The organism is Varibaculum cambriense DSM 15806 (assembly GCF_000420065.1).
GTDB lineage: Bacteria > Actinomycetota > Actinomycetes > Actinomycetales > Actinomycetaceae > Varibaculum > Varibaculum cambriense.
Genome location: NZ_ATUF01000004.1, coordinates 1 through 115,343, shown reverse-complemented (window position 1 = coordinate 115,343; position 115,343 = coordinate 1). Strand labels below are relative to the sequence as shown.

97 protein-coding genes, 1 tRNA gene and 1 pseudogene (1 of these 99 running past the window's edge) are annotated in these 115,343 nt (G+C 52.8%); 38 read left to right on the top strand and 61 right to left on the bottom strand.

Going from position 1 to position 115,343, the window contains the following annotated elements:
* The 4 genes from whiA to uvrC form a co-directional block, all read right to left on the bottom strand.
* Window positions 1-727: the 5' portion of a DNA-binding protein WhiA gene (gene whiA, locus F605_RS0107070; protein ID WP_022865189.1), read on the bottom strand. 251 nt of this gene lie to the left of the window's left edge; only the first 727 of its 978 coding nucleotides appear in the window; the start codon lies at window positions 725-727; the stop codon falls past the left edge of the window.
* Between the two features lie 61 nt (window positions 728-788).
* Window positions 789-1,787, bottom strand: coding sequence for a gluconeogenesis factor YvcK family protein (locus tag F605_RS0107065; protein WP_022865188.1), 999 nt, complete (start codon window positions 1,785-1,787; stop codon window positions 789-791).
* Window positions 1,784-2,737, bottom strand: coding sequence for an RNase adapter RapZ (rapZ, locus tag F605_RS0107060; protein ID WP_022865187.1), 954 nt, complete (start codon window positions 2,735-2,737; stop codon window positions 1,784-1,786). The genes F605_RS0107065 and rapZ overlap by 4 nt, the downstream gene beginning before the upstream one ends.
* 29 nt (window positions 2,738-2,766) lie before the next feature.
* Window positions 2,767-4,728 (bottom strand): excinuclease ABC subunit UvrC, encoded by a 1,962-nt coding sequence (gene uvrC, locus F605_RS0107055; protein WP_022865186.1) that lies wholly within the window; start codon window positions 4,726-4,728, stop codon window positions 2,767-2,769.
* Between the two features lie 266 nt (window positions 4,729-4,994).
* Between uvrC and gdhA the strand changes: the two genes are divergently transcribed.
* Window positions 4,995-6,332: an NADP-specific glutamate dehydrogenase gene (gdhA, locus tag F605_RS0107050; RefSeq protein ID WP_022865185.1), complete on the top strand. Its 1,338-nt coding sequence runs from the start codon at window positions 4,995-4,997 to the stop codon at window positions 6,330-6,332.
* A gap of 27 nt (window positions 6,333-6,359) precedes the next feature.
* On the opposite strand, the gene F605_RS10425 is transcribed toward gdhA, so the two are convergent.
* Window positions 6,360-7,091 (bottom strand): zinc ribbon domain-containing protein, encoded by a 732-nt coding sequence (locus F605_RS10425; protein ID WP_022865184.1) that lies wholly within the window; start codon window positions 7,089-7,091, stop codon window positions 6,360-6,362.
* Window positions 7,092-7,102: 11 nt separating this feature from the next.
* A complete protein-coding gene (locus F605_RS10420) occupies window positions 7,103-7,924 on the bottom strand; it encodes a Nif3-like dinuclear metal center hexameric protein (RefSeq protein ID WP_022865183.1) in 822 nt (273 codons plus the stop codon).
* Window positions 7,925-8,136: 212 nt separating this feature from the next.
* Here F605_RS10420 and F605_RS0107035 point away from each other — a divergent pair, with 212 nt between their 5' ends.
* The gene (locus tag F605_RS0107035; protein WP_022865182.1) at window positions 8,137-9,621 is read left to right on the top strand and encodes a DUF1846 domain-containing protein; all 1,485 of its coding nucleotides are present in this window, start codon (window positions 8,137-8,139) and stop codon (window positions 9,619-9,621) included.
* Between the two features lie 90 nt (window positions 9,622-9,711).
* Here the strand turns inward: F605_RS0107035 and pyrB are convergent, their stop codons facing one another.
* Window positions 9,712-10,752, bottom strand: a complete 1,041-nt coding sequence (gene pyrB, locus F605_RS0107030; protein ID WP_022865181.1) for an aspartate carbamoyltransferase — start codon at window positions 10,750-10,752, stop codon at window positions 9,712-9,714.
* 310 nt (window positions 10,753-11,062) lie between these two features.
* Here pyrB and F605_RS10415 point away from each other — a divergent pair, with 310 nt between their 5' ends.
* The gene (locus F605_RS10415; RefSeq protein ID WP_040765464.1) at window positions 11,063-11,959 is read left to right on the top strand and encodes a DMT family transporter; all 897 of its coding nucleotides are present in this window, start codon (window positions 11,063-11,065) and stop codon (window positions 11,957-11,959) included.
* Window positions 11,960-12,025: 66 nt separating this feature from the next.
* On the opposite strand, the gene purF is transcribed toward F605_RS10415, so the two are convergent.
* The 6 genes from purF to F605_RS10405 form a co-directional block, all read right to left on the bottom strand.
* Window positions 12,026-13,477 carry an amidophosphoribosyltransferase gene (gene purF, locus F605_RS0107020; RefSeq protein WP_022865179.1) on the bottom strand — a complete coding sequence of 484 codons (1,452 nt, stop codon included), beginning with the start codon at window positions 13,475-13,477 and terminating at the stop codon, window positions 12,026-12,028.
* A 9-nt stretch (window positions 13,478-13,486) separates the two neighbouring features.
* A complete protein-coding gene (gene purD, locus F605_RS0107015; RefSeq protein ID WP_022865178.1) occupies window positions 13,487-14,680 on the bottom strand; it encodes a phosphoribosylamine--glycine ligase in 1,194 nt (397 codons plus the stop codon).
* Window positions 14,681-14,719: 39 nt separating this feature from the next.
* Window positions 14,720-15,703 carry a phosphoribosylformylglycinamidine cyclo-ligase gene (gene purM / locus F605_RS10410; protein WP_022865177.1) on the bottom strand — a complete coding sequence of 328 codons (984 nt, stop codon included), beginning with the start codon at window positions 15,701-15,703 and terminating at the stop codon, window positions 14,720-14,722.
* A gap of 81 nt (window positions 15,704-15,784) precedes the next feature.
* The gene (gene purC / locus F605_RS0107005; RefSeq protein WP_022865176.1) at window positions 15,785-16,495 is read right to left on the bottom strand and encodes a phosphoribosylaminoimidazolesuccinocarboxamide synthase; all 711 of its coding nucleotides are present in this window, start codon (window positions 16,493-16,495) and stop codon (window positions 15,785-15,787) included.
* A gap of 30 nt (window positions 16,496-16,525) precedes the next feature.
* The gene (gene purE / locus F605_RS0107000) at window positions 16,526-16,996 is read right to left on the bottom strand and encodes a 5-(carboxyamino)imidazole ribonucleotide mutase (protein ID WP_022865175.1); all 471 of its coding nucleotides are present in this window, start codon (window positions 16,994-16,996) and stop codon (window positions 16,526-16,528) included.
* Window positions 16,987-20,433, bottom strand: a complete 3,447-nt coding sequence (locus tag F605_RS10405) for a phosphoribosylformylglycinamidine synthase (protein WP_022865174.1) — start codon at window positions 20,431-20,433, stop codon at window positions 16,987-16,989. Before F605_RS10405 ends, purE begins: the two co-directional genes overlap by 10 nt.
* 391 nt (window positions 20,434-20,824) lie before the next feature.
* Between F605_RS10405 and F605_RS0106990 the strand changes: the two genes are divergently transcribed.
* Window positions 20,825-21,133 (top strand): thiamine-binding protein, encoded by a 309-nt coding sequence (locus F605_RS0106990; RefSeq protein ID WP_022865173.1) that lies wholly within the window; start codon window positions 20,825-20,827, stop codon window positions 21,131-21,133.
* A gap of 168 nt (window positions 21,134-21,301) precedes the next feature.
* Here the strand turns inward: F605_RS0106990 and F605_RS0106985 are convergent, their stop codons facing one another.
* Window positions 21,302-21,757, bottom strand: a complete 456-nt coding sequence (locus F605_RS0106985) for a cupin domain-containing protein (protein WP_022865172.1) — start codon at window positions 21,755-21,757, stop codon at window positions 21,302-21,304.
* Window positions 21,758-22,517: 760 nt separating this feature from the next.
* Here F605_RS0106985 and F605_RS0106980 point away from each other — a divergent pair.
* Window positions 22,518-23,555: a hypothetical protein gene (locus tag F605_RS0106980; protein ID WP_156005336.1), complete on the top strand. Its 1,038-nt coding sequence runs from the start codon at window positions 22,518-22,520 to the stop codon at window positions 23,553-23,555.
* Between the two features lie 344 nt (window positions 23,556-23,899).
* Here the strand turns inward: F605_RS0106980 and F605_RS0106975 are convergent, their stop codons facing one another.
* Window positions 23,900-25,066, bottom strand: a complete 1,167-nt coding sequence (locus F605_RS0106975) for a DUF3824 domain-containing protein (protein ID WP_022865169.1) — start codon at window positions 25,064-25,066, stop codon at window positions 23,900-23,902.
* Between the two features lie 323 nt (window positions 25,067-25,389).
* On the opposite strand from F605_RS0106975, the gene F605_RS0106970 reads away from it, so the two are divergent.
* From F605_RS0106970 to F605_RS10395, 3 genes are read left to right on the top strand one after another with little or no spacing between them, the layout of a single operon-like run.
* Window positions 25,390-25,611, top strand: a complete 222-nt coding sequence (locus F605_RS0106970; RefSeq protein WP_162138279.1) for a hypothetical protein — start codon at window positions 25,390-25,392, stop codon at window positions 25,609-25,611.
* A 24-nt stretch (window positions 25,612-25,635) separates the two neighbouring features.
* Window positions 25,636-26,220, top strand: a complete 585-nt coding sequence (locus F605_RS11470; RefSeq protein WP_211209989.1) for a hypothetical protein — start codon at window positions 25,636-25,638, stop codon at window positions 26,218-26,220.
* A gap of 8 nt (window positions 26,221-26,228) precedes the next feature.
* The gene (locus F605_RS10395) at window positions 26,229-27,389 is read left to right on the top strand and encodes a hypothetical protein (protein ID WP_211209988.1); all 1,161 of its coding nucleotides are present in this window, start codon (window positions 26,229-26,231) and stop codon (window positions 27,387-27,389) included.
* 492 nt (window positions 27,390-27,881) lie between these two features.
* Here F605_RS10395 and F605_RS11090 read toward each other — a convergent pair whose 3' ends face one another.
* The 11 genes and pseudogenes from F605_RS11090 to F605_RS0106895 form a co-directional block, all read right to left on the bottom strand.
* Window positions 27,882-28,814: a nucleotidyl transferase AbiEii/AbiGii toxin family protein gene (locus tag F605_RS11090; RefSeq protein WP_022865166.1), complete on the bottom strand. Its 933-nt coding sequence runs from the start codon at window positions 28,812-28,814 to the stop codon at window positions 27,882-27,884.
* On the bottom strand, window positions 28,802-29,560 hold the full coding sequence (locus F605_RS0106940) for a type IV toxin-antitoxin system AbiEi family antitoxin domain-containing protein (protein ID WP_022865165.1): 759 nt from the start codon (window positions 29,558-29,560) through the stop codon (window positions 28,802-28,804). Before F605_RS0106940 ends, F605_RS11090 begins: the two co-directional genes overlap by 13 nt.
* A 170-nt stretch (window positions 29,561-29,730) precedes the next feature.
* The gene (locus F605_RS11085; RefSeq protein ID WP_022865164.1) at window positions 29,731-30,336 is read right to left on the bottom strand and encodes a hypothetical protein; all 606 of its coding nucleotides are present in this window, start codon (window positions 30,334-30,336) and stop codon (window positions 29,731-29,733) included.
* A complete protein-coding gene (locus F605_RS10380; RefSeq protein WP_051132140.1) occupies window positions 30,336-31,460 on the bottom strand; it encodes a relaxase/mobilization nuclease domain-containing protein in 1,125 nt (374 codons plus the stop codon). The genes F605_RS11085 and F605_RS10380 overlap by 1 nt, the downstream gene beginning before the upstream one ends.
* Window positions 31,461-31,617: 157 nt before the next feature.
* Window positions 31,618-31,914 carry a hypothetical protein gene (locus F605_RS11080; protein ID WP_051132139.1) on the bottom strand — a complete coding sequence of 99 codons (297 nt, stop codon included), beginning with the start codon at window positions 31,912-31,914 and terminating at the stop codon, window positions 31,618-31,620.
* A 375-nt stretch (window positions 31,915-32,289) separates the two neighbouring features.
* A complete protein-coding gene (locus F605_RS0106920) occupies window positions 32,290-33,240 on the bottom strand; it encodes a ParB/RepB/Spo0J family partition protein (protein WP_022865163.1) in 951 nt (316 codons plus the stop codon).
* A pseudogene (locus F605_RS10370) lies at window positions 33,227-33,979 on the bottom strand (ParA family protein). Before F605_RS10370 ends, F605_RS0106920 begins: the two are co-directional and overlap by 14 nt.
* Before the next feature lie 265 nt (window positions 33,980-34,244).
* Window positions 34,245-35,366, bottom strand: a complete 1,122-nt coding sequence (locus F605_RS0106910) for an SPFH domain-containing protein (protein WP_022865162.1) — start codon at window positions 35,364-35,366, stop codon at window positions 34,245-34,247.
* 15 nt (window positions 35,367-35,381) lie between these two features.
* Window positions 35,382-35,990 (bottom strand): hypothetical protein, encoded by a 609-nt coding sequence (locus F605_RS0106905; protein WP_022865161.1) that lies wholly within the window; start codon window positions 35,988-35,990, stop codon window positions 35,382-35,384.
* A 344-nt stretch (window positions 35,991-36,334) separates the two neighbouring features.
* Entirely contained in the window at window positions 36,335-36,559 is a 225-nt protein-coding gene (locus F605_RS10365; RefSeq protein WP_022865160.1) for a helix-turn-helix domain-containing protein, read from the bottom strand.
* 82 nt (window positions 36,560-36,641) lie between these two features.
* Window positions 36,642-37,028: a YraN family protein gene (locus F605_RS0106895; RefSeq protein WP_022865159.1), complete on the bottom strand. Its 387-nt coding sequence runs from the start codon at window positions 37,026-37,028 to the stop codon at window positions 36,642-36,644.
* 906 nt (window positions 37,029-37,934) lie between these two features.
* Here F605_RS0106895 and F605_RS0106890 point away from each other — a divergent pair.
* The 4 genes from F605_RS0106890 to F605_RS0106875 are packed head-to-tail and all read left to right on the top strand — an operon-like array spanning window position 37,935 to window position 42,249.
* Complete coding sequence (locus F605_RS0106890; RefSeq protein WP_021734546.1) at window positions 37,935-38,132, top strand: hypothetical protein; 198 nt, start codon at window positions 37,935-37,937, stop codon at window positions 38,130-38,132.
* The gene (locus tag F605_RS0106885; RefSeq protein ID WP_022865158.1) at window positions 38,119-38,373 is read left to right on the top strand and encodes a hypothetical protein; all 255 of its coding nucleotides are present in this window, start codon (window positions 38,119-38,121) and stop codon (window positions 38,371-38,373) included. The genes F605_RS0106890 and F605_RS0106885 overlap by 14 nt, the downstream gene beginning before the upstream one ends.
* Window positions 38,374-38,404: 31 nt before the next feature.
* The gene (locus F605_RS0106880; protein ID WP_196339231.1) at window positions 38,405-39,229 is read left to right on the top strand and encodes a Hachiman antiphage defense system protein HamA; all 825 of its coding nucleotides are present in this window, start codon (window positions 38,405-38,407) and stop codon (window positions 39,227-39,229) included.
* On the top strand, window positions 39,226-42,249 hold the full coding sequence (locus tag F605_RS0106875) for a DEAD/DEAH box helicase (protein WP_022865156.1): 3,024 nt from the start codon (window positions 39,226-39,228) through the stop codon (window positions 42,247-42,249). The genes F605_RS0106880 and F605_RS0106875 overlap by 4 nt, the downstream gene beginning before the upstream one ends.
* A 396-nt stretch (window positions 42,250-42,645) precedes the next feature.
* On the opposite strand, the gene F605_RS10360 is transcribed toward F605_RS0106875, so the two are convergent.
* Genes F605_RS10360 through F605_RS0106860 form a run of 3 tightly spaced genes read right to left on the bottom strand, consistent with a single transcriptional unit; the run spans window position 42,646 to window position 44,284 of the window.
* Window positions 42,646-43,014: a plasmid mobilization protein gene (locus F605_RS10360; RefSeq protein ID WP_021734575.1), complete on the bottom strand. Its 369-nt coding sequence runs from the start codon at window positions 43,012-43,014 to the stop codon at window positions 42,646-42,648.
* Entirely contained in the window at window positions 43,015-44,088 is a 1,074-nt protein-coding gene (locus tag F605_RS0106865) for a site-specific integrase (RefSeq protein WP_022865271.1), read from the bottom strand.
* Entirely contained in the window at window positions 44,078-44,284 is a 207-nt protein-coding gene (locus F605_RS0106860; RefSeq protein ID WP_022865155.1) for a hypothetical protein, read from the bottom strand. The genes F605_RS0106865 and F605_RS0106860 overlap by 11 nt, the downstream gene beginning before the upstream one ends.
* 114 nt (window positions 44,285-44,398) lie before the next feature.
* On the opposite strand from F605_RS0106860, the gene F605_RS0106855 reads away from it, so the two are divergent.
* Entirely contained in the window at window positions 44,399-44,857 is a 459-nt protein-coding gene (locus F605_RS0106855) for a helix-turn-helix domain-containing protein (protein ID WP_051132149.1), read from the top strand.
* A 294-nt stretch (window positions 44,858-45,151) separates the two neighbouring features.
* A complete protein-coding gene (locus tag F605_RS0106850; RefSeq protein ID WP_022865153.1) occupies window positions 45,152-45,769 on the top strand; it encodes a DNA alkylation repair protein in 618 nt (205 codons plus the stop codon).
* A gap of 745 nt (window positions 45,770-46,514) precedes the next feature.
* On the opposite strand, the gene guaA is transcribed toward F605_RS0106850, so the two are convergent.
* Window positions 46,515-48,107, bottom strand: a complete 1,593-nt coding sequence (gene guaA / locus F605_RS0106845) for a glutamine-hydrolyzing GMP synthase (protein WP_022865152.1) — start codon at window positions 48,105-48,107, stop codon at window positions 46,515-46,517.
* Window positions 48,108-48,262: 155 nt separating this feature from the next.
* On the opposite strand from guaA, the gene pta reads away from it, so the two are divergent.
* Together pta and F605_RS0106835 are read left to right on the top strand one after the other, a co-directional pair.
* Window positions 48,263-49,777, top strand: a complete 1,515-nt coding sequence (gene pta, locus F605_RS10355; RefSeq protein WP_022865151.1) for a phosphate acetyltransferase — start codon at window positions 48,263-48,265, stop codon at window positions 49,775-49,777.
* 22 nt (window positions 49,778-49,799) lie between these two features.
* A complete protein-coding gene (locus tag F605_RS0106835) occupies window positions 49,800-50,990 on the top strand; it encodes an acetate/propionate family kinase (RefSeq protein WP_022865150.1) in 1,191 nt (396 codons plus the stop codon).
* A gap of 135 nt (window positions 50,991-51,125) precedes the next feature.
* Here F605_RS0106835 and F605_RS0106830 read toward each other — a convergent pair whose 3' ends face one another.
* The 5 genes from F605_RS0106830 to F605_RS10340 all read right to left on the bottom strand — a co-directional run bounded on the left by F605_RS0106830 (window position 51,126) and on the right by F605_RS10340 (window position 55,626).
* A complete protein-coding gene (locus F605_RS0106830) occupies window positions 51,126-51,575 on the bottom strand; it encodes a ribose-5-phosphate isomerase (protein ID WP_022865149.1) in 450 nt (149 codons plus the stop codon).
* 27 nt (window positions 51,576-51,602) lie between these two features.
* Window positions 51,603-52,328 (bottom strand): glycerophosphodiester phosphodiesterase family protein, encoded by a 726-nt coding sequence (locus tag F605_RS10350; RefSeq protein WP_022865148.1) that lies wholly within the window; start codon window positions 52,326-52,328, stop codon window positions 51,603-51,605.
* On the bottom strand, window positions 52,319-53,140 hold the full coding sequence (locus F605_RS11075) for a M23 family metallopeptidase (protein ID WP_022865147.1): 822 nt from the start codon (window positions 53,138-53,140) through the stop codon (window positions 52,319-52,321). The genes F605_RS10350 and F605_RS11075 overlap by 10 nt, the downstream gene beginning before the upstream one ends.
* A 94-nt stretch (window positions 53,141-53,234) precedes the next feature.
* Window positions 53,235-54,275 carry a hemolysin family protein gene (locus F605_RS0106815; protein ID WP_022865146.1) on the bottom strand — a complete coding sequence of 347 codons (1,041 nt, stop codon included), beginning with the start codon at window positions 54,273-54,275 and terminating at the stop codon, window positions 53,235-53,237.
* Window positions 54,268-55,626: a hemolysin family protein gene (locus tag F605_RS10340; protein ID WP_051132138.1), complete on the bottom strand. Its 1,359-nt coding sequence runs from the start codon at window positions 55,624-55,626 to the stop codon at window positions 54,268-54,270. Before F605_RS10340 ends, F605_RS0106815 begins: the two co-directional genes overlap by 8 nt.
* A 234-nt stretch (window positions 55,627-55,860) precedes the next feature.
* On the opposite strand from F605_RS10340, the gene F605_RS0106805 reads away from it, so the two are divergent.
* Window positions 55,861-59,589 carry a multifunctional oxoglutarate decarboxylase/oxoglutarate dehydrogenase thiamine pyrophosphate-binding subunit/dihydrolipoyllysine-residue succinyltransferase subunit gene (locus tag F605_RS0106805; protein WP_022865144.1) on the top strand — a complete coding sequence of 1,243 codons (3,729 nt, stop codon included), beginning with the start codon at window positions 55,861-55,863 and terminating at the stop codon, window positions 59,587-59,589.
* A gap of 88 nt (window positions 59,590-59,677) precedes the next feature.
* Here F605_RS0106805 and F605_RS11615 read toward each other — a convergent pair whose 3' ends face one another.
* The 3 genes from F605_RS11615 to F605_RS0106795 form a co-directional block, all read right to left on the bottom strand.
* On the bottom strand, window positions 59,678-59,752 hold the full coding sequence (locus tag F605_RS11615) for a 50S ribosomal protein bL37 (RefSeq protein ID WP_373277209.1): 75 nt from the start codon (window positions 59,750-59,752) through the stop codon (window positions 59,678-59,680).
* Window positions 59,753-59,873: 121 nt separating this feature from the next.
* Entirely contained in the window at window positions 59,874-60,161 is a 288-nt protein-coding gene (locus tag F605_RS0106800; RefSeq protein WP_022865143.1) for a hypothetical protein, read from the bottom strand.
* Complete coding sequence (locus F605_RS0106795; RefSeq protein WP_081639168.1) at window positions 60,161-60,859, bottom strand: sigma-70 family RNA polymerase sigma factor; 699 nt, start codon at window positions 60,857-60,859, stop codon at window positions 60,161-60,163. Before F605_RS0106795 ends, F605_RS0106800 begins: the two co-directional genes overlap by 1 nt.
* A gap of 94 nt (window positions 60,860-60,953) precedes the next feature.
* On the opposite strand from F605_RS0106795, the gene F605_RS0106790 reads away from it, so the two are divergent.
* The 3 genes from F605_RS0106790 to rsgA are packed head-to-tail and all read left to right on the top strand — an operon-like array spanning window position 60,954 to window position 63,660.
* Window positions 60,954-61,340: a hypothetical protein gene (locus F605_RS0106790; RefSeq protein WP_022865141.1), complete on the top strand. Its 387-nt coding sequence runs from the start codon at window positions 60,954-60,956 to the stop codon at window positions 61,338-61,340.
* A 3-nt stretch (window positions 61,341-61,343) separates the two neighbouring features.
* The gene (aroA, locus tag F605_RS10335; protein ID WP_022865140.1) at window positions 61,344-62,672 is read left to right on the top strand and encodes a 3-phosphoshikimate 1-carboxyvinyltransferase; all 1,329 of its coding nucleotides are present in this window, start codon (window positions 61,344-61,346) and stop codon (window positions 62,670-62,672) included.
* Window positions 62,659-63,660: a ribosome small subunit-dependent GTPase A gene (rsgA, locus tag F605_RS0106780; RefSeq protein WP_022865139.1), complete on the top strand. Its 1,002-nt coding sequence runs from the start codon at window positions 62,659-62,661 to the stop codon at window positions 63,658-63,660. Before aroA ends, rsgA begins: the two co-directional genes overlap by 14 nt.
* Here rsgA and hisN read toward each other — a convergent pair.
* Window positions 63,622-64,413 carry a histidinol-phosphatase gene (gene hisN / locus F605_RS0106775; RefSeq protein WP_022865138.1) on the bottom strand — a complete coding sequence of 264 codons (792 nt, stop codon included), beginning with the start codon at window positions 64,411-64,413 and terminating at the stop codon, window positions 63,622-63,624. The two genes, rsgA and hisN, sit on opposite strands and share 39 nt — an antisense overlap.
* Before the next feature lies 1 nt (window position 64,414).
* Window positions 64,415-65,173: a type I 3-dehydroquinate dehydratase gene (locus F605_RS0106770; protein ID WP_022865137.1), complete on the bottom strand. Its 759-nt coding sequence runs from the start codon at window positions 65,171-65,173 to the stop codon at window positions 64,415-64,417.
* A gap of 88 nt (window positions 65,174-65,261) precedes the next feature.
* Here F605_RS0106770 and F605_RS0106765 point away from each other — a divergent pair, with 88 nt between their 5' ends.
* Complete coding sequence (locus F605_RS0106765; protein WP_022865136.1) at window positions 65,262-66,509, top strand: exonuclease SbcCD subunit D; 1,248 nt, start codon at window positions 65,262-65,264, stop codon at window positions 66,507-66,509.
* Window positions 66,510-69,584, top strand: a complete 3,075-nt coding sequence (locus tag F605_RS0106760; protein WP_022865135.1) for an AAA family ATPase — start codon at window positions 66,510-66,512, stop codon at window positions 69,582-69,584.
* A 31-nt stretch (window positions 69,585-69,615) separates the two neighbouring features.
* Here the strand turns inward: F605_RS0106760 and F605_RS0106755 are convergent, their stop codons facing one another.
* The 5 genes from F605_RS0106755 to fdxA all read right to left on the bottom strand — a co-directional run bounded on the left by F605_RS0106755 (window position 69,616) and on the right by fdxA (window position 74,127).
* Window positions 69,616-70,296: a metal-dependent transcriptional regulator gene (locus F605_RS0106755; protein WP_022865134.1), complete on the bottom strand. Its 681-nt coding sequence runs from the start codon at window positions 70,294-70,296 to the stop codon at window positions 69,616-69,618.
* Between the two features lie 30 nt (window positions 70,297-70,326).
* Window positions 70,327-70,995: a vitamin K epoxide reductase family protein gene (locus F605_RS11070; RefSeq protein ID WP_022865133.1), complete on the bottom strand. Its 669-nt coding sequence runs from the start codon at window positions 70,993-70,995 to the stop codon at window positions 70,327-70,329.
* Between the two features lie 111 nt (window positions 70,996-71,106).
* Window positions 71,107-72,447 carry a citrate synthase gene (locus tag F605_RS10325; protein ID WP_022865132.1) on the bottom strand — a complete coding sequence of 447 codons (1,341 nt, stop codon included), beginning with the start codon at window positions 72,445-72,447 and terminating at the stop codon, window positions 71,107-71,109.
* Window positions 72,448-72,551: 104 nt separating this feature from the next.
* Window positions 72,552-73,718: a succinyldiaminopimelate transaminase gene (gene dapC, locus F605_RS0106740; protein ID WP_022865131.1), complete on the bottom strand. Its 1,167-nt coding sequence runs from the start codon at window positions 73,716-73,718 to the stop codon at window positions 72,552-72,554.
* A gap of 82 nt (window positions 73,719-73,800) precedes the next feature.
* Window positions 73,801-74,127 carry a ferredoxin gene (gene fdxA, locus F605_RS0106735; RefSeq protein ID WP_022865130.1) on the bottom strand — a complete coding sequence of 109 codons (327 nt, stop codon included), beginning with the start codon at window positions 74,125-74,127 and terminating at the stop codon, window positions 73,801-73,803.
* 46 nt (window positions 74,128-74,173) lie between these two features.
* Between fdxA and F605_RS0106730 the strand changes: the two genes are divergently transcribed.
* The gene (locus F605_RS0106730; RefSeq protein ID WP_244865191.1) at window positions 74,174-74,398 is read left to right on the top strand and encodes a hypothetical protein; all 225 of its coding nucleotides are present in this window, start codon (window positions 74,174-74,176) and stop codon (window positions 74,396-74,398) included.
* Window positions 74,399-74,423: 25 nt separating this feature from the next.
* Here the strand turns inward: F605_RS0106730 and typA are convergent, their stop codons facing one another.
* Together typA and F605_RS0106720 are read right to left on the bottom strand one after the other, a co-directional pair.
* Window positions 74,424-76,349: a translational GTPase TypA gene (typA, locus tag F605_RS0106725; protein WP_022865128.1), complete on the bottom strand. Its 1,926-nt coding sequence runs from the start codon at window positions 76,347-76,349 to the stop codon at window positions 74,424-74,426.
* 113 nt (window positions 76,350-76,462) lie between these two features.
* Window positions 76,463-77,236 carry a general stress protein gene (locus F605_RS0106720; protein WP_022865127.1) on the bottom strand — a complete coding sequence of 258 codons (774 nt, stop codon included), beginning with the start codon at window positions 77,234-77,236 and terminating at the stop codon, window positions 76,463-76,465.
* 184 nt (window positions 77,237-77,420) lie between these two features.
* On the opposite strand from F605_RS0106720, the gene F605_RS0106715 reads away from it, so the two are divergent.
* The 6 genes from F605_RS0106715 (at window position 77,421) to F605_RS0106690 (ending at window position 82,446) form a co-directional block, all read left to right on the top strand.
* Window positions 77,421-78,734, top strand: a complete 1,314-nt coding sequence (locus F605_RS0106715) for a magnesium transporter MgtE N-terminal domain-containing protein (RefSeq protein WP_022865126.1) — start codon at window positions 77,421-77,423, stop codon at window positions 78,732-78,734.
* A complete protein-coding gene (locus F605_RS10320) occupies window positions 78,718-79,227 on the top strand; it encodes a DUF1003 domain-containing protein (protein WP_022865125.1) in 510 nt (169 codons plus the stop codon). Before F605_RS0106715 ends, F605_RS10320 begins: the two co-directional genes overlap by 17 nt.
* A gap of 154 nt (window positions 79,228-79,381) precedes the next feature.
* Window positions 79,382-80,503 carry an Mrp/NBP35 family ATP-binding protein gene (locus F605_RS0106705; RefSeq protein WP_022865124.1) on the top strand — a complete coding sequence of 374 codons (1,122 nt, stop codon included), beginning with the start codon at window positions 79,382-79,384 and terminating at the stop codon, window positions 80,501-80,503.
* 60 nt (window positions 80,504-80,563) lie between these two features.
* Window positions 80,564-81,205: an O-methyltransferase gene (locus F605_RS0106700; protein WP_022865123.1), complete on the top strand. Its 642-nt coding sequence runs from the start codon at window positions 80,564-80,566 to the stop codon at window positions 81,203-81,205.
* 198 nt (window positions 81,206-81,403) lie between these two features.
* Entirely contained in the window at window positions 81,404-82,099 is a 696-nt protein-coding gene (locus F605_RS0106695) for an LOG family protein (protein WP_060920002.1), read from the top strand.
* A gap of 152 nt (window positions 82,100-82,251) precedes the next feature.
* Complete coding sequence (locus F605_RS0106690) at window positions 82,252-82,446, top strand: DUF3117 domain-containing protein (protein WP_022865121.1); 195 nt, start codon at window positions 82,252-82,254, stop codon at window positions 82,444-82,446.
* A gap of 73 nt (window positions 82,447-82,519) precedes the next feature.
* Here the strand turns inward: F605_RS0106690 and F605_RS0106685 are convergent, their stop codons facing one another.
* From F605_RS0106685 to F605_RS11065, 3 genes are read right to left on the bottom strand one after another with little or no spacing between them, the layout of a single operon-like run.
* Complete coding sequence (locus F605_RS0106685; protein WP_022865120.1) at window positions 82,520-83,731, bottom strand: BMP family lipoprotein; 1,212 nt, start codon at window positions 83,729-83,731, stop codon at window positions 82,520-82,522.
* Entirely contained in the window at window positions 83,728-84,825 is a 1,098-nt protein-coding gene (locus tag F605_RS10315; protein ID WP_022865119.1) for a mannose-1-phosphate guanylyltransferase, read from the bottom strand. The genes F605_RS0106685 and F605_RS10315 overlap by 4 nt, the downstream gene beginning before the upstream one ends.
* Window positions 84,826-84,853: 28 nt before the next feature.
* Entirely contained in the window at window positions 84,854-85,645 is a 792-nt protein-coding gene (locus F605_RS11065; protein WP_022865118.1) for a DeoR/GlpR family DNA-binding transcription regulator, read from the bottom strand.
* Window positions 85,646-85,781: 136 nt separating this feature from the next.
* On the opposite strand from F605_RS11065, the gene F605_RS10305 reads away from it, so the two are divergent.
* The gene (locus F605_RS10305; RefSeq protein ID WP_081639164.1) at window positions 85,782-87,059 is read left to right on the top strand and encodes a YihY/virulence factor BrkB family protein; all 1,278 of its coding nucleotides are present in this window, start codon (window positions 85,782-85,784) and stop codon (window positions 87,057-87,059) included.
* 93 nt (window positions 87,060-87,152) lie between these two features.
* On the opposite strand, the gene F605_RS0106665 is transcribed toward F605_RS10305, so the two are convergent.
* The gene (locus F605_RS0106665; protein WP_022865116.1) at window positions 87,153-88,382 is read right to left on the bottom strand and encodes a hypothetical protein; all 1,230 of its coding nucleotides are present in this window, start codon (window positions 88,380-88,382) and stop codon (window positions 87,153-87,155) included.
* 356 nt (window positions 88,383-88,738) lie between these two features.
* Here F605_RS0106665 and F605_RS0106660 point away from each other — a divergent pair, with 356 nt between their 5' ends.
* Genes F605_RS0106660 through lipA form a run of 4 tightly spaced genes read left to right on the top strand, consistent with a single transcriptional unit; the run spans window position 88,739 to window position 92,985 of the window.
* The gene (locus F605_RS0106660) at window positions 88,739-90,031 is read left to right on the top strand and encodes an O-acetylhomoserine aminocarboxypropyltransferase/cysteine synthase family protein (protein ID WP_022865115.1); all 1,293 of its coding nucleotides are present in this window, start codon (window positions 88,739-88,741) and stop codon (window positions 90,029-90,031) included.
* A gap of 42 nt (window positions 90,032-90,073) precedes the next feature.
* The gene (gene metX, locus F605_RS10300) at window positions 90,074-91,261 is read left to right on the top strand and encodes a homoserine O-acetyltransferase MetX (protein ID WP_022865114.1); all 1,188 of its coding nucleotides are present in this window, start codon (window positions 90,074-90,076) and stop codon (window positions 91,259-91,261) included.
* A gap of 58 nt (window positions 91,262-91,319) precedes the next feature.
* Window positions 91,320-91,985 carry a lipoyl(octanoyl) transferase LipB gene (gene lipB, locus F605_RS10295; RefSeq protein WP_051132137.1) on the top strand — a complete coding sequence of 222 codons (666 nt, stop codon included), beginning with the start codon at window positions 91,320-91,322 and terminating at the stop codon, window positions 91,983-91,985.
* A complete protein-coding gene (gene lipA / locus F605_RS0106645) occupies window positions 91,969-92,985 on the top strand; it encodes a lipoyl synthase (protein ID WP_022865112.1) in 1,017 nt (338 codons plus the stop codon). Before lipB ends, lipA begins: the two co-directional genes overlap by 17 nt.
* Window positions 92,986-93,043: 58 nt before the next feature.
* On the opposite strand, the gene F605_RS0106640 is transcribed toward lipA, so the two are convergent.
* The 3 genes from F605_RS0106640 to F605_RS0106630 form a co-directional block, all read right to left on the bottom strand.
* Entirely contained in the window at window positions 93,044-93,391 is a 348-nt protein-coding gene (locus tag F605_RS0106640) for a cupin domain-containing protein (protein WP_022865111.1), read from the bottom strand.
* Window positions 93,392-93,424: 33 nt separating this feature from the next.
* On the bottom strand, window positions 93,425-94,228 hold the full coding sequence (locus F605_RS0106635) for a methyltransferase domain-containing protein (RefSeq protein ID WP_022865110.1): 804 nt from the start codon (window positions 94,226-94,228) through the stop codon (window positions 93,425-93,427).
* A gap of 206 nt (window positions 94,229-94,434) precedes the next feature.
* Window positions 94,435-95,991, bottom strand: coding sequence for a class I adenylate-forming enzyme family protein (locus F605_RS0106630; RefSeq protein WP_022865109.1), 1,557 nt, complete (start codon window positions 95,989-95,991; stop codon window positions 94,435-94,437).
* Window positions 95,992-96,129: 138 nt separating this feature from the next.
* On the opposite strand from F605_RS0106630, the gene F605_RS0106625 reads away from it, so the two are divergent.
* Window positions 96,130-96,891, top strand: a complete 762-nt coding sequence (locus tag F605_RS0106625) for an NADPH-dependent oxidoreductase (protein ID WP_022865108.1) — start codon at window positions 96,130-96,132, stop codon at window positions 96,889-96,891.
* Window positions 96,892-97,272: 381 nt separating this feature from the next.
* Here the strand turns inward: F605_RS0106625 and F605_RS0106620 are convergent, their stop codons facing one another.
* The 4 genes from F605_RS0106620 to F605_RS10285 form a co-directional block, all read right to left on the bottom strand.
* On the bottom strand, window positions 97,273-102,387 hold the full coding sequence (locus tag F605_RS0106620; RefSeq protein WP_211209987.1) for a leucine-rich repeat protein: 5,115 nt from the start codon (window positions 102,385-102,387) through the stop codon (window positions 97,273-97,275).
* 306 nt (window positions 102,388-102,693) lie between these two features.
* Window positions 102,694-103,254, bottom strand: a complete 561-nt coding sequence (locus tag F605_RS11560; protein ID WP_022865106.1) for a methylated-DNA--[protein]-cysteine S-methyltransferase — start codon at window positions 103,252-103,254, stop codon at window positions 102,694-102,696.
* A 276-nt stretch (window positions 103,255-103,530) separates the two neighbouring features.
* On the bottom strand, window positions 103,531-105,558 hold the full coding sequence (locus F605_RS10290; protein WP_022865105.1) for a VWA domain-containing protein: 2,028 nt from the start codon (window positions 105,556-105,558) through the stop codon (window positions 103,531-103,533).
* 419 nt (window positions 105,559-105,977) lie between these two features.
* Window positions 105,978-109,169 carry an InlB B-repeat-containing protein gene (locus F605_RS10285; RefSeq protein WP_156005321.1) on the bottom strand — a complete coding sequence of 1,064 codons (3,192 nt, stop codon included), beginning with the start codon at window positions 109,167-109,169 and terminating at the stop codon, window positions 105,978-105,980.
* A 204-nt stretch (window positions 109,170-109,373) separates the two neighbouring features.
* Between F605_RS10285 and F605_RS0106600 the strand changes: the two genes are divergently transcribed.
* Both F605_RS0106600 and F605_RS0106595 read left to right on the top strand, forming a co-directional pair.
* Window positions 109,374-109,604, top strand: coding sequence for a PTS sugar transporter subunit IIB (locus F605_RS0106600; RefSeq protein WP_022865103.1), 231 nt, complete (start codon window positions 109,374-109,376; stop codon window positions 109,602-109,604).
* Window positions 109,605-109,617: 13 nt separating this feature from the next.
* Window positions 109,618-110,352, top strand: coding sequence for an HAD family hydrolase (locus F605_RS0106595; protein ID WP_022865102.1), 735 nt, complete (start codon window positions 109,618-109,620; stop codon window positions 110,350-110,352).
* 26 nt (window positions 110,353-110,378) lie between these two features.
* On the opposite strand, the gene malQ is transcribed toward F605_RS0106595, so the two are convergent.
* The 3 genes from malQ to F605_RS11060 all read right to left on the bottom strand — a co-directional run bounded on the left by malQ (window position 110,379) and on the right by F605_RS11060 (window position 115,056).
* Window positions 110,379-112,556 carry a 4-alpha-glucanotransferase gene (gene malQ / locus F605_RS0106590; RefSeq protein ID WP_022865101.1) on the bottom strand — a complete coding sequence of 726 codons (2,178 nt, stop codon included), beginning with the start codon at window positions 112,554-112,556 and terminating at the stop codon, window positions 110,379-110,381.
* Window positions 112,557-112,602: 46 nt separating this feature from the next.
* On the bottom strand, window positions 112,603-114,285 hold the full coding sequence (ettA, locus tag F605_RS0106585) for an energy-dependent translational throttle protein EttA (RefSeq protein ID WP_027723675.1): 1,683 nt from the start codon (window positions 114,283-114,285) through the stop codon (window positions 112,603-112,605).
* 81 nt (window positions 114,286-114,366) lie between these two features.
* Window positions 114,367-115,056 (bottom strand): single-stranded DNA-binding protein, encoded by a 690-nt coding sequence (locus tag F605_RS11060; protein WP_022865099.1) that lies wholly within the window; start codon window positions 115,054-115,056, stop codon window positions 114,367-114,369.
* A gap of 156 nt (window positions 115,057-115,212) precedes the next feature.
* On the opposite strand from F605_RS11060, the gene F605_RS0106575 reads away from it, so the two are divergent.
* Window positions 115,213-115,288, top strand: a tRNA-Arg gene (locus tag F605_RS0106575).
* The last annotated feature ends 55 nt before the right edge of the window (window positions 115,289-115,343 follow it).

Below are 115,343 nucleotides of genomic sequence, written 5' to 3'. Positions count from 1 at the left end.
CGGCCGCTACTGCTGCCCGGGCACTGCGGCGCAGATTGGCGTCATCAAAATTCGCTAAGCGATTAACTGAGCCCCGTACTTGATTAGTTTCGCGATTCTTTTCCCAAATTGCTTGCGCCTTTACTGCCCCGATGGCGGTTAACAGTTTAGAAATTTGCTCTCCATCACGAACCACCACCCGATCTAAGCCGCGAACCTGGCGAGACTTTGCGTTTACTCCGAGACGGCGCGCTGCCCCCACCAGCGCCAACGCAGCCTCTGGTCCAGGGCAGGTAATTTCTAAAGATCCGGAGCGCCCCGGCTGTGATAACGATCCGCGAGCCATAAAAGCACCTCTCCAGGTGGCCTTAGACACTCCCAAATCACCGGAGACTAGGCGCGGAGACAACCCTCGTACCGGACGCCCGGCTCGATCCAGCAAACCGGTCAACCGTGCTAGAGTCCCGGCGTTTTCTACTACCCGCACCACGTAGCGATCATCGGCACGAATTCCCTTGGCCTCTACTTTCACCACATCGGGATGAGTATCAAAAAGATTTTGCAGACAATCAACCAGATTTTTCATCACCGCTACATTGTCGACATCGGCCTCCACCACAATATTGCGGTTAATCAAATGGATGCCACCGGCAAAGCGCAAGATACTAGCGGTTTGCGCCTGCGCCTCAGACTGCCTAGCTAAGGTTTTCTCCGCTAGTTCATTTTTAATATCTGAGGTCAACGACATCTGGTTATCCCTTTCCGCCCTAAAAAATAAATACTTAGTTTCGATCTAGACTTCATTCTAGCTAAAGCTCAGAAAATCCCACTTCCGACAGATACCCTTCGAAAGCATCACGCAATGCTGCCGCCAGCCGCAAAGGATCATGTTGCTCTGAGGCCGACCCCGCCCTTACCTGGCGCATAATCAGCTTTGCCCCGATGGATTCGGCGGCGCTTTCTAGATCATCATCATCTTCAATAGCGGTGGGATCCACAATCACCACGTCGATTTTAGTATCGGGCGCATAATGCCGGAAGGCCTCGATATGTCCTGACAGAGTTAGATCCTCGGTCTCATCCGTATGTGGTTGTAGATTCATCACCATTACTTTTACCGCTGATGACTGTTGCAAAGCCGCGGCTAGTTCGGGAACTAACAAGTGTGGAATCACCGAGGTATACCAAGACCCTGGCCCGAGAACGATTCCCTCGGCATCTTTAATCGCCTGGATAGTCTCCGGACAAACCCGCGGGTGAGTCGGGCTTAGACGCACGTCAACTACTTTCCCCGGAGCTTTGGCTGCTTTCGCTTGCCCATGGACAGTACGTTTTTTACCATTGAGGACTAAATCGGCCTCAATCTCCATGGGATCCGCACACATGGGCAGTACTTTGCCCTTGCAGTTGAGCAGTCTTGCCACCCAATCTAGACCTTCGACTACGTCTCCTAAAAGATCCCACATGGTGACAATTAGCAGATTCCCCAGCGCGTGATTATCCAGCGGCCCCTCGGAGCTAAAGCGATGTTGCATAGCATCTCGCCAGGTCAATCCCCAATCGGTGTCATCGCATAACGCCGCCAGTGCCATCCGCAGATCCCCGGGAGGAAGTACCCCCAGCTCTTCGCGCAAACGCCCAGACGAGCCGCCATCGTCAGCTACCGTGACTACGGCAGTTAATTGCCGGGTAATATGTCGCAAGGCTCGCAAAGTTGCTGACAAACCATGCCCCCCGCCGAGCGCCACAATATTGGGGCCGGTCCACCCGCGAGTCATCCAGCCGTTTGAATCTAGTAACGTCCTCATTCCAGCCCCAGATCTCGATGAACAGTGCGCACCGGCAAGCCCTGCATCCGGAACAGCTCACTCATTTTTTCAGCCAGTGCCACCGAACGATGCTGCCCGCCGGTACAACCGACCGCGATAGTAACGAAAGGTTTGAGCTCCGTTAAATACCCGTCGAAAATTGGGGTCAACATATTCACCATGTTTTCCGCGAATTCCTCGGCCCCCGGCTGATCCAGTACATATTTCGCTACCGGTGCGTCCCGGCCAGTCAAATGCCGCAACTCGCTTACCCAATAGGGATTGGCTAAAAAGCGCACGTCACAAACCCAATCAGCGTCTAGGGGAATCCCATTTTTAAATCCAAAGGACATTACGGTGAGTTTCATCGGGCGTTCCCCCTCACCGGCCACTACATCGCGCATATGCCGATTCAGGTCATGCACATTCATATTAGTGGTGTCGATTAGGGCATCGGCACGGGCGCGAATGGGAGCCAGTATTCGCCGCTCGGACCGAATTCCGTCGAGAATCCGTCCTCCTCCTTGCAACGGATGCGGACGCCGATTAGATTCATAGCGACGCACCAAAACCCGTTCGTCCGCGTCCAAGAAAACCAGCTGATAACGGATATTGCGCCGCGATAGTTCATCCAAGGAATATTGCAGTTTAGAAAACAGTTCCCCGCTGCGTACATCCACAATCGCGGCAAGGCGGTGAATACCTTCCCCTTCCGGAGTCATCATATCCGCGAAGGGCAGTAACATGGCGGGCGGCAGATTATCGACCACATACCAGTCCAGGTCCTCTAATGCCTGCCCGGCGCGCGAACGTCCCGCCCCCGACATTCCGGTAATAATAATCATCTCCGGAACATTGGCATCACGAGGGGGCGCGGTTTCATCAAGAATCGGCACTCCCTCGGGAACAGTGGGAGGGGAAGATTCGTATTGTCGGTGAGCTTCATCCATGTTCTAAGTATGCAACGAAGCGCGCCAACTTACCGGCTATCGGCAAGGGAATCAAAAATCTGCTTCGCCATTACCTCTCCGATGCCAGGTACTTCCGCGATTTGTTTTACCTCGGCTTCCCGTAGCCGCTTTAAGGAACCAAAACGCTTTAACAAGGCCTTTTGTCGTACCGGACCTAACCCTGGAACCGAATCTAATACCGACTTCCGCACGGTTTTCCCGCGTTTTTTCCGATGCGCGGTAATCGCAAAGCGGTGGGATTCATCGCGCAGGTATTGCAAGAGATAAAGCGCAGGGGAAGTCCGCGGCAGAATCACTGGAAACTCTGCACCCGGTAACCACACTTCCTCCAAACGCTTGGCTAATCCAATCACACTCACATTAGCGCCTACTGCTTCCAGAGCTTTTTGTGCCGCATTTACCTGGGGTGCTCCCCCATCCACCACGATCAAGTCCGGGGGATAAGAAAAACGCCGCAAGTGAAGTTCTCCAGAAGTTTCGGCACTTACCAATTGCTGTTGTGCTTCCGCTTCTTCCTGGCGTAACCTCGCGAAACGCCGAGTGAGGACTTCATTCATGGCTTTAGTATCGTCAGCCGAATCCTCCGGGGTACTTTGAATATTAAAGCTGCGATAGGCACGCTTTAAGGGAGCGCCGTCTTCGAATACCACCATCGAGCCCACCTGGTGAGTACCTTGCGTGTGAGAAATATCGTAGCCTTCTATCCTTAAGGGAGCATCCGCTAACTCTAAATATTCCTGCAGCTGGCGTAAGGCTTCGGAGCGTTGAGTTAAATCCCCTACCCGTTTGGTTTTATGCAGCCGCAAAGCTTGAGCCGCATTTTGCTCCACGGTTTCCAGCAACGAACGCTTCGAACCCCGCTGCGGCACCCTAATTTCTACTTTCTTTCCGCGAATTTCTCCTAGCCAGTCACACAAGGTCGAGGCCTGTGCGGGCAGCAGCGGCATCAAAATTTCGGCGGGGATAGCTTGGGTAGGAGTATGCTCCACATCATCTATGCTTTTGGCGGGGGCTACCGCCTGGTTTAACTGCCGATATTCCCCGTAAGTCTGCTCTAAGAAACTTTCTAGCATTTCCGGCAGATCCTTATCTTCCGGGGTGTCCACTACCCACCCGCGCTCGCCGCGTATCCGGCCGGCACGCACATAAAATACCTGCACAATCATTTCTAAATCATCTTTGGCAAAGGCGTAAACATCGGCGTCAACGCTTTCGTCCAGCACTACCGTATTCTTTTCTCTAACTTTTTCGAGGGCGCGCAACTGGTCGCGTAGTCTCGCCGCCTGTTCAAAGTCCAGGCGAGAAGCAGCCTCCTCCATTTCCTGGCGAAGGCGGGAAGTAAAAGGCTCGGTTTTCCCATCCAAGAAGGCACTTACCTGTGCGGCGAGCTGCTGGTAGTCTTCGCTGGAAATCCTGCCTACACAGGGGGCAGAGCATTTATCAATATAGCCTTCCAGGCAGGGACGCCCCAGCGCCCTAGAACGGTTAAAAACCCCTTTGGTACACGAGCGCAGCGGGAAAACTTTTCGCAGTAAATCCATGGTTTCCCGAATCGCCCACACCTGGGTGTAGGGCCCGAAATAGCGAGAGTTAGGGCGGCGCCGCTCCCGCGTGATATGGATCCGCGGATATTCCTCCCCCATATTTAGGGCGAGGTAGGGATAGGATTTGTCGTCCCGATACATTACGTTGAAACGCGGCGCGAACTCTTTTATCCAGGAATATTCTAGGGACAGTGCCTCTAGCTCGTTCCCGACCGTCACCCATTTTACTGCTGCCCCGGTAGTTACCATTTTTCGGGTGCGCGGATGCAGTGACTCTAGAGGTTGAAAATAGTTAGCCAGGCGGTTACGCAAGTTTACAGCTTTTCCCACGTAGATAACCCGCCCATTTTTATCCAGAAAACGGTAAACCCCGGGACTAGGGGGAATATCTGCCGGAGCCGGCCGGTAGGACGCAGGATCAGCCATGCCCTTAGGATACCTGCCTTCCCTCGCCTTTCTAACCTGAAGTTATCCTCGTATGCTCACGCCGTTGCCACCCGTATGCTGGCTAATATCCGCCTTAAGTCCCTGCTGGGCTCGTAAATAATGTGAGAAAGGCAAAAAAGTTAATGGCTCAGTCAAAATGTGGATAGCGGTGGTAAAGTTTCGGCGGAAAATGAAAACTAAAGAGGTAGTGCGCTTCGTTCGATAAGGCGGACGAGACATACCGAGAAAGTTTTAAGGAGGCGCTGATGAGCAGTGTTGTGGAAAAGGTTTACGATGAGGTTCTCGATCGTAACCCTAATGAACCCGAGTTTCACCAGGCAGTAAGGGAAATCCTAGAATCCATTGGCCCCGCGGTAGAGAAGCATCCCGAGTTCGCTGAAACTAAACTTCTAGATCGGCTGGTAGAACCGGAACGCCAGATTCTTTTCCGAGTTCCCTGGGTCGACGATAACGGCGAAGTCCAGGTTAATCGCGGCTACCGCATCGAGTTCAACTCCGCACTCGGCCCCTATAAGGGCGGTCTGCGTTTCCATCGCTCAGTGAACCGCTCCATCTTGAAATTCTTGGGTTTCGAACAGATTTTCAAGAATGCTCTAACCGGTCAAGGCATCGGCGGCGGCAAGGGTGGTTCCGATTTTGATCCCCACGGACGCTCCGACACCGAAGTAATGCGTTTTTGCCAACAGTTTATGACTGAGCTGTATCGCCACATTGGAGAATATACCGATATCCCTGCTGGTGACATTGGTGTGGGGGGACGCGAAATTGGATACCTATTCGGTATGTATAAGCGACTAACCAACCGTTTCGAAACCGGGGTGCTAACCGGGAAATCTCTATCTTGGGGCGGATCCCAAGCGCGCACCGAAGCCACTGGTTACGGGGCAGTGCTCTTTGCCCAGAGAATGTTACAAACGCGCGGACTTGACCTAGAAGGACAGCGGGTAATGATTTCCGGTGCCGGTAACGTAGCGATTTACGCGGCAGAAAAAGCGGAACAACTAGGCGCAAAAGTAGTTACCGTTTCCGATTCTTCCGGTTGGGTTCTTGACGAGGACGGAATCGATGTTCAGCTACTCAAGCAGGTTAAAGAGGTAGAGCGCGCCCGGCTAACTGAATACGCCAAGCGGAAACCGGGGGTTACCTATCATTCTGGATCTAAGCCTTGGGCAGTTGGCGGAACTGTTGCGCTCCCCTGTGCTACCCAAAACGAGCTTACTTCTCAGGATGCAAAGCGTTTGCTCGATGGTGGAGTAAAGGTAGTTGCCGAGGGCGCAAACATGCCCTGTACTCCCAATGCCACCAGCTTGTTCCAAGATTCCGGGGTGTTATTTGCTCCCGGTAAAGCCGCGAATGCTGGCGGGGTTGCTACCTCGGCCCTAGAGATGAGCCAAAACGCTTCCCGCGCCTCTTGGAGCTTTGAGAAGGTGGAAAAGGAACTCACCAAGATCATGCACAATATTCACGACGAATGTGCTCAGACGGCGGAAGAATATGGGCATGCCGGTGACTATGTGATGGGCGCTAATATCAATAGCTTCCTGAAAGTAGCCCACGCCATGATGGAGCAAGGCATCGTTTAAAACACCAGCTAAATAAGTGAATAGTGACTATTGCGGGCAGCGAACCAGCAGATAGCCTTCGTCCTCGGAGGTAATAATTTCTTCTGGCTTAGCTGCCCGCAAGTGCGCGATCTCCGCTACCGAAAAAGCCAAATCGTATCCGACCGCTCTCCCGTCAACTACCTTTACGGCACCCACCCCACCAGTTTGGGCGCGCACCTGCTCGTAAAGAGCTAGCATCTGCGAATCTAGGGGCTCCGCTTTTTGTTCCCGCTCGTTTTCTAGCTGCTGCAACTGGGCGGTAATTTGTGAGTTTTCTGCTCTCACTTCCTCTTTTAGGCGGGAAATCTCTTGGGCATGTTCCTGTTTGCGCTGGGCTATTTGCTCTTCGATGTCCTCTAGCTGCTCCATCTCGCCCAGCACCGAGAGCATTTGCTCTTCTAAATCGGAGATTCGCTTACGCATCTGTTGGATTTCTTCTTGGAGACGTACCAGCTCTTTAGGGGTTCCCGCTCCAGCATCTAAGCGTTGCTGCTGAGTTTGCAGACGATTTTGAATTCCTGCCAAGTCATTTTCCAGGCTGGTTATTTCCCGCTGTTTATCAGTTTTAAGCGCTGACAGTTGCGTGTGTTTCTCGTCCAGCTTGCGGTCTTTTTCGCTCAACTCCGCTAGCTGCGTCAATTGGGGCAGCTTCTTGAGCCGAAAATGTAGCTTGGTGATTTTGGTGTCCAGCTCTTGCAACTCTAGTAGAACCAGCTGATCTTTCCACGGTGCTTCCATCGCGTTCTCCTCTAAATATCCTTTGTTCCCGGCGCGATTCGCTGCACCCAGGGATCGGTACAAATCTCAGAGACCTCTACCGTGAGCTCTCCGGCAAAACTTTGTGTTAGTTCGCGAGCACACTGCGGGGTCCAGAGCCATTCACTGGCCCAATGGGTGGCGCATATCAGATACGGCTTGCCGGCTTCTAAATGCTCGGAAGCAGGATGATGGCGCAAGTCAGCACAGATATAGACATCTGCCCCGGCTCTGCGAGCATCCGCTAAGAAAGAATCACCGCTGCCCCCGCTAACCGCGATAGTCTTCACTTTTGCCTCCAGATCTCCTCCCACTAAGATTCCTGCAGGGCAAGCCGGTAGCGCCTGCGCTACCTGTTGCGCGAAAGTTTTCAGCGGCAAGGCGGCGGGTAAATCTCCAATACGCCCGCTGCCGGTATGCTCGCTGAGGGGAATCAAGGGGCGCGTATTTTCCAATCCCACCGCAGCAGCTAGGCAATCAGCGACCCCGCCCTCGGCAGAATCAGCGTTGGTGTGGGCATTGAAAAGGGCGATTCCGTTTTCTATGAGCCGGTGAATCAAGCTCCCCTTCGGATCGGTAGCCGCCACAAAAGAAGTTCCCCGCAAATAGAGGGGATGGTGGGTAACAATAAGTTGTGCCCCGACCGCGATCGCTTGGTCTAGAACTTTTGCCACTGGATCCACCGCCACCAGTACTTTATCTATTTCAGAATCCGGGTGACCGGTGATTAATCCCACCCGATCCCATTCTTCAGCTAACCGGGGAGGATATAGCTGTTCTAGATGCTCCACAATGCGACTTAACTTTACACTCACAACTTGATCCTAATAGACAAATGAGACGCTAAGGGCATCCGGCGCCCCTCACCAGGGATATTTGCTGGCTGGTAACTAGCCGGCTGAATATATCCCCTTCCCCATCCCGCAAATTTCCGGCATAGCCTCTTGGTTTAGCGCTTAGACGTCAAAACACTATTATAGGTAAGGGCGCCTTGTCCCCCGCTAAGTTGTACGACAGGAAGGGCGCTATGCGTATTGGTTTTGATTCTGAACGTTATATTTCTATGCAATCTCAGCATATAGATGAACGGCGTAAAGAAATAGGCGGCAAGCTGTACCTGGAGATGGGGGGCAAGCTATTTGATGATTACCACGCCTCCCGGGTACTGCCCGGATTCACCCCTGATAACAAGATTTCCATGCTGGAAAGACTGCGGGACGAAATGGAGATTGTTATCGCGATTAACGCCAAAGATCTTAGCCGCCAAAAGATTCGGGCAGATCTAGGCATCCCCTACGAACAAGATGTACTACGTTTAGTTGATGTATTTCGCGAACGTGGTTTCCTAGTGGAAAACATTGTTTTAACCCAAATGGAAGACGATAACCATATCGCACAACTATTTAAAGAACGCCTGGAGCGTTCCGGACTCAAAGTTGCCCGTCACCGCACCATTCCCGGTTATCCCTCCAATACTGAATTAATTGTTTCCGAGGAAGGTTTCGGACGCAACGACTACGTGGAAACCACCCGCAACCTGGTAGTAGTTACTGCTCCCGGACCAGGATCCGGCAAACTAGCTACCTGCCTATCCCAGATCTATCACGAATACCAACGGGGCATAAAAGCTGGCTACGCAAAGTTTGAAACTTTCCCGGTGTGGAATCTTCCCCTCGATCATCCGGTTAATCTCGCCTACGAGGCCGCTACCGCAGACTTAGATGACGTAAATATGATTGACCCCTTCCACCTGCAGGCCTACGGTAAACAGGCCGTGAATTACAACCGCGATGTGGAAGTTTTCCCGCTACTGCGCTCCTTGCTGGAGCAACTTGCAGGGGCCTGCCCCTATCAGTCACCTACCGATATGGGCGTTAATATGGCTGGTTTTTGTATTAGTGATGATTTGGTCTGCCAGGAGGCCGCCAAGCAGGAAGTGGTGCGCCGCTATTATCACGCCCTCGCCAATGAAGCGGCCACGCAGTCAGACCCCAGCGAATCTCACCGGATAGCGATGACCATGGCAAAACTGGGGATCACCAAGGATTATCGTTTAGTGGTGCGTCCCGCTTTGAACCTAGAAGCCGAAACCGGGGCGCCTGCGGCAGCTATGCAGCTTAGCGATGGGCGAATCGTGACTGGAAAAACTTCTCCTTTACTTGGGTGCTGCTCAGCGATGCTGCTTAACGCATTGAAATTATTGGCTGGTATTGATGAAGAAGTGCAGCTGTTGGCACCCTCTTCTATCAAACCTATTCAAACCTTAAAGGTGGACCACCTGGGCGCTCTTAATCCTCGTCTACATACCGATGAAGTTCTGATCGCCCTCTCAGTTTCGGCTGACACGGATGAAAATGCGCGTAAGGCTTTAGAAGAACTTACTCATTTGCGAGATTGCGAAGTGCATACCACCACCATTTTAGGTTCGGTTGATACCCAGATTTTCCGGAATTTGGGATTACAGGTAACTTCCGAGCCGGTTTATGCCCGCAAGACTCTATTTAAGAAATAGGGTTGCCCAGGTAACGAAGGCGCTTTATATAGAACTGACCGGTAGGAGGATCAATCCTCCTACCGGTCAGTTTCAAAAAGCTCGGAATCCCTAGTCTTCGGGGGTTACTTTCCAGATCTTGTGTTTGGTTTTGGCTTGCACCAGCTGCTTACCGACCCCCATAGTGGTGAGGAACATCGCCATGCGTACCAACACCCCATTATCGGTTTGCTTAAAAATGGACAGCCCCGGGAGATCATCAACATCAGTCGAGAGGTCAAGAGCATTGGGGCGTGAATCTCGCGGCAACGGGTGACAGATAACGATGTCATGCGCTCCCGCCTCCTCTAACATCGCTTTATCTAGCAGGCACCCCTGTAGTTCTTTGGATTTAGCCAGTTCCTCGGTCATCCGTTCGCGCTGCACCCGGGTGGCATATACCGTATCTGCGCCCTCCAAAGCCTCAATCTGGTTATTGCAATCAATTACCTGCCCGCCTCGTGAAATCGCATACTCGGCGATTTCACGGGGAAGCTCCAGTGAAGGCGGAGAAAACAACCGGAAAGTTACTCCCTCATACAGGCTCATTAGTTTCATTAAAGAATGGACAGTGCGTCCGTATTTCAGATCCCCCATAATCGCGATGGTGCATCCGTCCAGAGATTTACCGCGTTTGCCCAGTTCTTTGCGCATAGTAAACACGTCTAATAGCGCCTGGGACGGGTGCTCGCCAGAACCATCGCCGGCGTTAAGTACCGGCACCACCGAGTGACGGGCGAATTCGGCTACCGAACCAGCATCGGGATGGCGTACCACTAACACATCGGTGAATCCGGAAACCACGCGGGAAGTATCAGCGATTGATTCGCCTTTAGCCATAGAAGAGAAAGTAAAACCGGTAGTAGTTTCTACTTCCCCGCCCAGCCGCAAGAAGGCGGATTCAAAGGATAAGCGGGTACGGGTGGAGGGCTCGAAAAATAGGGAACACAAAACGGCTCCATCTAGCACTGTACAGATTTGTTTCCGCTGCGCGATAGGACGCAAGAACTCGGCAAGATCGAAGAGTTCCCCCAGGTTTTCGCGATCAAATTGCCCAACCGAAATTAGGTGTTGTCCTACCCCGAAACGCGGGAAATCATAGTCTTCCGGCATGCTTTTGCCCTTTCCAACTGAGTGTTTTTGATAAAAAAATACCCCGCCGCAGCGGGGTGAAAATGGAAATAGAAACCTCAGGCAGTTGCCGCCACCGTCTGGTTCCCATCACGCTCCTAACGTTTTCCTGAAGGAAGAATAGCACATCGTTACCTCCCCTAATGCTTTTAACTCCGCTGACGGCCGCTTTTGTGTCCTCTTTCTCCTTACTGATTCCTATAAGGTGCCGCAGTACACACCCTCTTAAATGGCTTTGCCTCAGCTAAGCCTCCTAGAATCGAATGACGGTGAAAATCAAAAGGGGGATGATTTGAAGGGACTCAATCGCTACTATCTGCAGTCTCTAGCAGTTTTATCGCTGATACTGACCACCGCTTTTTGGGGTTCAACCTTTTTCCTGATCAAAGACCTGCTGAATACTATGACTACCCTATCTTTTCTAGGGGTTAGGTTCGTGATCGCGGGCGCGCTTTCGGCAGTGATATTTTTTCCTCGCTTAAAGAGGGCTAGCCGAAAAGTCTGGCAACATGCTTTTGCGCTAGGTGCAGTCTATTCCGCGGCACAAGTCTTACAGACTAAAGGCTTAGAGAGTGCCGATGCCTCGGTGGTGGGGTTCATTACCGGCTTGTATGTAGTGATTACTCCCCTGCTAGTGTGGTTGCTTTTCAAAGAAAAGATTAAGCCGGTAAACTTAGCCGCTGCCCTGGTGGCGATGGCCGGGTTAATGGTTTTGAGTCTTGATGGTTTTTCCATTGGCTTCGGGGAACTGTTAACTTTGGCAGGAGCTGCTCTGTTTGCCCTCCACATTGTACTCACCGCTCGTTGGGCTACCAAAGACGATCCCATAACTTTAGCGGCTATCCAATTGATAGCGATTGGTGTTTTCTGTTTTCTCGCGGCTCTGCCCTTTGGAGTGCAGTTACCCCAGGACTCTAGACAATGGACAGTGCTGCTTTACACGGTGGTGTTCGCGGCCATCGGAGCCTTAATCATGCAGACCTGGGCGCAAAAACACCTGCGTCCTACTAAGGCAGCCGTAGTAATGACTATGGAACCGGTGTTCGCGGCGGCCTTCGCGGTTCTTTTCGGGGGCGAGGACGTGACCGTGCGAATGATCATCGGGGGTGCCTTAGTAGTTGCGGCTATGCTTGCCACTGAGCTAATACCCGCTTATCGCGCGCGCGATAAGATCCGTGCCGGCGAATAAAACGCTAAGAAAGGCTTGGGGAACAGCTCCTACAGCGGGGGAGCTGGATAAAGCAAAGCGGGGATTCTAGGCAGAGAAGTTCTTTTGAATCTCGGTTTGAGTCTCTAGATATTCCTGTTCATAACTGCCCAGCCCGGCCGGATAGTGACCGGCGAAAGAATCCATACAGAGGCCTCCATATTTACCAGGCAAATCCAGCCCCACGGAAGCCACCAGCCCAGGTATCGACAGGTAGCCTAAGGAATCTGCCCCCAAATGATCTCGTAGTTCTTCCACATTCATATGGGCGCTAATCAATTCCGCTGAGTTGGAAACATCAATCCCGTAGAAACTGGGGAAAATAAACTCCGGCGAAGCGATCCGCACGTGTACCTCGCGGGCACCGGCATCTTTTAGCAGCTTGACGATCCGCCGGGAAGTAGTACCTCGGACAATGGAATCATCTACCATCACTACCGATTTGCCTTCTACGATCCCTTTGACCGCAGAAAGCTTCATCAGTACCCCTTTTTCCCGCAACGACTGTTTGGGCTGAATAAAGGTACGAGTCACGTATTGGTTTTTCACTAATCCCATTTCATAGGGCAGGTGCGCAGCCTCTGCATAGCCCGAGGCCGCCGACAGCGAGGAGTTTGGAACCCCAATAACAATATCCGCACCGGGAGTAGGCTGCTCATGCGCTAAAGTCATCCCGCATTGTTTGCGCACCGCGTGAACATTTTTCCCTAAAATATTGGAGTCGGGACGAGCGAAATAAATATATTCCATGGCGGCCACGCAAGTGTCTGCCGGCGGACAGTAGCGTTCAATCTTTAGTCCGTCCTCATTAATAATCGCGATTTCCCCGCCGCGCAGATCCCGATAAAATTCAGCTCCTATCAAATCCAGGGCGCAGCTTTCACTGGAGATAACCCAACCGCCACGGGTCTTCATCTTTCCAATCACCAGTGGTCGTAAGCAGTGCGGATCCACAATCCCGTACATGGTATCGTCATTCATAATCAGGTAGCTAAATCCACCCCGCAGCCGCTGCAAGGCTGCACAGAGCCGTTCGTAAAAGCTGCCTTGTTCGCGCATAATCAAGTGCATTAGCACTTCTGAATCCGAGTTCGAGTTAAATAGCGATCCTTGGCGTTCTAGCTCAACTTTTAGATCCGAGGAGTTCACCAGGTTGCCATTATGCGCCAGGGCAATATTCCCGTTGTGCATATGAAATACGAAGGGCTGCAAATTACAACTCCAGTTATTACCGGAAGTTGAGTAACGCACATGTCCAATACCGCAAGAACCGCTTAGCTTTACCAGCCGGATGGGATCATCAAAAACCTCGCTAACCAGGCCTTTCGCCTTTTTAACCCGAATGGTTTCCCCATCGGAGACCGCAATGCCCGCACCTTCTTGTCCGCGATGCTGCAAAGCATGCAGACCGTAGTAGATCAGGCTGGAGGCATCGGGGGAACCGTAGACCCCGAAGACTCCGCACTCTTCGCCAAGGTTATTTACGACTTGTGCCTTCAAAATTCGCTCCTAAACCGCGTCTGCGCCAATATCTTTTCGGTAGGTTTTGCCCGCAAAATCTACTTTTTGGGCATTTTCGTAAACCACCTGGCGGGCGGCTTCTAAAGTATCCGCGCGAGCTACTAGATTCAGCACCCGCCCCCCATTGGTATAGACTTTCCCGTTTTCATGCCGCACCCCGGCATCGAGATAATCTACGCCCTCTAGCCCGGTAATCTCTTTGCCTTTTTCATAACTCCCCGGGTAGCCTCCGGAAGCTAGCACCAGGCAGATGGCTTTCTGATCGCAGATTTTAATATCAGCAGGTTCCAGGCGCCGTTCCATACAAGCCACCAGCAGCTGATAAAAATCCCCCTCAACCAGGGGTAGCACCACTTGCGTTTCCGGATCCCCGAAACGCATATTGTATTCCAGCAGGTAAGTGCCGTTATCGGTGAGCATCAGTCCAAAGAAGATGCAACCGGCGAACTCGAGACCTTCTGCTTGAATTCCTTTTAAGGTAGGTGCCAAAATATCACGTTCAAACTCTGCTTGCCGCTGCGCAGTGAAGAAGGGATTGGGGGCAAAAGTGCCCATCCCGCCGGTATTAGGACCGGTCTCCCCCTCCCCTATTTTCTTGTGGTCTTTGGCGGAAACTAGCGGGAAGATTCCCTTTTCATTTGCCAGACTAAGAATCGAGGCCTCTTTACCCACCAAGAATTCTTCCAGCACTACCTTTTGGCCGGCTTGCCCGAAGCGCTGTTCCACCATAATTTCTAAGATGGCTTCCTGCGCTTCCTCGGTGGTCTGGCAGATAATCACCCCTTTACCGGCGGCTAATCCAGAGGCTTTAACCACAACCGGTAAGTTAAAATCAGCTAGCCCCGCAATCGCGGCCTGCGGATCGGTGAAGGTTTCGTAACGGGCAGTTTTCACCCCGTACTTGCGCATAAAGTCTTTGGCATAGGCTTTGGAGCCTTCCAGGCGAGCCGCCGCTTTACCCGGGCCAAATAGTTTCATGCCTGCCTGGCTAAATAGATCCCCAATCCCGGCTACCAGCAGGTCTTCGCTGCCCACAATAGTTAAATCCGCGCCGAACTCCTGGGCTGCCCGCAGGATTTCCTGCATATTAGAAGAGGTAGTTTGGGCAATTTCGTGGGCTCCTAGGGCGCGTTTAATCGCGTTTTCGCGTCCCCCGTTGCCTACTATCAAAATCTTGGCCATTAGTATTGTCTCTTTTCTAGCTGGCTTGGTTAACTGCGGTTAGAGCAGACAGATTCGATCGCCGCCGGGACTGTCGCATTGCTCTTTGCTAAGGATTTCTCCGATTTGATAGGCCTCAGGCAGCGCGGCGGTTACTTTCGGCAGCTCTGCGGGGGGAACTACCAACGTGAATCCCACACCCATATTGAAGGTTCCCCACATCTCACTTTCCGGAACCGCTGTAAACTCCTCACGTTTAAAGATGTCGGGAATGCGCACTTTTTCTTTTTCAATCCGCGCGCACAAACCTTCGGGAATAATCCGGGGTACGTTCTCTTCTAGCCCGCCTCCGGTGATATTTGCTAGGCCGTGGATCTCGATTTTTTGATCCAGCAACGACAGGATCTCGGGAACATAGATCTTAGTGGGAGTCAGCAGTTCTGCGGGGAAAGGCTCTTTAAAGAGTGCTCTCACTAGAGAGAACCCATTGGAATGCAGCCCGGAAGAGGGCAGCGCCACCACCACGTCTCCAGCTTTTATTGCCGAGCCATCGATGATAGCGGATTTTTCTACCACTCCGACGGTAAACCCGGCCATATCGTATTCGCCGCTTTGATAGAACCCGGGCATCTCTGCAGTTTCGCCGCCGATGAGCGCCGCACCCGCCTGCTTACATCCGCTGACTATTCCCGAAACCAGCTGCGAGGAGACCTCGGCATCTAGCTCGGAACAGGCCAGATAATCTAAGAAAAACAGCGGCCGCGCCCCATGGCACAGCACATCGTTGACACACATGGCCACCAAGTCGATGCCTACGGTGTCGTATTTTTTTAAGGAGAAGGCGATTTTCAGCTTGGTACCTACCCCATCAGTACCGGAAACTAGGACGGGCTCCTGGTACTTACCTAGTTCATAGAGGGCAGCAAAAGATCCCAGGGAACCCAAAACCTGTTCATTTTGGGTGGAGGCGACCATTTGCTTTAACCGGCGCACATGCTCGTATCCTGCCTCTTTATCAACACCGGCATCTTTATAACTGACCATAATCTGTGTTTCCCTTGCCCTAAGTAGTGATGATCTCCCTGGGGGCAGAGTAGCTCTACCCCCAGGGATCAGCACTAATAACTATTTCTTGGTAATGCGGTGCAGGATTTCTTTATAGGCTTCTTCGATTCCGCCCATGTCCCGGCGGAAACGATCCTTGTCCAGCTTCTTCTTGGTTTCCGCGTCCCACAGCCGGCAAGTGTCGGGAGTGATCTCGTCTGCTAGCAGCAGGTTCCCATCCTTGTCTCGGCCGAACTCAATCTTGAAGTCCACCAGTAGGATGCCTTCTTTCTTGAAAGCATCAGACAGGATCTGGTTAATCTTAGCGGTTACCTCCAAGATTTCTGCCACCTCTTCTTCGGTAGCAGCCCCAATGGCTACCGCGTGATCCGAGTTAATCAGGGGATCGCCTAACTCATCGTCCTTGTAGGAGAACTCTTGGATCATTTTCTTCGGCATGGTGCCTTCTTCCAGCCCCAGGCGCTTAGCCATAGAACCGGCGATAATGTTGCGGGTGATTACCTCTAGCGGAACAATATCCAGCTTCCAGCACAGCTGCTCGCGATCATTTAGCTTCTCAATGAAGTGGGTTTTTACTCCCTGCGAGGCCAGCATTTCAAATAGATAGCTGGTGAGCTCATTGTTAATAATGCCTTTATCAGCAATGGTGCCTTTCTTTTCACCGTTACCGGCAGTGGCATCATCTTTGTAATAAACAATGACCTTATCGGGATCATCGGTGGCGTAGATTTTCTTGGCTTTACCCTCGTACAGGAATTCTTTCTTTTCCATGATTTGCCTTCTTCTATCTAAATTTTTTCTTTAAAAACTAACCGGGTCAGCGGTGAACTTCTGTTTCATATTCGCGCGATACTCTTTAAGTTGCGCGGCTACCTTTTCATTACTGGTGCCAATAATCTGCACCGCGGTCATGGCGGCATTATAGGAATTGTTGATTCCCACCGTGGAAACCGGGATTCCTTTCGGCATCTGCACTATTGAGTAGAGGGCGTCCTGTCCGCCTAAGGCCGCATCGAGCGGTACCCCAATTACCGGGATCGTCACTTTAGAGGCAATAACTCCAGGCAGGTGTGCCGCCAGGCCAGCCCCGGCGATGATGGCTTTCGCCCCCGAGTCCACGGCCTCTTTTAGGATTTGCTCTAAAAGTTCTGGAACCCGGTGCGCCGAAGCAATATACGCTTTATATTCCAATCCGAACTCGTCTAAGCATTTGGCCGCGCCCGCCATTTTTTCTTTATCGGAGGCGGAACCAAAAATGATTGCTACATCCATCGGAAATAATTAACCCCGTTTCTGAATAGGTTTTGTTCTATTTCGGGACAGTAGTTGAGGTATAAACCGCTACCGCTCCTTTCTGAATGACCCATCTTTCCCAGGATTTGCCCGTGATGAGCCAACAGCCCTTCGATTCCGAAGGAAGATCCATTGGGGTTCTCCCCTAAATATTTGGTAGCGATCTGACCCGAAGCCGAATACTTTCGATACTGCTCGGGGCTCATCACTACCCGGCCTTCACCATGAGAAATCGGTATGTGGTGGACTTCTCCCACATCGAAGGAACTGAGCCAGGGAGAAGCCACCGAAGACACGGCGGTATGGACGATTTTGGCGACGTGGTGCCCGCTGTCATTTGCGGCCAGGGTAGGTGAATCCGGATCCAGATCCCGGATCTGTCCATAGGGAAGCAACCCGGATTTGATCAATGCTTGGAAGCCATTACAAATTCCCAGGATCAGACCGCCTTTGCGCAGTAGCGCGTGGACGGCTTCTTTAACCTGTTCTTGGCGCAGCACCGAAACGATAAATTTTGCCGAGCCATCCGGCTCATCTCCCACGGAGAATCCTCCGGGCAGCGCCAAAATATCGGCTTGCTCGATTTGCCGGGCATAGGAGGCGGCATCCTGATAAACCTCGGTTACCACCTGTGCCCCTTCGCGAGTAAAAGCCCGGGTCATATCGTATTCGCAGTTAGTGCCGGGGAAAATCGGAATAAATACCTGCGGATTTTCTTTTCGATAGGGCGCATGGTGTGTCTTGGTCAGACAGGTTTCGCTGGAGCGGGAGCCGCTATTGGTGATCCGTTTACCGGCGGTGGGAAAAATCTCGGCTAAAGGTTCTTCCCAGGTTTTTTGTAAAGCTGCCAAGTCTAAACGCTGCCCGTTAAGGGTGCTATCTGACCAGCTGCCGGTATATCCCAGCAGTGGTAGATCCAAATGTTGATCCGTTTCGATCAGGAAACTGCCATAGCGGGAAGCGAACAGGTCTTCTTCAGTGTTGATATCGAAACCGATCCGGTTCCCGAAAGCCATTTTTGGTAGCGCTTCTGCGATCCCTCCATACCCCAGGGCGTAGGCCGAGATCGGATTAATCGCTTGCAACCTATCGAGAGCGGCTTGGAAAGATTCCAGATCAACTGCCCCCAACTCGTCTGTTTGCACTGGTAACAGGTAGAGACGATGATTACGGGCTTTAAACTCGGGAGTACGCAATTTATCTGCTTGCTGCATTCCGATAGCGAAGCTTACCAAGGTGGGCGGCACATGCATGTCTTCGAAAGTACCGGACATGGAATCTTTGCCCCCGATGGAGGCCAGGTGGAAGTGGCGCAAAACGCGGTTAGCTCCTAGCAAGGCTTCCACCACGGTTCCCCACTTTTCGGGGTCTTCGCCCAGGCGCTGGAAATATTCTTGGAAAGTGAAATACAAGTCGTGGTAATCCACCCCGGCTGCGGCCAGGCGCGACATGGATTGCACTACGGAAACGATGGCGCTGTGATAGGGGCTAAGCTCGGCTAGCGAAGGTTCAAAACCGTAGGCCGCTACTGAGGCTACCTCGGCCTGTCCATTCTCTAGAGATACCAGTTGGGCACTCACCTGCGAGGGGGTGCGCTGGAATTTACCACCGTAAGGCAGGGTCAAAGTGGTGGCACCAATTGAGGAATCAAAGATCTCGTTTAAGCCGCGCTGGGAACAAATGTTTAAGTCCGCCAGGTTATTTGCTAGTTTTTCCTGCAGGTTTGAACCGGAAACTTCCCGCTTGGGAGTGATTCGGCCCCCAGAGGTTGCATTAAATTTAGCTTGGGAGCGCACCCCGTTGGTGTCCAGGAAGTCCCGGGAAATATCGACGATAGTTTCTCCCAAGTAATGCATCACCAGACGCCGCTCGGCAGTCACGGTAGCCACGTGGGTTACTTCTACGTCCTCACTGGCACATGCATCATAGAAGAACTGCAGGTCTGCAGGGTCGACGCAGACTGCCATCCGCTCTTGAGATTCCGAGATTGCTAACTCGGTACCATTTAGTCCCTGGTATTTGACCGGTACCCGGTCCAGCTCTATCTCTAGTCCGGGAGCCAGCTCTCCAATAGCAACCGAGACTCCCCCGGCGCCAAAGTCATTACATTTCTTAACCCGCTTGGCGACCTCACCGCGGCGGAAGAGCCGCTGAATCTTGCGTTCAATAATCGGGTTACCTTTTTGTACTTCCGCTCCGCAGGTTTGGGAGGAGTCCCGAGTATGGGTTTTCGAGGATCCGGTGGCTCCCCCAATCCCGTCACGTCCGGTACGTCCTCCGATCAAGAGGATGAGATCCCCGGGGGCAGGTTCTTCCCGAATAATGTTTTCTGCGGGAGCCGCTCCCACCACGAAGCCAAGTTCTAGGCGTTTCGCGCGGTAACCGGGATGATAGATTTCTTTTACATAATTGGTGGTGAGCCCGATTTGGTTGCCGTAGGAGGAATATCCGGCTGCTGCCCGCTGAGTGATTTCCTTACTGGAAAGTTTGCCTTCTATCGGGTCATCTATCCGGGGATCAGCGCTGCCAGAAATCCGCATAGCCTGGTAAACGAAGGTACGTCCCGATAGGGGATCCCGAATAGCTCCCCCAATACAAGTAGAAGCCCCACCGAAAGGTTCGATCTCGGTGGGGTGGTTGTGAGTTTCGTTCTTGAACTGCAGGATATAGCGCTGCCCGCCCACGGTTACATATACCGAGCAAGCGTTGATCTCGTTGGAAACTTCCTGGTTTTTTACCTTTTCCCGTTTAGCCGCCAAGGTGGCCAAATCCATCAAGGTAATCGGTTTTTCGCTATTGCGCTCCGCTAGATAACGATCCCATTCTTCCTGCAAGCGATCCGCGTAAGGACCGCTAAAGGCGGCATCGGTTAGTTCGGTTTCAAAAGTGGTATGCCGACAATGGTCTGACCAGTAGGTATCAATTACTTTGATCTCAGTTTCGGTGGGCAGACGCCCGATGCTATCGAAATATCCTTTGATAAATAGCAGGTCTTCTTTGGTCATTGCCAAAGAAGCATTTTCATAATAATCTTCGGTAATTTCAATGCTGGGAGGCAGTTGCCGGTTAGGAACATAAGTCTGGTTTTCTAGCACCGACATATCTTTTAGGCGCATCTCGATGGGGTTGAACTTAACCTCGCCGGTATGCCCGTATCCGCATTTAACGGTAGCTTCGTATCCTTGCAGCTGTAGACACTTTTCGGCGGCATCGGCACGCTGATCAAACTGTCCGGGCAAATATTCGAGGACGTAATAGTCTTCGATATCGATCTCGTCCAGCACCAAATCTTGGTTTATCTCTGCAAACACGGTGTATTTGGCTTTTTCCAGTGCAGCCGCGTCAAGGCCAAAAATGTCATAGACATTGAACTGGGTAGTATCGTTCTTTTTCCTTACGAAAATCCGCTTATTCAAAGTCTTCCCTTATATGAAATAGCTGCCCGGTATGAAATTTTGCGCGCGGCATCGGGAAGTCGTCTGAATTCTCACCCACTACCCAACCGCATCCCCCTGACCTCTGGTAAAACCTGCTGCCCGGGGAGCCTGTTAGTTGCTTACCCAGGACTTCTTGAATCAAGCCCGCAGGAATCAACTACCCTTTTAGCCTAGCAGGGGCAGCGCCTGGCGTACTAATCAGCAACTAGAAACCAGTAAGCAATTTTTCTCACCTTTTCTCGATTCTCTTAGTGTCGAGGAAGAACTTGAGCTTTGCGGGATTACTTTTGGAAAAACGAAAAGGAGGCAAAAGGGCTGGGGACTTGGATCCGTTAGGAGGTCTCGAGGCCAGAGGGACTAAGGTAAAAATATGTTAGTTGCATTTTCTATTTCTCCTTCTACCGCCGACGCTGAGGGCGGAGTTCATGACGCAGTTGCTGCCGCGGTAAAAGTTATTCGGGATTCGGGACTGCCGAACCGTACGGATTCCATGTTCACCACTGTCGAGGGCGAGTGGGATGAATGTATGCAGGTGGTAAAGGATGCCTGTGAAGCAGTCTCCAAGTTTGCTCCGCGGGTATCACTAGTTCTCAAAGCTGATATTCGTCCTGGCCGCACTGGTGAAATGACCGCGAAACTTACCCGGCTAGATGCCGCGCTGGATCGGCTGCAGTCCTAGAGCAAGCTGCTTATAAATCTGGTTTAAGACCTAATATCTAGTAGTAAAAAGCAAGTGGCGCCGCCCCAAATTCAGGGCGGCGCCACTACAGTTATTTGCTGAAGTTATCGCCTTTAAATAGCCACTGTATTGCAGCTATTTTCTGGGATAGCTTCTAAAGGATGGGAACTATTTACCCAGCTGCACGGTCCATTCGGGAGGAACGTCTTTGCCGGAGTCCTCGTCCTTTTCAGCCTGGGCAAAAGTCTCTTGTACGATTCCCTGCGCGTGGTGGGAGGGGGAATAGATTGCATAGACCTTCATCGGTTCATCACCAATGTTAATAATGTCGTGCCATTTGCCGGCCGGTACCATTACCGCCCAGCCGTCTCCGACTTCTTGTTCAAAGGTGAGATTATCTTCCGCATCCCCCATTACCACTTTTCCTTTGCCGGCATCTAGGCGCAGGAACTGATCGTTGTCAGGGTGTACTTCCAGGCCAATAGATTCACCTACCGGAATGGACATTAGGGTTACCTGCAGGTATTTCCCGGTCCAGGCGGTGGTGCGATAGTTGGTATTTTCTTTGGTCTCGGTTTCCAAATCGAAGCTATAAGGCTCCGGTCCATTGTCATGAACTGCCATGAGTGTTTTCCTTTCATTAGCCTTTCAGATTGTCCACTTCCATGCTATCGGGGATCAGATCAGGTCGTAGTACTTCCCGGATAATATCGCTACCAGCGTGGAAACTGAACGTTTTGTTTCTCTCTCCCCCAATTAGATACTCAGCCAACCGGGTCTGATTTATTAAGTTTTTTGGTATTGCTGTCTAGTAAGGGTTGTTAAAGCGGGGGTATGTCGAAGTTTTCCCCTGACGATAATAGTAATGCTGGCAGCTCCCACGGATCCCCGAATGGATTTTCTCCAACGCCCCCACCAGCCCCTCCGGTTTACCCAGTTCAACCAGCATATGCTACTTATCCCGGACAGTCGGTACCTCCTGCATACCATGTCTCGCAGACGGCACCTCCTTACTATCCGGGGCAGCCGGCTCCTGGTGGAAAAGCTAAATCGCGGCGGGCTTTAATAGTCACCTGGTGTGTATTGCTAGTACTTGTGATTTGTGCTTTAGGGATTATCCTTTACAAGTTATTTAGCAGTGATGATTCTTTGGCGGTGGGGGTCAAACCAGCTTGGGATAAACCGTCAAAAGTAGTGATAGAAATAAAAAAAAGACCCCAGGCAAGCGTATACGCTGTACGAACCGGAAAAAGACAAGCTACTGTTGCTGCAACCATTCAAAGATGGCAGTGGTGTAGGACAATTCCTAGACCCTAAGTCTGGAGCTAAAATCGGTAAACTCATAGCCTTGCCAAAATGCGATAGCTCCCTTCAGCAGCCCTACTTGACTGCAAGCGGGAAAATCGCATGCGTCACCAAAGACACCATAAAAACCAACCAAAACCAGAAATACCACTTCAAAGAACAAATTTACGCCGATAAGCACCTGATAGTTGGAGCTAGCCCTTCGGCCACTAACGCTAGACAGATCGTTGCCTATAACCCAGAAACCAGCAAACTATTGTGGGTGCAGAATTTGGAAAAACCCGCTGCGGTCACCTGTGATGGCGAAGGAATCTACACCACCAGTATCGCTAAAGATTCCCCCTCTAATCCCACCCAAAGCTCGCAGGATACTACCGAGAATACAGAATCTGCAGAAACTAATTCTCCCATTCCAAAGGAATCCTCCGAGCTAGAAGTGATGAGCTTGACCGGCAGTTCTAAGGCGCAGCCTAACCCTGAAAAAGAGTTAAACCCTAGTGCGAGCAAACCAGCTGAACCACCGGTAGCCAAAGACGCCATCAAAAACATTGACTTCGCCAACGCCTACCTACCCACATTTGGACTTGATGGCTGTTCCGAAAAATACTTCTGGAGTAAAAGCGATGGCACTCCTATATCGAGAAAAATGCCAGGAGAAACCACTACCTGCTGGGCAACTATGAAAAACGGGGAATCAATCGAGAAAGTCACTACTCCCTGGGATGAAGGGACACAGCTTCCTGCCCTCAAGCTTTCAGAAAACGAAGGGAATAGCTCAAGCTTTTTTGATTCCGAAAGCTTTACCGCGGACACCAGCAAGCGCTATAGCGTGGCATATGGAGATGCAAACGGTGATGGCTACCTCGATGCGCTGCTAATAGCCAATGATTTAGAAGCGGTTAGTTTCCAGTTGGCCATTTTCGATCCCAAAGACCCCGAGCACCCCTATATTTCGATAATTGGGGGCACTCAAGAACCGAATACCGTAAGGATCGAAAACCCCGGAAAAATCACTATTTTCTATCCAGCATCTATGTCGCCTTCAGGAACTGAGCAGACCTTAGCGGAAATATCGATAACTGGCAATGAAATTACCGGTTATAAAAAATTCTCCTAATACCGAGTAGCATCCGAGGTTTCCTGGGGATATTTACTGGGCTCAGGTGGTTCCGGCTTGATCGCAGCAATGTCAATTAAAGGCTTTGAAATCAGCGACTATCACGATTCTTACTCTTCTCTATAGAGGGCAGGTTGCCATACCCCCGACAAACAATTGCGAGGTACGGAGGAGCCGGTATTCTCGGCTCTGGACTAAACAGGTGGGGTAATGCCTAGCTGCGAATAACTATTAAGGTAAAAAAGTCGGGGTTTTCTGCCAGCTCAGTGCTGGCGGAAAACCCCAACTTATGATCTTGCTTATTTACTAGGTCGCTTCAAAGACGCCCTTCAGCAGTAACGGAACTACTGATCGAACATTCTCTTTAGGTTCTCTAGTTCATCGACTTGGTTTTGCACCGTATCTTCTACCGCAGCCTTTGCGCTCTCTTTGACGGCATAAGTCCCGGTAGGAGCGGCCAACATCCCAATTACTAGGGAGGCGCACAGCGTCCAGATAATGAAGAAAATGGTATGACGCATCTCCGGACTTTTATCTTGCGGATACAGCTCTTTTAAGCCTCCGAAGATCAATAGCTCCATAATCAAGAAGGAGGCCGATATTAGCACTTGTAGGACCAATATTAATACTAAAGGCAAAACCGGGATCGGTAGCAGGGAAATCAAAAACATTAACGCCAACGCGAAGGAGGGCATCACCAGCCCCGTTGCCACTATGGAAGCTACTTGAGTAAAGGTGATGGTACTTTGCTTAGTGCGAGCAGCAGCTAATGCTAATGCCGCCCTCAGAATTACTACCGCGAATGCCACTAGGGTGAACACCACAAAGCAAAGCAACCAATACCCAAAATATAGAATGCTATAAGTTCCAAAACCCGAGGAACCTAGCAATCCTCCAGAGAATATATCCGCACTTCGGGCGATCAGCACTGAGGCACTAAGTCCGGTCAGCAGCGAAAACACCAGCATCATTACCCACCACCAGTGTTTCAACTGGAGATTGGCTTTCACCTGTTGCTGCCCCTCAGATTTGTGCATGGCTACAAAAGTAGGCCAAATAGCTTTTAAGGCAAGCACAAAATCGTTAGGCAATTTTGGGGGTTGCGGATAACCGGGAAGGTTAGCAGCATAAGGAGGGTGCATCGCTGCTGGATTTACCGGCGGATAGCCCGCCTGGGGATACCCCACCATTTCTCCTTGGGGTACCGAAGCTGACGGAGGAAGGGGCTGCGGCATCCCGGCTCCCCCTTGCGGCGGATATGGCGGATACCCAGCGGGAGGCATCGGTTGCGGATACCCTCCTGACTGATATGGCGGATTCATCCCCGCTGGCGGAGCAGGCGGAAGCGGAGGATTTACTCCGTTAGCCGGGGCAGATTGCGGTGAGGAGCCAGCTGCGGGAGAAAAAGAGCTTTTTGCGGGAATAGAGTTTTTGCTGGAGGCCAGCCGAGTTTCAGATCCATCAACTTGCTGAGCTTCTTCATCAGGCTGGAAATGGGGCGAGTTACTCAATGTAGTGCCTTTCAAAGTAGACGTTCACCGTAAACTTTAGCAAACAAAAAACTAGAAACTTTTCAACATGAAATTTCTAGTACCTGTATCGCAAGCTCCATTGATCCACTGAAGCGAGCGATTGCTATCATAAGCAACTCGCGATGATTTCTTCGATACAGTCACTCGAGAAGAAAACACTTTAGCCTTTCTTCAATATGACCTGCGCGGCAGTTTTTTACGCCAGACGGGACAACGGACACTCATTCCGCATATAAAATTACCTGCGGTCAGAACGCTGCTCAGAACCATATCCATTGTGGAATAATGACCTTGGATTACGTGTGGAGAAAGGCGGGACGATGGGCTTGTTCGCTAAAGGCTTCAACTCAAAAAAAGAGGTGCAGAAAGTTGCAGACGCTGCAAACACAGCGGTAGCCGGTGCTCAAGGCGCCATCGCAGCCGTTGCGGGCAAAGCGGGAGAAATCGCCGATGGGGTCAAGCAGGGCGTCGCGAATGCAAGGGCGAAAGAACCGGATGAGTACGACCTTGCCATCATCGACTAAAACCAAACCTATACCGACCTGGAGTTGGAAGGGATCGAGCTCTACCAGTCTAGGTTGAGGAGCATCGACCTGCTGGATCTCGCTACCGACCTGGTGAACTCGATCGCGAACACGCCGAAGTCGTTCGTGGAGGACATTGAGGAGGTGTCCCACAGCAAGCGAAGCTTCAAAGAATCGGAGGCCTTCGCCCGCGAAGAGCTTAACTCGGCACGGAAATCGGCAGCCAGCGCCAGTGCCGGTGTCACAGCGGGTATCGCCATTGCCAGTATCGCCCCGTCCGCGGCAATATGGGTCGCCACAACTTTCGGCACCGCCTCCACAGGCGCCGCCATCTCCACACTGTCGGGCGCTGCCGCAACGAATGCGGCCATAGCCTGGCTCGGCGGCGGCGCATTGGCTACCGGAGGCGGAGGAATGGCTACCGGCAGTGCTTTCCTGGCAATGGCCGGCCCCATCGGTTGGGGCGTCACAGGTGCCACGTTGCTGACCTCCATTGCCCTTTTCGTGAAAAAGCAGCACAAGATGGCCAGGGAGAAGCACGAGGCGCTCTTGTCCGTAAAGCGGAACACCGAGGCACTGAGGGAGACGTCCGCGGCGATAAACCGGTAATGGAATGGGTGAACGACAACGGACCCACCGACCTTTTGCGCAACGGCGTACCCATACAGGTCAAGTTCGTAAACGCCGGCGGCAAGTTCTCCCTGGATGCAGTGGCCGCCCATTTGAGAAAGTATCCCGATTTCCTCGATAAAAACGGCGTCTACCAAATCCCGAAGGACCATCTCGACGCAGTGCGCTTCCTGTACGAGATGCCCAAGGAGGAAGCAGCCAAGCTGGTGTCCTCGGATGGCGGTCCATCCTACTCAACTTGGAAGAGCATTCATGAGTTCTTCGACTCCAGCGGGTTCAGCATCGATGATCTGGAAGCCTCTAAATTCGAGTATTCGGATGTCCAGAAGAACGTTATCGCCGACAAGATGGCCGAGGAGAAGAGCAAGCTAGCGGACGAGAGTGAACGAATAAAGAAGGGCATCTACGAGGATCACAAGCCTACGCCCAAAGAAGGTGCGAAGGCTGCGGCGGCTGGCGCCGTTCTGGAGGCGGGAACGACATTCGCCCTCTCATTTAAGCGCCATCTTAGGAACGGGAGGCGTATCGGCGACTTGACCCAGGATGACTGGGAGGAGATTGCCAAAGATTCCGGCATGGGGCTCGTCAAGGGCGGGGTTCGCGGCGGAGCTGTTTACGGGCTAAACAACTACACGGCAGCACCCTCAGCTGTCGCAAGCGCACTGGTCACGGCATCTTTCGGCGTCGCTAAATGCGCTTACAGATTCCGTAACGGCGAGCTTACGGAGATCGAGTTTATAGAAAGCTCCGAAATCGCGTGCCTGGATGCGTCCGTGAGCGCATTCTCAAGCTTCCTGGGTCAGACTATTATCCCGATCCCAATCCTGGGCGCCCTTGTCGGCAACGCCGTAGGCACGACTATGTACGAGCTAGGAAAAGACTTCTACAGCAATCAAGAGGCGGAGATCCTCGCGCATTACGCTCAGGAGCTGGAGACCCTCGACGAGCAGCTGGCTGGCGAATACGTCGCATGCATCGACGAGCTTCGTGAGAATATGAGCACATACATCAGCCTCCTCGGAAAGGCTTTCTCCCCGAATCTCGCTATGGCTTTCTCTGGCTCTATTGAGTTGGCGGCAAGCCTTAATGTCCCGGACGGCGAAATCCTACACACGCGGGAAGAGGTCGACGGTTTCTTCCTGAATTAACATCAGTCAGGTAAGAGAAATAACGGCCGAGCGAAACCGAACCACTCGGCCGTTTGCTGTCTAGAACGCATGAATCTCCTGCATCGGAACCATGTTCCCAACAGCGAGTGCGAGTCTAACGAGTCTAAGTGGCCAAACAGCTATCGTCTACATCACCCACTTGAACACGACGCGGAACAGCCAGACGAAAAAGCCCAGCGTGACTTTAAGCACCGCCTTGAAGAACCTACCAAGCTTCTTCGTCAACGTCACCCCAATCTTCCTTCACCTTGCAGGCGCCCTCCTCGGCGTCCTCTTCTTTCACTTCCGCGAGCAGCCTCGCCAGCTCGTCGGATACCCTACAGATCGACTGGGAAAACCTCCCGGACGAGGTCGTCGCCTGGGTCGAGATGCCGGGAACGAGAATTGAGGAGCCTATCGCGCAGGCGAGCCCCGATTGCCTCCCCCCCCTACCTCTACGCCGATGTGTTCGGCGAGGGTGCCTGCCGGGCGCTATCCGCGGGTCATCTCTCTAAGATTCCGCACCTTCCAGAGGGCCTCGGGGCTACTTGATGCGGCGCCGGCCGTCTCGGTGTCCGCGAAGAGGAGTCCAGGCCGGTAGTCCGCGCCCGCGAGCCTCTCCAGATACTCCCTCTCGGCGTCGTCCCTCGGGAGCACGTGACGCCTCACGAACTCCTCGGCATCCTCCATGAGCCTCTCGAGCGTGGGCTTCTTATCGCGCAGGCGGAGCATGGGCAACAGCTGATCCTCCAGCTCGGTTCGCCTGCCCCTGAAACGCTCGGAGCGGCCCTCGAACGGAAGTGGGAACCTCGCGGACAGCGAGGCATAGAAGAGGACGGCCTTGTGGAAGAACCCCTCCTCGTCAGCGCCCAGTCGATCGGCGTACCTTCCCAGGTTCGAGATGTCGTAGAGGTCACGCACCTTGACTCTGTCGAAAAAGGCCTTGACCTTGCCGGCAGCGAGCTCGGCATCGCAGAACATGAGCACGCGAGCGTCGGGGCGAAGCGGACACGACCGCAGCGTCGGGGTGACTATCGGCGAGCGGTTCATGTAGATGCAGTCAATCTTGACGTGATCCGAGCCCCACGCGCCCCCGTAGCGCAGCATGAACGTCCTGCCGGCATGTCCGCCCTCCCCGGTACTCACAGCGTAACCGAGCGCCGTCGCCACCTCCCCGATGGCGGTTTCGACGAGCGGGCGCTCCAGGAGCAGCGTCTCCTTGTCGACCGCGCCGACGTACGACACGTCGATATCGACCGAGAGACGAGGCATCCCGAGCATGAAGAGATTGATGGCGGTGCCGCCGTGCATGGCAAGCTTGCCCCGAAGATCCGGGTGCTGCTCCATCTCCTCGAGGATGTCGAGGAGCCTCTCTACCTTGTCCGCCGTCCTCGGCTGGAATTCTTCCGTGCTCACGATACCCACGTGCGCACCTCTTCCTCCGTCTCCGGCAACGTCATGCGCCACCTGCTCGACCAGCCACGGGACTCGGGGAACCTCTTGTCGAACTTCGAGGTCACCCCGGCGCACCGCTCGAGCAGCAGGTCGATCACACCGTCGGGCACCCGCCACCGTTCCGCCCTCGCCTCGAGCAGCCAGCCGACCCTGGCGGCGAGCGACGCGCTGTCGGCGCACGCGAGGCGGGCGACGGCGGCCGAGTCCACGTACTGCAGCGCGGAGAGCGACCTCACCGCCTCCTCAATGCCTCCCGACCACTCAGGGTGCTTCAGGCAGTCCACGATGGTCTGCTCCCTGGTGGTCACGAGCACGGTCCCGAACGCGCTGCCGCGTACCCTGTGACTGGAGACGGCACCGTCAGCCGGGTGTGGAACGTAGTCGACGCCGCCGAAGGAGAACGGAGCCTTGGCGCTGGAGGTGCGGAACCTGCACTCGAAGCCGACGTTGTGCGCAACTCCGAGCGCCTCGAGTGCGGTGTGGAACGAGAGGACTGCGCCGGGGTCGAGGGCCGCGACCACCTCGAAGGGGTCGACGCCGACCCCCTCGAACCTGCCCGCATGCGAGACGTAGAGCCCACGCCGAACCCGCTCGGCCTTCCCCGAGGCGAGCGCGAGCTTGAGCTGCTTCCGCGCGGAGTTCTCGGAATCCGACTCGGCGAGCAGCGCCCCGATGGTGAACACGTGGTGCGTGGCTATGTATCTACTGAATTTCATGATTAGATATTCTAGCAGAAAAGGGTACAATATATACCCATAAGCATGTGCATCTGTAATAATATTGGCATGGCGAGACCTGAAGGTGCATTTGAGTGTGTCGTCATGGTCGCCCCTACATGAACCTGAAAACCGCGTGAACGAGGAAGCGTACGAACGCTCCCGCCAGCCTAATCAACGTCCTCATGGTCCAGTCCCTCCATCCAGCTGTCGTACTCGTCTTCCTCTTCGTTTTCCTCGTCCTCTTCTGGTGCGACCCCCATCGCCTGCAACGTGTTCACCAGCGCAAGGCTGCAGCCGCACATGCGGGCGATGTCTTCGGATGCGGATCCTGCGGGGGCTGCCCCCGTGAGCACCTCGAACAGCGCCACTGCCTTGTCGACGGTGGAGAGGTCGTCGCTGTTGCTGATCCAAGCGGAAGCTGTCTCGTCGAGCCGCAGCATGTCCACGAGCTCGCCGCAAATCCGCTGCAGGGCAATGTCACTACCGATGCTCACGGTCTCGATGCCGGCAACCTCTTCGCTCTCGGCGAGCAGGAAGCGCCAGCCCTTCTTGCGTCGCGCCACGGGAATCTCGTCGTCCAGGATGTCGCCGCGGTATGACTGGCTCGCGTCGTAGCTGTGAGCCGCTAGCCAGATGCCGGTCTTGCCGAGCTGGTCGAGCAGGATCTCGAAGTCGGTGAGCATGTTCGCGTTGCCGAAGGGCTCCGACTTGGTGAAGGTGTCGGTATCGAAGACGTCGACGCGGTTGTTCCTGTACCGGATGCGGATCTCCATCAGCGCTCTCCCTTCTCGCGGTTGCCGCGCTGGGGTTCACGACGATTGTGTTTGCGCTTATCGGCGGTCTTCTTCTTGCCGGCACTGGGCGCACCGTCGGCTATGGGTTTCGCGCCCTTCGGCTTGGAGGAAGTCCTGGGAAGCAGCCCGTTCGCCGCCGTGAAGTCGCGCGCATCGCGCAGAGCCCCGAGCGACTTGCGCTCGGCCTCGCTGCCGTTGCCGCCTTGGATGCACTTCTCGACCGTCCCGATCCTGGCATCGCAGTCGGCGATGCTGCGTATCCCGAAGCGTGAGCAGGTCTCCAGCGCTTTCGCCATGCGATCGAGCTCGGCGAGGTCGTTAAGCACCACGGCATCCTTCGCCGCCTTCAGGATCGCCCGGGAGGAAGCTGCGTCGGGGTGGTAGGTCGCCTTGTTCTCGAAGCCGTTCTCAAGCGAGCGTCGGCTGTAGAGGTAGCCGAGACGCCCGCCGGTCACCTTGCACTTGGGGTCGTCGGAAAGCGAATAGATCCAATCACGGTTGGTCGCCTTCGGCGAGTTGTCCGCCACTGCAACTCCAAGCATATCCAGGATGCTTCGGAACTCGCCCTCGTTGCGTGCAAGTCCCTTCGCCACTGATACGCGGCTGCGTATGTCCGCGACCCAGGAGTACTCGCCGCTGTCAACGAGCTCGCGCTCGGGCCGGCTCACGCACGTCGGCTGCATGGTTCTGGCGGTCTTCTCCGGCTCGTCCTTCGCAGCCAGGCGCGACAGGCCCTCGCGGTGCTCCATCACGTTCGAGAGCCCGCTCAGGCCCCTCTCTCGCGCCATGTCCTGCAGGGCGCGGTTCAGCTCGAAGGGGTTGTCGGTGTGCAGCCGGTTGCCGGTGACAAGGTTGGTGCAGTTGACGACCAGGTGCGCGTGCAAGATCCGGTTCTGGTTGTCGTCGTGGTACACGATGGCCACTTGGTAGTCGCCGAAGAACCTCATGGCCCACGCTCTTGCGAGCTCGCGCAGGGCGGGAAGGTCGATATGGTCATCGGGGTCGGGCGAGATGATGAAGTGCTTGTAGGTGCGGGCGCGCCTGCCCTCGTACGGTTCGTCGTTGCCGCATCGGGCCCGTGTCGCGTCCATCTCGTCGCCCATTCCACGGCATCCTTCATAGCCTCGTCGTAGCCCTGCATCTCGCGCTCGTCCCACGACAGGTTGAAGAAGTCGCGTGCCAGAGCGCGGTTGCGCTTCTCCAGGTACGGCTTCACCTTCTGGCAGTTGGTGTGTCCCGATATCGCCTTCACTATCGGCATCAGCGACCACCTACCAACGTCGTTCCCTCGAGCTGCCACAGCTTTCCCTCTATGCCGCGCTCGCCGGATTTCACGTCCTCGAGATTGCGGTTGGCGCACTCGAGCTGCTCGACAAAGTAGTCCGTGTTGCTGCCACCGCTGCTGGCGAACAGCGCGATGGTGTTGAGCGCGTGCACGGCCTGGTTGTAATGATGGCCCCAGCGGACGAGCTCGCCGTAGATCTGCGACATCGCCTTCGTGTCGAGGGTGACAATCTCGCCGCCGCCTTTGCATGCCTTCACGGGGATGCGAATCATGTAGCGCAGGTACTCCGACGGGGCGAGCTCGAGCTATTCGGCGTGCTCGTGGAAGCGCTCGAAATCGGCTTCGGATAGCCGGCAATGGACGAACCTGTCCTTCCGTTTCGTCGTGGTCTTCTCCTTTGCATCGCCGGCTTTATGTGGAAGCTGCCGGCATTTCCTTGTCTGCCAGCAACGGGGAGCGGGGGCAGCCCCCGCAGTCATCCGCAGGCGTCGGCCAGTAGTCGGCGCGGGCGGATGGCATATGCCCGGGGCGGTGTGGGGCGGTCGAAGGCGGAGGTCGGTGCCGCTACCGCAAACCCTCCCCGACTCCCCGGGCCAAGTACCATCTTGAGAGCGTTCGGAAGAACGTGATAGAAGATGGGCTACTTGCTACGACTGGCGTCTGACGCCCTCCGCGGGCGAATCCGCATCAGAAGTCACGCGTTCCTGCAATTCCTGCACGATTCCGGCGATCTCGCTGATGATATCCAGGTCTGCCTTCTCGATGGTTGCGACCACGGAAGCGGCGTAGCTGGCGAGGCTCTTGCGGGACCGCGCGAGACGCGCGTCGGGCTGGGCAACGGAACCGATGGCAGCCTGGATGGCGTCAGTTCGCTGACGCTTGCTGAGCCCTTCGAGCGATACTTCTCCCGCGATCCGCGACTGCTTGTCGCGGGGCAGGGCGGCAAGCGAGCCCACTGCCTTCGCGGAGATCTCACCGGAGTTGGCGGCGGCCTTCCACTCGTCGGCAAGGTCGTCTTCGATAGCCTTCGCAAGCGCCTCCTCTCGTTTGATGGTCTTGCCGGAGACGCGCCTGCCGGTCTGCTCTGCCAGGATGTCAACCTTGATGTCCTCTGTGCGTTTTCCCGTGAGGTTCGGGTCCTCGCGGCGCTTGCGTTCGACCTCGATGCCAAGCGCGCGGGTAGTGGCGGCGCGTTCGGTGATGGAGAGCTCGCGCACGAAGTAGTTTGCAGTGTGCAGAAGCACGAGCGCCTGCGCATCGTCGACGCCTTCGATGACGCGGCACGGCATCTTGGCGTAGGCTTCGTCGCGCTTGGAGAGCATGGCGTACACTGCCTTGCGCCGGTGCCCGGAGATCATCTGCCATGAGCCGTCGGCAAGCTTCCGCACAAGCGGCAGGTCGGTGAGCCCGTCGCGTTCTATGGAATCGGCGAGCGCGCGTATGCCCGCCTCGTCCATGGAGTATGCGGTGTTTGCGGGATGGTCCCCGATTTCCACAACGGGAATCTCGACGACGGGGAAGCGGATGCGGGTCTTAGACGACGAGTCCAGCAGCCCGCTGATGGAGAAGCCGGCGGCAACGTCGCTACGCGCACTCACGGTCAATCTCCTCCGCGAGCGCCAGATAGTCCTGGGCGGGGCGGCTCTTCGGCTCGAACGCCACGACGGGCTTCCACTGCCAAGAACCCTCCCCGACCTTCGTCGAGGCGTGGATGACGGTGCTGAACTGCTCGTCGGGAAAGAAGCTGTCGAGAACCTGTGCGCCGGTCGCCTCGCTGCGGGTCTCGCGTCTCGGAACGCAGGTCCGCAGGATTCGGTACTTCGGGGTGGGCATACGCAGCGCGTCGGCGATGGCGCGCGTAGCGTTCACCGTGAGAGCGGTGCCGCGCATGACCGAGCCGTCCAGCTTCACGGGGATGACTATCATGCCGCGGCCGGACGCCGCAAGGTAGGCGTTGAAGGCGAGCCGCTTCATTACGGGACTGCAGTCGATGATGCAGGTGTCGAAGTCGCCGGCGGCGTCGTCGAGCACGAACTTCAGGCGCTGCTCGCGCAGAAGCAGCTCGTTCTGGTCGATGAGGCCGATGACCGAGGGGATGACGGAAAGGCCGTCGATGCCGGTCTCGAAAGCCACGTCGGCAACGGACGCGTCCCCGTAGAGCAGCTCAACCGACGTCCTCTTCTCTGCCTCGACCCGCTCGTACAGGCCGAAGAAGTCGGTGGCGGATGCCTGCGGGTCCAGGTCTATGAGCAGCACCCACTACCCTCGCTTGGCGTAGATGGTCGCCAGGTTCACGGCGGTCGTGGTCTTGCCCACGCCGCCCTTGTAGTTGCTTATAGCGAGCGTCCGTATAAGCGCCTCCTATGCATCGAGCCCGGCGAGCAGGATGTGGAAGAGGCCCGCCGAGCGACCTATGTATCACGTTCTCCATTATAGCAGAAAAACGTTCAGTATTGAACGGTCTTGCAATCGGAGAATCACCCAATGCATGTCAGCAGTCCCCGTGGCTGGACGGCGCAGATTAATTCGAAACGCTCACATACAACGGAGCTGCTACATGTTCGTAACGGCTCCGGAGTACAGGTTCCTCTCGACTAGAGAGCTACAGACCGAGGAGCTCCTTCTTCTTAAGGTCGAACTCATCTTGGGTCAGGATGCCCATATCAACGAGTTCCTTCAGCTTCTTCAACGTCTCAATCTTCTCGTCCGTAGACATCTCGCGAGCGGAAGATTTCGCGGGCTGCCCCTGCGGACCGATGGCTTGCGCCATGTTCATGCCGAATAGCATGCCGCCGCCTTCGCCAAGACCATTGTCCTGGATACCTTGCGCAATTTTCTGCTGGGCGGCCATGTTGCCAGCTCGCTCGGAGGTGTCCTCGTAAGCCCTCACGTTCATTCGGTTGGAAGAGAACTGGTTGACGAGCTGACGAGAATGGTCGGATAGCTCGATATTCTCGATTGCAACCTTCGTGATCTGCATGCCGAAGCGCTCTGGCCATGAACCTGCGTTGTACGTGTCCTCAGAGATGCGCTTCGCAATCTCGACCGCCTGTGCCGGCAGCTGGGAGATTCGATATGTGCTCGACATGCCATTTAGCGCAACGATGAACGACTGCAGAAATTCGGAAACCATCTGGCCACGAGCTTTGGGGTCGTCGAATGTGTAGCTGCTGACGTTCGCCGGTACGAAGTTGCGGATGAACTTATCGGCGTCGACGACCTTAGCGGAGAATCCGCCATGGGCGTATATCTCAAGGTCACATTCGTAGTATTGGTCGTTGTAGACCTGTGGGCCTCTGGTGCCGAATTTGATGTCGCGAATCTCGCGAAGATTCACGAACGCTATGCGCTTTTCGGATGAGCTGATTCCGCCATGGGAGAATCGGTCGCCCAGCTGCCGAAAGAGCGAATCCGAGTTGCCGCCGCTGAAGATACTGGATTCGCCGTCTTGGTATTCGTACGGACCGGGCTCGGACACTACGGTCTCGATGCCTCCCTGGCTGAAGATATACGCCGCAGTGTTTTCTGGTACGAAAATCTTGGAACCGTTTGAGATCACGCCTTGCGAGCCGAGGAGATTGTTTCCGCGCCCGTTGTTGGTGGACTTCAGAACGCCCGGAGCGACAACGGTGTGCTCGTCGAAATAGCCAGCGGTTATCAGGTCAAGCCATTGGTCGGCAAGGGTTCCGCCTAGTGAATCAGTCGCTGCTTTTATAAGTCCCATGTCAATCTCACCTTCTTAGAGCACTTGCTCGGTGTCGCAATACTTGCATACAGCGGTCTTGCCCTTTACGCCCGTAATCGGGGCGTGGCAACCGGAGCACTTTGTCGAAACACGCTCGACAGAGCTTTTCTGCTGTTGGCCCGATTTGCCGAATCCGAAGCCGAAGGCAGCACCGACTTCGCCAAATGCGTCCTTAAGCTGGCCAACGACCGTATCCTCGAAGTCATATTCGGGTGCGTCCTGGCTTTCGAGTGCATTCTCATAATCCCTGCCGGTTACCAAGCGGCTGATCTCGTTCGCCCAAATGCCGGCGTTCTTCTTTGCTTTGGTCCGAAACGCGAATTCCTCGGTACCCTGCTGGGTGTAAATCTGCAGAATAGCGGTTCCGTTCTGCGCTTTCCCCACAAGCGCCTGGCACTTGCCGCCAATCACCTTGACCTGATTCAGGGGAATGTAACGAACGCTCTTCGTCCCCATGAAGACGCCCTTGCGGACGTGAATCAGATTGAGGTTGGTCAGAATTAGTTCGTCCGTGTAAGCGGTGGAGAGCTTATTGGGCTCGTAGCGGATGCCCGTCTCTTGGAGCACAACCCCCTCGTTAGGCTGTAATTGATACTTAGCCATCCGAATACCTCCGTCTATGCAACGTCGTAGCGATCCGTACCCATATATGTCTCATTCTACTAGCAATAAATTCACCATGCTGTAAGTTTTGCTACTGATGACGCTGCGGAGCCCCAAATAAGTGTTCCGGTCGCAGTAATACACGTCGGCAGCTCCGAGGAAACCGTTTCGGGAACCCGTGTCATTCCCGAAACGGCGGATGGGTGCAGGGTGCTTGCACCTTGCCGTGGGACCGGGGCGCGAAACCCCGGAAGGCAGGCGGAAAAGCCGTTCAAGCAAGTGCCCCCCTCCTACTTCACACACCAACGCCCCAGGCACGCTGCCCGGGGCGTTCGTCGTCGCCGTCATTGGTCCTCGTTGAAGGCGCAAAAGTCCAACAGGTCCTCGACATTCTTGCGCATGAAACGGAAGCTCTGCCCGATGCGCGTGCCGGTGAGGGCGCCGTCCTTGATGAGCCTGTACACCGTCGTGGTGTTCACCTGCAGGTAAGCTGCCAGGTCCTTGATCGTGAACAGCGGCTCAAGTCCCAGTTGTATCTCGTTGCGCATCTCCATCGTCGCTTGCGTCATGTGGATCACTCCTCTCTTGATCGTTCGGGGAAGCCGCCCCGGGCGCGATGCCCGAGGCGGCCTCGGCGTTGCCAGCGGATCGCTACTCGGTCGTGGCGGCGATCGTTCCGGATCCCAGGCAGTTGATGTGGTGCCTTAGGAGCACACGGTCCTCGCCGATGACCAGCATCGCGATGCTGTCGAAGCGGATGGTGACGTCCACGTTGTCCGGGTCGTCCCCGTGCTCGCCGAGCCACTTGGCCGCGTTGATCTCCATGCGCTCGCGGACTCCCAGGCTCTCCTCGGGCATTCCCTTCTCGACGCCCCTGCGGGCCTGCACGTCGCAGAACACGATCGCGTCCTCGTCGCGCGCCACCACGTCGATGTAGCCGCCGTCCTCGGACTCCCACTCGGTGTCGATGACCTCGTAACCGCGACGGTCGAGAAAGGTTGCCGCTGCCTTGATGGCCTTCTGCTTGAGTTCGAACATGATTGACCTCCTTGTTTTCCGGCGGTTCGCCCCTTTGGCCTTCCGCCTTGTGGCGCGGCTGACGCTCGGGCTCCGGCGGGCGTACAAGGGTGGAAAGCGAAGGAGGTCTTGGAAGGCGGGTCGCCCTCCGGTGTTTTCTAAAATGTTTCGCCGGCCTTGGAATGCCGGTCTCCCGGCTAAAGTTTTTCGAAAACATCACGTGCCCTTGTGTGCCCGGTGGGTTCCGTGCGCCAATGCGTGTCCAGGGCAGGAACCGAAGGGGTTCCCGCTGGTTTCCAGGAGGTTGTCAGTCGGACGAGTGGAGGTTCCAGGGACAGTTTTCGCCCTCGCTGTGGTTGCGCGGGAATCGCGATGTGGATGGCGGGGCGGGGTGCCCAGTCGATGTCGACATGCTCGGTGAATGCAATTGCTCTGCGACGTGAAAGCACGCGCTCCGATGGGCGACTGCTGACGAGGCAGAGAGTCGCGTGCGCGCAGGAAATGGTTCGCACTGTGGCGGGCGCGGCGTCATCTGTGATGGCAAAACGTGGCTGTTCCGACGACAGATGCTGGTAGTCGATGTGGAATGCGCACATGTGATAACAGGCTGCTTCGGGGACGGACCCGCCAACAAGCCTAACGAGATCTCGCTTGAACGGATTCCCTAAATTCGCCTCGGACGTTGCACTTTGTGCAGCATCTCCAACGCCGACAAGCGGGGTGGCGCAGTGAAATTTCAGTTGGGACGTTTCAAGTACAGCTGCGCTACAGGTTTGCTTTGCTGCGTCTCACGTGGAAGTAGGCTGTTCATCCTTGGATGCAAGTCGTCAATGGGCATGCATAACGCAACTCAATGGAGCTTCTGCACGTGGTAAAATCTTTCATAAGTTTTATGAAAGATACACGACCGTAAGAGGTGAGGCTCGGATGGGAGAACAGGAGCTTAGGAAGCACATCCTCGGCGCGAAGAAAACCGAGCGGATTATCTTCGCGGCAACGCCGGAGCTCAAGGGGGCACTGGAGGCAATCGCGCAGGAGAAATGCGTGAGTCTATCGGCCCTCATCACGTCACTCGCCGCAGACGAGGTCATCGAGAACAAAGAGCTATTCGATGGCAAACAATAAGAAGCTAGCGGGCGCAGTCATGTCTCGTGAACAGCAGATTCTCGAGAAAACGAGGATGGTCACGCAGATGCGCCTAGACGGAGCGAACGAAGATGAGGTGTTCGAAAAAGCTCAGGCTAAGAACCTATTCCAGTACCTGACCGAACGCATAGTGCCGATGGATTTGGCGAGCAGCGGGAGCCCCGATTTTCATCAAGGCGGCGACGTCGTAGCCGCTGCTCGCAAAGAACTTGGGATTTAAATCAGGCAATTGCAGGGAATCGTGAGTTACTTTGGCAAACACCGCTATCAATCAATCGAATATCAGGAAACTCCCACGCCCTTGCTTTGTTGATTGGCTGGTGCGGGAAGATGAAGTGTCCATTGAAGGATGCAGTGTGGAATGCTTTCGTCTAGAGGGCGCAATAGATGATGCGGCACTCGTTGAATGGGCGCGACACATTCGAAGACATTACATACGGGATGACGAGCTCCGCGAATACTCTGAGTTTTTTGAAATTGGAGAAAATGAGTATCTTCGAGAGAACGTCATCCCAGATGTCCCTCAGATTATGGCGGGGGATTTCGCCGAAATAGTAATCAGCGACTTGGTCCAGTTCGTGGAGGGGTATGAAGTTCCTCGCTACAAGCAGTATGGCAGGTCAGACAAGAATAGTTCAGAGCACGGCACCGATATCGTTGCCTTCAAGATGGAAAATCCGTCGAACCCATCCAAGTTCGATGAGCTGCTCGCAATTGAAGTCAAATCCCGGAGCAGTAGCACAGATCTCAAAGGCGCCATTTCAGATGCAGCAAAAGACTCCCCTAAGGATCGGAGCAGAATTGCAATGACTCTCGCGTACTATGGCAAGAGAAGCCTGGACGCAGGAGACATCCTCACCTCGAGCGAGTTAAAGAGATTCATGAATGCGAGCGAGCATCCCTTCAAGGAAGCTTTTGCCATAGGCGCGATTGCTGGGATTGGCAACGCGGAACGCCATCTAGAAGGGCTAAGCGCGTCGGACCTGTATGTCGCCGAAGGCGGAACGGTTTTCGTCATTCACAGATCGCATCTCATGGATTTGATACGTGAGATTTACGACAGGTGCACATCATGATTTACGGCGAACGGTCGGACCGCGAATTAAAATACGCGAAGGCGCAGGCAAAGGCTACGGAATTTTTCGTAGACTCGTCTGCTATCCCGGACTTCGGAATGAATTCGGACGAGCTGCATTACTCATCGATATTGACCTTGTCGTCGTATGTGGATGCCAGACTATCCGGCAACAACGGGGAGGGGTTCCTGCTGGACTTGAAGAAGACGGGAGCCTTCTACGATGCCGCGTCCAACGATGGCCGAAATGCTCTATTCAGCGACGGCTACTGGACGCTTGCAATGGCGACCTACTTCTTGCTAGGAAACTATGGGAGCTCCAAAGTCGCTGCCGGCAAGGTCAAGAACGCCGATTATTACGGCACAAGGGCCGGAACCCTGCACGGCTTTGTCTCGTACCTTTTGAATCCCGGCAATCCTATCCCTGAAGAGCTGCACATCTTGGGGCAATACTTAGAGGGCGGAGATGTAAATGAAGCTGATGTCATCGAGGAGGCGGCGTCGCTGCTTACCGACGCAAATCCCGAAGACCTCTTCTTTGGCGGAGTGCTATACGTATCGATTCTCGATTCACTCTCATTCTCAACGAGATTCCTTCTGCCTGCCTACACCAAAATTGGACTCGAAGAGTGGAAACCGTATCTAGCACAGGCGTCGTTCCCAAAATTGCTGTGGCAGGCACAGCAGCAGATAGGACGGGCAGGAGTGTTCTCCGGAGGAAATGCCTTTGTACAGTTGCCTACGGGAACTGGCAAAACCAAGAGCATCGAGCTGCTGTTACGGTCAAGCATTCTCGCAGGCAGAAGCACCCTGTCCGTCGTCGTTGCGCCCCTACGTGCTCTTTGCTCTGAGATCTCGCGCGATTTATCGATTGCCCTTAGGGGAATAGCGGATGTCAGGCAGACGTCGGACGTGATGGAAGTCGATTCGTGGCTGGAGCAAAGCCCGAGTGGACCAAAGGTCCTGGTTTTCACCCCCGAGAAGTTAGGCTATGCGATCCATCACAGTGCTCCTCTTCTAGACGATGCTGGGCTGTTCGTATTCGATGAGGCTCATTTGCTGGACAGCGTATCGAGAGGTCCCGGCTATGAACTACTTCTCACTGAAATATTTAGAGCGAAGCCTGACGCCCAGAAGGTACTTATCTCTGCAGTTGTTTCCAATGCCGACGAGATTGCGAACTGGGCTTTTGGCGATTCGAGCCTTCTTGCTGTAAGTGAAAATATCCAAGTAACTGATAAGTCGGTTGGCTTCATACAGCAGAAGGGCAAAAAGGTTTCATATGTTGAAGCTGACGACATATCGAATGAAGACTTCTTCGTTCGAGTCGATTTGACCTCGCAGCCACTTAAACGATTAGGCAGAGAGACTAGGCAGCGGTACTTCCCTGAAATGGGCAATAAGAACGCGGATTACGCTCGCGATCTTGCCATCTATTACGCGAATAGGCTACTTCCGAATGGTGCTTGTGCGATCTACGTTCCCAAGAAGATTTCGATACAACCGTTATTTAAACGATTGGATGATCTCCTCCATCGGGAAGCAAACCTTCCGAACCTGAAGTCATCCGCATCTGAGGAGGAATTGGAGAGACTTTCCAATCTCGTCTGCCTCCATTACGGAAACGATAATGGACTAAGCTCAGGAATCAGTGCGGGGGTGCTGCCTCACTACGGCGACCTGCAGGGTGCTATTCGCCAGTCGGTAGAGTTCGCCGTCGAGCGTGGCCTTGCAAAATGTATCGCGTGCACGTCTACGCTTGCGGAAGGCGTAAACCTGCCTATAAAGTACTTGATTGTCACGGGCGCACGTCGGGGAAACGAAACTCCACGTACGAGGGATTTCCAGAATCTTATCGGGAGGACAGCAAGATCCGGCAAATACAGCGAGGGAAGCATTCTGATTGCAGAGGATACTGGCAGGACAAGCAGCAACAGAATGTATTCTGAGCTCATGAAAGAATCGAACACCGAGCGGTGTGAGAGTGCCATACTAAACCTGTTTACAGATGTTTTTGATAGAGAGAAGAATCCCCGCCGAGCCCTTTCTGGCCAATCCGTACTAAACACAATCCTGGAGCATATTGGTGATCCTCAGCTGGAGTACGAGCTAACAAATGCTTTCGAAATAAATTTAGAGTGCGACAGGGCGCGCGCACGCGCTCTATCGGCAATGAAGGTGCGCCCTCTCGAAGCGATTGAAAGCTACATTTCGGGGATTATGTCCTCTGATGGAAGCGAAGACGATGTGATGAGCATATGCGTTTCCACATTCGCATATGTCTCTTCCGATGATGAAATGAAAGAACGGCTCCTCAAGCTCTTCCAGGCGATTTACGAGTCTCTGGATGCCGTTAATACCGACCAAGCGTCTTTATGCCACCTGATGCAATTGGGGATAAGGAGTGCGGCTTCGCTATCGGGCTGGATTGAATCTAAGGAAGGTGCCGAATTCCTCGGAGGCGGCTGTTCCGATATCGACACAGTAGCAAACGCGTTTCTTCTGCCAAATCCCGATGCAGCGCATCCCCTCGACAGCAATATGCTAGCTGCCACTACCACCCTCTGGATTGACGGCAGTGACGTGTCTCAAATCACAAGCTATTTAAACGATACGTTTAGGCCCAGCAGAAAGTTTCGGCTTACAAAAGTCGAGGGCATCGTTTCGGGAGTCATCCGGTTTTCCCTTAGCCATTTCATATCATGCCTCATTGACTCCATCAAGCAGCATCCAGCTTTTGCAACGGAGGAGAACTTGGACAATCTCTGCCTGTTGCAAAGGAAGGTCAAATATGGGGTTTCCAATGCGCGTGCAGCTATGTTCTGCGAAAACGTGCTTGACGACCGTATGATCGCAAAGGAAGTCATTTCAATCTTGGGGGAATCGGGGTCATCGGACGTCGACATATTGCGGTTTGAGGCCATCGCACATAAGGCCGACATCGCTGAGTATGCGAGTTGTTTGCCCGCATACTGTGCTCAGCGAATTTCTAAGTGGATTGACCCGAGCGTGAGAGACTAAGCTTCCACGCTGTGAAGGTAAATTGAATTGACTTGCTGACAACTCTAAAGCGCTATCTCACGCACAAATTACTAGCAAGTTATTGAAGACTGCAATGAAACAGACTATCCGTGTAGTGGTCTTGTCTGCATCTGTTGTCGAGACACGGGATGAAGCGATCCCGAATGAGAAGCGGCCGACTGCGAGGAAGATACAGGCAAATCGCACTCGCCCCTATGCAGGAAAGAGAGCCTTCACTACCCGTACATCATCAAGGAGACAGGAGAGGCGCTTTTCCCTGTAGGGTCTTCCTGCACCGAAAAATTCGGTCCAAACGGTCTAAATCATAAAAGACCATATCTATCCGTATCTCCGTTTGGTCTAGTGCCAACTTCACCCCAAGAAGCAGCAGACCGTCTACTCACGCTCCATCTCCGCAATCAAGTCGTCTTCCTTCTCCAGCTCGCCGTGCGGTGCGTCTCCGGCGATGCCGACGAACAGGTCGCTCAACAGCTCAATCTTCGCGATCAGACGCTCGTCCATGGTCGAGCAGTCGCGCAGGCGGCAGAGCTCCTGGTAGACCTGGCGCATTGAGTCGCGGAGCATCTTGTAGGTGCGGATGTCGGGCACCACGGTGAACTCCTTGTCCTCCAGCTTGGCCATGATGTACTCCTGCTGCGTGACGCCAGCCGCCTTCGCCAGCAGCTCTATGCGTTCGCTTTCCTCGCGGCTCACGCGGAACGCCTTGGAGATGGTCCGCTTCCTGCGGTAGTTGGGGCAGGGCACCTAGAACCCTCCTCTCTCGTCGTCAAGCGCGTTGGCCATGTCCTCCTGCACAGTTGGGAACAGGTGGGCGTAGCGAAACGTGATGTCGGTCGCCTCGTGTCCCATGCGATCGGCGATCGCGAGGGCGGTGAAGCCCTTGTCGATGAGCAGGCTCACGTGGCTGTGGCGCAGGTCGTGCACGCGAATCTTCTTGACCCCGCTCTTCTGGCAACCGTTCTTCATCGCGCGTGAAATCTGGTACTTGGTAACCGGGAACATGCGGTCGCTGGGGCCAATCTCCGGATGACACTTGAGGTAGTCGTTTATCTCCTCGACCAGGAACTTCGAGAGCTTGATAGTGCGAATCGACTTGGGCGTCTTCGGGTCCGTTATTACGTCACGGCCGTCGAAGCGCTGGTACGACTTGTCAATGCGCATGGTTCCGCGGGACAGGTCGAAGGCCGACGGCATGAGCGCGAGCATCTCGCCCTCGCGAATTCCGGTCCAGAAGAGGATCTCGAACATCAGGAACTCACGCGGCTTCTCCATCATCTCGTCCGCGAACTTGAGGTACTCTTCCTTGGTCCAGAACTGCATCTCGGATGTTTCCTTGCCGCCCATCTTCATGGTGCGCACCGCGGGGTTGGGATGGAGCCCGTAGTAACGTGCGGCGTGGTTGAGAACGGCGGAGAGCTGGTTGTTCACGGTGCGCAGGTACGTGGGCGCATAGCCTTTCCCCTTGTTGTTGCTGCCCTTCATGAGGTCGTTCTGCCAGCGGATGATGTCGATGCCCTGAATCTCGCTCATACAGTAGTTCTTGAAGTAGGGCATGATTTTCGATCTGACCAGGTAGTCCTTGTTACGCCACGTGTGCTCGCGCAGACGCGGCCTCACGTCGGCCTCGTACACCTCGTAGAACTCAGCGAACGTCATGTCCATGGTGCATCCGGCGTAGGCGATGAAGTCGTCCTCCCATGCCTGGGCTTCTTCCGCAGTACTGAAACCGCGCTTGCACTTGTGCACTTCGTCGCCGAATTTGTTCTTGCACCGGAACTGCGTGAACCAGGTGCCGTTCTTAGACTGCTTAACGGTCATGCCTCGCCCCTCCCTTCGGGTTGAAGAACGTCTCCTCGAAGATCTCGTTGCTCACGCGGCCGGCAATGACCTTGCAGCCTCGCGCTTCCATCTCGTCGTTGAGCTCTCGAATGATCCCGTATGCCTTCGTGCGGCAGACGCCGAGCCTGTCGGCGACTTCCAACACACCGAGAAGGCGCGGTTCCTGCTTTGCCATGCTACCTCCTAGCGTTCGGTTCTGAACGAGTTTGCAATTGCATGGTAATCGTTCACTTCCGAACGGTCAATGCAAACAGTTCATTTTCGTGCTATAGTTTCCGCATGGTTCAAAATGGTCCGTGCCGAGGCAGACGTGGAGGGCAAGTTGAAGACCGGGGAGCTCATAAAGAAGTACAGGAAGATGCGCAAGATGACGCAGAAGCAGCTCGCAGCCGCGTGCGGGCAGACCGACTCCGCCATCCGCAACTACGAGCTGTGCAATAGGACTCCAGGAGAGCCTCAGATTCAGGCCATTGCCTCCGCCCTGGCAATCTCGCCCGAGGCGCTGCGGGAAGTGCCCCTGGAATCGAGCAGGCAGGCCCTGGAGCTGTTGTTTCGGCTCAACGAGGAGCTCGGCCTCGAGCTGATGGAGGTCGGCGGGACGATGGTGCTGGGGTTCGACTCCGCGGCGGAGAAGTCGCCAAAACTCGTCATGGCAATCAAGGCGTGGAAGGAGATGCTTGATTCGGAGAAGGCCGGGGAAATCACCCCAGCGGGGCTCGACGCCTGGAAAGCCGAATTCGGCGCCTGAGCAAGTTGTTCGAGAGCAGTTGCGGACAGCTATGGCAGACAAGACCCTAGCTGTCTTTTCCCAATGCCGGATTGCCGGCCCATGGAGATTTCGGCTTCGAAGCGGATGCTAAAATAAGTGCAGAAATCTAAGGGAGAACGACGTTGGGGGCCTTTTAGGGAGATGCGCCGCATGCAGAAACGTTTCCCAAGGCGGCACGCAATGCGTAGTAGACAAGGGGGTGCACATGGCAAGATCTTGACGGTACCATAATTGATGATCAGCGAAGACAGGTACGCGAGGAGGTGGTGTTGCTTGAAAGAATATATTGTGGGTTTGGAAAAAGAATTTTCTTTGATAGAAAATGGCTTCAAAGAGGAAGAGAAAAGAGCCTTTGCTGATTATAAATTTAATGATAATGAGCAAAGCAAAAAATTAGCATTTTTAGCCTATAAATCCAATGTATATCAAGTAAGAATGTACGGTGTATTTCTCTTTGGGTATTTATCATCAGATGAAGAAATTTTAATATTTATGAGAGATGAAGTTTCCAAAGATAGTAATTGGAGAGTTCAAGAAGTATTAGCAAAGGCATTTGATGAATTTTGCAAGAAAACAGGCTATGAAAATGCACTTTCGATTATTGATGAATGGTTACAAAACAGTAATCCAAATACAAGGAGAGCAGTTACCGAGGGTTTGAGAATATGGACAAGTAGACCATATTTCAAGGAAAATCCAAATGAAGCTATTGAAAGAATTGCCAACTTAAAAGAAGACGCAAGCGAATATGTAAGAAAATCGGTTGGAAATGCTTTAAGGGATATTAGTAAGAAATTCCCAGAGTTGATTAAAATTGAACTTGATAGATGGAATTTAGAAAGTAAAGAGATAAAACAAGTTTATAAGCTGGCAAGTAAATTGATTATATGACAAATTCCAGTTTGTATGACTAAATCATGTCTTATTTGCCCAAGTTGCTGTTGCAACTTGGGTCTATTTTTCTAAGGAGGTGACGCAGGCAACCACAACGCTCTTTTTGCAGATCAAGCAGTCTGGAATCTGCAGAGTGCTCCGTTGAGGCATCCATCCTGCCAAGGAAAGGTTCCTGCGTGTACATACAGCGCAGAATCAGAGCGTGCTAGATCTTACTCCGGAGCTCGAGTCGTAGAAGGTCAGATTCGGCGCTTGACAAAGCCACTTGGAGAATAATTGCGAATCAGAAAAGCGGCTTCGAAGCCGCTTTTTCATGTTCTCAAGGGCTTTGTTCCAGGGGATTTCCGCATGAAATCGCGATTTGTTATTCCCCCAGCTTTACCTGCGGTTTTGCGATTTCGGGCCCTCTGGGAGCACCGTGATTCGGATTTGATTCGAATCAGGTGAAAATCGGCGTTTTCGCGCTTGGGAATTGTTGCGGGTGGCTTGGCAGACCTCCGTGGCGAACGGAAACCTCCAGGCTGCGCCAAATCGCGCCAACGACCACCACTCCACAGAGTGACCACGAATCAAAATCGTTCATGCACCATCGCAAACAGCTCTCGATTCCAAGCGGTTTCGGGGGCTGTATCGGTTTTGTTATTCCCGTTTGTTGCAAGTGGCGTGGCAACCGTTGAAACGCAGTGCGTCGCCATGCGTTACAGTCAATGGTTGCAGGTGGCTTTAGAATTCTGACCTTGGCCTATTCCCACTCGATGGTCCCCGGGGGCTTGGAGGTGCAATCTAGCACCACCCGGTTAATCTCGGGAACATCCCCGGTGATGCGGTTAGAAATCCGCTCCAGTACTTCGTACGGCAAGCGGAACCAATCGGCCGTCATTGCGTCCTCGGTAACTACCGGGCGAATCACGATCGGATGTCCATAGGTGCGGGCATCTCCTTGTACCCCGACGCTACGCACATCTGCCAGCAGTACCACCGGGCATTGCCAAATCTGGCGATCTAGCCCCGCAGCGGTTAGCTCCTCGCGGACTATCCGGTCAGCAGCCCGCAAAATAGCTAGGTTCTCTTTGGTGAGCTCCCCTAGGATCCGCACGCCCAAACCGGGACCAGGGAAAGGCTGGCGCCATACCAGATTTTCTGGTAACCCTAGCTCTATCCCTAGCGCGCGCACCTCGTCCTTAAAGAGGGTACGCAGCGGTTCGATCAGTTCAAACGAGAGATCCTCCGGTAATCCCCCCACGTTGTGGTGAGACTTGATATTGGCGGATCCTTCTCCCCCACCCGATTCCACAACGTCCGGATATAGGGTTCCTTGCACCAGAAACTTTATTTCTTCTCCGGCCTCTCCGGCTTCTTTCACGAGGGCGCGCTGGGCATCTTCGAAGGCGCGAATAAACTCCCGCCCAATAATCTTGCGTTTTTGTTCTGGTTCTTTCACGCCGGCAAGGGCGTTCAGGAAACGTTCGGATTCATCTACCGTGACGATCTTTACGCCACTGGAAGCCGCGTAGTCACGCTCGACTTGTTCACGCTCGCCCTCTCGCAGCAAACCGTGGTCTACGAAGATACAGGTTAGTTGATCACCCACGGCGCGGTGCACCAAGGCGGCTGCAACTGAGGAATCGACTCCCCCAGACAGCCCACAAATAACCCGCGCATTCCCGACTTTTTCCCGGATTTGGCGGATTTCATGCTCTTTAATAGATTGCGGATCCCAGTTAGGCTCCAGGCCGGCAGCGTTAAACAGGAAATTCTTGATCAGCTGGCTGCCGTATTCACTGTGGCGAACCTCAGGATGCCACTGCACTCCCCAAATGGGACGATCCTCAATTTCAAATGCCGCTATTTGGGCGCCTGGCGAACTGGCCACCACTTTTGCCCCTGACGGCAGTACTTTTGCCTCGTCATTGTGCGACATCCACACCACTTGTTCTCCGGGTGTATCCGCAAATAAGGGGCAGTCGACAGCCACTGTAGCTTCGGCTTTGCCGTATTCATGGCGTCCGGCGCTGGCAACTTCACCCCCCAACATCTGGGTGAGCATCTGGAAGCCGTAACAAATTCCTAAAATCGGAATTCCGCTTTTTAAAAGTTCCGGATCAATATGGGGAGAGCCGTCTTCATAAACTGAATGTGGCCCTCCGGAAACGATTAAAGCCAGCGGTTTGCGCGCCAGAATCTGCTCGGCAGACAGCTTAGGAGAGACAATTTCGGAATATATATGGGCTTCCCGCACCCGCCGCGCAATCAATTGTGCGGTTTGCGCACCCATATCGAATACGAGGACGGGGCGAACCCAATCAGGACTTGATTCATTCACGTCTTCCAGCATAGCGGGAATTTATTGCCCTAGTCGCCTCAGCAGAAAATAAAATAATCTTTTACAGCAATCACCCGAAACTTTTAATTTACTTTTATTTGAGGATTAGGTTGCCTGATACTCTAGGGTAGACAGATTTCAACGGGATCGGAAGGAAACAAACGGCAATGGCAAGCTCCTATTACCTGGCGCCCTTGCAGGCAACTACCAATACTGACACTATTACCACCGTCTTAACGCAACTGCTGGGAAACTTACCTATTCAAAAGGTGTTTCAAAGCGGATTACCCCAGCCTCAAGATTGGGTTTTGCAATCAGAACTAGCTGCCCAGAAACTAATTAATACTTTCCCTGCTACCAGCCCTGCCCTCTATGACGGATCTTTTACCGCGACTGTCACCGGAATAGACATTGCCGCCGTACACGCTCGCGCTGCCTCCCATCTACTTGCCCCCATGATTTTGCTAATCGATGCTTCTGGAATGGATGAGGAAGCAGCAGTTAATACTGGCCACATTATGGCGTTTAATGCCTCCCAAGCGGGCGGAACTCCCGTAGCTACTATTTTATTGAACGCTAGTTTTACCCCTTCGGTTTCCCTAGAACACGCGCCGGTAGTAGCGGTCAGCGGTAGTGAGGTAAGCCCGGAAGACCTAGCTAAGTTAGCGCCTACTTTGAAAAATGCGCCGTGTCCCGCGATCCCTCCCCTTACCTATCAGGGGATGCTGACCGAGCGTGCGAAAGCTGCCCCGCGTACTATTGTGTTGCCTGAATCTGAGGATGACCGCGTCTTGCAGGCTGCCGCCCAAATCCTAAAACTTTCGGCAGCGAATATTATCCTCCTAGGGGAAGAGGACACAATCGCCTCCCGGGCGCAGGAACTTAACCTCGATTTAGCCGGCGCCCAAGTAGTATCGCTGCGCGAGGAGGAACGACTAAACAAGTATGCGTCCCGGCTAGCCGAGCTGCGAGCTCATAAAGGCGTAACCCCGGAAAAAGCCCGGCAACTATTACAGGATTCCGCCTATTTTGGCACCATGATGATCGAAAGTGGTGATGCGGATGGAATGGTGTCAGGAGCTTGTCACACCACTGCTAATACCATTCGCCCCGCCCTGCAGATCATAAAAACTAAGCCGGAAGTATCGACCGTGTCCGGGGCTTTCCTAATGTTGTTTTCTGATCATGCTGCGCTCTACGCGGATTGCGCAGTTTCTATTGATCCCAACCCGAGCCAGCTAGCTGATAGTGCTGCCTCGAGCGCCAGGACTGCCTCCCAATTCGGTATTGACCCGAAAGTTGCGCTCATCTCCTATTCCACCGGAGATTCCGGAAGTGGAGAAACTGTAGAAAAAGTCTTACAGGCAACTCAGCTAGTCAAAGATAACCACCCCGAATTAGCGGTTGATGGTCCCTTGCAATTCGATGCCGCTGTCGATAAAACTGTGGCTGCGAAGAAATGCCCAGGTTCACCGGTAGCGGGACAGGCTAACGTATTTGTATTTAACCACCTAGATGTTGGAAACTGCGTATATAAAGCGGTGCAACGCACTGCAGGAGCCGTTGCAGTGGGGCCGATACTGCAGGGATTAAATAAGCCCGTTAACGACCTCTCTCGCGGTGCCCTGATAGAAGACATAGTTAACACCATTATTATTACTGCAGTTCAGGCGCAGGGATAAGCCCCCAAAGGAGGAAAAGGGCGTGGATAACGAGACTATTCTAGTAATCAATTCCGGATCTTCATCTATTAAATATAAGCTGATGAATCCGGAAACGGGTGAAGAGATAGCACGAGGAATCGTTGAGCAAATCGGCGAAGCGCGCAGCCAGATTAAGCACGTCTATCAAGACGTGGAAGAGAAGATGGTTCGTTCAGTGCGCGACCACCTCGAGGGGATGGCAGTTGTCGAAGAACTATTCGAAAAGATTGGTCCTTCGCTACAAAAATCTCACGTGGTGGGGGTAGGACATCGGATTGTGCAAGGTGGCCCCTATTTTTCTGGACCGGCATTAATCGACAAAGACGTTTACGCTTTGATCGAGGAGCTGTGCCCCCTCGGTCCGCTGCATAACCCGGCTCACTTAAAAGGGATTGACGCCGCTAAGCGAATTTTGCCCAAGGTTCCACACGTAGCCGTATTTGACACCGCATTCTTTAACCACCTGCCAGAAAAAGCCTATACCTACGCTTTAAAAAGGTCTGTTGCGGAAAAATACCGGATTCGCCGGTATGGCGCCCACGGCACCTCCCACCAGTACGTTTCCCATCGAGTGCGTTCCATCCTGGGAACCGACGATTTAAGACAGATCGTGTTGCACCTCGGCAACGGCGCCTCCGCTTCCGCCATTGTGCGACACCACCCCATCGATACTTCTATGGGACTAACTCCCTTGGAAGGGTTAGTGATGGGAGGACGCACCGGCGATATAGACCCGGCGACGGTATTCCACCTCTATCGTGAGGGCAAAATGAGCATCGACGAGATCGATGAGCTTTTCAACCGCCGGTCAGGTATGAAGGGTCTGACCGGCCATAACGATATGCGGGAAATTTGGAAGTTAATCGAGGCAGGCGATGAACAGGCCGAGATGGCTATGGAAATCTACCTGCATCGACTGTTGAAATACGTGGGAGCCTATTGGGCGCTTCTCGGTGGACTAGACGCGCTAACTTTCACGGCTGGTGTGGGCGAAAATGACCCGGGAGTTCGCTGGGAACTGTGTAGAAGTCTCGCCTTTATGGGGGTCAAAATCGACCAGGAGCTTAACGAGGAACATTTTACCCGTGAAGCGATTATTTCTACCCCGGATTCTTCGGTGAAAGTACTGGTAGTTCCCACGAATGAGGAACTGGCCATCGCCCAACAGGTCTACTCTGTGGTGAAGTTATAAATAAAGGGTTCCTGTCTGGAGCTAATAAGGGGCGGGGGTAAGACGCTAAGCGTCTTACCCCCGCCCCTTATTAGCATTTAAATTTTTCATCGCCGCCCACTTGGCGGAGGAGTAATTAGCTACTTGGTGACACCACTAGTTGTCTTGCTCGTATTTGGCCATTAAATCGATACGCCGCTGGTGTCGCTGCTCCCCGGTAAAAGGTTCCGCAATAAACGCATCAATTATCGCTAAAGCCTCCGGTATCTCATGCATCCGCGCACCTACTGCCACAATTTGGGCATTGTTGTGCATCCGCGCCAGTTTGGCGGTCTCCAGGCTCCAAGCCAAGGCAGCCCGAATCCCCTTAACGCAGTTAGCGGCCATCTGTTCACCGTTACCAGATCCCCCTAGAACTACCCCTAGAGATCCTTCATCCTTAAGGACAGCCTCGGCGCAAGGAATGCAGGTGTCGGGATAATCGTCCTCGGCATCATATTCCTTAGATCCGTGATCGATTACCTCGAGGCCTTTTTCCTGGAGATGATTGACTAACGCTTCTTTTAAATCAAATGCGGCGTGATCGCATGCAACGTGTATTCTCATGCTGCAACCCTATCAGGATCACTCTGTCTATCGGGCAGAAATCGTAGCTTTGGCCAGAGCAGGATAGTCAGTCATGATGGCATCCACACCCAGGTCAGTTAGCTGCAGCATCTCCGTTTCCTCATTAATTGTCCAAGGCTCAACCCTAATTCCTTGGCTATGACACCAGGAGACAAAAATGCGGTCAACAATAGTGATTCCTCCCCATTTAAGCGGAACTTGCGCGAAAGCGGCGACGGAGTCAAAACGCCGCTTACTGGCGCTGCGGGCAGCGAGAACTGCCTTTCCAACTTCAATTGGTGACAAACAGGTTTGCACCCCCGGGTGGCGTTTTCGTAACTCGGTGAGAGTTTGGGAAGAGAACGAGGAGAATATTACTCGCCCCCAGGCATCTGCAGCGTTAACTACCTGCAAAGATCCTTCCAGGGCGCGAGACTCTTTGATATCAACGTTATAGGCTAAGGTCGGAAAATCTTCGAGGGCGAATTTTAGTGAAATCGGATGTTCCCCCGCTGGACCGCGGAGCGCAAAAAATTCCTGGGAATCAAGCTCTCCTACTGTACGGGAATCACCCCAAGGGGTGGCTAACTGGGCATCATGCTGTAACACCACAGTGCCATCTTTAAGAGCACGGACATCGGTTTCATAGCGGCTTACCTTTTGGGAAAGCGCGTAGCCAATGGATTCCCGGGTGTTCTCCAGAGTTTCTCCGCCTCCGCCTCTATGGGCAATAATCTGGGGAGCTACTCGCATGTTTGTCCCAGGTAGCGAAAATGGTGGGATTCAAGCCAGGGAACGGGATCAATAAAATTATTTTCATTGCCGGGCATGATCTCAAAGTGCAGGTGATTGCCGGTAGAGTTCCCCGTAGAGCCCACTGCCCCCAACTGATCTCCCGCCTTAACCTTTTGTCCCACTGTTACCGCAAAGGATCCCGGAAGCATATGTTTGTACTGGGAGAAAACAACTTCCCCGTCGATAATATGCTTAACCCGCACCGTATTGCCTCCCCCACCCATGGGACCGACAAAATCTACTACCCCATCGGTTAGGGAATGGATCGGGGTACCGGAGGGAGCCGAAAAATCCGTTCCCGTATGTAGTTTCAATATGCCCGATATCGGGTGGATACGATTACCAAAGGGCGAAGATTGGTGAAAGACCCCTCGCTGCAAAGGAAAGAGAATGGCGCCCTCGTTCGACATCGTTTGCGCAGCCCGGTTACCCGATCCCACATTGGAAAACTGACATTGGGGATCCGCACTTAAGATGCGAGCGCGAGTACCGGCAGCCGGTACGGGAACCAGTCCTTCTTCCGAATCTACTGTCTCGAGAGAGTGGGCACTTCCCGCCCAGCTTTCTCCCTCGGTTTGTAGAGATAGTACATGGGCAATCATCGAGCCGGGCTTATTAGCCTGCACGAATCCCGTTAGCGGCGCAATAATAGTAACTGCTGCTAAAGCCAGCATCACCAGCGCCCGAGGAACCGCAGCGTAGCGTTGAAAGCGTCGTCTCCGCCTCCGCTCGACGCGCCGAGAGCGCCTCCGGGTAACCGACTCCGCCATTTACTCTTCCTCCGGAAAACAACTAACCCTGAAATAATAACGAATTAATAACGAGTTATCCAGAGCAGATCCTCTGAGCGGGGGTAGCGGGGCACTAATTCTCGCGCTGCATAGTGTCGCGGACTTCTCCCACTAATTCTTCCAGAATATCTTCTAAGAAAATAGCCCCGATAGTTTGCCCGTTTTCATTGACTTTAGCCAGATGAACCCCGGTTTTTTGCATCACCCGTAACGCGTCCTCTACTTCTTCATCAGGAGAAACTTCCGGGAGAACCCGAACTCGCCAAGATTCCAAGGGAGCCTGGCGAGCAGCGCTGGAATCGGCAAAAATAACATCTTTAAGATGCAAATACCCTTGTAAGTTCCCGGATTCATCACTAATCGGGAAACGAGAAAACCCAGTTTTTGCCACCTCGGCTTCAAAATCGGCAGCAGTCAGCGGCCAATCCAAAGTAACTAGTTGCGAACGCGGAACCATCGCTGCGCGCACGTCCTCTTTCGAAAACTCCAGGGACCCCGACAGCAAGCCCAAATCATCCCGCAAGGTGCCCGCGGCGGTAGATTTCGCGACAATCGCTGCCACTTCTTCAATGGTAAAAGACTGGGAAACTTCCGAACGCGGGGTAATCCCCAGTAGTTTCACGAACCAGTTAGCACTCTCATCAAGGGCATGGACAATAGGACGCACTGCCCGAGCAATCCGTACTAGATGCGGAGAAATCACCAGACACACCCGCACTGATGCCGCCACCGTAAGATTCTTAGGGATCATTTCCCCTAAAACAATATGTAAAAACACCACCACTACCAGCGCAAATATGAAAGCGATGGGGTGAGTTAGTGAGGGAGAGACTCCGAAGAAATCTAACGGACGCGCAATCAAATGCGCTAGCGCCGGCTCGGCTACCGCCCCCAACCCTGTCGAAGCTAAGGTGATACCCAATTGGGTTACTGCTAAAACCAAGGACACATGTTCTACCGCCCACAGCGCTGCTGTGGTTCCCCGTTTACCTTGGGCAGCCAAAGGCTCAATTTGCGAACGCCGGGTCGAGGTGACCGCAAATTCTCCGGCCACAAAAAACGCGTTTGCGGCCAGTAATACTACCGCCACTATCAGTGCCAACCAATCAGACATCTTGGTCACCGCCCTCATGGTGGCCCTGCCCGGTTATCTTGCCAGAGAGCGGAGCCGCCTCCGCAGAATCAGCGGTACTGATAAGTACTTTCTCAATTCGACGCCCATCCATTTTCGCTACCGTCAAGACGTGGCCGCGTATCTTAAAGCTCTCCCCCACCTGGGGAATCTTGCCAGCAATTACCAGAATCAAGCCGGCAATGGTTTCATAGGGGCCATCATCTGGCAGCAATACCTCAATCCGGTCAGCTATTTCATCAGGCCGTAATGTCCCATCTACCAGCCATTTATTGTCGCCCTCGAGGCGGATACCGCGCCGACGCAGGTCGTGTTCGTCAGCCACTTCCCCCACAATTTCTTCCACTACGTCCTCTAAAGTAACGATTCCGCAGGTGCCTCCATATTCGTCAACCACAATCGCCATTTGCAGATCAGCTGCCCGCAGTTGTACCAGCAGCGGCGCTAGCCTGACGGTTTCGGGAACCCGCAGCGCCTCCACTAGTAGGGACTGGGCAGTTACCGGCACACTGTTTCTTTTTTCAAAAGGAACCGCCACTGCCCGACGTAAATGCACCAGCCCGAGGACGTCATCAGCATCCTCCCCTAGAACTGGGAATCGCGAATGCCCGGTTCGCCGCGATAACTCCACCACGTCCTCCGCGCTTTGCCCAGCCTCTAAAGATTCCATCCGTCGCCGGTCGGTCATCACGTCGCGGGCGCAGAGTCTGCCTAGCCCCACAGAGCGGGTAAAAATAGTGGCGGTAGATAAGTCTAAAGTGCCGGCTTCGGCGCTGTGACGCACCATAGCCGCCAGTTCCGAAGCGGAACGGGCCGAGGACAGCTGTTCTAAGGGTTCCACCCCCAAAGCACGAACTACCTGGTTAGACAGTCCGTTTAAAACCGTAATCACGGGTTTAAATAGAACAGTGAAGGCTCGTTGCATGGGTGTCACTACCCGCGCAACTTCGAATGGTTTAGCTAACGCCAAATTCTTAGGGAACAGCTCTCCAAATACCATAGAAAAGGCGTTGACTAGCACCATAGCCACCACCACCGCAATGGCCGTGGCCAGCGAGGCCGCTAATTTAACATCCTGCAACCATTGCGCAAACAAAGAGGTAAGCGCATTTTGGGTCGTGTATCCCAACAGAATGGTGGTGAGGGTGATTCCCACCTGTGCCCCCGAAAGCTGGGTAGATAAATGCTGCAAAGCTTTAAGGACGCCAGCAGCTCCCTTTTCTTTACGTTTCACTCTCCCCTCAACTTGGGAGGGATCGAGAGCCAGCATAGAGAATTCGGCAGCTACGAACAGAGCGGTTCCGATCGTGAGCAAAACTCCCAAAAGCACCATTAACAGGTAATAAACACTATCAGGCAACTACACCACCGTCACCGGACCGGGGGTAGGGCATACCACTAACACCTCTTCAAGTAGGCAATTCGTAAGCTATTTTAATAGCAATGTACCAACATTAGTAAAGCCTACATAAACTCTCTCAATATCGAGAGAAACGCTAGGACTTTCGAACTAAATAGGCTTAATATTTTATTGGATATTCCGTCACCACCCAGAAAAGGAAGCGCCATGCCCAATTCGGAAGATCAAGTGGATCAGTCGGTAAGCCCGATCAACCAGGAGATCATCGATGATCTTTATGACAAATATTGCGCCGACCCCCTATCGGTTCCCGAAGATTGGAGAGAATACTTCTCCGCTTTGGAGGCACGCAATGAGCAGATAAAAGAAGCGGAACCCCACGAAAAGCAACCTCACAAGGTCAAGGGTACCGAGTCTGCAATAAGTGCCCGGGACGTTACCCGTTCCGATTTGCCGCCCGCCCCTCCAGTGGCAGCCTCCGAGCCTACCTCCCCCTATGTCGCCCGGAAAACTGCCCTCGATCTAGGCCCGGGACGCTCAGACGTAGAAGAAGAAGATAAAGTGGAACGGCTACGCGGGGTAGCTAAAGCGGTAGTTAAGAATATGGATGAATCGCTGCAGATTCCTACCGCTACTTCCGCCCGGGAAATTCCCGCCAAGCTACTAATTGAAAACCGCAAAGTAATCAACACTCATTTGGCGGCCACTACCGGCGGTAAAGTGTCGTTTACTCACCTAATCGGCTACGCCATTATTGAGGCTTTAGTAGAAATGCCCTCTATGAACGTCCGTTTTGAAAAGGACGAAGATGGCCGCGGCTGCATCCGCAAGTTTGCGCATGTCGGTTTCGGGCTAGCAATCGATCTCCCCAAGGAAGACGGTTCCCGCTCGCTCATGGTTCCAGTAGTCCACGATGCCGATACCTTAAACTTCCGGCAATTCATTGACGCGTACGAGGATCTAGTGAAGAGGGCGCGTGCCGGTTCTCTAAAACCTGCTGATTTTGCGGGAGGAACCGTTACTTTAACCAATCCCGGAACCTTGGGAACAAAACAATCGGTTCCCCGGTTAATGACTGGTCAAGGGGCAATTATTGGAGTGGGCGCCACCTCGTTCCCGGCCGAATGGGCAGGAGCCTCTCCCTCGCAACTGGCAAATGCCGGTATCGGACAAATCATGACCATGACTTCCACCTATGATCACCGCGTGATTCAAGGTGCCGGTTCCGGAGAGTTCCTGCGGATTATTGAACAGAAACTTACCGGCCATGACGGCTTCTTTGAGCGCGTGTTCTCCACTTTAGGGGTAGCTCACGAGCCCTATCAATGGGAACGAGATTTCAGCTATGACGTGGTAACTGAGAAAGGTAAACCTGCCCGGATCGCGGAACTGATTCATGCTTACCGATCCCGCGGCCACCTGGCCGCCAATACGGATCCGCTACAGCAGATTCTGCGTCGCCACCCGGACCTATCTATCGGATCTTATGGACTGAGCGTGTGGGATTTGGATCGCGTCTTCCCCACCGGGGGGTTTGCTGGCCGCGACACTATGAACTTGCGGGATCTTTTAGAACAGCTGCGTGCCACCTATACTCAGGCAATCGGGATTGAATATATGCATATTCAAGATCCCGTACAGCGCCGCTGGGTACAAAACCGCATTGAAAAACCCTCAAAGAAGCTTTCGAAAGATGAGCAGATGCACGTGCTCAGCACGCTCAACCATGCCGAAGCTTTTGAGACTTTCCTACAAACTAAATACGTGGGACAAAAACGCTTCTCGCTAGAGGGCGCTGAATCCCTGATCCCTCTGCTAGACAAAATGCTTTCCAGTGCTTCGCGGACTGGAGTAAAAGAAATCACTATCGGGATGGCTCACCGCGGACGTTTAAATGTGCTCTCAAATGTGGCGGGGAAATCCTATGGCCAGATTTTCTCCGAATTCGAGGGCTACCTGGATCCGAACTCGACCCAGGGGTCTGGGGACGTGAAATACCACCTGGGAACAGAGGGGATTTATTCTGCTGACGAGGGCGAAGGGGTGCTGGTGTCCCTAACCGCGAACCCCTCGCACTTGGAAGCCGCTAATGGAGTTACCGAAGGTATCACTCGCGCTAAGCAGGATCGTTTAGGAGGCGGAAAAGAAGCGGAAATCCAGGTTATGCCGATTCTTATCCACGGTGATGCCGCCTTCATTGGCGAGGGCGTAGTCCAAGAAACCCTGAACATGTCCCAGTTGCGCGGTTACCGTACTGGCGGCACCGTGCACATTATTGTAAATAACCAGATCGGATTTACTACCGGGCCTACCTCGGGGCGTTCTACTCGCTACTGCACCGACTTAGCTAAAGGTTTGCAGGTTCCGATTTTCCACGTTAACGGAGATTTCCCACAAGACGTGGTGAAGGCCGCCAAACTAGCCTTTGACTTTAGGCAAGAGTTCCATAAAGACGTAATCATCGATATGGTCTGTTACCGTCGGCGCGGACATAATGAGGGCGATGACCCCTCCATGACCCAGCCGGTGCTTTATTCCTTAATCGATAGCCTGCCCACCACGCGCGAGGTTTATACCCGCAACTTGATTGGGCGCGGAGATTTAAGCGAAGAAAAAGCCCAAGAGGCTTTGCAGGAATACCACGATGACCTGAACAAGATTTTCCAGGAAACCCGGGAAAAGAAAGAATTCGACGCCGCAGAACATGACGACACTACCAATCCGGGCGGGGACACCCGCTGGGTGATGCCTACCTCGCAACAGCCCGGACAGGGGATGATGATCGGCTGGACTTCGGCTATCACTCGTGAAGAGGTAGAACGCATCGGCCAATCCCAGGTACGGGTGCCAGAGCATTTCACCCCCCACCCCAAGATTATGAAGGTATTGCAAAAGCGGGAGGTCATGTCCCGGGAAGGCAAGATTGATTGGGGCATGGGTGAAATGTTGGCCTATGGTTCCCTGGTAATGGAAGGCACCAATGTTCGTCTCGGCGGGCAAGATTCGCGTCGCGGTACTTTCTCCCATCGTCACGCGGTAATTCACGACTATGAGAATGGGCGCGAATGGACGCCACTGAACTTCTTAACAGAGAATCAAGCCACCTTCCAGGCATTCAACTCTCCCCTTTCCGAGTATGCTCCGTTAGCTTTCGAGTACGGCTATTCGGTGGAGTCTCCGGAAACCTTGGTGTTGTGGGAAGCCCAGTTCGGGGACTTCGCCAACTGTGGTCAAGCGGTTACCGACGAGTTTGTTTCCTCTTCCTTCCAAAAGTGGAATGAACGTTCGGGAGTGGTAATGCTATTGCCGCACGGTTATGAGGGGCAAGGCCCCGACCACTCTTCGGCTCGCATAGAGCGTTACCTGCAACTGTGCGCCCAAGAAAATATGTGGGTATGTCAACCCTCAAATCCGGCTAATAACTTCCATATGCTGCGCTCGCAAGCCTATAAGCGGCCACGGAAACCTTTGATTGCTTTTGAGCCGAAGCAATTGTTGCGTTTAGCAGCGGCAGCTTCCCCGGTCGAAGATTTCATTTCCGGGGAGTTTAAGCCGGTTATCGGGGAAGTAGACGAGCGGGTAAGCCAGCCGTCCCGGGTATTGCTGTGTAGCGGCCGAGTCTACTATGACTTGGTGAAAGAGCGCGCTAAGCGGGAACGTTTCGATACCGCGATCGTTCGCCTAGAGCAGCTATATCCGCTCCCGGCAACTGAGCTACAGGAAGTTCTGAACACCTGGGGAGATCTGCCGCTCACCTGGGTGCAGGATGAACCCGAAAACCAGGGTCCCTGGCCATTTATGGCTTTGCATCTTCCGGGAGCCATCGGCAAGACGCTGCAGGTAGCTTCCCGACCCGAAGCCGCCTCACCGGCAGCTGGTAATTCCAAGTTGCATAAAGAGGAGAACGCCGAGTTAATGGAGAAGGCTTTCGCCTAGTTCGATACCGTAAAAGTTTGGAGGGTGGTGACGAAAAGTCACCACCCTCCAAACTTTTACCGCGATGATTTAGCGGTAGCTAAAGTTCTTAGCAGTTAGGCCGTTTGCCGTGATTGGCGGCACTGGTACGGCGGCTTTTGCGTTTACGTCCACGTTTAGACATCTTTTACACCTTCCCAATAAATAAACAACGTCCCTAGTTTTACACATAATCCCACGTTTTCGAAAACTGACGATGCTGGCGGAAAAATTATCCACCTAAGCATCCACGATTTTCGGCAATCTCAGGTCTGGTCTTCTTGATAGCGTTGTTCTTCATATGCAATCTGCAGCCCCTCCGTTTGCATATATAACGCCAGAGACTGCACAATCCGAGTCCGTAAGGTCGAAGGAGCCACAGTTCCGTGACACAGGCAGCGCCGCAAAGACAAGGAGATGCCGGCAGCTTCGCCCTCTAGGATTTTCCGACAACAAGGACATTCGGCAATATGGCGTGCCTCTTCCTCACTAAGCTCCCGGGACTCTTCCGTAGCATGTCTAAAGGGATCACGCCCACATGGCTGCTCGTTCATTACTTCACCCCGATTCCGTACTCGCGGGCATATTCTGACAGTTCATCTCTAAGCTGGCTGCGTCCTCGATGAAGCCTAGACATCACTGTACCCAGAGGAATCCCCAGAATCTGCGATATTTCCTTATAGCTGAACTGTTCCACATCCGCCAGGTAGACTACCGCCCGATGCTCATCTGAGAGCTTGTCAAAGGCCGCTTGGATGGTTTCATTGGGAAGTCGTTCCAAAGCGGTAGTCTCGGCAGATGGCATCCCCTCTCCCTGATGCAGTGAGTGCGCTACCTGCTCTTGATCAGTAATTTCTCCTGATCCTTGCTCTTGCGGACGGCGGGTCTTTAAACGGTACTGATTTAAAAAGGTATTAGTCATGATCCGGTACATCCAGGCTTTTAAATTAGTACCTGGTTGGTACTGGTGAAACTTACGGAATGCCTGCATATAGGTATCTTGTACCAAGTCCTCTGCATCGGCAGGTTTGCGAGTAAGCCGTAGTGCTCCTGCATAAAGTTGATCTAGCAGCGGCAGGGCTTCCTTACTGAAACGTTCTGACAGGGGCACGTTATTATCGCCGGCAGCTAAGGCAGCCGGCAGAGCTTCCTCCCCGTTTTCGCCCGCGAGCAGCTGTCCGCGCTCAGAGTCTACCTTTTTAGGTAACTCAGCCGTGCCTGCCCGGTTCGTCTCTAGGATTTCAGTTTCCATTAACTCCATTCTAGCTTGGTTTTCAGATTCTCAGTTTGGGTAATTAAACTCCCAGAAGCTAGAAATAGCCAGCAGCTTAGGTAACAATAGAAACATGGCTAATAGGTATGTACTTTCTCGCGCGCTAATAGCGGCACCTTTAATTATTGAGGGGATCGACGCGGTACGTAACAGTGATAAGCATGCGCGTTTAGCCCAACATCACCTAGAGCTAATGGAAAAGAATGGCTTTCCTCCGCTGACTAAAAGCGATGTGAAAACTATTGCTAAAGTTTGCGGAGTGGCGGTATCCGTCTTGGCCTTGCGGATGGCTACTACCCGCCGTTCTCCCCTAGCTACCAGTGCTTTAGTGCTAGCCAACGGAGCAGCAACCATTGTCAATGGCTGGCAGCCAGGAAAGGTTGATGCCTTGAGAATTGCCCAGGGGCTAGCGCTCCATGCTGGTTTAACCTCCGAAATTTTCCCCGCGAGGCAGGACTAAACTTTGAGTGTCTGGAATGCCCCCGTCAAAAGCACCCCACTAAATGCGGTAATCTCGCTTCCGCCCTCTAAATCTTTAACTGCCCGCGCCCTGGTATTAGCGCTACTAGCGGAAGAACCAACTTTACTAACCAACCCTTTGCGTTGCCGGGATACCGAGTTGATGATTGCCGGTATCCAAGAATTTGGAGCCCAGGTAGATGAGCAAGCGGGAGGACTTCTAATCACTCCCCCTGCTAAGCTGACTCCCCAAACCGGGATTATTGAGTGCGGTCTGGCAGGGACGGTTATGCGGTTCTTAACTCCAGTGGCGCTACTTAGTGGCCGGCCGGTACGTTTCCAAGGGGATGAAGCTGCCGGTGCCCGTCCCATGAAAGGTCTGCTAGATGCTTTAACTAAGCTGGGCGCCCAGTTTAGCGATATGCCAAAGCCGGGACATTTACCTTTCACTATTAGCGGTCAGCTTAACGCCAGTGAGCAACTGCAGCAGCTACAGGTAGATGCTTCTTCCTCCTCTCAATTTGTTTCTGCCTTGCTGCTAATCTCACCAGCGCTCCCCTTTGAACTCCAGATAGAAGTCGACTCGGTTTTACCTTCTATCCGTCACGTAGAAATGACAGTAGCGGAAGTAAACGCCTGTGGCGGACAAATCGAAAATCTGGGTGGAGAAACCGGAGATTGGAATACTCGCCAGATTCGGCATCTGTGGCGCTGTCGGCCTGCGTGCCTACGGGGCGGCGAGCGCCATATCGAACCCGATTTAACTAATGCGGGACCGTTCCTGGCCGCAGCCATGATTTGCGGCGGACAAGTTAGTATCCCCCATTGGCCCGCTAAGACTTTCCAAGCTGGGGATGCTTGGCGGCAACTACTGACTCCTATGGGGGCACGGATTTATCGCTCTCCCGAAGGCAGCTTGGTTTGTCAAGGCAATGGGGTAATTGGCGGCACCCAATGTGACTTGGAAGCCATCGGCGAATTAACTCCCACCTTGGCTGCCTTGTGTACCTTGGCAGTGGAGCCTTCAAAACTTACCGGGATCGGGCATCTGCGCGGACACGAGACTGACCGCTTAACCGCCCTCGAAACGGAAATTAAACGCCTGGGTGGTAAAGCTAAAGCCAGCGAAACTACTCTCCGGATTTCTCCGTCACCATTACACGGCGATTTAGTGCAAACCTACGCTGATCATCGGATGGCGATGTTTGCTGCCCTGATCGGTTTGCAGGTTCCCGGGGTGCGGATTGCAGATATTAAGTGCGTAGCTAAAACTTTTCCGGATTTTACTGCGACTTGGGAAACCATGTTGGCTGGTGCTAATGGCTCGGCGTGATATTGGCACCGACGATCCCAGGGTTAGAGTTCGTCCCGCCCGCTCGAAACCGCGCCGCTCGAAAAAACAGGTAGATTATTCTGCTAGTCCCACTGCTTTTGTGTTCGCGGTAGATCGTGGTCGGATCCACGTGCAAATGGGAGACACCAAATTGGTGGGGGTAAAAGCCCGAGCCCTAGGCAGGCACGGTATCGTAGTCGGCGATCAGGTACGGGTCACCGGGGATTTAAGTGGGAAAAGTGGTTCCCTAGCGCGGATTGTGGAAGTTTTACCCCGGCAAACCGAACTAACCCGCTCCGCGGAAGACAGTCCCGGGGCGAAAGAAAAGCCCATGGTGGCAAACGCTAATCAAATGGCAATTGTTACCGCCTGTGCCGACCCTTTGCCCCGTCCAGGAATGATTGATCGGCTATTAGTTGCCGCTTACTGCGCGGGAATCGAGCCGTTACTACTGGTTACTAAATCCGATCTGACCTCACCAGAGCCGCTGCTAGAACTTTTCCGACCCTTGCAGGTGCCCAGCGTGGTAACCAGTATAGAAAGCGGAGAAGGACTCGATGAGGTAGCCGAGCTATTGGCTGGGCGGGTCAGCGTACTGGTGGGCCACTCGGGGGTAGGTAAATCCTCACTTATGAATACCTTGATTCCCGACGCTGCCCGCTCTACCGGGCACGTTAACCAAGTGACTGGGCGTGGGCGCCACACCTCCACTTCGGTAATGGCACTCCCCTACCAGGATGGCTGGTTGATTGACACGCCGGGGATTCGCTCTTTCGGGTTAGCTCATATTAGCGAGGAGGACCTGTTGGCCGCTTTCCCCGATCTAGCGGAGGTGGCCACTCGCTGTCCGAAACTGTGTCCTCATTTGCAGTCTTCACCGGGATGCCAGCTGAGCAGCTTAGAAGAAACCGATCCCGCCCAAGAGCGGCGGGTAGAATCCTTCCGGCGTCTACTTGCCTCCCAACATAGCCAAAATACGTTGGTGTAAGTGCGAGTTAGTCGCCAAAGCGTTGCGACCAACACACCCTTTTTTCCCTTCCAGCGAGGTAAAACGCCCTCCAGCTTCCTCTACGATGGGCACTAACGCTGCCATATCATAGATTTCTAGTTCTGGTTCGGCCGCGACGTCAACCACGCCCTCAGCCACCAACATATAGGAATAAAAATCCCCATAGGCGCGGGTGCGCCATACTTTTCGGGTCAGCTCCAAAAAGGCAGGCAATTTTCCTCGTTCTTCCCAACCGATCAAAGACGAGTAACTAAGGGAAGCATCTTTGAGTTCGCTGATCTTAGAAACCTGGTTAGCTTGCGGCTCTCCCCCATTAAAAGCACGCCAAGACCCTAAGCCGCGACCTGCCCACCAGCGCCGTGCCAAAGCCGGAGCGCTAACTACCGAAGCCACCATTTCTCCATCCAGTTCCAAACCGATTAGGGTTGCCCAGACGGGTACTCCCCGCACAAAATTTTTGGTGCCGTCAATGGGATCAATAATCCAGCGAGCTTGGGTAGCTTCGGCGGCGCTCCCCCCGTATTCTTCCCCATAAATCAGGTCATCAGGGCGGGCATCCGCTAACGCCTGCCGAATCATCTGTTCGGCACCGCGATCAATATCAGATACTGGGGTTAGATCAGCTTTTTCATACACCTGGTAGTCACGCTGGGTAAAATGCGTTAGCGTGTACTGATCTACCTGGTCTGCGATTTCTAGTAGCAGGCCTACGTCCTCACCAATATTCCTCATATTATGATTCTTCCTTTCCGAGAGCGGATAGAACTTCTGCTTGCAAAGCGGCTGTTACTTGTCCCGGGGCGCTGGGTTCCGCTCCTGGGAGCACCGCGAAAGTTGCACAGTTACCGAATACTCCCCCTACCAGACGACTGGCGGTACCAAGTGGCCCCATACCTGCAACGAGAAATGGGCGCTTACCAGCAGTGTCCCGGTAATAGTTTTCCATGGCGGTAAAAACGGCTAGCAGATGCTGCGTGCTGGTGATGGTAAGAGCCAGTTTTGCCACCTGCGCCCCGCGTTCATGGGCGGCGGCTAACCAGTTATAGATGCTTTCGCGATCCATCTTTTCGGCTTCTGCGGCCGCAAAATAATGCCGAGAAAGCACACTCACTACCCCCAGGTCATGAGCATAAGCTAAAGCCTCAGTTGCCAAAGAAAAATCATCCTCAATATCGAGGGCGCTGGCTCCCGCCTTTACCAGCATCTTCATAGTTTCAAACTGGTGGGTAGGCACCATCTGCGAGCCTCCCCCCTGATGTTTGCTGCGGCAGGTAGCTAGCCACGGGAGTTTGATAACCGGAGCCACGGCCTCCACAATTTCCCGCAAGTAGGCGGGGTTGTGGTATTCACGGAGCAGATCCAATCGCCACTCGACCAGATCGGCTGCCTGGGGAATTCGGGAAATCTGCCCCCGCAGTTCGACTTGATTTGTACCGGTCAGCGGAACAATTAGTGCCGGTCGCCCCGGGGAAAACAGTGAGCCTGGTTCCATCGGTTTGCCTCCTGGAAGTCTTACTAGCTCAAACATATCGCACCTGACATCCCCGGTGCCTAGCCGGTAAATAAGTAAAATCGATGGTATGAAGTTAGTCCACACCTCCGATTGGCATGTGGGTCGCACTCTTTATGGGGAAGATTTAGCTGCGGCGCATCGCCAATTTTTTTCTTTCCTCACTCAGCTGGTGCGTGAGGAGCACGTGCAGGCCGTGATGGTATCTGGGGATATTTTTGATCGCGCGATTCCCTCCCTGGAATCTTTAGAGATTGTTTCCGGGGCATTGGCGGAACTGACCGAACTAACCGCAGTAATTTTAACTCCCGGAAACCATGATTCTGCGGAAAGACTGGGCTTTTTAGCTCCCTATGTACGGGGCAACCTATATTTGCGTACCGCTTTAGCCGATATTACCCGCCCGGTGGAAATCAATGCCGCCGCTGAAACCCTGCGGGTTTGGGGCATCCCCTATCTCAACCCCGATATGGTACGCACCAGTCTTTATGATGGATATCTACCTGCGGAAAAAGAAGAAGCAGCAGGTGGTGACGGAGAAGAATCCCTTCCCCGCCTGCCGCGTTCACACGAAGCAGTAGTAGCGGCGGCCATGCGCCGAGTGGGCAAAGCGCAACTCCGCCTTCCTCGCGTTGACCGCACTATGGTTATGGCCCACGCTTTTGCCGTAGGTGGCGAGGCTAGTGACAGCGAACGGGACATCACCGTCGGGACTGTGCAATCGGTTCCCCTGCAGGTCTTTGAAAACTATGGGGAAACCGATCCCGAATCAATTTCAGAGATGCCGGCCCCCGACTATTTGGCATTGGGACATTTACATGTGCCGCAAAATCTGCATACCGTCCGGTCTGCGGGGCGCTACAGCGGATCACCGATTACTTTCTCTTTTTCGGAATGCCACACGCCAAAATCGGTGGTGCTCTTAGATACGGCCGCCCAAGATTTAGATCCCCAGCTAGTTCCCACCCCGGTGTTCCGGCCAGTAGGACGTATCAAAGACTCTTTTGCAAACCTGCTAACTAGCTCCCGTTATGAAGAGTTCACTCGCTACTGGCTCGAAATCACGGTGACTGACCCGCAGCGACCAGCGCATCTGGTCACCAAATTAAAACGACGTTTCCCGAAAGCTTTGGCCATTTTGCATGAAACTTCCCCGGCGAATTTAGAGGAGCAGCACCGCTCCTTACGAGCTAATCGCTATCGACCCGCGGCGCTCGCCAAAGATTTCTTTAAGCAAGTGCGCGGCGGAAAAGAGCTAAGCGAAAGCGAAAATGAACTGGTAGAAGAGATTTATGAGCAGGCGCGGGAGGAGAATTAAGTGCGAATTTTAAAGCTTAGCTTCGAGGCCGTGGGCTCTTTTGGCGGCAAAGAAACTATTGATTTCACCAAACTGGGTACCGGCTCGGGGCTGTTCTTGATTCACGGCCCCACTGGTTCGGGAAAATCTACCATTCTGGATGCCATTGTTTTCGCCCTCTATAGTGATGTGGCCTTGGAATCTAACTCCTCAAAAAGCCGGCTACGCTCCGATTACGCTGGTGACGACCAAATCAGTTGGGTGCAGCTAGATTTTGAGGCTCGCGGACAGCTGTACCGGATTTGGCGCACCCCCAAATATGAGCGACCTAAACAACGCGGATCGGGGACTACTTCGCAGCCAGCCCAGGCGAGTCTGTGGCGCCTAAGCAGGGAGGACGCCGATCCAGGCGACGCGATTGCCTCGCAACCGCGAACCGTTAATGAGGAGTTAGCTACCCGAATCCTGCCGCTAACTAAATCCCAGTTTTTGCAGACCGTGATTTTACCCCAGGGGGCTTTTTCGCGTTTCCTACGGGCATCTTCCGATGAGAGACAAGAGATTTTGCAACAAATTTTTGGTACCCAGATCTTTGAGCGGATGCAAAAAGAATTTACGGAGCGTGCCCGACAAGCGCAAACTAGTGCCCAAGCAGGCTCGACAACTATTGTTAACAAGCTAGAGATTTTCGTTGATACCTGGAACAAATTGGCGCAGTCGGTGGGTAGTTCCCGCAGCGAGTTGGAAACTTTGCACGCCACCCTTAGAGCTTTACCCGCAGTTTTAGATGAGGATTTAATCAAATCTTGGGAGCCTTACTACCTGTTGCCAGCCGTGCACTCTCGACAATGGCTAAGCACCCATAGTCAACGGGTAAAAACCGCTGGCGCCCAGTACCAGGCCGCCTTGGAAAAGAAAGAAGCAGCAAAAACTCTCCAGGAGGATTTCCAGGAACTGACCCGCCTATTAGCGGAAGAAAAACAGCTCCAAGCACGCCAGGAGGGCGTGGAAACCAATCGAAAACAAATCGCACTTCACGAACGTGCAAGACTAGTCGCTGCCGAAATCAGGGAAACGCAACGCTATCAAGAAAACTTAGCTACCGCGCAGACGCAACTGCTAGCAGCGTTGCAGACTTCCCCCGCGCCTTTTGATACTCGCCCGCTACCGACCTCGGAAACTTCCCTAAGCGAGCTCGAAGAAAGGGTAACCAAACAGCACGAAAAGAATTCTAAAGACCTGGGAGTGTTAGCACCGTTGATTGAGCGGCAGAAAAAACTTGAGTCTTTAGAAGCTACGGCTAAAAACGCTCGGAAAAGGTATGTAGAACATTCCCAGGCTGCCGCCCAGGCGGCTAAAGAGTTCACGCTGTTAGCACCCCAAATGCAGACGCTAAGAGTCCGGCAGCTACGTCTAGAAAAAGAACAACTCGGTTTTGAGGATGCCCGGCAAAAACAGCTGCAGTTACGGCAGTACGAGGGGGAACGCCAGCATTTTTTGCAGGATTTCAAACGCTTTCAGAATGAGGTGGGTAAACTTCCGGCTTTCAGTAAAAAGGTAGCAAGGGCGCGCGCAGCCGCTACCCAATACGAGCGCGATTTTTTTGTGGATTCGGCGATTCTTTTAGCCTCTCGCTTGGAAGCGGGGCGCCCTTGCCCGGTTTGTGGCTCTTCCTCGCATCCGGATCCCGCCCACGGCGACGCGAATCAGGAGCGCTCCCTCACCGAGCTAACCAGGCTAAAAGACCAGTTCACTAGCGCAGAGACCACTTTAAGAGAAAAACACCAACAGCTAAGAAAAGAGCGCGACCGTTTGCGGGTTGGTATCCGGTGGCTACGGCAAAACTGGCCCGGAAACGCACAGGTGATTGACACCCGGGTGGCCTACCTGCAGGAGCAAGCGAAAGCGCTAAAGGCTGTGCACCAGCAGCTAGCGCAGCTAGAAAAACAGGCTCAGCAGTATCGGGATTTGGTACGAGCCTCAGTTAATTCCGCGAACCTCGAAAAGAATAAACTCGCCAACGCGTTGGGACAGATTCGGGAAATTACCGCCGAGGTTGCTGCTTCCGGGCAATCTAGCAACCTTTTGACGCGGCAACGCAGCCTTAGTGAAGACCAAAACAAACTGGCTTCACTGATAAAGAATCTCAGAAACACCCGGGAAGCTCTAAGCAATTTGTCCCATGCGCAAGAACATCTAGAAAAATCTTTACTCCAAGCGCATTTCCCAGATGCTCTGGCGGCGCAAGCCGCCCTGTTGGAAGCAGATAAATTCCAAGAACTAAAAACTGCCGTACACGCCTGGGATCAGTCATTTCAGGCCAACCAGGTAAAGCTGAAGACTGACCGGATTCAAAAGCTGACAGACCCCGACTTTGTACTGCCAGATTTAGAAGCCCTAACGGAAAAAGCCACCGCCCAGGCAGAAATTTTCCAAAATAAGCAGGCAGAACTAGCGAAAGTTACAGAGCAATTAAAAACGGTAGCGAGCGCAATAAGTGACTTGCAAACCGCTGCCGCCCGATATTTGGAATCTATTAAAGATTCTGCCCCCTTAATCGCCCTCGCAAATCTAGCTAGAGGAGAGGAAGGATCCGCGGTGCGCGCCCCCTTAGCCACCTGGGTACTCTTGGATCGTTTTGAGGAAGTTTTAAACGCCGCCAATCCGCATTTAGGAAAAATTTCGGGAGGTCGCTATCAGCTTTCCCGTAGCGACTCCGAATCTTCCCGTCGGCGTAACCAGGCATTATCCCTGGCAGTCACCGATAACTCTTCCGATAAAGCACGCGAGATTTCAGCGTTATCGGGCGGAGAGTTGTTTTACTGTTCCCTCTCTTTAGCCCTGGGTCTATCGGAAGTAGTAACTGCGGAAGCTGGGGGAATCGAAATTTCTTCTATGTTTATTGATGAAGGATTTGGCACTTTGGATACCAGTAAACGGGAACTGGTAATGGAGGCACTAAAAAATACTTCTACCTCCGGGCGAACCGTGGGATTAATTAGTCACGTAGATACCTTACGCGGTGAAATTGCGGATCAAATTCAGGTTATTGCCGCTAAAGATAAAGGCTCTACCTTAAAAATTATCGGCAACTAGTTTGCTTGCGAATACCTTACTGCGTGGCCGCTTAGGAAGTTACCCAAATTGCCGCTACCGCCGGTTTACCCAAGGTGACTTCGTGTCCATCTACCTTTAGACGCATAATTCCAGCTTCCGGAATGTTCTCTAAGAGTAATAACTGGCAACCGGGAACTATCCCTACCGATTCTAAGAAACGCAACAATTCGGCCTGGTTATCTTTAATGCGGGCTACTGTTGCCGGGGTATTTAAGGGAGCCTGCACTAGTGGCAGCGTGGAAACTCGCGGTAGCTGCCCATCACTGGTGGGAATAGGATCTCCGTGGGGATCAACCCGGGGGTTGCCCAGCGCCCTCTCCATTGCCGCAATTAACTTATCAGAGGCAGCATGTTCTAGTTCTTCTGCTTCCGCATGGACTTGATCCCAGGGATATCCCAGTTTCTGGTGTAGATAAGTCTCGAGGATACGATGCTTTCGCACCATTTTTAAAGCTATTTTTTCACCTTTTTCAGTAAGGGTAATCCCCCGGTAGGGAACGTGGCTGATCAGCCCTAACTTGTCTAAACGGCGCACATTTTCCGAGGCGGTAGAGGGCGCCACCCCCATTCTTTGTGCTAATCCCGATACTGACAGAGAGCTCCCTCCCCATTCGGTAGCCCCTATCAGACGCTTTAAATAGTCCTGCACTACCCGCGAGGTTACCGCCTCGTCCTCTGTTTGCTCGTCCATAGATTTCCTGTCCATCGTTTACACCTTAGGTTAGAGACGAAAAATCTGCAGACCAAACGCCGCGAATAGTACCGTAACAACTATCGCCACGCTCAGCAGAGCACCCAACCACCAATAACCCACTACAAGGCGGCGTGCCCCGTTAAGCGGGCGGGTGGGGCTAGCCGTTGTCCGCACCCAGAGCGCATAGGACAGCCAGGCGAGGAAAATAGTTGCCACCCAGGTTAAGAAGCAATAGGGACATAGGGAACGCAACTGAAATACCGAGGTCGCCAGGAAGAAAAGTACCGCTCCCAGGCCAGCGCTGGTTCCTAAAACGAAAATCGAAAGTCCCCATTTCGGCACTCGTCCCCCGCATAGCAGGTAGATTCCCGCCACATTGAGCACTGCAAACGCTATTATCCCGAAAATTGAATTAGGGATTCCGAAAAGCAGATGACCGGTCGCAGACTCCATAGCTCCGCGACAATCCACCACATTATTTATCGAACAACCTAGTCCGCGGTCTGGCTGGGAGCGGTGAATAACTTCGGTGCGCCACAACTGCCAGGAAGCCACTAAACCTACCAGTGAAAATATAATAAGTTCCAGGCTAGCTAGTCGCGGAAGCTGTCCGGAACGCATCGCCGGTGACGGAGACAGCGGATCGGAGTTAAACGCCAATTCGTTTGCAGATAGCGATGTAGTGTTCTCTGCCATTAATCCTCCTACCCTAAAAATCCTGTCCCTAACCTAGCATAGCGATGACGGGTAAAACGGGTGAGGCCGCGCCCGCGACCTCACCCGCCTACTGGCTTTTAATCAGGGAAGCTATTTTACTTCCCGCATCCGCAAGGGCACGTAGTCACGCTGCGGCTCCCCCTGGTATACCTGGCGAGGACGCCCGATACGGGTCATGGGATCATGCAGCATTTCAATATATTGAGAAATCCAACCTGGTAGCCTCCCGAGTGCGAATAGCGGGGTAAACATCTTGGTGGGGAAGCCCATTGCGGAATAAATCAGGCCGGTATAGAAGTCAACGTTGGGATAGAGTTTGCGTTCAATAAAGTAATCATCTGAGAGGGCGACTTCTTCCAGCTCCATAGCCAGATCAAAGAGGTCATTGTTTTTGCCCATCCGATCCAGAACCTTATGTGCCTGTTCCCGCACGATTGCCGCCCGCGGATCATAATTTTTATAGACGCGGTGGCCAAAGCCCATCAGCTTTACACCCTTTTCCTTGTTCTTAACTTTTTCCACGAATTCTGGGATAGAAAGGTGGTTGTCACGAATATTGATCAGCATCCGCAATACCGCCTCGTTTGCCCCGCCATGCAGCGGGCCAGACAATGCTCCCACCCCGGCAGCAACCGAGGCATACATATTGGCATTGGAGGAACCGACCAACCGTACCGTAGACGTAGAACAGTTTTGCTCGTGATCGGCATGCAAAATAAAGAGCACCTCTAGTGCCCGGATAATCGCGGGATCTATATCGTAGGACTGGTAGGGCAATCCAAAGGTTAAACGAATAAAGTCCTCTACATAGGAACGCTCATTATCGGGGTACAGCAGCGGTAGACCTGCAGCCCGCTTAGCGATATAGGAAATCATGGTCGGTACTTTCGCCAGCAACTGCACAGCCTGAATATCTTGTAGCTCCGGATCATGTACATCCGCGAAAGTTTCTTCGTAATAGGTAGCCATCCCGGCGATACCACCCTGCAAAATCGCCATCGGGTGTCCATCGGAGGGGAAAGCGGTAAAGAATGCCCGAAAATCTTCATGCAGGAGGCGCTGCCGTTTTACCTGGCGTACGAAGTCATCTAGTTGCGAGGGCGTGGGTAGCTCTCCCCGGATCAGCAAATAGGCAACTTCTAAGAAACTGGAGTGATGCGCCAACTGATCTATCGGATAGCCCCGGTAACGCAAGATCCCCTTCCCGCCATCAATAAAGGTAACTTTTGAGGTGCAGGACGCCGTGGTAGAAAAACCGGGATCAAGCGCTACCAATCCGGTTTGATTACGCAGCTGGGAAACATCAATGCCTTGATCACCGCAGGTTGCTTGCACGGGTGGAAATTCAATGGTTTTACCATCGACTTCTAATACTCCCGGTAGCCGGCCGAATTCATTGGATTTTGGGGTGTTATTTAGATTTTCAGCCATTTTAACAACCTTCCCTGAAAGAGAGACTTATTGCCTTCCCACTCTCACCATATAGGACTTAATACCCTGAAAAATACAACGTTTTCTTAAAGATTTTACCATTTTTAGGCAAATTTCACCAAACGTTTAGCGGCCTCTTCAATTTCTTGATCGCTAACACAGAGCGCGATTCGCACATGGCACCCCGGCCGAGAGTTATAGAAACTTTCCGGGGCTACTATCAGCCCAAGGCGCGCCATACGATCTAACAAACGCCAATCAGCTCCCCTGCCGGGCGTCACCGACTGCGCAGCCTCATCAGCATTATCGGCGGGATCAAAAACCCACAGATAAAGCCCCGCCTCGCATTCCGCAGCAACTTTAAAACCCGCGTTTTCCAGCGCAGCCGCCAAGATTCTGCGTCGCCGCTCGTACCTCTGCACCTGCGTCTTAACCTGGGAACGCTCCGAGAGCACGTGTGTTAACGCGCTCTGTACCGGAGCCGGCATTATCTGTCCACAGTGCTTGCGTACCGCCAGCAGCGCTGAAATCAAAGCCTGATCCCCTGCCACAAAAGCCGCCCGGTAACCGGCCAAATTTGATTCTTTCGACACCGAATATACCAAGAGCAGATTATCGGGATCGTCCCCGCACACGTCCTCTTGCAGCAGCGAGGGCGCCGGCCCTTCTCCTCGATACGTCAATTCGCTATAGCACTCATCGCTGGCTACCACGGCGCCAACTTCCCGTGCCCAAGAAACGACTTCCCGGAGCCATTCCTTACTTGCGACCCACCCGGTAGGATTCGCGGGAGTGTTTAGCCACACCAATGCGGCATCACGTGGCCAGGTGGAAATATCATTGGAAACCGCAACCCCTTGGGCACCAGCCAGCCGGGCGCAAATATCATAGGTAGGATAAGCCACTTCGGGGAACAAGACCTTATCTCCCCTACCTATCCCCAATTGCCAACCTAGCGAGGCGATCAGTTCCTTCGATCCGACCGTCGGCAAACAAGAGTCCTCATTTAGGCAGGTAATTCCGCGCCTACGAGCCCAGCTGACAATGGCACGGCGCAGCTGGATAGTGCCGGCAACTGCAGGATAACCAGGACTATTCGCTCCCGCCTGGAGAGCTGCTTGCGCGCTATCGGGACAAGCATCAATCGGGGTACCGATAGATAAATCTATGGCTCCCTCCGGGTAAGCTGCCGCAGTTTCCCGGTAGGGGGTCAGCAAATCCCAGGGAAAAACTGGTAGTCCTAGCGAACGCGGCAAATCACTGTTTTTCATGCTTTCACCCTATGACAGCCGCTTTACCTAAAGCAGACGCGTCCACAGACAAAAACCGGCAACCCGCCCTAAACCCTGAAGATTATTCCTCGCGGGCAGGTAGTTTCTCAATCATAGGATCGTCGTAGCCGGTGGCGCCCACACTGGAGGCTCCGCCAGGAGACCCCAAGCCTTTAAGCTCAAAGAAATCGGTGTTGGCGCGGTAGTAGTCGGACCATTCTTCAGGTAGGTCATCTTCGTAGAAGATAGCTTCTGTGGGGCAGACCGGTTCGCAGGCTCCGCAGTCCACGCATTCTTCTGGGTGAATATAGAGCGTGCGTTTGCCCTCGTAAATACAATCTACAGGGCATTCATCGACGCAGGCTCGATCCTTAACATCTACGCAAGGTTGCGCAATCACGTAAGTCATAGATTCTCCTTGGTCTTGATATTGCTAGTATCTCACTATGAAGTTTGTGGGCAATCAGAAACCGCCGCCGCGGCTACCTTGGCTGTCTTGGAAAGTGGGTGAAAGGGTGGTGCTGCGTCGCCGGGAAGCCGATGGGCTCTATGACGCCCTGGGGGAAGTATTAGCCGTAAGCCCTGATAGCGTCACTATTTTGACCCGCAAAGGCCCGGTTACAGTTCCGGCAGAAAAAATGGTTACCGGGAAACAGGTTCCTCCTCCGCCGAAAATCTAGCCACCCCGAATGCCTTAAAAATCACCTATTCGCCGCGTTCTTGACGGCGGCGGCGAGACGCAATTTTGAAACGATCCTGCGCACTTAATACCACTTTGCGAATCCGGATCTCTTCGGGGGTAACTTCCACGCATTCGTCCTCGGCGGCAAACTCTAAAGATTCTTCCAAAGTCAGTACCCGGGGAGGAACTAACCCTTCAAAGGCATCAGCAGTAGAAGAACGCATATTGGTTTGCTTCTTTTCCCGGGTAATATTGACATCCATATCCTCCCCGCGCGGATTTTCCGCCACTACTTGTCCCTCATAGACCTCGCTGCCGGGTTGAATAATGAAACTTCCCCGTTCTTGCAGCTGAATCATCGCGTAGGGGGTAGATTTTCCAGCGCGATCAGACACTAGAGATCCGCTTTGACGCCGGGTAATCGCACCTTGCCAGGGTGCATAACCATCTGCAATAGAAGAGGCAATCCCCGAGCCGCGAGTTTCGGTTAGGAACTTAGAACGGAAAGAAATCAGACCGCGCGCCGGTACCCGGAAAATCAGGCGCACCCAGCCGGTGCCGTGATTCGACATGGTCTGCAATTTACCCTTGCGCGCCGCCATTAACTCGGTGACTTTACCTAGGTAATCTTCGGGGACATCGATGGTCATTTGCTCCATCGGTTCATGGGTTTTCCCGTCAATCTCTTTGGTTACCACCTGGGGTTTACCGGCGGTGAGCTCGAATCCTTCCCGGCGCATCTGCTCAATCAAAATCGCCAAGGCTAACTCCCCACGTCCTTGCACCTCCCAGGCGTCCGGACGCTCGGTAGGCAGCACTTTCAAGGACACATTCCCGATGAGTTCGCGATCCAGACGATCTTTAACTTGTCGCGCCGTGAGTTTATGTCCTTTAACCCGGCCTGCCAGCGGAGAAGTATTGGTACCGATAGTCATGGAGATAGCGGGATCATCCACTTTAATTAGGGGCAGAGGGCGGGGGTCTTCTAGATCCACTAGCGATTCCCCAATAGTAATCTCGGGGATTCCGGCCACTGCCACGATATCTCCGGCGTGGGCTTCCGCCACACTTTTACGTTCCAATCCGAAAGTGGCTAGCAATTCAGTTAATTTCACATCGGTTATCGAGCCGTCATGACGCGCCCAGCCCACGTGTTCACCATGCCGCAAAGTACCGTTGTGAATCCGCAGCAGAGCTAGACGCCCGAGGAAAGGCGAAGAATCCAAGTTGGTGACGTGCGCGGCCAAGGGAGCATCGGGATCATATTCCGGACCAGGAATCCGGTTAATAATCGCATCAAATAGATCGTGGAGGTCGCTTCCAGGTAGCTCCCCGCGAGGCGGTTTTTCCCAGGAACAGCAGCCGGCTTTTGCCGAGCAATACAGCACCGGAACGTCCAGCAGCGAATCCAAATCTACTTCTTCACCCTCGTCCACTAGGTCTTGCGCCAAGGATAAGAGCAGGTCAACGGTTTCGGCTTCTACTTCTTCTATCCGGGAGTCTGGGCGATCAACTTTATTAATCACCACGATTACCGGCAGGCGCGCAGCGAGCGCCTTGCGCAATACAAACCGGGTTTGCGGCAGCGGCCCTTCGGCGGCATCTACTAGCAGCACTACCCCATCCACCATAGACAGGGCGCGTTCGACTTCCCCACCAAAATCAGCGTGCCCGGGAGTATCGATCACGTTAATAGTGATTCCTTCGCTGACTCCCACATTTTGGGCAGCTTTACCCGCATAATGTACCGCGGTATTTTTCGCCAGGATGGTGATCCCTTTTTCCCGCTCCAAATCGCCAGAATCCATTACCCGTTCGCCGGTTTTCTCTACGCTGGCATGGTCACCGAAGGCGCCCGATTCCCAAAGCATTTTGTCTACTAAGGTAGTTTTTCCGTGGTCTACGTGGGCAACGATCGCCACATTTCGCAAATCCTGGCGAACCTTCATCCGCGCCTCCTTATTACCGTTCCGAGCGTTCACTCGGGCATGAAAAAACCGGCGGGGATTAGGGTCGCAGCGCCGGAACTTTCTTAAATATACCCCCGAGGCCGCTACCAGTGCTAACGAGCGTCGTTTAGCTCACTGTTTTCGGGATCAGCCTGCCCGGTTTCGCCCTCCGAAGGCTGCTCGGCTAAGTCTTGTCCTTCGGTTTCTGGGGATTGCGGAGCTGTAGGCTCAGAAATCGGTGAGTCAGCGGCGCCTGTTGCTTCCGCCGCTTGTGCCTGTTGCGACCGCAGTTGTTTACGAGCCTGCGGACTAAGGCGCACCCCATAACGAGGACGCTCATCCGGGCGGGAACCAAACTCAGTTGGCCCACTATCAGTACTGGGCGGGGCATCTTGTTCCACTACCGCCGCTTGGAAGCGGGAATCATCTAAGAGCAGACGCCGGGCAGTATAGTAGTCGGCTGCGGTCATTAAGACGTGTTCTTTCCCCGTCAGGGAGGAAGCATAAGCAACCGGGTACCCTGCATCTGAAGAACGAATCGCCCAGGCAACAAGGCGCTCGATCGCTGTCACTGCAGCGCAGGCTACGATCACTAGAGGCGCAAAAACCGCCCAGGATGGTTTCCAAATCACAAACAGCAAAGCGAAGAAAATCCCCATCATTAGGCCGCGAGAAAACCCAGCAATTAGGGCTTTTGGCCAGGTGACAATCCCGACTACTTGATTGGAGCGAGTAAGACCGCGCTCTTGCACTAACAGTTGCTGCAGCGGGAAATCTTTGGAGTTCAAATAATTGATGGCTTCGTCCACGTCCTCTTTAGAGGAAAAGACCGCTAAATCCTGCCCCGGGGGAGGTGCGCTTACCGTGCGATTTAGAGAAAAAGCCATAACCTAAGTGTCTACGCAGGATCGACGCATTGCAAAACTATTGCACCGTAAGCCCCTAGATTTTGCCGCCGGCGAATCTAGCCTGCCTCCTTTACCTGCTAATAAGGGGTCAGTTTTGGCAGAAGGAATCGCTGCATTTTAGCTAAAGTCTTGCCTGCTGGAATCTTCAAGTAAAGTTAGAGATATGGAGCACGCCAAGCACTCAATCAAACCCGTCGGTTCGCGCGTTTTCATTGGCAAACTGGCAGGAACGCGCGTATTTGACCCGGTAGGAGATGAAATTGGTCGGGTAACCGACGTAATTATTGTTTTACGTTTTACCGGTCTGCCCACGGTGGTGGGTTTGGTGGTTGAGGTGGCCGGACATCGGAGGGTGTTCGTTCCGGTAACCCGGATTGTGGCTATCCAGCCCGGGCAGGTAATTACCACGGGACTGGTCAATATTCGGCAGTTCCAACAGCGGGTAGCGGAAACCATGGTGATGGGCGAACTGATGGATCGGGTCTTGGCGATGCGCGATGGTTCTGGGGACGTCAAAATCCAGGATATGTGCATGGAACAGGACGATCGCCGCGACTGGTATATCACTAAACTCTATGTGCAGCGAGTAACTTCCGCGCTAGCGCTTAGCCGCGGAGAAACTATGCTAATCGACCCCTCAGAAGTTTCCCACCTACGCAAATCAGTGCTCCCCCAGGAGGCCACGACGCTGCTTGCCCAGCTGGAAGACGCCAAAGCTGCGGACGTGGCAGACGTGTTGGCAGATCTCCCCGAAGAACGCCGTTTAGAGGTCGCTGCTCAGCTGGGAGATGAACGTCTTGCGGACGTGCTAGAAGAGCTAGGTCAAGAAGATCGGGTTGCCATCCTCACCTCTCTGGATGTGGCACGAGCGGCCGATATTTTGGATGTGATGCAGCCTGACGATGCCACCGACTTGGTAAATGAGCTACCCGAAAAGCAAGCCCAAATTCTGTTAGCAGAAATGGAACCGGAAGAGGCAGCCGACGTGCGACGGCTAATGGCCTACGGGGAACGCACTGCCGGCGGTTTAATGACTACCACTCCCGTGATTTTGCCCCCGGATGCCGATGTTGCCACCCTCCTAGCCCACGTGCGACGCAAAGATATTCCCCCTGCTCTCGCTGCACTGGTATGCGTATGTCGTCCCCCCACCGAGACGCCCACCGGGCGGTTTTTGGGGGCAGTCCATATCCAAAAAGCCTTGCGCGAACCTCCCCAAACCCTCCTCGGGCAAATCCTGGATGACGATCTTAAAGGAGTGGATCCCACTGCCGGTATCGGCACGGTTACCCGGTTGCTGGCTACCTATAACCTGACTGCAGTTCCAGTCGTCGATGAGAATCGGCACCTGTTAGGCGCAGTTAGCGTCGATGACGTGCTCGATCACCTCTTACCGGAGGATTGGCGCGATGCGGACGAAGAAGAAACTGATTTAGCGATGGAAAGAGAAAGGATCGAAGATGGCGGACAGGCTTGACACTCCCCGCGAAAGGAAACGTCGTTTTCGACTTCCGCGCATCAATTTACAGTCTGAGGGCGTCGGGCAAGTTTCCGAGTCTTTTGCTCGTTTCCAAGGAACTCCCCAATTTTTGGTCTACCTGACCGTATTTGTAGTGCTTTGGTTGGCTTGGAACTCCTGGGCTCCGGAATCCTGGCGCTTTGACAGCGCTTCCCTAGGATTTACTGCCCTTACTTTGATGCTCTCCCTACAGGCCTCCTATGCTTCCCCGCTGATTTTGTTGGCACAAAACCGACAAGATGACCGTGACCGTGTTTCTGCAGAGCAAGACCGCCGCCGTGCGGAAAAGAACCATGCCGAAATCGAATATCTCACCCGCGAGATTGCTTCTCTGCGTCTTTCTATGTCCGAAGTGGCCACCCGGGATTTTGTGCGAGGCGAACTTCGCGATCTCTTAGATGAGCTGAAGGACGAGGACGACCAGAAGCAACGCCGCGAAACCGAGGAATAATCATCGTTTTAACCGCCGGAGCGGGCAACCAAGCATCCTCTTAACCGTTTTAGCTACTCCAAAAAAACCTGTTCAAATCGAGCCTGCCCCAGTATCGCCATTAGCTTAGCTAACAAAAGTGAGGTATTGGCGCGCACCCTATAGGATGGAGGGCATGAGTCAGTTAAATGAAGACGCGATTAGGCAGGCACTAAGTCGGGTAATTGATCCGGAACTAGGGCGGGCAATTACCGACCTGGATATGGTGCGTGAAATTTCTATTGGCGAGGACGGTGCTGTCAAAGTCGGTGTGGATTTGACTATCGCCGGTTGCCCCCTGCAGTCAGTAATTGAAAAGGACGTGCAAGAAGAGGTTTCTAAAGTTCCCGGGGTAAGTGCGGTGAACGTAGAAATGGGCGTCATGGATGAGGAGCAACGTGCCGCGCTGAAAGAAAAACTTTCAGGGCCGCAAAACGTGATTCCCTTTGCCCAACCTGATTCCCTGACCCGGGTCTACGCGATTACTTCCGGTAAAGGTGGGGTCGGTAAATCTTCAATGACCGCCAACTTGGCGCTGGCTCTGGCCTCCCAAGGTCTCAAAGTCGGCGTGCTAGATGCCGATATTTATGGTTTTTCCATTCCTCGGATGTTGGGGGTCGCAGAAGAACCCACCGTGATCGACGGCATGATTGTTCCCCCGGTAGCCGCGGGCGTAAAAGTTATTTCCATCGGCATGTTTGTCCCGGAAGGACAACCGGTAGTTTGGCGCGGCCCCATGTTGCACCGCGCCCTCCAACAGTTCTTAGCCGATGTTTACTGGGGCGACCTAGACGTGTTGCTGCTGGATCTACCTCCCGGGACTGGAGACGTGGCAATTTCGATTTCCCAGTTGCTGCCCGGCTCCGAGATTCTGGTAGTAACTACCCCGCAGGTGGCAGCGGCAGAAGTAGCCGAGCGCGCCGGGGTTATCGGCGAGCAAACCGAACAGCGAGTTATCGGGGTAATCGAAAACATGTCTTATCTGCCGCAAGAAGATGGCAGTAAGCTGCATTTATTCGGCACCGGTGGCGGAGATATGGTTGCCGGACGCCTCAGCGCCCATCTGGGATACGAAGTGCCCGTTTTGGCGAACGTCCCGTTAGATATCGCGCTGCGGGAGGGATCAGACCAGGGCACCCCGGTGGTGGCTATGCACCCTGATTCTCCGGCCTCCCAAGCCATCAACCAGGTGGCCAAGGCACTGGCGAAACGTACCCGTTCGTTGGCGGGACGTAACCTCGGGGTTAAACCCCTGTAAGTTAAGGGAATGGTTTCGTAAACTGGTTGCAAGCGTAGATCCGCTAGCGAGGAAGTCGTAATGAATAACAATAAAGCTTTGAGTTGGGACTGGACTGAGTCTCAGGTGCTTGAGGACGAGATCACTACCGCGGCACGAACTGCCGCGGTAGAAATGGGGGCTGCCCCGGTTTCTCCTGCCACCGGAGCTGCTTTGCGGATGCTATCGGCTGCCTGCGGTGCGAAAGCTGTTTTCGAGATTGGCACCGGGGCAGGAGTTTCGGGCTTATATCTGCTATCTGGAATGTCTGAGAACGGGGTACTTACCACCATTGATTCCGAATCAGAGTTCCAGCAAGCAGCCCGCACCGCTTTCCGTCTTGCCACCCAGAAGTCGAATCGTACCCGGCTCATCAATGGGCATGCGCTAGAGGTCCTCCCCCGCATGGCAGGTGCCGCCTATGACCTGGTGGTAATCGACGGGGACGTCAGGGAGATTTCCAGTTATATCGAACAAGCCACCCGGATTCTGCGTCCCGGCGGTATGGTGGCGATCGTGCATGCCCTCTGGATGGATCAGGTGGGAGACCCGGCGCGCCGGGAAATGGAAACTACCCAAATGCGGCAAGCGGTTACCGGATTACTTAACGACGAACGTTTCATTGCTAATGTGCTCACCTGTGGTGATGGCTTAGCAGTGGGGGTTTATTGCCCGCCCGAGTAAGCTGGCGAAGTTTCTGCCCTCTGGCAGAAAAATTTTCCTTGGGGATTTTCCGGCCACTACTAGCAGTTTTTTACTTTCTGCTGCGGCGGGCTACCCAATGTTTCGGCGCTGTTAACTAAGGCTTCAACTGCCTACTGGTATGCTGCGCGAGTGAGAAGTTTTAAAAATGATGGCGTCTACCGCCGCGGCCCTATCCAAATGAGTAATGCCCTAATGCCTACTGAGACTTCGGAGCAGCGCTTACTTAGTCCCCAAAAGGATACCGACTGGCTCCACAATGACACTTGGCGGGTACTGAGAATTCAAAGCGAGTTTATCGAGGGATTCGGGGCCTTGGCGGAATTAGGACCGGCCATCTCAGTTTTCGGATCCGCCCGCACCTCCCCGGAAGCCCCCGAATATGCTTTGGGAGAAGAAACTGGCAAGCTCTTAGCGCAGTCTGGCTGGTCGGTGATTACCGGGGGCGGCCCCGGGCAAATGGAGGCCACCTGCAAAGGCTGTACCGAAGCCGGAGGCATTGCGGTAGGACTGGGGATCGAGCTACCGCACGAGCAAGTTTTCAATGATTGGGTTTCACTGGGGATTTATTTCCGATATTTTTTCGCTCGCAAAACCATGTTCGTGAAATATGCGCAGGGTTTTATGGTTTTACCGGGTGGCTTCGGTACTTTAGATGAGCTTTTCGAAGCAGTCACCTTGGCGGAAACTGGTAAAATCCAGTCTTTCCCCATCGTGCTGGTTGGACGCAGCTATTGGAGCGGCCTGCTGTCTTGGATAAAAGACCAGGCGATCGGGTTGGGAATGATTACCGCGGAGGAATTGGCGTCCGTGCAATTGGTTGATACTCCTGCCGAAGCTCTAGAGATTATCGGTAAAGCGCCCGAAGATCTCTAGTTTTTCAACTAAAAGTTCGCCTTTACTATCCATCTCCCTGGGGTCTCTAATCGGGATCACCAGCGCGCAAGGCGAGTATAGGTCTTCATCTGCTATAATTAGCTAGGTAATCGCTGTTTCAGCCGTTTTAATATAGCTCTCTGGGGGTTAGCATGGCAGCAATGAAACCACGAACCGGAGATGGTCCGTTAGAAGTCGCCGAGGACGGAGTCCGCACCGAAGCCGGCCGGGAAGTCGTGCTACGTTTACCAGCTTTAGGGGGCGGACGCCTAGTAATCGAGATGAGCAAGCAAGAAGTCATTGATTTAGCGGTAGCTATTCACGAACTCTACCCTGATGAAGTCTAGCTCGCCTTCACAATCAGTAACCGCAAATTAGTAACCGCTAGTTGTCCAGTTTTACCATTGCCGCGAATTTTCCCTACAGTTTCAGGGTTCCTTGACGGAATTCTTCCTCAATAATCTGCGCGTTTTTCTTTACCCCATTAGGCACGGTAGAACCATATTCATAAAACGGAGTTAACCCTACCCATCCATTCTGGTAGGTTCCGACGATCTGGGTAGAGTTCGCCGCAAATCTGTCTTTACGTGCCTCTTCAATCAGCGAAATCATTGCCTGAGACAGGTCAGGAACAATTGAAGTCAAGACCGGCGGGCGCCCCCCGGGGAGATCATCCTGGGTTTCATGTCCGTCAGTTAGATACCAAATTGCTGTAATGCTTTCCACGGAATCGATTTCTTCCGGGCTGACAGTAGGCGTAGGAGAACTTTCCGAGGGGGTAGGGCTGGGTTTTTCGACCTCGACCGGATTTGCACCATGTTTGCTAGCTTCTTCTGCAGCCTGCTCCGCCTTGTCTTTATCCATATTCGCTTTAATAATGGCTTCTAAACCACCGGAGTTTTGGGCGCCCTCGGCGAAAAATATTACATCCGCACCCTGTTTTATTACTGCCTTCGTTTGGGTTTTTACCCTAGCATTATTAGCCTTTGCTCCCAGGTAGAACCGGTCTGTCCCTGGGATAACCTTAACTTTTAGGGACTGCCGATATTCCTGTCCCTGTTCTAGGTTGTAGCGAGCTACCCCTTGGGAAAAAGCGGAAATCAGGGTGGTATTAATCTGATTTTTCTCTCCGGCAACTACCGCTACCTTGCCACTGGCGGAAGTACCGGCCGCGATAAAACCGGCTACATAGGCGGGTTGACTCAGATCATAGGTGATGATGGCTAGGTTATCGCGAGTAGCCTGCGCGGTAGTTCCCGGAGGAAGCAGCAGGGCAAAATGACGTGACCGATGATATTTCGCCTGCTCCATTAGGGGCTCCAGAAAGGCATCTCCTACCCCGATAATCAATGAACAGTTGGCAGAAATATCGCGAGCAATAGCTTTTTCTATCTTCGCTGCAGAATCGATACTAGTGCGGCGCGAGGCCACCCCTAAACGCTTTTTTCCGTCATTTAAAGCGGTAACGGCATTGGCGTTGATAGAGCCAGCTTCTCCCTTACCTAAAGTTAGGAGGCAGGTACGAAAATCTGCCGCATTTATGTAACCGGCTGGTGCCACGTTGGTTCCGGCGCAAGCAGATAGGCTCAAAGATACTGCCACCGCTATCCCTAGCCGCCGCCAAAGCTTCACCGCAGCTCTCCTTGCTCTGCGGCTACCTCACCTAGCTGTTGCGCATGTTGCGTGGTAGTCACCAAGGTTACGTCTGCGCGGCGAATCACTACCGCATTAGGGATTCCCAACACCACCAGCTTTTCTTCCCCGTGGTGATCGATAAAAGCTCCCGGGCTGGCCAGTAGCTCAGTTTCGCCGCTGCCGCGCACTATGGAGTTTTCGGGGTTATCACCGGCAATGCCCTGGCGCAAGGAAGCAAAATCACCCACATCGGACCAACCAAAGTTCTCGGCGGCTACTACCGCTACCCCATCCTTGCTGGCTACCGGTTCTGCAATCGCGGTGTCTATGGGATAGGAAGGCAGGGATTCCCAGAGTTCTAAAAACTCTGCACTTCCGGGGGTAAGGCGCACCATCTTCTGAACGGTTTCATAATAGTTAGGAAGTAAAGTGGCAAGGTGAGACAAGAACACTTCGGTATTGAAAACAAACATCCCGGCGTTCCAAAAATAGTCGCCGGTTTCTAGGTAACTGCTGGCCTGCTGCTCACTGGGCTTTTCCTTAAAACTTTGAGCTTCCAAAACCGGGGGTTGCTCGCTTCCGGGGATTAAAACCTTATCTGAGGCACAGATATAACCGTAAGCAGTGGAAGGATAGGTAGGAGCAATCCCGATAGTTACGATTTTCCCATCCGCTGCCGCCTTAATCGCGGCAGCTACGGCACTGCGAAATACGGGAACATTTTTTATGGCATGATCGGCGGCAAAAGATCCCGCAATCACCGCTCCATATTTTTGCTGCAACCGAGCTGCTGCCCAGGTAATCGCCCCCAGCGAGTTTTTCCGACTGGGTTCTTCCAGGATCTGATATTGGCTTTGGGCCTCTGCCTCCAGCCGCTCAGCTAGATTTTGCGAGGCTACGGCGGCGGCATGGCTAGTGCCGGTTACTACCGTTAGCGATGCCGTCAAGGGGGCAAGTCGGTCAACGGTAGCTTGCAAGAGGGTGCGTCCCTCCCCCAGTAAATCCAGTAGAAACTTAGGTTTACCTGCTCGCGAGAGGGGCCAGAGACGACTTCCCGGCCCCCCGGCTGGCACAATTACATGTAGATTCATCAATAAAACCTATCGGGTTCGGCCTGGTTTAGAGCTCACACACTTCCACCATTATTTGTGACTGTTTCATGGCGTCAGCTATTTCTTTGGGGGGTTCACCACCGGCGATTACTCGCGAAAGCTTACTAAGAGGACACACCACATTTAGGGTTGTCTGCTGCCAGGCACGGTTGGGTACCATCACGGTTGCGAAATCACTATTGCGGATTAGCACTCTATGTAAAGCCGCTCTATTAATATTCTCGCAGCTTAATCCAGTTTCTGCAGCTAGACTTTCCGCTTCGATAAATACCGAATGTAAATGGAAGTTATGGGCATCGCCTAAAGTGAGCGGCCCTAGGTTTTCGTACCTTTCCGGTTGCCCCCCGAAGATGATTACCTGAGCCGGGGCGATTCCTTGGTCTCGCTGGCGTTGTTGCGCCTGATCAAGAAGCTTAGCCACCGGCATAAAGTTAGTTATCACCGTGAGGGATGAAAAAAACTCACTTTCGGTGATTAAGTTTGCCAGATGCTCACCGCAGCTACCGGCGCCAATAAAAACTGAAGATCCGGGGCGGATGGTAGCTAGAGCGGCTTGGGCTAAAGCTCTTTGTTCTCCACTAGAGGTCTCCAGCGCTGGCCGTTGCGCTTCCCTGGCGCCCTCGAGCTTAACTGCACCCCCGTGAACCCGCTCTAACAACCCCCGAGCAGCCAGTACTCTAATGTCACGGCGCACGGTCATTTCCGAGACTCCCAGCTGCTTAACCAGATCAGTTACCCGCACTGATCCACTTTCATTAACTTGCCGTAAAATCTCATCGTGTCGCTGGTGCGCTAACATGTGTATCTCCATTTAGCTGCCGTAAAGCATTTTCTTTAGGTTACCCTATTTTGTTGCTATTTGTCTTTTTTCTCGCGCGGTTTTGTTCGTTTCACTGAATGCGACTGATGCCAGCGAAAACCGTTAGATTGAGAGTATGAAGAGTATGAGAAGTAGACGTAACTCCCCGCAGCTTTCTGTTCGCGAGCGCCACCCAGACCAGTTTTCACCCAGTTTTATTGAGGTGAAAGCTGCATCCGGATTAGTCGCTAAAGCCAAGCTATTAGTTTCCTGGCTGCAACGCCTGCGGATTATACGTTCGCTGATGCGTTACAGTAACGGTCGGGGCGCCTTACTGGCCGGAGGGATCGCATATTCGGCAATCTTTTCACTCACCGCCGCCCTCACTATCGGGGTTACGGTGCTCTTAGGATTGCTGGGGCGCAGTCCTAAGCTGCAAGATGCGGTATTTTCTTCGCTGGCAGCTTCTCTTCCCGGAGTATTGGAATGGAAGGGATCTTCCGGAATCCTGAATCCTTCAGATCTAGTAATTTCTACTTCCTTTTCGATAACCGGAATCGTGGCGGTGGTGGTACTAATATTTTCCGCGACTTCGGTAATGCGCGCTATGAAGTCTTCCATCCGCGCCATGTTCGGAATTGATCAGGTTCCTTCGGGAGCGGCAAGTGAAAAATTCCGCGACCTCCTGGGGTTTGTGGCGATTTCTTTCGGAGTAGGTGCGACCGGGATTCTTACCTTGGTACATACGGTTATTGGCAATCAAATATTTTCGGCACTGGGATTGGAATCCGCCTTCGCTTCGGCAATGATTCGGATTGGTTCTTTTCTGATTAGCGCCGCTATCGACGGGTTAATCTTATGGATATTGCTTCGTTTCGTGGCACTAGTGAGGGCGCCAAAAGCTGATCTGCGGTGGGGACTAGCAATATTTGGGATAGTAGCTTCTCTGATTAGATCCCTGGGAACTTCGGTTGTGGGCGCAGTTGATAACCCGCTGCTAGCTTCTTTTGCCGCCATTGCCACGCTACTGCTGTGGATCAACTTGCTGTCTCGGGTGATGCTGATTTCTTGCGCTTTTATCGCCAATCCCCCTAAGGCTCTCACAGTTAACGAAGCCAAAGACGTACATGCTACTGAACGCCCCAACTATGTGTCCTTGTCGGAGCCGCTAACTTTGGATTGGGCACATCATCGTCTCAGTGGCGCCGTGGATCTGGATGTTTCCGACGACACTTCTTTACCTGACCATTTTGCTCTGGGGAAAGCACCGCTATGGCGCTCGCGCCTGGTGACCCAAAGCGGGAAACCGTGGCGAGGCCAGGTTGCCACCCTCATTGACCAAATGATCGCGCGGCATGAAAAACGGATTGCTTTTCTGCGCTCCTTAAAAGATGGGCGCCGGGATCCTCGCTAGGAGCTAACTTTTAACGCGCGGGGTATCATCCCCCGGGCGTAAGAACCCGAAATAAGTTGTGCAGCTGCTGAGCTAGCAAACAGAAGGGTAAGGCTACAGGTCGCCCACTATCCGACTATTCATGTGGAGAACCACCGAAGAACGCAATCCCCCATCAATACCTAGCATTAAGCCGCCGAGCAGAGATAGCTTTGAGAAACGTTTCTTACCTGCCAGACCGACTAGACCAGCCCCGACTAAACCGATGCCCACTGTCATTTGCGCCGCATTTACCACTTTCATCAAAGTGGGGTGTTCTATTTCTAGTTTCCGTAAGATTCCGAAGGGAGTCTTCGCGTCCTCATCTGAATGCAAAATCCGCATATCTACGCTATGTCCCATGGCTGCTGCCCAACCGGGCTCGTGGAAGATTTCAATTCCGGGCACGTCTTCTAGTTCAAGCCGTCCATAGAGGAAAGCGGCGGCTTCGGCTGGGAGCCCCATAACTTCAATTGCCCGCACCATTCCGTCTTGACCGGTAATCTTAAAGGTCTCTGCTAATTGCTCAGCGTCACAACCGACAGTTTCAGCAATCCGATTTGGCGAGGAGGAGTGCCCAAGATAATCACGCACCTGTTCTTCCAACGCCGGATCCGGATTTTCGACCGCCCCTGGTACCACCTCGGTTTGCAGCAACCAGGAGTGAATCGCCAGTTTTTCCGGGTCGGCAACTTCATCGGAGGTAACTGCCACTATCCGCTGGTCATGGTCAGAAACATAGAGTCCCACGGCGGGAATCCGGGAGATTAAAGAACCTTCAACAATATCTGCGCGGATGGTTTCATAGCACAGCGCAATCCGGCCTTCCGGAAGGGTTACGCACCCGAGGGTTTTCCCTTCTGCTGCCGCGCAAAATGGTACTGAAGAAACCGGCATCCGCGAAATTTCCACTACCCGCACCGGTTGGCTGCGATCAGAAGAGCGCGAAGGCATCGGCTTATCGGCAGGTAGCTTATTGGCTTGATATTCCCCGATTAAGACATCGGCCTCGAAATCTTCTGCCAGTTTGTTTACTACTTCCGGGAGCGCTGCCCCTACCCGCAAGGGTTCTCCGGCCGCGTCTAGAGAAGCGAGACCGTCGGCTTGGTTACGGAGCACATTTACCCCCAGCAAGTGCGGGGTATCGGGAAACCAGTCTGCCTCGGCAACGATATTTTGTTCCCGGAAGAACTGGCAGACCGCCCTCGGGTCGAGCTTGGCAGCCACCATCGCGCCCTCTTGAACATTCCAGGTCACTACCGGGTCAGCATTGGTATCTACACTGGGCAAGCTGTCATTGCTCATGATTTCTCCTTTACGGTTCCTCTTTCCTCCAGATTAACTCGTGAGGGCCGCTTTTTCAGCCGTTACAGGACACAGAATCGAAAATTTTTCCCCCACCAAAACAGTGACTTAGTTCTCAACTTTTAAGACTGGCTTGCTATTGGCGGGGAAAACCGGGTTATCTTAGGGGCATGACACGTCGAATGTTCAGCTGACCCGCACGGTCAGCTCTTCTCAGTCCGCCCCTAGGCGGCGACGCGTTTGCCCGTGCAAAGAAAGTCCCTTTGGACTGCCTTGCCGGGCTTTTTCTTTATCCGAAGTGGACTATTGGCAAACGTTTATAAAACCCAAATCTACTTTGAAAAGGATAAAAGAAAATGACTAAGCAAAACTGGGGCTTCAACACTCGCCAGATTCACGCCGGATACCGTCCCGATAAAGAAACCGGATCCCCGGTGCCTCCCCTTTATCAAACCAATGGTTACGTTTTTAAGGACGCGAAACAGGGCGCGGATCGTTTCGCCTTAAAAGAACCCGGTCCTATCTACACTCGCCTAAATAACCCCACTAACGAGGTTTTCGAGGAGCGGGTTAACTCCCTAGAGGGCGGAGTGGGGGCGCTTTCAACTTCTTCGGGAGCCGCTGCGATTGCGCTGACTACCTTGACGATTGCCGAGGCCGGAGACAATATCGTGGCTTCGCCTTCTCTATATGGCGGCACCATCGCGTTCCTGGCCAATAATCTGCCGCGTTATGGCATCACCACTACTTTTGTTGCCGACCCTACCGATACATCGCAGTGGGAGGCCGCCGCCGATGAGCGCACTATCGCGTTCTTTGGGGAAACTATTCCCAACCCGAAAAATGATTTTCTAGATATTGAGGCCGTCGCCCAGGCAGCACACCGGGTCGGAGTGCCTTTTATCGTCGATAACACGGTGGCCACCCCCTATTTGACCCGCCCGCTAGAGTGGGGAGCCGATATTGTGGTGCATTCGGCCTCGAAATATCTGTGCGGACATGGCAACTCTATCCAAGGAGTGATTGTTGATGGCGGCACTTTCGATTGGGGCGCCGAGCCGCAGCGTTTCCCCCAGTTCAACCAACCGGATCCTTCCTATCACGGCCTGGTATACAAAGACCTAGGGGAAAGCGCATTCATCGTGAAAGCCCGGGTGCAGGGGCTACGTGACTTTGGCTTTGCAGCCAGCCCCTTTAACTCCTTCTTAGTAAATATCGGGATTGAAACCCTCTCGCTGCGGGTGCAACGCCACGTAGAGAACGCCCAAAAAGTAGCGGAGTTCTTAGAAGCACATCCGCAGGTAACAGCGGTGAACTATTCGGGGCTGCAGTCGTCTCCCACCCATGATTTGCAGCAAAAATATGCTCCCGGCGGTGCGGGCGCGGTTTTGGCTTTTGATCTCAAGGGTGACCGCGCAGCGGGAGAAGCTTTCGTAGATGCTTTGAAGCTGCTAACTAACGTAGCGAACCTGGGAGATTTGCGTTCCCAGGTTATCCATCCGGCCTCTACCACTCATTCGCAGGCAAATGAACAAGAGTTAGCGGCGGCGGGTATCAGCCAATCCACTATCCGGGTTTCAGTCGGCCTTGAGGACGTGACAGACATTATCGCTGATCTAGAGGCCGGGTTTGCGGCGATCAGCAAGTAACCTTCGTACCTGCAGCAGATAAAACTCGAAGGAAGAACCAAAATGCCAACGACAGTAAAAGATAAAGCGCAAGGCGTTAGTGTTAACCCCCGCCTGCAATATCCCGGCACTAACTGGGCAAATAATCCCACTTGGCTACCAGGGGATGATCCCGGTAACCGCCAGTTTGTTTCCCTCGGGGAACTGCCTTTAGAAAATGGAGGCTCCCTGCCAGGCGGCTACCTGGCGTATGAAACTTGGGGGAAACTCAATGCGGATGCCTCTAATGCAATCTTGATTGAACACGCCTTAACCGGGGATTCTCATGTGATGGGCTTACAAAGCCCCGCACACCCCACTGCCGGTTGGTGGGAGCGAGTAGTTGGCCCGGGCAAACCGATTGATACGGATCGTTACTTTGTGGTGGCACCCAATTGTCTAGGCGGATGCCAAGGCTCTACCGGCCCGGCCTGGCCGGCACCCGATGGCCTGCCTTGGGGTTCACGGTTTCCGGAAATCACTACCCGTGACCAGGTGCGCGCGGAAAATAAATTGCGCAGGCAGCTAGGAATACTGTCTTGGGCTTTAGTAGTGGGGCCTTCAGCAGGGGGCTTTCGCGCCCTGGAGTGGGCGTGCCTCTATCCGCAGCGGGTACGCGCTTTAGCGCTGGTCGCTACCGCAGCAGCGACCAGCGCTGACCAGACCGGTTGGGCACATATGCAGGTGTGTGCCCAAGAGTTAGATACCAGCTTTGATGGTGGCGACTACTACTTATCGGGCGATAAAGAAGCGGGTAATCCCGGAATGGCGTTGGCGCGGCAAATCGCGCATGCCACCTATCGCACCGCCGGCGAGTTAAACACCCGGTTTGGGCATGACCCTCAAGGCGGTGAAAATCCCCTGGCAGGGGGACGCTATGCGGTGGAGTCCTACCTGGATTATCACGGGAAGAAACTGACGCAGCGTTTCGATCCCGGATCATATCGGACGCTAACTCGCGCGATGATCACTCACGATATCGGGCGCGGGCGCGGCGGTACCCGCCGCGTCGCCGGATCTATCTCCGCACTCACCCTGGTGATTGGAGTAGATTCTGACCGCTTATTCCCGGTAAGCGAATGCGCAGAACTGGCCCGCCAAATTCCCGGCGCCCAGTACCAGCAAGTTACTTCCTCCTCCGGCCATGACGGATTCTTAGTGGAAACTCGGCAGGTAGAAAAAATCTTGGCGGATTTCGTTGCTGGCTTATAGTCACCGCTCCCGCCCTCTAGACAGCGGATAAAGCAGGTAGGCTGTAGGCGTGCAAATAATGGATTTAACCGGGCAACTGCAGGACTATCGCACCCTGGATAAACTGCATAAACAGATACACGGCGAGGTAGCAGCGGGAACGAGAGAAAACACGGCGCTCTTAGTGCAGTACTCCCCCACTTTCACGGTGGGACGCAACACCAAACCGGAAGATGTACCTAATAAAGATGTGCCGGTAATCGAGGTAAATCGGGGTGGTTCGGTAACTTGGCATGGCCCGGGGCAACTGGTTTGCTACCCGATTGTGAAACTGCCGCAGCCTCTAGATGTTATTCGCTTTATTCGCGCCGTGGAACAGGTAGTAATCGACACCCTAGAGCCCTATGGGATTCAGGCGCAGCGGATCAAGGGACGGGCAGGTGCTTGGGTGTTAAAACCCGGGGAAATTGATAAAAAGATTGCCGCCATCGGGATTCACACTGCGCGGGGTGCATCCATGCACGGTTTCGCCCTCAACGTGAATCCTACTTTTAGTGATTTCGCTCGGATCATTCCCTGTGGCCTGGCCGATGCTTGGGTAACTTCCATGAGTGAACAAGGATGCAGCGAAACTGTGGCTTCTATGCGCGAACCCGTAATCGCCGGGTTGCAGCGCAACTTAGACACCCCTTACTTTAGAGGTGAAGAAAACGAGCGAGAGGGCGAAGATGTCTACACTTCCTGAAGTGGGCGAGCGCAAACTATTGCGGGTAGAGGCACGGAACGCCCTCAGCCCCATCGAAGATAAGCCCGAGTGGATAAAAACTAAGGTAGTTTCGGGTAAGAACTATATGGATATGCGGCACCTGGTGCGCCGTTCCGGGCTAAACACGGTGTGTGCGGAAGCCAATTGTCCCAATATCTATGAATGTTGGCAGGATCGGGAAGCCACCTTCTTGATTGGCGGCGCGGTCTGTACCCGCCGCTGCGACTTTTGCGATATTGCCACCGGACGCCCCGGCGAATATGACCGGGAGGAACCGAGCCGAGTCGCGGACTCGGTCGCCGAACTAGGGCTCCGGTACGCGACGGTCACTGGAGTTTCCCGCGATGACCTACCCGATGGCGCCTCCTGGCTGTATGCGGAAACCGCGCGCCAGATTCACGCTAAATCCCCCAATACTGGGGTAGAACTGCTGGTAGATGACTTTCGAGGACACATCGGCGCCCTAGAGGAAGTGTTCTCATCCCGTCCCGAAGTATTCGGACACAACCTGGAAACCGTACCCCGGATTTTCCGGCAGATTCGCCCCGCCTTCCGCTACGAGCGTTCCCTGCAAGTATTAGAGGCCGCCTCCAATGCCGGTTTGATCACCAAATCGAACCTGATTTTAGGGATGGGAGAAACTCGCGAGGAAATCGAGGCCGCCCTGCGCGCTCTAAGGGATGCCAAAGTCGATATTATGACCATCACCCAATACTTGCGTCCCTCCCCCCTGCATCACCCCATTGATCGCTGGGTCAAACCCACCGAATTCGTGGAACTGTCAAAATACGCCTATAGCCTGGGCTTTTCGGCAGTAATGGCCGGCCCCTTGGTACGTTCTTCCTACCGGGCCGGGCGGCTGTGGGCGCGCGCCATGCAGGCGAAAGGCCGGGAGCTTCCCGCTAATCTTGCGCAACTTGGTGAGGAAGGCACCGCGCGCCAAGAAGCTTCCGCCCTGCTAGCGTCCCGTACTTCCTAATATGCGTGGATAGCGCAGGGAGTAAGTTTTTCCTCCCTGCGACTCTCATCCGTCGAGATTAGTTTTGCGGTCTTGCCATCATGTAGAGCACCATTTTTGATGGCTTGATGGCTTTAACGGCATGCGGTAATCGGGTGGTGAAATGTACTAACCCACCAGGTAGTAGGGTTACTGTTTTACCCTCGGCGGTAATTTCAAGCTCACCTTCTAAAGTTTCGACAAGCACCGGCATTGCAGCCGTATGCTCGGAAAGCTCCTCGCCGGCATCGAAGGAAAATAGCACAACGTTGACGCCCTCTGCGCGCAGCAAAGTTTTTGAGACAGTTGAGCCTGCCGCGTACTCGATTTCATTAGCTAGATTGTTGATAAAACCTAGGGCTGGGGATGCTGGAGTTTCAGCGTTCATGAAGGTTACCTTTCAGGTGATTAAGGAGATAAATTACTCGGATGGCTTCTTAGCTACTATCGCGATTCCGGTCAGGTGGTCGCGGTATTTGTTGAAAGTGGATCGCATCTGAAGAACCCGGGCTCGTAGGTCTTTATCCCGGATTAGGTTACGGATAATCCGGGCTACCCCCAAGAGGCCTTCATCAGCCAGGTTACGCCTGAGCGATAGTGACGCCATCGGTGCAAAACCTCTCCATTCCACCTCAAAACCCGCATTCGTGAGTACCGCACGCCATTCATTCTCGGTCAGCGGACGCGCATTAGCTCGAATCGTGCGGGCTAATTGCTTGCGTAACCCGTCAGCCAACTCTGGGTCGATATCATTTGGGGTGAGCCCTAGCTCGTGGATGGCGTAACGACCCCCGGGTTTGAGGAGGCGGAATGCCTCGGCAGCTATTTCGGCTTTGGCTTTTTCACCTTGCATAGTCAGCATCGCTTCCCCCACCACTACCTCAGCGCTTTCACTACTCAACCCGGTCTCTTGCGCTTTAGCATTAATAACCGTTCCGCCGTGGGGTTTGACGATGGCTTCCACCCGGGCGACTGCCGCCGGATCCTGATCGACACCAACATAAGAGGCTACGCCTTCGCTCACGATTAATTGTGCGGTACGACCCAGCCCTGGCGCGAACTCCACGATTTTCTTTCCCTGCATATTGGCTGCACTCAACATCCGTTTCGTCAGCTTCAACCCGCCAGGACGAAGCACTCGCTTACCGGCACGAGCGAGCACCCAATATCCGGCAGCGGTACTGGTTGAACGATCAGATTGAGGCAACGAAGACGTATTTTCCATACCAAAATCCTAATAACTAAGGCAAGCCTAAGTCAATCATTAGCGGCTATTGGATTGATAGCAGCTACACTTAAGCACCACAGTTTTCTTGGGACTTAAATAACGTTTGGAGATACGAAAGGAACGTTGGAGGCAGTTTTTACCTCACTCCCCGAAATCCGGAAAATGCCTGCGGTTTTTCCGAATTCTTGGGCGGGAGGGAAAACTTATTCCCCGCGAGCTGCTAGTGACTGGCGGAGGGTTTGGCGAGATAGTTTTCCGGCGCTGTTTAGAGGCAGCGCGCTCACTTGGATTATTTGCTTGGGAATCTTGTAGGCGGCTAGTTTACCTGTTAGGAAGGGTTTAAGATCCTCGAGGGTAGCGGTTCCGGTAACTACTGCACAGACTCGTTGTCCCCAATACTCGTCCTCCAGGCCGATCACCGCGACCTGCCCGATACCGGGGAAAGTTGAGAGCGCGTCCTCTACCTGCGCGGGGAACACGTGTTCCCCGCCGCTAATGATTACGTCGCTTGCCCGCCCGGATAAGCGCAGCAATCCGTCTTCACCGATATAGCCAATATCGCCGGTTTCGATCTGCCCCTCGATAGCGCTCATGGCTTTGCCCGGATAGTTGGTTTTGCATACGTGCGGACCACTGATGGTTACTTGCCCTTGGCTACCTGCGGGTAGCACCTTGCCGTCCGCATCGCGCACCGCCACTTGGGAATAAGTGAAGGGACGACCAGCGGCCTCGGGGTGCGCTAAGGATTCGTTTATTCCCAGGTAACAACCAGCCCCTCCGGTTTCGGTCATCCCCCACACCTGGATGGGACGCAGCTGTAGTTTTTCCATCCGCCGCGCTAGGGCTGCCGGTAGGGGCGCGCCTCCGATTAGGGGACGGCGCCAATGCGGGAAGGGATTTTCCGTGAGTTCCTCCCCCGCCTCTTGCGCCAGGGCATCTAGCATCCCGGTGAACATGGTGGGAACCGCGAACCCGATGGTAACTTGTTCTTCGCGAATAATCCGGGCAGCGGCTAGCGGAGAAAAGCCCGCGATCACTACTATTTTGCCGCCGTGACAAAAAATATCGTTGGTGGTGCCATTAAACCCGCCGATATGGGACAAGGGCGCCAGCGCCAACCCGGTATCCGAGTTACGGTAATCGAAGGCGTCACGATAGTTCGCCCATGCCCAATACATGGTTTCCCGGGAGTGTTCCACCCCCAAGGGACGCCCAGAAGTCCCGGAAGTATAGATGATCGCCGCTAGGGATCCCTCGGCTACCGGAGCAATCTCGCCGGCTAGTTCCCCGGGAGGAAACGGCTGTTTCCTATGGGCAGCCAAGAGCTGTTCATGCAGCTGATCCAGGTTTATAACCTGCGCTTTTCCGAGGGCGCCCCCCGAGGAGGACGCTGTTTCTGCGACAGCGGAGTCAGAGTTATCTAACGGAAGATCCCCTTTTTGGTCGCTAAAGAGTAGACGCGGGGCGCAGTCGGCCACCATCGCTCGTAAATCAGCAGGCGCGGCGGCTTTAGCCAGGGGAACGAACACCGCCCCTAGCTGGTCGCACGCAATCCACAGCAACAGGTGATATTCGCTGTTCGCGCTACAAATCGCTACCCGATCTCCGCTCACTACCCCACGTTCTTGCAGGTAAACCAATAAATGTTGCGACAGCGACCAGGTGTCGGCGACAGAAAAACGCCCCCGGGGACCGGCCAGGCTTTGGGCATGGGGATGGTCAATCGCGGCTCTTTGAAAGTTTCGTATCGGTCTAATCATGACTTCCCCCGTTTAGCGTCCTCGGCTATATTACCCACCCGGTCACCTCTGCGAGTTAACCAGCAGGTAGGTTAAACTTAGCGGCAAGGAAACCGGTAGCCCCGGTCGCGAAGGTAGGCGAGGATTTTAGGAGAACTCATGTCTGAAACTATTGAGAACCAGTTGGCACACCGCTCGGTGCGGCGGTTTGATGCTCAACCAATCTCGCCAGAGGTATTAGCGCAGTTAAAAGAGGCTACCCGGCGCACCGCTACCTCCTGTGGGGTGCAAATGGCTTCGATTATTCAGGTCAATGATCCCAAAAAGAAGCGGGAAATCTCCCAGCTTTGCCAGCAGGACTATATTGCCGATGCTCCCCAGCTGTGGATTTTCCTTACTGACTTGTACCGTTCTTACCGGATTGTGGAGGAAAAAGGCGAAAACAATAACTGTGTGCGCGGCATGGACGGCTTTTTCCAAGGCGTTACCGATGCGGTACTGATGGCGCAAAACTTGGTGAATGCCGCCGAATCCCTGGGGTTAGGTACCTGTTTCTTAGGGTCGATCTTGAATGACCCGGCGCGGATGATTGAGATTTTGCAACTACCGAAACTGACTTTCCCCGCCCTGGGGGTAATGTTTGGCTACCCGGGACAACAGCCGCAATTAAAGCCGCGGATGCCGATGGAGCTGCGCATGTTCGAAGACTCCTATAACTGCTTTGAAGGCTCCTATCTGGAGCAGTTCGCTGATTATGACCAGGAAATGACTACCTACTATGACACTCGGGCACACGGCAAACGCTCAGATACTTTCACCGATAACCTCACTCGGATTATGTTGCGGGACGCGCCCCTGCGACGCGGAATGCTAAATACGGTGCGCGCCCAAGGTTTCGACCTCGCCCTCCAGCCTCGCTAAAGGCTAACTGCCCCCTCTCCCGGATCTCGAGGCACGCATTTAACGCACTACATTAGAGCGCATGGTAATTCGCGACCACGCCCTCACCCCAATTACCAGGCAATTCTAGTGTAATTAACAGAATAAACTAGCCGGTCAAGCATATCTTGTTGCTCGGGGTGAGGGCGCGGTTTTCAGAATGATTAGGTTCCTAAATCTGTTTTGCCAGTATTAATAGCAAGTCCTCTCCATCTATTAGCCAACGCTGGTCACAACCAGTCGTTCCAGCTGGCAGTCTCCCCTACCGCTTACGCCCAGGTTCACAAGATATATGAACCATCAGGCGCAAATGCGGGGTATTTATCACTGCAACTGCCTACCGTTTGTAACAGAGGGGACAAATTAGCGGAGGTTTTTCTCCCTTCGTCTCATAAGCAACGCTCCACCCGCGATAAAGCACAACATGCTCCCCAATGACAATGCCAACAAATCGGTGAAAGTACCGGTATTAACTAAACTATTGCCTCGTTTATTACTAGTTTCTCGTTTATTACTTTCGTTGCCCCCAGTAGATCCTTCTTTGAGCCCCGCTTTTTCTAAAATACTGCCATTGCCGGGACTAGCATTATTTTCACCCTCATTATTAGAGGCACCCGGGTGTGGATCTATCGGCAGTGGCGCCTTATAGGGAGACATCCAGGGAGCCAAGAAACCATAGTCTATTATTCCCGGGAGATCCAGCATCTTAAGAGCAATTTTCACCACTGCTATTTCACTCGCAGTTGACAGATCTATGACAGCAAAACCCGTCTGAGAATAGTCAACCGTCCGTAAGGTCCAATTCCCTTTGCTACCCAACGGTCGGGTGTAGATTGAAACTGAGCTATCTTCTTCCAAAGGTAACTTGACTTTCAAAGTACCTTGCCAAGGAACAGATTCTTTCTCATCGTCTAGCAAATCAACTTGCAGCAGATGTTTAACTTCCAACCTTTGATAAGGATTGTCCTGCAGTTGCCTATTAAGAGAAGCTAGTATCGATTCCGTCTGGGGTAGTTCCTCCGCCATCATCTTGGAGGCTTTACCAGCATTAAGAGCAATAATCTTTCCGACTATTTTGGAAGTTTTATCTTCAAACTGATTTTCCGTATCCGACACAACTTTAATTTCAGGCAACGTGCCATCATCGCGGGTCAAGGATTCCTTAATTTGTTTATTAACCTGGTCATCGCGATAGATTTCCAAGCTTCCTATGGCATTCGGTAAGGCGTATTCATGCAAACCTATTTTCTGGTTTTTATCATAAGGCTTAATCGTACGATTCAAACGAACCATTTCGAGTGGATTGTCGGCAAACGCCCGTCTCCCCACTGTCTGAATTTTTTCGGTGAATACTACTTTCTTTAACGAGTTACCTTCGAAGGAACTTGCCCCAAGTTTTTTCAATTCTGCCCCAAAGATTAAGCTCTCTATTTGGTTTCCTTCAAAAGCAGATTCCGCCACTTCCTGCACTGAATCTGGAATTCTCAACTGACTGAGAGAGTTGCCAATGAAAGCATTATTTTCAATAGACTCTAGACCTTCAGGTAGTTTCAGATGCTCAATTCCCCCGCGATCAAATGCGAAAGGTCGTGCAAAGGCGTTAGGCTTAATTATTTTCACCGACTCCGGTATTTCTACCTGCTTAAGCTTTTCGGCATTTTGGAAGGCCATCGTAGCTATTTCAGTAAACTTAGGATTATTCGGCAATTTCAATAGCGTTAAGCTTTCAGCTTCTTCGAATGCTGCCCTGCCCAGATATTCCACGCTATTAGGTATTTTCAATTCTTTAAGTTTACGACAATAGGCAAAGGCGTTATCCCCGATATGGCGCAAATTATCTGGCAGTTCCAACTGTGTAACACGCAGGTTTTGAAAGGCGCTACTATATATCCGTTCCAGACTACTCGGTAACTTAAGTTCTTTAATTCCTAGGTTATAGAATGCCTCAGAGTTAACTTCAGTAACCCCTTCAGGAATTTGTACTTTAGCTACGTTTTTTATCCCCCAAGTAGGATTCTTGAAAACTCCAGCTCCAATACTAGTGATTTTTACGCCGCCGATTACTTCGGGAATCTCTAGATTTTGCTGTTCAGAGGGCTTTTCTAAGAACTCTTTTAATTTGAGCCACTTAGTAATCATGCCGCGAGAGGGGCTGATTTCCCAGTCGCCAATAGTTAGCAGATCCTTTGGTTTCTGTTCATCGGAGACTAACGCATCAGCTACTGGGGTTAAGCTCACCTCTGAGGCAAATTTGGGCTGAACCGGACTAACAGCTTTATCGTTACGATCGGTTGTACCAAATTCTGCTCTAATCATTGGTACCCCAAAGTAACCACCGCTTATTAAAGGCAGGAATTCCCCAGTGTACAAATAAGCATGTTGAACTGCCCCGGTTTTTGGCCTCACTGAAGAATCCAAAGCCACAGCAGGAGTATTTCCGCTGAGGGAAACTTGTTCTACCGTAATATACAGCTGGCGGTTTCCCGCGATTTTATCTGAAACAAGATTTATTTCATTCCATTTTCCAGGAACTATTTTTATTAGGCGCGGTTTAACCACATCAATTACGCGGCCAAGCGAATTGATTGATTTTACAGATAATCTCATTTGCCCTGCTTGCAGGTAAGGATTATTTCCCGCTCCAAAAATGTGAACTTTTCGCAGCTGAGTATGATCTCCTCCGTTAACATCTATCGCGACTCCTCGTCCTACCTTTGAATGTAAGATCCCTCCGGCTAACGGATTATTATTGTCATAAGCTATCTCCCGGCGACCGACTTGTTTGTCTGTGGGAGGAACTGAATTTTGCAAATTTTCTGTTTCCGGTTCTTCCGCGCCACCAGGTTTTTCTTTTTCAAGAATCACATCTAGTTTGAGATCTTTATCCGGCTGCACCTTGACCGAATGTTTTTGCGTTGCGTATCCTGAATGCCCAATATAGACATCATATGTTCCGGCAGGAATCTTAGGGATACTATATTTTCCGCTTTTTTCATCTGCTAATAGCTTTAACCCTAGCTGCGGTATTTCAATTGCTGCTGCGAGTGCTTCGTATCCCGAAGAATCTTCACCTTTCAGATTCAACTGTAAAACTGTGTGTGGAACGGGATCGGTATTAGTACTCTCTCCTTTCCCATTTAAAAGCAAAGAAAGGTTGTCAATCGACCAACCGTCTCCACTTACTCCCCCCTTATTAAGGCTGAAAGCAAATAAATCGATGGTTTTACCCGCAAATTTTGAAAGATCGACACGCCGCTCTACCCATCCTTCTTGTTTTAGCTCGGTGGGATAGTTAAATAGCCCTTCTGCTTTTTCGCCAGGCGCTTTGGGGACACTAACAGCTTGGAAACCAATTACCCCGCCAGCCCAACTAGCATTTTCTTGGAAGACTAGCTCCACCTTATCGCTGGGTACTACCGTAGTTAGATCAATTCTGGGCAGTTGGAAGGTTGACTGTTCCGCTGTACCCATACCATGCTGATTGGGATTAAGCCCCAAAATTCTTTCTCCGGTGACCGGACGTGGATCTGTCTGCAAATTTACGGTGGATACCCGGAAATCTCCTTCCATATCTATTCCAGTCGATAACTTTTCAAAATCATTAAAGTAGCTACCCGGAAGGATTGCCGCCTGCACCTGCACCGAGGCTTTGGATGTTTCGTAAATTCTATTGCTGGTAGTCTCTACTTGAACTTTAATTTCGTAATTTCCCGGTGCTGTTATTTTTTCCGCAGGTATGGAAATTTCGTAGGATTTTTCATTATTAGCACTGCTTATAGCCAGTTTTTCTCGAGCTATTTCTTCTCCGTCTTTGGTGAGTAATAGAGAAATACTTCTACATTTATTTGGCTCTTGCAGATTGACTAACGCGGGTAGTTTTCGACTTACATACGCCCGTTTAGGTAGCTGTATTATCGCCGGTAGCTTGGTATTTACTGTAGTTGCGGCACTCACCGTACCACTGAGGCTCCCAAGCTTTTCGCCGGCCGGAATTCTTCCTGCTTTTTGTAGAGCTGATTGCACAGCATCATACGCATCTATCACTCCATACCCATACCCATAGTTTGGGGTTTGTGGATATTCATCATCAGTTCCATTACGAGTATTAGATTTCAAAACAGCTTCTAACTCATTTACCGATAGCTGGGGATTAGCTTGTAAAACCAAGGCTGCTAAACCTGATACGTGGGGAGCAGCGCCGCTGGTGCCATCCCAGGAGGCATATTTTCCTCCCGGTAAAGCCGAGCGAATCTGCACGCCAGGAGCAACCAAATCGGGTTTTATTCCAGCATTTTTCCATTGGCTTGGCCCGCGACGGGAAAAGTCTGCCAGTATCCCAGTGTTATTAACGGCTCCCACGCTTAGCACTCCCGGCATAGAACCAGGATTATCTACCGAACCAGGAGCCGCTTTTACTGCCCCGTTATTTCCAGCACTAAAAACATTCAAAATCCCAGCTTCACGAATAGTTTTAGATACTTCTTCCAGCCATGGATCCGCTTTATTACTTCCATCCGACCAGCTTTGATTAATAATCCGAGGGGCTTTCGCGCTGTCCCCTCCCGGCGCAAGCATCCACTGGCACGCCTTGATAATATTGGCGTTACTTCCACCTACCCCATCACGGAAAGCACGGGCAGCAATAAATTTTGCCCCAGGAGCTACTCCGATTCGATTCACTTCAACTGTTTTATTACCCGTTTTACGCGTCTCGGATCCCACCATGATTCCCGCAACGTGAGTCCCATGATTGTCAGTTTTTCCGCTGCCTACAAAATCTATGTAGTTTCCCTTTAAAATAAACTTTCCTGTCTTGGCATCGAAGCCGCGAAAGTGACTGCGCAATGCGGGATGCTGATAATCGACCCCTTGATCAATTAGACCAACAGTAATTCCGGAACCGGTAATGTTTTTTTCTGTCCAAACTTTATTAACACGAATAGCCCGTAAATTGGCTTCTATTTCTTCTTCTGGGTTAATGGCCGCACTACGAGAACTCCCTCCTACGGCTTGACTGGTTTTAGCCGGCACAATCATTTGCGCCATTCTATTTGGGGTAATGCTCACCACCGGTGAGAGCTTTGATAGCCCTTGCAATATTTCTTGTTTACCTACTACCCGGATAGTATTGGCTATCTCTAAAGACTCATATTTTTTAACTTTAGGATTATCAGCTAAGAACGCCTGTGCTGATTTTTGCGCTGCTTGCGCACGCAGCTGTGCTGCTTTTAACGAGATAGCCGCCGGAGAAGCTTGGGAGCCTAACAAGCGTTTGGCTTCCCCCAGCCTTCTATCCGGGACATCATCTTGGAACGTAACTAAAACGTCCACTAATCCATCTTGGTTGGCAGCAATTGTTGAATCTATTTTGTTTTTTGCTTTTATTGTTATCTGCGAGGAACTTTCTAATGCAGATGCCTTAGCGCCATCGATAATCGCCCCTGTAAACACCAGGAAGACTGTCAGCAACAGGGCCAACACTTTCCGTGCGGGGTTAAGTTCTTGTTTCACTACAACTCGCTTAATTTTAGTAAGGACAGACTAACAAAGGTCACCCTAACAAGTTCATTAACATTACTCAAAACTTATTTTCCCGCCTGCACATATCCGCATCAGGATAAATCTCGAAAAGTTCCTATTGTGCGCGCCCGGGGCTTCGACCTCGCCCTCCAGTCCCGCTAAAGGCTAAGTGTAGATAATACCCAGGCTTGAGGTAGCCATGTGGGGCTGCCTGCGAAACACCTATTTTATTTAGGGGCGAGGGCGCGGATTCTTTGGTAGCGGCTATTTCTTTGCTGCCGGCTTTTCTTTCGGCATAAATAGATTTTTCTTATCGACTTTTTCTAGCCTCAGCAGCTGGATTTTTCGCTCCATCCCGGCGCCATAGCCGGTGAGGTTACCGCCCGCGCCGATCACTCGGTGGCAAGGAACAATTATCAGAATCGGATTTGCTCCTACTGCTCCCCCAACCGCCTGCGCCGACATGCGGGGGATTCCTCTCTCCCGCGCGATCCGGGCAGCAATCTCCCCATAGGTAACGGTTTCCCCGAAGGGGATGGTGAGCATAATTTCGCAAACCCTTTGTTGAAAGTCCGAACCCGAGAGCTTTAGCTTTGGGGTAAAGGAGGGCGCGCGTCCTCGAAAATAGGTATCTAACCAACGAGAGGTTTCTTGGAATATCGGCAAAGATTTTTCCGGGCGGCGGTTGCCCGCATGAGCTGCCCCGGCGGCCTGCTGTGATGCTAGACCTAACCCAATCAGCGCACTGCCATCGCTGCGCATGGCAAGCTCGCCCAGCGGGGAATCATAGAACTGGATATAGGTGTCCGTATCCTTCTTCCTCAAAGCCCCTCCTAGATTCCTCGCTTTAACTGCCCGAAAAGTGCTTCATACCGGTCTAAAAAATCTTTTTCTCAAAACCATAAAGGCGCGAAAAGTGCGCACTTAGCGGTTATGTCCTGATTTTGACACAATTATGCGAAAGTATGTCCTTATCTTCGCATCAGGCCATTATCTTTTATTTGGTCTACCGGAGAACCATAGGAGAAAACTCCGGTAAGACCGTCATCGACGCTTCCGTCCACAACCCCTAAGAGGCTTCACTAATAAACAAGCAGTTTCCTACTTATTGTTTTCTTCCATTGCCCTCTTTCTCATAAGGATTCCTAAACCGGTAATCACAAGGCATAACGCAGTTAGCGATAACGGAAGGGTGATTGATTCACCTGTGTTAGGAAGTGCACCAGGATTCTTTACAGAAGCATTTGGAATCTTTTTTTCAGTTACCGAATCAGGCTTCTTCGTGTAAATAGCATATACAGTGATATCACTATTTACGATAGTATCCCCGGTAAATGCTGTCCCCGTACCATCTTCCTTGGTATTCCACTCTTTGAAGGCGTAACCAGCCTTCATTGGATCCTGTGGCATAGATTGGTCAGTCAAGACATCGGTATCGATAGCCTTACCAGTCTCTACCTTTGCGGATGCATAATTCTTCGTGCCATTCATGAAGGTGACCGTACTGTTCGTAACCTTCGCAACGTATTCCACTTGTGGAACTGGGAAATCTACCGCATCGCCGTTCTTACCATTGGCATCCACTGGCTTCAAAGTTGCACTCTCGTTGGTATTAAGTACGTGAGTACCAGCTTGGGTGGGCACGTTCACCAGCTTTTCCTTGTAATTAAGCGTTACCGCCGTTTTTGGATACACCGTCTCGTTGATCTTCAGGATTAGCTTTTCTTTGTTGCCGTCTTGAGCATCTGCCTTCTTGTAGATCAGCTCAAAGCTATAAGTACCGTCTGCCTTTTTACCAAAACCAAAGTGGGCATCGTCTTTACCAAGAGTTGTGTCTGTAATTTTTTCAGCGTTTAAGGTTTCATCAGCAACCTTGAGGCTCAATTCTTTATCGTTATTAACGAAATCGAAATCTTTTCCTACATAGTCGCCAACCGTGGAACCCTTAGATACTTTTTCGAGTACTTCCTTCTTAAGCTGCTCAAAATTGGTATTAAGTTCACCATTATTGGATTTACGCGCGAGGTACTTCAAGAATAGAGAGCCATTAAAATCAGCCTTATTCTTGTAGTACACGTTCATTTGATATCCAGCATTTACCATCTCTTGGAAGACTTCATCAGCTTTGATGAATGCAATATCGATATTCGCTGGAGCGTTATTTTCGATTGGAACTACAATGCCCCTGCTTCCTCCACCTTTTTTACGAGAAAAGAAAGTATAAGCATAGTCATATTGTGCCCAGTTTTTGCTTGTATCTTGCTCTTGTTGGCGATAGAAATCGAGATATTCGCCAAGGTATTTAATACTTGGCTTAGGTTTATCCTTGTTTTCCGGTTTATTTGTATCCCACGGCCAGGCACCACCCATGGCATATGAAAAGATGAAGTTCACATCAGTACCTTCAAACTTCTTCCAATCATTTTTCAGATTGTATTCGCGGCTTTGATACTCCCAAATGCCACCTTGCAAATCTCGCTTATCACCATATTTACTTGGATCTTTTTGTTTCGTCGGATTAAAGGAACGTGTGTAGGCTGTTTTAAAATCATTATTTTTTGAATAAAGGTACGTAGCCCCATCACTAATTAAAATTATATGTTTGTTCTTAGCAGCAACCGTGGCATCTTCATCTAACATTTTCTTCGCTGCCAGAAGACCAGCATGCATATTCGTGCCAAACCCAAGTACAGATGATTTTAATTTCTTCTGTATATCATCATAGTTTTTCACCACATCAGTAAGCTCTTGATGAATTTTGCCGGCGTAATAAAAATTAACAATACCTACTTTGATGTTTAAACCTTTTTCGTCTGCCTGCTGCTTAATATCAGTTAAAAACTGCCGTGCTTGAGCATGTATATCCTTCTCATCACTTGCGCCACTCTTATCCAGCACAAATACTACATCCTGCGCAAGCACATCCTCTTTACCTGGGAATGACAAGGAAATGTTTGTTGTTAACTGACTATCGAGTTTCGTAGCGGTTTTATTGTTTTTCGCTAAAGCTTCATGTTGACCTGTTGCGACGGTATCATCAGCAAACGCCTGCGTAGTGCCATTCATTACGCCAAATGTTACTAATGTGGCTACCAATAGATTCGTTATCTTTTTTACTAATGATTTCATCTTTTTTCTTCTTGTCGAAGGCTAAAAATTTTTTGCTGATTTGAAAAATGTTTAAAACTATTCAACACCACATACCTTCCTATCAGGTATCTAGCATTGCCTATTCTAAAAAGCTATTTATAAATAAGCAGAACTATGCTGTCTGTCTGCCAATGATTGTGTCAGTGTTGTCATGGCGTGTTGATCTTTTCATGATATTTTCTTGAGCTAATCTGGGGTTTGTTCCTATTCTAACCCTCTAACCCCCGCTTCGCCCACAAACCCAATGAAGCACCAAAAAACTTTCGCGCTCAAATTGACACGAGGCACCACGGTATTTTTTAAAAATTTCCAGAAAGCTCATCAAAATTCTAAAAGCCGCTCATAAGCGGTTTGCTTATGAGCGGCTTTTAGTTATTTAGTTATGGGTTTCGCTGGGATTAGCGCTGAGCGCGCCGCCGGCGGCTGATTACAAATAACCCACCGGTAGCTAGCAGCAGCAGCGAGCCATAGAGGGAATACATCCCATTAGCCCCGGTCTTCGACAGGTTCCCGCCTGCTGCTGGGTTCTGCGGCTGCAACTTCCCCTGTTTACCAGGCTTGTCTTTACCCGGAGTAGTCGAGGGAGGAACTGGCTTGTCCTTCCAGAGAGCTTTAACCGTTACATCACCATTAACGGTGATGCTCTCGCCCACCTTGTATGTTTTACCGTCGATTTGCCAGCCATTGAATTCCTTGCCGGCTGGCGGGGCAAAGCCGTTCGCAGGCAGCTTGAAGCTGCCGCCTTTCTTCACCGTTTCCTCGTCCATTTTTCCGGTTCCGCCATTGCCATCGAAAGTAACCTTGTATTCGATGTCTTTCCAGATGGCGGTGACAGTGGTATTACCTTCGACGGTGATCTCGTCACCGACCTGGTATTCCTTCTCGCCTATCTTCCAGCCTTTGAACTCTTTATTCTTAGGAGCTTCGAACTTGCTGGCAGGCAGCTTGAAGCTGCCGCCTTTCTTCACCGTTTCCTCGTCCATTTTTCCGGTTCCGCCATTGCCATCGAAAGTAACCTTGTACTTAGTAATCTTCTTCCAGGTAGCTTTGATAACGGTATCCTTGTCAGGCTTGATGACAGTACCAGGTGCGACCCTCTGGCCATTAACTTTCCAAGTATCAAACTCTTGAGTGTCATCCGGAGCAGTGAAACCGTTAGGCAACACCGTGTACTCACTGCCCTTATCCACAGTTGCAGCAGTCATGCTGCCTCCACCACCGTTACCATCGTAGGTAACGTTAACCTTGATCTTCTTCCAGAGGGCTTTTACTTCGGTGTCCTTGTCAACGGTGATCTCGGTGCCTGGCGCTTTTTCCTGACCGTCGACTTCCCAGGCTTTAAATTCCTGAGTATTATCCGGAGCATTGAAGGTGCTTTCAAGCAGAGTATATTTACTGCCCTTCTTCATAGTCGCAGAATCCATACTGCTACTGCCACCATTAGCTTTATAGGAAACCGTCACCTCGATGTCCTGCCAAATGGCTTTTATAGTGGTGTTTTCCTTAACTCGGATTTTTTCTCCTGCTTTGTGTTCGGTTGTACCGATCTGCCAGGTCTTAAACTTTTCATTCTCTGGAGCCGTAAAAGCATTGGGCAGAATCTCATACTCAGTGCCCTTATTTACGGTCTTGCCTTCCATTTCTCCGGTGCCTTTGTTGGCATCGTAGCTAACAGTGGCAGTTTTGAGCGTCTCGCTGGCCGGATCTGAATCGAGCGGATCGGTGTCACCTTCGAGGCCGCCATTATCCTTTGCGGTTGCCGTGATGGTGGCTCCGACTGCTAAATCCTTAATCTGCAGGGTTACCTTCCCAGATTTCGCATCAACCGTTGCACCATCTGATGTCCACGTGGTCTTACCGGAAGTTTCGTCTACGGTTCGAGTTGCAGTGACGGTTTTTTCCGCTCCTGAAGCATCCTTATAGGTGACGGTGTAGGACGCCAAGTCGGTATCATCACCTGCGTTTTCATAAGCCGGTGGGGTAATAGTTACTTCACCCTTATCCGTATCTACCGCAATCGCCGGAGATTTAGGTGCAATATTTTTCACCAGATCTTTAGCAGGGAATTTAGTGACTTTGGCTCCATCGTTTACTTTATAGGTTCCATCAGGATTTTTTGCATATATCGGATTGCCGTCATTATCCCAATCAGTTTCCACATCATTAGGGCTGATTATTGTAACGTTTCCGTCTTTATCAAACTCGATAAACGCAGGATCGGTTACAAATCCAGTTCCATCGGGAAGTTTAGATACGCCATTTACCGTATTGGCATCTCGAATAGCTTTATCGATGGCTTGTCTATCGGCATCCGTTAATTTGTGAGGATCTCTCACGGCGACTTTGTCGGGGGTTGTTATTACCGGCTCAGACTTCGCGCAAGAACGGAATTTATGTGGCTCTTTGACAACGATACCGAACTCTCTTCCGAGTTTTAAATCGTCAACCTTATCCGTAATTGGGAAAGTAACTTTTTTGCCGTCAATGGATACTGTTTGAGACATCTCTTTTGAGTCAGATTTGTCCACTATACAGCTTCCATTTTGGGAAAAATTCCTGTCCTCTCCATCGGTAAAATGTTTGACAAAACTAAATTTTGTTCCTTGGGCAACTTCTTTAGCAAATGTAACGATAATCTGGCCGTCTGTCACCTGGACTTTTCCTATTATCGGAGCCACAGATGTTTCCGTTACCTGTTTGATTATTACGTCCGGAGCTTCAATTTTTCCGGAGGTTGATCCATCGGTATAGGTCACTTCGTAGTAGGCATGGTCCGTGTAATCGATAGAGAATTTAATTTTGTCAAGGTTAAAGTCGTTCGCAATGTCCGGATTAGCTTTCTTCAGCATTTCAATAGCTTCTGCTTGCTCATCCTTATTTACAAGGTTGGCGTTCGGGTGTTCAATCCAGATTTCTCCAGACGGCATCTTCAGGTCATCTTTATGCTGATCCGCTAAAGTTTTCTTAACTTCCAGAACGACACCTTCAGAAATTTCGCCACCATACTCTTGCTTTACAGTGACTTTATCGCCCTCTGCAAGTTCACTATCTAAAGTAACCGTCCAGTTCTGACTTCTGGTCGTGTGTAGAACTTTAACCGTTTTTTCTTCTTTTCCACCTGCTATACGATCGACGATGACATGAACTGTAAAGTCTAGCTTTTTTTTATTCCTCCCGTTGTATCCCATAGATAATTTTCCAGAAACGGTTTTATCTCCAATAGATACATGATTAACTTTCGGATTTGCGGCAGCACGGACGGGTTGCCCAATAATCTCCGGTCCGATCTCCAGGCCATCACCTGCCTGGGTATTCGCTTTGGCAGGCGCCTTGTTTTCCGGTGCTGCACTGGTTATAAGCTTGGCAGGGGCTGCGGTGTCTACCGGCTGCACATTAGTGCTTGGTTGCTCTGCCGGCGTCCCCTCCTGCAAATCCTCGGCCTGCACCAAGGAAGGAGCCGAGAGCATGAAGCTCAAGGCACAAAATAGGGTGACTACCAGCAGTCTCTTAAGGAAACTGGCAGACCGCTGAATCGCGCCGCCTGATTTCTCTGCTGACAAGGTGCCAGGTTGATTATTGAAGTTAAGCATAGGACCTTCCCGTAACTTGCGGTTACTCATGACTATTGCTTAATAAGCGTATCATTGTGACCGAAAATCCACTAGACACATATTTATCGTTAGTACAGGTAAGAGCAATGCTCATCTAGATTCCCTCTAAGCTACTTGTAGATTGATGGTAACCTCACTACTGCACGACAAGTTCATAGAGTTTTTAGAGGCGGGGAGGGCACTATGCAAGATGCAGAGCAGCTGGTGACCGGGCTGGGGGGAGCCGAGAATATCACCGAGATTGAACCCTGCACCACCTGCCTGCGGGTAGCGGTAAAAGACCCACTAAAGGTAGACGAGGAAGCGTTAACTATTTGCGGAGCCTTTGGGATCGTAAAAATCGATCATACTATTCAGGTAGTAGTGGGACCGGTAGCCGATGAACTAGCTGCCGAAATGGAAAAGCGGCGTTAAAATCACCGACAGTATGTATCCTCTCGAAAACGCCCCTAACGCCCCCAGAACTCCGCCCCTATCCTCCCCCGCTGAGGACCAGGCAAGCCCTACCCCTGGTAGAAACACTTATTTTAAAGGACTACTGCTCGACCTGGACGGCACCCTGATCGACTCTGAACACACTCATCTGGCCGCCTATCGGCGCATGTTTGATGCGAAAGGATGGCGAATAACTGAGGAAGAAATGGAGATTTTCAAAGGCCGTCCCGGCCCGGAAGTCTTCCAAAGTGAACCCGGTCCTTGGAGCGGCCTCGACCCCGAAAAACTGGGTTTAGAAGCCCGCTCTTATGTGGATATTCGCCGCGATCCCCCGCGAATCTTTGCTGGGGCTCGCGAAATCATGCAGCTAAAGATGCCAAAATGTTTAGTCACCTCCGCCTGGAGACAGTGGGCGCAGTTAGCCGCGCGGCTGCTAGATACCCCCGCTAACTTGAAAGTAATTAGCCAAGAAGATATTCGTGCCGGCAAACCCGACCCGGAACCCTACCTGGTGGGAGCAAAAACCCTGGGGCTACCCGCGTCGTCTTGCATCGTCATCGAAGATACCATCAGCGGAGTTATCTCGGCGCGCGAGGCCGGAGCCGGCAGAATCTATGCGGTTACCACCAGCCAAGAGCGAGCAGCGCTAGCAGAAGCAGGAGCCGACCTAGTAACCGATACTTTGCAAGAACTGCTGCCCTACCTCGGCGAAGAAAAAGCCCACTGACTCCCGGCGCACATAGCCGGAATGCCCTAGGCGGGGTGCACTGCTTCCTCTAGCATCTCCAAAAGCTGATTAGCGAACTGGTCAGCGGTAACATCCTCTAAGAACCGAGTGTTTCCCTCTTGATCACGCAAAGGAACACACCAATTCGGGTATTCGAACTCGGTGCCAGGCTGATTCTCAGTGAGCTGTTCTTGCACCGCATCGGCCAGGGTCAGCACCACCAGCTGGGCGGGGGTAGCCGCTACGTAGCGGTACAGGGCGCGAATAATCTCGCCCATATCGCGTTCATCTTCAGCTAGACCTGCGTGTTCAATCAGGGCGCGGCGCACTGCCCCAAAAACCCGCTCCTGATTGGCCTCGGCCTCCTCGCGAGTAGAATCCAAAAGATCCAGAGATTCTCGTATCCGCAGGTCTTCACCAGTAAGATAGCCGGCCACCGGAGGCATATCGTGGGTATTAACCGCCGCCAATTGTTCGCGCCGATAATCTTCCGGCGGCACCAAATGGTCGGGCGCATCAAATTCAAAGAACAGTACCCCGGTACCTAGAATCCCCCGATAGCGCAGGTAGTCGCGTACCCAAGGCTCCACGGTACCCAAATCTTCGCCCACTACCACCAGGTTGTTCCGATATGCTTCTAGCAGCAGCACTCCCACCATCGCTTGATGGTTGTAGCGCACGTAGGTGCCATCTTTAGGCAGCATTCCTTCCGGAATCCACCATAGGCGCAGCAGCCCCATAATATGGTCGATACGCAACGCACCCCCCATTTTGGCGGCCGCCGCTACCGTGCGCCGCAAAGGCTCGTAGGCTTGCTGTTCCAGGCGATCTGGGCGCCAGGGAGGCTGCGTCCAGTTTTGTCCCAACTGGTTATACATATCGGCGGGTGCGCCCACTGAAATCCCCGGTGCATAAACCGCCGGGTCACTCCAGTGGTCGGCGCCCAACTGGTGTACCCCCACCGCCAGATCGTGCATGACCCCAATCTTCATACCCGATTCCACAGCCACCTGGTGAGCCTGCCGCAGCTGCCGGTAGCAAAGCCATTGCAACCATTTGAAAAATTCGGCTCGCTTTCGTAGCTTCTCCCCGCATTTTTCAAACTGGGTAGCATCCGGATTCTGCCACTTTTCGGGCAGCTCTAAACCGTATTTTTCGGTCAAAGCACACCAGGTTGCAAACTGTTCCAAAGCCGGTCCTTGCTCTTCCAAGAACTGCTGATAATCTGCTTCTCGCTCATCTGAGCGCGGAACCTGATAAATAATCTCGAGGGCGGCCAGTTTCTGCTTCCAAGCGGGATCGCGTTTGATTAAATCACCGCTGAAGAAGTGCGCGCCCGAGCCGGAAACTCCCGGATGCTCAGCTGGCATCGCTTCGCTCAGCGACGACTGCGCCTTTTCCCGTAGCTCCGCAATTTTTTTACGTTTCTTATCAGATAGTTCCTGGTATTCCGCAATCGCATCGGGGCGAATATAAATCGGATTCCAGAAGCGACGCGAACAGGGTAAATAAGGAGAGTTTTCTAAGGGGAAGGTAAATTGCGAGGCATGCACCGGGTTAATCAGTAAGAAATCCGCCCCCTTAGAGGCCACCCACTTACAGATGGTAGCTAAATCTGCCGCGTCCCCAATTCCCCAAGAATCTCGCGAAGGATTGGCATAAAACTGACTCATCGCTCCCCAGGCACGTCCCCCGCGCAGGTTAGGCATCCCCAGCCGCGCCGGCGTTACCGCTACCGGACAGGTATAGGGGCGTTCATCCCCCTCGACCTGCGCGGTTAAGCGATGCCAGCCCAAAGGTTGCCCCGGAGGGATATTGAAAGTGGCTTCTCCGGTTAGCACCCCATTGATTTCCCGGGGCGCCACTAGCACATCGAGTTGCGGCAAATCCCAGGACCCGCCCTCCTCAAAATGCATAGTCACGCTTACGGATTTACCGTGCGGAACGTGTACTCGCACCCAATAGTTGTCATCATTGCGAGTAACGATGCATTCGGGAAGTACTCGTCGCCAAGGACGCTCCTCAACCATTTTTAGCGAGGCCGCCACTTGCGCAGGCGTATCGGCATCAATATCCATGGCCCTGAGGACTGCGCGCAGTGTTTCATCGGAAACTATGCGGTGAATCCCGGAATAATCCCAGTAGTCAATCGCGACTCCGTAGGCGCACGCCAGTTCTTGCAACTGATCTTGGCTCTCGCTCATTTGCTATCCCTGTTCCTGTAGCTTGTTTATCTGGGTTTTGTCTCCACTAGGAGCGGCGCAAACGGCGGTGAGTTACCCGATGCGGCCGCGCTGCCTCTGCTCCCAGACGATCAACTTTATTCTTTTCGTAGGATTCGAAGTTGCCCTCGAACCAATACCAGTTCGCGGGATTTTCTTCGGTCCCCTCCCAGGCTAAGATATGAGTCGCTACTCGGTCGAGGAACCAGCGATCGTGGGTAATCACCACGGCACACCCCGGGAACTCCAGCAGCGCATTTTCCAGGCTGGCCAGGGTTTCTACGTCGAGGTCGTTGGTGGGCTCGTCGAGCAGCAACAGGTTTCCGCCCTGTTTTAAAGTAAGCGCCAGGTTCAAACGGTTGCGTTCCCCACCAGAAAGCACCCCGGCCGGTTTTTGCTGATCCGGGCCTTTAAAGCCAAAAGAGGCTACATAGGCACGCGAAGGAATGGTCACTCCCCCCACGTCCAGGAAGTCCAGACCATCCGAAACCACTTCCCACAAGGTCTTATCGGGATCAATCCCGGCGCGGTTCTGGTCCACGTAACTGACTTTGACGGTTTCCCCAATATCGAGGGTGCCTGAATCGAGTTCCTCTAGCCCCACAATTGTCTTGAATAAAGTGGTTTTCCCGACCCCGTTGGGACCAATAATCCCCACGATTCCGTTCGGAGGCAGACTAAAGGAGAGATCCTTGATTAGTTCCCGCTCCCCAAAGCCTTTACACAGGTTTTCGGCGCGCAAAACCACGCTTCCCAGCCGGGGTCCGGGCGGAATCTGGATTTCTTCAAAGTCCAGCTTCTTGGTGCGTTTTGCCTCTGCCTGCATTTCTTCATAGCGCTGCAAACGTGCCTTAGATTTCGCTTGCCGCCCTTTGGCTGAAGAACGCACCCACTGCAGTTCTTCTTTCAACCGCTTCGCTAGTTTCGCGTCCTTGCGCCCCTGGATTTCCAGGCGTTCTCGTTTCTTTTCAAGATAGGTTGAATAGTTGCCTTCGTAAGGATACAGACGCCCACGATCAACTTCCGCGATCCATTCCGCCACATGATCCAAGAAATAACGGTCGTGGGTGATGGCGATGACTGCTCCCTTATAAGAGTGCAGATGCTTTTCTAGCCAGAGGATAGATTCCGCATCCAAATGGTTAGTAGGCTCATCTAGTAACAGCAGGTCAGGGGCTTTTAGCAGCAACTGGCAGAGGGCGACGCGGCGTCGCTCCCCACCAGACAGCACCGACACCGGAGTTTCCGGGGGCGGGCAACGCAAGGCATCCATCGCCTGTTCCAGTTGAGAATCCACGTCCCAGCCATCAGCGGCGTCAATCTCGGTCTGCAGAGTCCCCATTTCTTCCATTAGGGAATCAAAATCGGCATCCGGATCTGCCATTTGCGCGGATATCTCGTTAAAGCGATCAAGTTTGGCTTTTAGCGGGCCTACTCCCTTCTCCACGTTTTCCTTAACCGTGAGATCATCGTCCAATTCTGGCTCCTGCATTAAAATCCCAACGGTGTAGCCGGGAGAAAGCCGCGCCTCCCCATTGGAGGGCTCATCCAAACCCGCCATAATTTTGAGAATCGAGGATTTACCGGCACCGTTAGGGCCGACCATGCCGATTTTGGCTCCCGGAAGGAACGCCATAGTTACATCGTCCAAAATGACCTTGTCACCTAAAGATTTACGGGTGTGGATCATTTGGTAAATAAATTCTGCCACTGCTGCCACTTTCTGCCAGACGGTATTGTTTCTAATACCCAGAATAGTGGAGTTAAAAAGGCAAAGCGAACCCCCGCGCGACTAGGCGGCCTCTCCGCGGAAAGTAGTCTCTAAAATATATTCCCCTTCCGGGTCTAGGGTGCTTTCCGCGGCGCTTTCTTCCGAAGGCGCGGGCAGGTGGTTCCCGGAGGTAGTTCCTGTCCCCGCCGCCAGGATCTCTCCGGTGTTAGGATCAGCGATTACCGGATCGCCCTCAGCTCTAGCAGCTTCCGCCTCTTTGGAAGCTGTTTCCGCGGACTTTGCTGTCGGGGAGGTCTCAAACTCGCCCTCGGGATCAGCCAGGGAGCCCTCCTCTTCTTTACTGGGGGTAGCGAAGTTCCCCCGTTTCGGCAGCGCGCCTACCATCCGCACAAAGTTAGACTCCCCCATAGTCAGGTCATGACCCAAGGAAGAGGCGGTTAACTCTAACCCATAGTGGGTAGCCTGTTCCTTGTCCTGCCATTTAGAGCGGATCAAACGTCCGCAAACAATAATTGGATCCCCCACCCGAATCGAGCGGGAGACATAGTGCGCGCCCCACCCCCAAACTTTTACCCGAACCGCGAGTGATTCCCCTTTTTGCCATTTCCCCTGATTATCTCGAGAAAAGGGGGTGTGCATCACCCGGAAGGTACTGAGCGCCTTTTCGGGTTTAGTCGGGTCGGGACGGTGAAAAGTGGGGGCAGTTGCTACCCAGCCGGTAAAGGTAACCTCAATATTTGCTTTGCTCATGATTCCTCCTAGTGTTGGTTACCTCACCATGTTGCAAAGGCGCCGCGCGATTTTCGAAAAATAAATCTTTGCCACCAGGAAAAAGGAGGATTATCTGCCCCTGGGGACAAGGAATTAGCACCCGAGAGATTTCTCGATAAACTTGAGGAACAACCAGCCCCCGTAGCTCAAAGGATAGAGCAAGGGCCTTCTAATCCCGAGGTTGCAGGTTCGATTCCTGTCGGGGGCGCCAAGTATCGCCTAACATGGGCTTCATTAAGTCCCAGGGCGTAGTATCAAAGACCGAA

Coding starts and splice junctions, on each gene's coding strand:
- F605_RS0107065 (WP_022865188.1), bottom strand. CDS start 1,787: ATGAGGACGTTACTAGATTCAAACGGCTGGATGACTCGCGGGTGGACC.
- rapZ (WP_022865187.1), bottom strand. CDS start 2,737: ATGGATGAAGCTCACCGACAATACGAATCTTCCCCTCCCACTGTTCCC.
- uvrC (WP_022865186.1), bottom strand. CDS start 4,728: ATGGCTGATCCTGCGTCCTACCGGCCGGCTCCGGCAGATATTCCCCCT.
- gdhA (WP_022865185.1), top strand. CDS start 4,995: ATGAGCAGTGTTGTGGAAAAGGTTTACGATGAGGTTCTCGATCGTAAC.
- F605_RS10425 (WP_022865184.1), bottom strand. CDS start 7,091: ATGGAAGCACCGTGGAAAGATCAGCTGGTTCTACTAGAGTTGCAAGAG.
- F605_RS0107035 (WP_022865182.1), top strand. CDS start 8,137: ATGCGTATTGGTTTTGATTCTGAACGTTATATTTCTATGCAATCTCAG.
- pyrB (WP_022865181.1), bottom strand. CDS start 10,752: ATGCCGGAAGACTATGATTTCCCGCGTTTCGGGGTAGGACAACACCTA.
- purD (WP_022865178.1), bottom strand. CDS start 14,680: ATGGCCAAGATTTTGATAGTAGGCAACGGGGGACGCGAAAACGCGATT.
- purM (WP_022865177.1), bottom strand. CDS start 15,703: ATGGTCAGTTATAAAGATGCCGGTGTTGATAAAGAGGCAGGATACGAG.
- purC (WP_022865176.1), bottom strand. CDS start 16,495: ATGGAAAAGAAAGAATTCCTGTACGAGGGTAAAGCCAAGAAAATCTAC.
- purE (WP_022865175.1), bottom strand. CDS start 16,996: ATGGATGTAGCAATCATTTTTGGTTCCGCCTCCGATAAAGAAAAAATG.
- F605_RS0106990 (WP_022865173.1), top strand. CDS start 20,825: ATGTTAGTTGCATTTTCTATTTCTCCTTCTACCGCCGACGCTGAGGGC.
- F605_RS0106985 (WP_022865172.1), bottom strand. CDS start 21,757: ATGGCAGTTCATGACAATGGACCGGAGCCTTATAGCTTCGATTTGGAA.
- F605_RS0106940 (WP_022865165.1), bottom strand. CDS start 29,560: ATGAAATTCAGTAGATACATAGCCACGCACCACGTGTTCACCATCGGG.
- F605_RS11085 (WP_022865164.1), bottom strand. CDS start 30,336: ATGGAGATCCGCATCCGGTACAGGAACAACCGCGTCGACGTCTTCGAT.
- F605_RS10380 (WP_051132140.1), bottom strand. CDS start 31,460: ATGGGCGACGAGATGGACGCGACACGGGCCCGATGCGGCAACGACGAA.
- F605_RS11080 (WP_051132139.1), bottom strand. CDS start 31,914: ATGATTCGCATCCCCGTGAAGGCATGCAAAGGCGGCGGCGAGATTGTC.
- F605_RS0106910 (WP_022865162.1), bottom strand. CDS start 35,366: ATGGGACTTATAAAAGCAGCGACTGATTCACTAGGCGGAACCCTTGCC.
- F605_RS0106905 (WP_022865161.1), bottom strand. CDS start 35,990: ATGGCTAAGTATCAATTACAGCCTAACGAGGGGGTTGTGCTCCAAGAG.
- F605_RS10365 (WP_022865160.1), bottom strand. CDS start 36,559: ATGACGCAAGCGACGATGGAGATGCGCAACGAGATACAACTGGGACTT.
- F605_RS0106895 (WP_022865159.1), bottom strand. CDS start 37,028: ATGTTCGAACTCAAGCAGAAGGCCATCAAGGCAGCGGCAACCTTTCTC.
- F605_RS0106890 (WP_021734546.1), top strand. CDS start 37,935: ATGGGAGAACAGGAGCTTAGGAAGCACATCCTCGGCGCGAAGAAAACC.
- F605_RS0106885 (WP_022865158.1), top strand. CDS start 38,119: ATGGCAAACAATAAGAAGCTAGCGGGCGCAGTCATGTCTCGTGAACAG.
- F605_RS0106875 (WP_022865156.1), top strand. CDS start 39,226: ATGATTTACGGCGAACGGTCGGACCGCGAATTAAAATACGCGAAGGCG.
- F605_RS0106865 (WP_022865271.1), bottom strand. CDS start 44,088: ATGACCGTTAAGCAGTCTAAGAACGGCACCTGGTTCACGCAGTTCCGG.
- F605_RS0106860 (WP_022865155.1), bottom strand. CDS start 44,284: ATGGCAAAGCAGGAACCGCGCCTTCTCGGTGTGTTGGAAGTCGCCGAC.
- F605_RS0106855 (WP_051132149.1), top strand. CDS start 44,399: ATGGTCCGTGCCGAGGCAGACGTGGAGGGCAAGTTGAAGACCGGGGAG.
- guaA (WP_022865152.1), bottom strand. CDS start 48,107: ATGCTGGAAGACGTGAATGAATCAAGTCCTGATTGGGTTCGCCCCGTC.
- pta (WP_022865151.1), top strand. CDS start 48,263: ATGGCAAGCTCCTATTACCTGGCGCCCTTGCAGGCAACTACCAATACT.
- F605_RS0106830 (WP_022865149.1), bottom strand. CDS start 51,575: ATGAGAATACACGTTGCATGCGATCACGCCGCATTTGATTTAAAAGAA.
- F605_RS10350 (WP_022865148.1), bottom strand. CDS start 52,328: ATGCGAGTAGCTCCCCAGATTATTGCCCATAGAGGCGGAGGCGGAGAA.
- F605_RS11075 (WP_022865147.1), bottom strand. CDS start 53,140: ATGGCGGAGTCGGTTACCCGGAGGCGCTCTCGGCGCGTCGAGCGGAGG.
- F605_RS0106815 (WP_022865146.1), bottom strand. CDS start 54,275: ATGTCTGATTGGTTGGCACTGATAGTGGCGGTAGTATTACTGGCCGCA.
- F605_RS10340 (WP_051132138.1), bottom strand. CDS start 55,626: ATGGTGCTTTTGGGAGTTTTGCTCACGATCGGAACCGCTCTGTTCGTA.
- F605_RS0106805 (WP_022865144.1), top strand. CDS start 55,861: ATGCCCAATTCGGAAGATCAAGTGGATCAGTCGGTAAGCCCGATCAAC.
- F605_RS0106800 (WP_022865143.1), bottom strand. CDS start 60,161: ATGAACGAGCAGCCATGTGGGCGTGATCCCTTTAGACATGCTACGGAA.
- F605_RS0106795 (WP_081639168.1), bottom strand. CDS start 60,859: ATGGAAACTGAAATCCTAGAGACGAACCGGGCAGGCACGGCTGAGTTA.
- F605_RS0106790 (WP_022865141.1), top strand. CDS start 60,954: ATGGCTAATAGGTATGTACTTTCTCGCGCGCTAATAGCGGCACCTTTA.
- rsgA (WP_022865139.1), top strand. CDS start 62,659: ATGGCTCGGCGTGATATTGGCACCGACGATCCCAGGGTTAGAGTTCGT.
- hisN (WP_022865138.1), bottom strand. CDS start 64,413: ATGAGGAATATTGGTGAGGACGTAGGCCTGCTACTAGAAATCGCAGAC.
- F605_RS0106770 (WP_022865137.1), bottom strand. CDS start 65,173: ATGGAACCAGGCTCACTGTTTTCCCCGGGGCGACCGGCACTAATTGTT.
- F605_RS0106765 (WP_022865136.1), top strand. CDS start 65,262: ATGAAGTTAGTCCACACCTCCGATTGGCATGTGGGTCGCACTCTTTAT.
- F605_RS0106755 (WP_022865134.1), bottom strand. CDS start 70,296: ATGGACGAGCAAACAGAGGACGAGGCGGTAACCTCGCGGGTAGTGCAG.
- F605_RS11070 (WP_022865133.1), bottom strand. CDS start 70,995: ATGGCAGAGAACACTACATCGCTATCTGCAAACGAATTGGCGTTTAAC.
- F605_RS10325 (WP_022865132.1), bottom strand. CDS start 72,447: ATGGCTGAAAATCTAAATAACACCCCAAAATCCAATGAATTCGGCCGG.
- dapC (WP_022865131.1), bottom strand. CDS start 73,718: ATGAAAAACAGTGATTTGCCGCGTTCGCTAGGACTACCAGTTTTTCCC.
- fdxA (WP_022865130.1), bottom strand. CDS start 74,127: ATGACTTACGTGATTGCGCAACCTTGCGTAGATGTTAAGGATCGAGCC.
- typA (WP_022865128.1), bottom strand. CDS start 76,349: ATGAAGGTTCGCCAGGATTTGCGAAATGTGGCGATCGTTGCCCACGTA.
- F605_RS0106720 (WP_022865127.1), bottom strand. CDS start 77,236: ATGGCTTTTTCTCTAAATCGCACGGTAAGCGCACCTCCCCCGGGGCAG.
- F605_RS0106715 (WP_022865126.1), top strand. CDS start 77,421: ATGGAGCACGCCAAGCACTCAATCAAACCCGTCGGTTCGCGCGTTTTC.
- F605_RS10320 (WP_022865125.1), top strand. CDS start 78,718: ATGGCGGACAGGCTTGACACTCCCCGCGAAAGGAAACGTCGTTTTCGA.
- F605_RS0106705 (WP_022865124.1), top strand. CDS start 79,382: ATGAGTCAGTTAAATGAAGACGCGATTAGGCAGGCACTAAGTCGGGTA.
- F605_RS0106700 (WP_022865123.1), top strand. CDS start 80,564: ATGAATAACAATAAAGCTTTGAGTTGGGACTGGACTGAGTCTCAGGTG.
- F605_RS0106695 (WP_060920002.1), top strand. CDS start 81,404: ATGAGTAATGCCCTAATGCCTACTGAGACTTCGGAGCAGCGCTTACTT.
- F605_RS0106690 (WP_022865121.1), top strand. CDS start 82,252: ATGGCAGCAATGAAACCACGAACCGGAGATGGTCCGTTAGAAGTCGCC.
- F605_RS10315 (WP_022865119.1), bottom strand. CDS start 84,825: ATGAATCTACATGTAATTGTGCCAGCCGGGGGGCCGGGAAGTCGTCTC.
- F605_RS11065 (WP_022865118.1), bottom strand. CDS start 85,645: ATGTTAGCGCACCAGCGACACGATGAGATTTTACGGCAAGTTAATGAA.
- F605_RS10305 (WP_081639164.1), top strand. CDS start 85,782: ATGAAGAGTATGAGAAGTAGACGTAACTCCCCGCAGCTTTCTGTTCGC.
- F605_RS0106665 (WP_022865116.1), bottom strand. CDS start 88,382: ATGAGCAATGACAGCTTGCCCAGTGTAGATACCAATGCTGACCCGGTA.
- F605_RS0106660 (WP_022865115.1), top strand. CDS start 88,739: ATGACTAAGCAAAACTGGGGCTTCAACACTCGCCAGATTCACGCCGGA.
- metX (WP_022865114.1), top strand. CDS start 90,074: ATGCCAACGACAGTAAAAGATAAAGCGCAAGGCGTTAGTGTTAACCCC.
- lipB (WP_051132137.1), top strand. CDS start 91,320: ATGGATTTAACCGGGCAACTGCAGGACTATCGCACCCTGGATAAACTG.
- lipA (WP_022865112.1), top strand. CDS start 91,969: ATGTCTACACTTCCTGAAGTGGGCGAGCGCAAACTATTGCGGGTAGAG.
- F605_RS0106640 (WP_022865111.1), bottom strand. CDS start 93,391: ATGAACGCTGAAACTCCAGCATCCCCAGCCCTAGGTTTTATCAACAAT.
- F605_RS0106635 (WP_022865110.1), bottom strand. CDS start 94,228: ATGGAAAATACGTCTTCGTTGCCTCAATCTGATCGTTCAACCAGTACC.
- F605_RS0106630 (WP_022865109.1), bottom strand. CDS start 95,991: ATGATTAGACCGATACGAAACTTTCAAAGAGCCGCGATTGACCATCCC.
- F605_RS0106625 (WP_022865108.1), top strand. CDS start 96,130: ATGTCTGAAACTATTGAGAACCAGTTGGCACACCGCTCGGTGCGGCGG.
- F605_RS10290 (WP_022865105.1), bottom strand. CDS start 105,558: ATGAAATCATTAGTAAAAAAGATAACGAATCTATTGGTAGCCACATTA.
- F605_RS10285 (WP_156005321.1), bottom strand. CDS start 109,169: ATGCTTAACTTCAATAATCAACCTGGCACCTTGTCAGCAGAGAAATCA.
- F605_RS0106600 (WP_022865103.1), top strand. CDS start 109,374: ATGCAAGATGCAGAGCAGCTGGTGACCGGGCTGGGGGGAGCCGAGAAT.
- F605_RS0106595 (WP_022865102.1), top strand. CDS start 109,618: ATGTATCCTCTCGAAAACGCCCCTAACGCCCCCAGAACTCCGCCCCTA.
- malQ (WP_022865101.1), bottom strand. CDS start 112,556: ATGAGCGAGAGCCAAGATCAGTTGCAAGAACTGGCGTGCGCCTACGGA.
- F605_RS11060 (WP_022865099.1), bottom strand. CDS start 115,056: ATGAGCAAAGCAAATATTGAGGTTACCTTTACCGGCTGGGTAGCAACT.